A 112,657-nucleotide genomic window follows, 5' to 3' on the forward strand; every position below is an offset into this window, starting at 1 on the left:
CACGGACGCTGGGCGCTGGGTGGACGGGCTGCCCGCTGCTCGGTCGGAGCCCGCGAACGGCGCCCCGAACGCGAGGCCGAGAATGACGGCCTGGGCGGCGAGGCGGAGACGTCGAGGGGTGAGGGGGGGGGGGGGGGAGGGCACGGTGCGTCATGACACGTCGCCCGTCCAGCGCGCTCCGCGTCCGTGGCGGCTCACGTGTCCGGACAAAAACTGCCCAGCCCCTGAGCCTCAGCCACCGCCCGTCGCGCTCCCCACTTGACGCCCGACCTCTCGGGCTCTCTTTCCCATCCCTCTCAAATCAGCGACGCGACGCCCTCGTCGTCGTTTAATAGAGTTTAGAAGATGTTTAATACGTTTAAGGGTCGCCATCCCGTTGCGGCCCAACGAGATCCGGGGACAAAGGTACCACTTTCCAGGGCGAAAGGTACCGGTCTACGGGGCGAGAGGTACCACTCTACGGGGCGAAAGGCACCGGTTTCCAGGGCGAAGGGTACCGGTTTCCAGGGCGCCCGCAGCGCGTCGGCCTCAATCTCTCAAAATCGGCCTCTAGATAGTCGTGAGACCCGATTCTCGACTCCTCCACACGGGGCCAGGACTGAAAGGTACCGGTTTACGGGGCGGACAGGTACCAGTTTACGGGGCGGGACCCGAAAGGCACCGGTCTCCAGGGCGCAGACCGCCTCTGGCGGCGCCGTATGGGGCAATCTGCCCGCGAGAGGTACCGGTTTACGGGGCGGGTCCAGAAGGGTACCGGTTTCCAGGGTGGGGGGACACCGCCCGCTCGCTGCTTCCCGGGTGGCGGCGTCGCTGGGGTGCGGGCGATGAGCGTGATACCTTCCACAGATCCCCGCCCTGTCCACGAGCACGGCGGCTCCGCGCTCGCCATCGGGCGCCCCTCCCGCGCGCTCCCGTCGCGCCCGAGGCGGAGCCGCCTCCAGACCATCATCGAGAGCCGCGTCACCGGAGCCGAGCTGAAGAAGCACGTGGGGGCGATCCACGTGAAGGCGCCGCTGTCGCTGCTCCAGCGGAAGCTCTCGAACGTCCTCCTGCTCAACGCCTACGAGGAGCTCCCCGACCCCTCGGTCAAGGAGCACGAGATCCCCGTCCGCGTGCTGGCCGAGGTGGCCGGGTACGACTCGAAGGACTTCGCCTACCTCCGCGACGCGCTCCGTGCGCTCGTCGACTGCCGGGTCGAGTGGAACGTGCTCGGCGAGGACGGCGAGGAGGAGGAGTGGGCGGCGGCCTCGCTCCTGGCCCAGGCCAAGACGAAGGGCGGCGTGTGCCGCTACGTCTACGCGCCCGACCTCCGCGAGAAGCTGTACCGGCCCGAGGTCTACGCCCGGATCAACCTGGCCATCCAGGCCCGGTTCGGGTCGGGCTACGCGCTCGCGCTCTACGAGAACTGCGCCCGGTTCCGGAAGGTCGGGACGACGGGGTGGATCGACCTCGAGACGTGGCGGGACTTGCTCGGGGTGGGGGAGGACCAGTACCGGGCGTTCAAGGCGCTCCGCCAGAAGGTGCTCGCGCCCGCGATCCGGGAGGTCAACGAGTTCTCCGACGTCCGCGTCGAGATGGAGACGCAGCGGCAGAAGCGGCGGATCGTCGCGCTGAAGTTCGTGGTGAGGGAGGCGCCAGAGGGCGGCCCGGCAGCCGCGGCGAAGGGGCTCGGGCCGACGCTCCGCGAGGCGCTGGGCGCCGAGGGCGCCCCGGACCCCCGGTCCGCGGCCCCGGAGCCCGCCGAGGTCCTCCAGGACCACCCGCGCGCCGAGCTCCAGCGGCGCCTGCTCGGCTTCGGGCTGACCGAGGCCCAGGCGCTCGACCTCTCGACCGAGTTCCCCGAGGCCCGCGTGGCCGCCAACCTCGACCACGTCGAGGCCGAGGTCGCGCGCGGGCTCGCGTCCGGGGGACGTGAGGTCAAGAACGTTGCTGCGTTCACCGTCGCCGCCGTCCGGGGCGACTACGCGAAGGGGGCTGCGACACCGGACGTGGTCCTGAAGGCGTCGGAGCAGAAGGAGAAAGCGGCCACGGCCGCGAGGGCGAAGCAGGAGCGGACAGCGGCGCAGAAGGAGGCCGCAGCCAGGGCCAAGCGCTCGGCTGAGGAGCGCCGCCAGCGCGCGCTCGCCGAGGCGTGGGACGCGCTCTCCGACGACGAGCGGGCCGCGTTCACCGAACGGGCCGTCGCGCGGCTCAAGGGCGAGGCCCCGCAGGTCCACCGCTGGTACGAGGAGGAACTGGGCGCGGGCAAGGCGGTCGGCGAGATGCGCCCGGCCGTCCGCTCGACGCTCCGGTCGTTCCAGCACGAGGAGATGGGACGGCTGCTGTGACGGACCGTTCGGCCCCGACGCTCCAGAACTCGTTCCCAGAGTTGGGCTACGGGGTCGCCGGCGTCGTCCGCGCGCTGAGGGACGGACTGCCCACCTCGCGCGTGGACGCGCTCGCCTCGGCCTTGGGCGTCTCCACGGCGCGGGCCGCTGGGTCTCTCGGGGTGTCGGCCTCGACGCTCGCGAGGCGCCGACGGGCGGGGCGACTCACGCTGTCCGAGAGCGAGCGGGCCTACCGGATCGGTCGGCTCGTCGAGCGGGCCACGGAGGGGTTCGGGAGCGCGGGCGTCGGCGCGGAGTGGCTGAGGCGGCCGAACTGGGCGCTCGGCGGCGAGCCCCCCCTCGACTACGCCGACACCGAGTCCGGCGCGCTGGAGGTGAACCGCGTCATCGGCCGGATTGAGCACGGGATTCCGTTGTAGCGGGAGCCACAGTCGTCCTCCCGTGGGCGGGAAGGATCGGCGCGCCGGGCTTTCATCCTGGGACGGGGTTTCACCGCGCGGTGAAACGTGCTCGTGGGGTGCGTTCAGCGCCCAGCTTCTCAGGGCCGCCGCTTGGAGCCACGTCCTACCTTCCGTCCATGTACGACGACGAAGACCGGGCCTCCGACGCGGCGTGCCGCGCGCTCCTGGACCACGCGCTCGAGGGCGAGCGGGCGTGGATGGACGAGCTGGCGCCGGGCGACGTCCCGAGCCCCGCGATCGCTCCGCTCGTCGACCGAGGGGCGGCCGAGTTCAAGGAGCGCCCCTTCCGGGTCCGGTGGCTCTCGTTTCTCGGGGACATCCTCTGGGACGTGTTCTCCGACAACAACGACGTCGTCGGGCCGAGCGGCGAGCGCTACGACCTCGGCTCGTTCCGGGGCAGCGGCGGCTTCATCGCCGACCACCTCAACGACCGGCTGGCGGACGAGGGGGACGGGCACGGTCCTCGGTGGAGCCGGAGCCCCTTCGGCTACCTCGACTTCTACATGGGGACGCTCGGGCTCTTCGGCGACGGCGAGCTCGACGAGCGGGGCTCGCCGTTCTACGTCCGCGTGTTCGAGCGGCTGCGCGAGCGCGGGTGCGACTGGCGCTACGCCCCGCCCGCCATCGGCCTCGTCCGGTTCGACCAGCCGGGCGAGGAGGCGGACGACCCCGCGCGGTACGACCCGAATGCGGCGCTCGCGGCCCAAGCGGAGCGCGACGAGGAGGAGGAGCGGCTCGGCGAGTTCGCCCGCCAGCTCGCCGAGGCGAACGCCAAGGCGTTCGAGCGGGCCGCCCGCGAGCCGCCCCTCGTCGTCCGGGCCTACCGCGAGGTCTACGGGGAGTGGCCGGTCTACGTCCGCCACTGACGGCGACCGACGGAGTTGTTTAAATAGAGCCGGGCTGCCCACTCCGGCAACACCAGCCTTTCAGACAACCGCTCCGCCCTCCCCCTCGCCCCATGATTTCGACCGACGACGAATACCAACGCGCCCTCCGGCGCTTGAATGAGGACGCCGCCACGCTCCGCCGCCAGCGCGCGGCGCTCGCCGAGTCGCGCCTGAGTGGGGACGAGCTCGACCGGGCGATGGCGCCGCTGCTCTCGTTCCGCGCGGGCCTGGAAGAGGAGGTCGAGGCGTACGAGGACGGGCGGCTCTCCGGCTCCGAGGGGTGATCCCCATAATTCTACCGCGTCGTTCGTTACGCACGGCGCGTTACGCGCGCTGCGTAGTGGTGAGGTCGGGCGGTCCGGCCTGCCACTACGGTGGCATGCCACCGTAGTGGCAGGCGGCGACTCCACATCGCGAGATGTCCTGCAGATCGGTAGTCCGGGACGGCCCGCGATGGTAGTGTAGGGGGGGCTCCGAACAACGGGGCGGGCTTCAGACGCCGGACAGGTCTCGGGGGGGAGCGAGCGAGTGGTGCTCAAGCCAGACGTGGTTGTGCCGATACGAAGTGGGACCGTCCCACCGTTCTTCGTACATTGACCGCTCTCGCGAGCCCCGCGTCCTATGCCTGCCACTGCCGACTACACGGCCAAACTCGACACGAAGCGCCGGATCTTGCTCCGCGGCGACGACGCGCTCTACGATCAGTACCAGGTGCGTCACCGCGACGACGGGGTCATCGAACTCCGGCCTCAGGTGACGGTCGACGTCGCGTCGATTTCGGCCCGGACGCTTGCGACGATCGAGCGCTCGATGGAGGCCCTGGAGCGAGGCGAGGCTTCAGCACCCGTCGACCTCGACGAGACGTTTCCCGGTCTCGATGACGATGGGGCACCCGCGTGACGTTCGCCATCCGCATGGGGGTGCCCGACATGGCCGCCTTCAACGACTCGATCACGGCGAAGGCGCGGGCGGGGACGCTCGACCGCGACGAGAAGGCGCTGTTCAAGCAGTGGCGGAAGGCGCTGGGCCACCTCACGCAGAACCCTCGGCACCCGGGCCTGCGGACGCACGAGATCGAACCGCTGAGCGCGCGGTTCGGGCAGAAGGTGTTCCAGTCGTACCTCAACCAAGGCGACACGGCGGACCGGCTCTACTGGGTCTACGGCCCCGGCCGCGGCGAGATCACGGTCGTCGGGCTCGAGCCGCACCCGGAGGACCGGAAACGGGGCGGGTACGAGCGGGTGTCGCTGTCCGGGCTCCCTCCGAGGGGATAGCCATTATTGCAGATACGCCCCATTCACGGTGAGCGTCACCACCAACCGGGGCGGGTCGTTGGCGAGCGCGGCGTGCCGTGTCTTGCCACCCATGCAGCCTTCGTTTCCGATAAGGACAAATTATCGGAAAGAGATAAGGCGCCGAAGCCTACCTTCGGGTCGCCGCTCTGATGTCTCCGAGTGGCCTGAATATGCAATAACAGCCATACCCTGTGTCCGCTGACCTCGTCTCCCTCGGCGCCGACCATCTGCCCGCCGCGCTCGAAGCGGACGCTGAGTCCGCCCGCCGGTTCGCCGAGGCCGCCCGCTCCGACGCCACGCTCCGGGCGTACCGCTCCGACTGGGCCGACTTCGCGCTGTGGTGCGCAGGCCGCCAGCTGCCCGCGATGCCGGCCACGCCCGAGACCGTCGCCTTATATATAGCGTCTCGCGCGGAGGCCGGACCCGAGGGCGACGACGGGCGGCCGACGGCACCGCTGAAGGTGGCCACGCTTGAGCGGCGGATGGCGGCGATCTCCCAGGCCCACAAACTCGCCGGCGTCGAGAGCCCGGCGCTCCGCTCGCGCGAGCCGCTCCACTCCGTCTGGGCCGGCGTGGTCCGCACGCTCGGGACCGCGCGCGAGAAGGTGGCCCCGGCGCTCGCGGCCGACGTCGTCGCCATGGCCGCCGTGTGCGACGAGGCGGTCCGGCTGGCGGAGACGTTCCCCGACGACGCGGCGCCCGGCGCGGCGCTCCGGGCGCGACGGGACAAGGCGATGCTGCTGGTGGGCTTCGCCGCGGCGCTCCGGCGGAGCGAGCTCGCGGCCGTGCGGACGGAGCACCTCTCGTTCACGCCCGATGGGCTCCGGCTCCTGATCCCAAAGTCGAAAAGCGACCAGGAGGGAGCGGGCCAGGTCGTCGGCGTGGCCTACGGTTCGCGGGTGGAGACGTGCCCCGTGCGTGCGGTCCGGTCCTACCTCGCCGCGGCCTCGCGCGAGCTCGCGGACCAGGGGCGGCCCTCCCCCCTCTCGGGGCCGGTCTTCCGGTCGGTCGACCGCTGGGGGCGGCTCGGTCGGAAGGCGATCACGGGACGAACCGTCGCGAACGTCGTCAAGCAGCACGCCGAGGCGGCCGGGCTCGACCCCACGCTCTACGCCGGGCACTCGCTGAGGGCGGGGTTCGCGACCACGGCCGCGCGGGCCGGGAAGTCTGACCGGGCGATCCGGAAGCAGACGCGGCACAAGAGCGCCGCCATGCTGGCTGAGTACGTCCGCGAAGGGAGGCTCTTCGACGACAACGCGAGCGAGGGGATCGGACTCTGAGGGCGTCCCGGCCTACGTAGAGCGGAGCGTATCGAAGAGGGAGTCAACAGGATCGATCTGCTTTTGTGGATCGGACGATGGCGCCGGTTTCTTCTCTGGAGACGAGGTAGCCCGTTCGGCCTCGCGAGCGGCGCGCTCGACGTTCTCCTGTTCTGCGTCCGCCTTGGCCTGATCGAACGCTTCTACAACATCGTCTGGCAGCGTCCGGTCGAGTTTCTCTGCGATCTGGACGACCTGCTCTCGGAACGACTCGATCATCTCGGGGTCGTCGCGGTAGTTGCTGACAGCGGCGTCAACCTCCTCTTTCGCTACTCGCTCGAATGCGTCGCTGACCGCTTCATTGAGCTGCTCTGTCAGCCTAGGGTCCCACCACCCCGCATCGGGCATCGCGTCGACGAGGCGCCCGAACGTCTCGGCGTCGTACACCTCGTCGCACGCGGTCTCGAAAGCCATGGCTTCGCTCTGTGGAGTGGAGATCCGGCCCTTGTACGGATGGTACTGGAGGGCGTCGAGCAGGTCGACGATCGCGTCCTCATGTGACTGACACAGTTCGATCTCTTCGTAAGCCGAACTCACGAGGGACTTAAGAACCGCCTCGGCATCCGCGCGCGGAAGGGCGCGGAAGGTGCGGACCGCGAACGCCGCTCGACCCGTTGCGCCTTCTGGTGCTCGGCGGTGCGCCCGGCCCGGTTCTACGGAGAAGTCAAGTCTCGCCGGCTGGACGCCGAACGTCCGTATGAGGGCAGCACGTGCGTCCTCCGCGCTGGCGATGCGCCTCAGGACCAAGTAGTGCACCTGCTCGAAGAACACCGCGGTCGCCAGCAACGATCGGGCTTCGTGGGGCCGTCCTGCCAACCGAGCCTCGACGTAGTCCCGGATGGACGGGTTATGAAAACGGGCGACGTAGCGCCCGTTCACTTGATGGATCGTCGCGACGAACGTGCCGTCCAATTCTCTCAGAGCCTCTCGGAAGTCCTCCGGGGCGGTCGGCTGGCGGTGTTGCCGAGAGCGGGCGGTATGGAGAGGCCAGAAGGCGCGCTCCAGATCGTCGAGGAGGACCCCGCTCGGCAGGGAGGCGAGCACGGTGAGCAAGTGCCGCGAGGCGAGCGACACATGGTTCTCGTAGGCGTGCCTCCAGAGTTCATCGGGGCGGTCGAGGGCGCGGACGAACCTCTCTGGAAAATGCGCCGGGGGCGTGTCCGGCTCGACGATCCCAGGCGTCGTCATCCAGTCGACGATGCGCGGGCTGAAGTTAGAATGCTCCACGATCTTCCGGTACGCCCGCTCCTCGAGGAGGGCCTCAGCGTAGGCCCGGTCCAACCCAGAGTGGAGGAGGTGGTTGTACAAGATCCGGGCACGGTGGAGTGTGTCGTATCCCTCCAACTCCACCGTGCACTTGGCCCAGTCCACGCCCGGTCGGTCGAGCCGTTCGTGAGCCGCGCGGGCCTGGCGGAGGATGTACTCTCGCGTCGTGAGGATGAGGCGGGTGTTCTCAGAGCGCCGGACCTCTGCGAACAGCGCGAGCAGGTCGCGGTCCTCGTTCCGCTCCAACGACTCCAGCGCCGTCATGCCGAGGAAGTCGTCGAAGTAGAGGGCTTGGTACTTCGACGTGTCGAGCACCTCCAGGGCTTCGGACACCGTCCGGTTCAGGACGACGAGCTCGTATCCCCGTCCGACGAGATCGGCGGCGAGGATCTCGGCGAGGGTCGTCTTCCCGACCCCTGGGATGCCAGCGATCACGCAGTAGTGGAGCTGGTCGAGAAGGCTTCGAGCTTCGCCGAGGCTCGGGTGCGGGACGTAGGTCCGGAGCGTGTCGGGGAGTCCGTCGGACAGAATCCTCGCTCGCTCGAAGAGTCCTCCGTTGAGCACTCGCTGGAGCACCGCCGATGAGGTGAGCCAGAGACGTGGGTGGCGCCTCTCGACGTGGGCGTGGTCCCGGAGCAGACCGTTGATTTCCTGTGGGCCGATCACGTCCGCCGGCGTTCGTATGAACGGGGAGAACGCCTCAATGACCTCGCGCTTCCTACCGGGGTTCATCGGCAACGACGTGACGAACACGTACCGACCGAGGCTCAGAGACCGGACCTTTGGGACTTCTTGGGCGACGGCCTTCTTGAGATCGCTCCACGTCGACCCCGCGTAGTGCTTGCACTGGACGACAGTGGTTCCTGCCCCCGACCGCGCGTACCGTAGGTCAACCCCGTCGTCGCGTCCCGCGGAGAACGACTCGAGCGGTACGCCCCACTCCTCCTGGAGAAGATCGCGCACCAGATCCTCGAAGTCGACGCTCGAGAGCGCGGAGAAGGTATATGCAGGCATGCTACACGGCTGTCCAGGTGTCAGTCCCCGACCACTGCCTCGACGAACAGCACGAGGTCGCCAACAGCGTCGGCCACGTAGGCGTCGTCTACCGCTCCTGCACGGAATCGTGATGCGCCGCGCGGGCCGAGGCCCTGCTCTGAGAGGAAGTCGGCCTGGAGCACGGCGAGCGCGGCCGCCAGCGCGGGGTGGTCGCCGAGGGCCACCCATCTCGCGGCGACGGCGTCGGGCCCGCCCGGCCAGTTCCGGACGACGTAGACGAGGTCGTAGGCGTCCTTCTCGCTCCCCCGGTTCCGAAACGCGATGGCCTTGAGGACGACGAAAGCGGCGGGGCCGCAAACCCGGACGGGGCGTTCGGCCGCGTCCCCATCGAGCGTGGTGCCGGAGACCACGCGGGCCTCGGCGTCGTCAAAGGCGAGGCGGAGGCCGAGCGCGCGGAGGGCGGCGAGGTCCTCGGTGAGGTGGAGCGTGCGGCCCCAGTCCTGCCCATCGGTCTCCGTCTCGTCGATGAGGAAGTCGACAACGACGGACTCCTCGACGCGGGCATAGCGCCAACGCTGCTTGGTGGGGTTGCCCTTTTCGTTCGTGTCTGGTTCGAAGCCCCGGTCGCGGAGACGCTCGGCGAGCTCGTCGTAACGGTCCTCGTCAACGACGGCGAGGCGGATGCCGAGGTCGACGTCGACGGACCCGACGTGGGCGTCGTCGCGGGCGGCGGCCTCGGCCTGGTCGACGAGGAGAGACGGGACCAAGCCACCCACGAGGACTACGTCGTCGTGGAAGTCGCCGAGGGCGACGAGAACCTGGAGGAGCGTCTGCCGGGTCCGTTCCAGCTGCTCCGGGGTGTAGTCGGTGGCGTAGGGAGTGCTCACGAGGCAGGCGGCGGCGGGTCAAGGGCGAGGGGCCGGAGCGCGTCCTGGAGTTCCGGGCCGCGCTCGGAATCGTGCTCGAGGTCGACGTACGTCTGAGCCGGGGCCACGCAGCGGAGGCCCTTGACGGGGCGGACGCCGTCGAAGACGCCGCGGTCGTCAGGGACGAGGAGGCGGACGTTGGGCGCGCGGGTGTCCGTGCGGAACCCGGCCTCGGACGCGACGGCGACCGGGGTGGGGTGCTCGTCGCGCGTGACGTAGCACGTCACGAGCCGGAATCCGGCGGCCTGGGTGTAGGCCCAGGCGGCGGCGAGCCCCGTCAGCGCGTAGGAGATTCCGTCCCGGTCGAAGACGTCGGCCAGGCGGCGGGCGCGCTCCTCACCGGAGCGCCCCGGGAGGTGTCCCGTGATGACCTCGTGGCGGAAGGCGTTGCCGTCGGCCCAGGCGTCGAGGAGGCGGGCGGGGTCGTGGGCTGTGATTAGTCCGTCGTTGTCGCGGTAGACGAGGTCGGCGTTGAGGAGCCGTCGGACGAGTCGGCTCACGTGGCCCGCGTCGAGATCCGTGGCCTCGGCGAGCTCCTTCTGAGTCCAGGCGGCACCCGGCGACGCAAGGAGAGTGCGAGCAAGCCGGGCCGACTTCGGAGCGAACGCGTTGCGCGGCCGTCCGCGCGTCTCGAACGCATTGGGTCGGCCTGATACGTGGACGTAGAGGTCTCCGCCTGGCGTATGCGAGGTGACGTGGGCGTTCCCCGAGAGGTCGGCCCACGCGACGCCCTCGGACTCGCAGCGCTCCGCACCAGAAGGGCTCATGTGGGGGACGACGACGAGCGGGGCGGCGCCGTCCATGGACTGCCTACGGAGGTGGGCCAGCGCCGCCTCGATGGACGTGGGACTCGGGTCCCCCTTCACTTCGACGAGGAACACGTGGGGGCCGACATGCACAACGGCGTCCAGGCCACCCCTCCCCTCCTCTACGTCGGCATGTGACGAGGCTCCCGTCCAGCGCTCGAAGAGCTGGGCGAGTGCGCGGGGGGCGTCGGCTTCGGAGAACGGCTGGGAGGACACGATTGCGCAAATAGCACTCAGTTGCCAATATAGGCAATCCAGCCGGTTTTAGACAACCCGAACCCTGTTGATCAGCGCCGGTAGGTGAGCAACCGGCGGCCGTGACGGAACACGTCGGCGATGGGCTCCGCGCGCGAGCAGTCGAACCCCGCATGGACCAGAAGCCGCTGGACGTCCTCCGACGAGACCGCGACGTTGTGAGCGGCGCAGTGGCGAACGAAGTCGTAGAACCGCTCCCAATCGTAGGGGTGGAGCCCGGTCATGTTGGCGCATGAGACGAACCGCTGGAAGACGTCGGCTGCACCTGGGGGGAGTCTAGCGAGGGCGTCGGCTGGCTCGACCAGGAGGCGACAACGAGTCCCGTGCTCCCGGTTGAACGCCCTCAGCAGAGGGGAGAGGACGAGCTCCGCGGCCTCTACGTAGACCTCTCGAGTAGGCGCGACCGGTCCCCCGCCCCAGTCTTGAGCGCGGACCTCAACATCGGCCCAACTCCCGCGAGTTGAGGAGACGAGGAGCTGCGCGCCGAGCCCCCGGTACGGCACGTTTCGTGTCGGGCGAATGTTGAGGATCTCGAAGTCCGTGGAGTCGATGTCGTCGCGCCGTTCTGCGTCGTATCCCCCCAGCGTGGCCGCGAATCGCTCAACCTCACGGAGGAAGGCATGGGGGTCCGGCGATGCGTTGATGCGGATGTCGGGCAGCATCGGACTAGAGGAGGGGCAGACGGCTCCTGTCGTGTTCGGTCGCGTCGTCGAGGAGGTGAACCAGGTAGCCTGTCGCGGCCATCCCCCCAAGCCACTTCGCAGCTGGATCCGCAGTGGACTGGAGAAGGCGAGCAGTCCCCCATGCGAGGAGGCCGAAGGCCGTCCAGCTATGGAAGAACTCCCGATGGCGTGGCGTCGTGGCGGGTTCGAGGAGATCGGGCCACGTGCCCGCTACGGCGCCGATAGCGTAACCCGCGAGCCCGAGCGAGAGAGTGCGGCCGAGATCCGGCTGAAAAAACGGATCGATCTGCCGCCGCGCGTCTTGAACAGCGAGGTCGGTAACGCAGGCGACGAGGGCCGTGGCGGCGGCGCTGCTCTCGATGTGTTGTTGGCGGCGAGGCATATTGGGGCGAGTAGGGGAGGTCAAAGTAGGAGGCTCACCGTCAGCACCATGTCACCCGCCCGTCGCGGAGGATGAAGTGGCTCCGGCAGCCGCGGTGCCGCCAGACGGACGGCGAGAGCGTCGGGACGCCGCCATGAGACGTAAGCCGCCAGCGCGGGCGGTCGTCGGGAAGCAGGCTGAGCTGGATCGTCTCGCCGCACCCGCACGGGCACGAGAGGACGGCGTACCAGAGGTGGCCGCCCTCGCCGACGGCGACGATCTTGAGTGGATCGACCGCCTCGGGGACTTCGAAGGCGTGGTCGAGCCGGTAGCGCGGCGGCTCCGTTGGCTGGGGCCGAAACCGGCCGACGATCCACTGGAACGCACGGCCGAAAAGATTCCAGACTCTCATGCTGCGCGCCGGGTAGCGGTTGCCGAGAACTCCGGCATCCCCAGGAGCGGAGAGGTGTCGCCGCGCCCGACGAGCTTCGCCAGTGCGACATCCGGCTCGCCGTCTGCGTCAGAAAGGAACCGCGACTGCGAGAGGCTGATGCCGTTCCGGGCAAACTTTCGGTTGTCGTCGTCGCGGAACGGGTGGAGCCGAGCGAGCAGCTCGTTAACCGCGAGCGAGGCGTAGAACGTGTTCACGCTGACGACGGCCGGGCTCCCCTCCTGTACGCCGATCACGTACTTCTCCTCGAGCTGGGACTCGTACAGCTCGGGGTCGGCGCGGCGGAGGTGGGCGGCCTGGAGCGCGGTGGCCGAGTAGGCCCCTCGGCTGAGGAGGCTCGACCCGCCAGGTTGGAGGTAGTGGACCGTCCCGTGGACGCCGTCGACGCCGCCCTGGCCGTCGGCGTCAAGGCGTACGCCGACATCAAGATACGGGAGCGCGTAGTGCGTCGCGATCCGGTTCATAAGGTCCCGACCGTCGACCGAGTCCACACAGCCGAAGAGGACGTCGGCGAGCGCGACGCGGCGGACCACGTCGGCGTCGAAGAGCGAGCTCTGGATCGGGACAACGCGCGTGCCGAGGTCCATGCGTCGAACGGCGTCCGCGAGCACCTCGACCTTCGGTCGACCGATGTCGGCACGGGTGGCGTTTAGGATCCGGTTGAGGTTCCGCTCCTCGACGAGGTCGGGGTCGACGAGGATGATCTCGCCGACACCGAGGCGGGCGAGCATTTCGACGACGGGGCTCCCGGTGCCGGAGGCGCCGACGACGGCGACCGAGAGGCGCGAGAGCGCGGCCGTCGTCCCCACCCCGAACGCCTGCGCCGTCCGCTCGGCGAAGCCTGCCACGCGGCCGAGCGCCCCGTCGCACACGGCGTCGCGGTGGAAAACCCAGAGGTCGTCGCCGGCGACGAGGACGCTTTCGACGGGGACGAACCGCGCGCCGCCCTCGCCGTCGTCGTAGGCCGCACGGGCGAAGACCTCTCCGCCCGGAAGCATGACAGCGCTCGCGTGCGGGCCGGGGTCGTCGGTCCGCCCCATGACGGACGGGAAGAGGTCGGCGTCCGAGGCGTCGTCGGTCTCGCTGAAGGCGCGGTAGCCGCCGGGGTGCGAGTGAACCTTGAGGACAGCGAGCCCGCGCCGCTCGGCCCGATCGAACACGTCGAGGAACGGCTCGACGGGCCACGAGACGAGGACCGGCGTCCGCTCGTGGCACAGGTCGTAGGGGACGGGGATGATGTCGCGGGCGGTGAGGACGTGGCGCGAGCCCCAGGGTCCCTCGTCGGCGTCGCCGATGCGGCGCCCGCAGAGGACGAGCGCGACGGCCTCGTTCCCGTCGCCGGGGAACAGGTGGTCGTAGAGGGCCGAGTGCTGACGGCCTGAGAAACGGAGGGACACAGAGGAGGTACTCATGGCGGGATACGGCGGGTGCAGATGGAATCGAAGTCGAGAGAGTGCTTAGGCGCGGCGGGGGCGCTTGACGAACTCCTGCGCGAGCCACTCCTCGACGAGCGCGAGGTGGGTCGAGACGTCGTCGAGGCCGGGCCGCCACGGGTTCTGGGCCGTCCGGTGGCGGCTCCAGCGCTGGAACGGGGTCCCGCCGATGACGAGCGTCGCGAGCGCGCCGATGGGCTGGCGGTCGGCGCGGACGACTGGCGGGTCGAAGTAGACCATGTCGATCTGGACCGTCGGGTATCCCGGCGGGATCATGAGCGCGACGGTCGCCGTGCGGGCCTGATAGCCGTCCGGAAGCGGGAAGTCGTGGACGAGGAGGAACTGGCGGCGGCCGTCGACAACGGTCTCCCAGGGGAGCCCGCGGGCGTCTAGGTGCTCGACGTCGTGCTCGGGGAGCGTGACCTCGCGCCGGAGCGTGGGGGCGGCGACGGCCCCCTCGTGCTGGTCGAGGGGGACCGTCATGAACCGCTCGACGCCGGGCGCGCAGAACGAGACGGACTCGTCGTAGCCAACCTTCTTGGCCTGACCGCCGCGGAGCTTCTGGTCGAGCCGGAACCGGGTGACGGGGTTCTTGCCCGCGAGCGCGAGGATCTCGCGGCCCGTCATGGCCGGGCGGTCGACGACGTGGCGCTGGCGGTCGACGCGGATGCGGTAGCGCTTGGCGCGGGGCGTCTCGTGGCCGTGCTCGGCGCACGCCTCGATGTCGACGGGCTCGTCGGCCTCGACGACGACCTCGGCCGTCGGCGCGGCGGCCTTAGCCGCCTCGAGGTCGGCGAGGACGCGGGCCTTGTCCGGGTGGGCGCGGCCCGCCGCGAGCGGCTCGCCGGTCGTCTGCTGGAACGCCCAGTCGAACCCGCCGTCCTCATCGGGGACGAGCTCGAACTCGGTCTCGGCGAGGCGGTCGGGCGCGCCGTCGAGCGTGCGGTCGTTGAGCGGGCTCTCGGCCGCGCGGCCGCGGAAGACGTAGAGCCCTGCGAGGCAGTCGCCGAAGTCGGCGTAGGGCTCGCCGGAGGTGCAGAGCGTGTCGCCGTCGGCGTTCAGGAGCTCCCAGTAGAATTGGGTGTCGTCGGAGGTGTGGAGGACGCGGAACGTGGCGTTCATCGTGTTCGGGGTCTGGAGAAGCGGGCGGGATTGCCCGACACCTCTCCAGTCGTGAGCACGACTCCAAACCGGAAGTCCAAGGCGAGGAAAAAACCGGGCCGCGCGCGCTACTTCGGACAGATGAAGTAGAACGGGCAGCGCGGGCACTCGCGAGGGCTGGGCTCTGCGTGGAAGTCGCCGTCGAGGATGCCCTCGATGGCCTTGGCGTACTTCTCGATCCGTCCGTTCCGCTTCCGGTCGGTCATCTCCATCGGCGTCCGCTCTCCGGTCTCTAGTTGGATCGCCTTAATGGCGTAGTCCCCGTCGGCCACGGTCGCAGCCTGATGCAGAAGGGCGTAGACGGGCTTGTCCGGTTCCGACTTGCTGAGCCGCCCGGTCTTCCATTTCTGGACGACCGTCTGCCCTCCGACTGTCGAGACCACATCGGGCCTCACCGTCACGGTCCCATTTCGCAGGTCCACCGTCCACTCAGGGCGAATCTCACCGTCATCGGCAGCAAAGGCGGCCGCGGCGATCCGCCCGGCCTCAGCTCGGAGGCGGACAGCGTAGGGGCTCTTGCCGAGGCGGTCGTGAGACCATGCCTCATCGAGTATGGTGGCGATGGCCTCCGGCGTGGGCATTCGCCCCTCGGTCTGCTCGTCAAGGATGTATCGTACTGCGCGCCGGGTCGCCCGGTGGAAATCGAAGTACGCGCTCCCCTCCCCTCTCCCATCGAGCCGCAGGACGTGCGAATAGGCGTACTGCCGCGGACACGTGAGGTAGGTGTCGAGCTCTGACCTGGAGAACGGGTCGTCGGGGTCGCGCACCGGCGGAGCGATAGCCGACGCTGCCGGCGGGTCCAGGGGCGGTTCGTCCGTCCACCGAGCCGGAGCATCGGGGAGAGATGCTGGGACGAGTCCCAGGAGCGTGGAAGGGTCTCGGTTTGTGTTGATATAGCGCTCTGCACGCGAGAGGCAGAGCGCGTCCCGGGCACGAGAGGCCGCGACGAAGAACAAGCACTCCTCCTCGTCGTCGTGGAGGTCCCTCAGCGCCGCCCCGACTAGGCCGTCCGGCGGCGGGCACGTGGGCGTCCGGAACGTGTTGGGGAAGTACGTCTTGGCCAGGGCGGGGACGTGGACAACGTCGAACTCGAGCCCCTTGCTGGCGTGGACGGTCATGAGCCGGACGGCGTTGATGTCGTCGGCCCACTCGGGCACCTGTCGGACCTGACGGTCTTGGTTCTGGAGGCTGAGGCGACGGACGTAGTCGAGGAACGCCCGGCGGGAGTAGCCGGGCGCGGCCCCCTCACGGTCGCGGTGACCGAGCGCGAGTGCGAGGAGTTGATAGACGGCGAGCCGCCGCTGCTGCGTTTCGACCTCAGATCCACCCTCCAGCCGGCGGACGTACTCGCTCTGCTCGAAGAGGTAGTGCGAGAGGAGGTCCCAGACGGGCACGTTGGGATGGATGCCCGCCACGTGACTCGAGAGGGCGTCGAGGCCCCAGACTCCTGCGTCCGTCAACCCGTCGACGCCAGATGCCCTTGGCAGCGCTTGGAGGGGGGAGCGTCCGTGCTCCTCGGCCCAGGCCAGCACGCGATCGACGTCGGCACGAGGAACGTCGTATTCAGGAAAGGACGCCACGCGGACGAGGCCGCCCCACCCACCCCCGCTCACGAGGCTCACGAGCGAGAGGAGGTCTCGGACCTCGCCCCGCTCGAACACGTTGCCGAGGTAGAGCATGGGCACACCCTCCTTCTCCAGGACGCGCGCGTAGCGCTCCAAGAGCGTGTGGGTCCGGCAGAGCACGGCCTGGCTCTTCCACTGCGGCTCGCCGTCAGCGCCAGTGCTCGCGCGGTCGCGGACGGCCCGAGCGAGCCCGAGCCCCTCGGCCTCTAGGGTCGTCGCGACGCTGAGCGACACCTCCCCCGGCGCATCGTCGCGGTTAACGTCCCACGGCTCGAACGCCTCTGGTGGGGCCGCGCACATCGATGTAGCGATTTCGGACACGGCGTCGACGATGGCCGGTCGAGACCGATAGTTGCACGAGAGACGCTCGACGCGGAGCGAGGGATAGTCCTCGCGGAGCCGGTCGAAGTTGGCCGCCGACGCCCCCCGCCAGCGGTAGATGGACTGGCGGGGGTCCCCGACGATCCAGAGGCCCCGGCCCGCGCCCGCGACCGCTTTCAGCAAGCGTCCCGACGCGCGGTTGACGTCTTGGAACTCGTCGACGAGGACGTGAGCGAAGTCGGACTCAACGCGCTCCCGGACCCCCTCGTCCGACTCCAAGAGGAGGACGGACCGGTAGACGAGGTCGCCGAGGTCAATGGCCCCCGCGTCGTGGAGCAGACCTTGGTAGGCCGCGTACGCGCGCGCGACGGCCTGGGCCTTCTCGGCCGCCTCGGTCTCCTTATCGGTCGTCGCTGACGCCCGCATCGCGTTGGCTAGCTCGGCGTACCGCTCAGGACCTACGACCTCGTCCTTCGCCCGCGAGATCGCCGATAGGATGTCCGGGAGGTTGCGGCCGGGGTCCGACAGTGCCTCGTAGGGACCGAGGTCGATCTCGCCCAAGGCCCCTTCGAGCAGGACGGAGGCGTCAACGGGGTCGAGGACCCTCGGCCGGAGGGGGAGCCCGGCCTCCTCGTTGTACTTGTGGAGGAGCTCGAGCCCGAAGGCGTGGAAGGTCCCCATCCATACCTTGTGGGCGTCGTCGCCGAGCGCGACCGATACCCGCCCGCGCATCTCGTCGGCCGCGCGGTTGGAGAAGGTGAGCACGAGAACGCGCTCCGGGTCGACGCCGGACGAGACGAGGTGGGCGACCCGGCCGGTGAGCGTGCGGGTCTTCCCCGTGCCGGGTCCCGCGACCACCAGGACGGGACCGGCGGCCTTCGCGGCACGCTCCTGGCTCGTGTCGAGGGAGAGGGTCTCGACCCCGTCCCCCCTCGCCTCGGGCGTGCGATCGGAGTCAGGCGCCGTGCCGATCGACTCAGCGACCAGCACGGCCCGTCCGAGCTGGTGGAACACGAGCGACCGGCTGACACCGACGCGAGAGGCGATGGCCGCGGCGGAGAGTCCGGCGTTGTGCCACTGGCGAAGCCGGTCGGTAGGGAGGAGGAACTCGCGAGCGAAGACGTTGGCCTCGCGCTCGGCCCGTTCGCGGGGGCTGTACCCCTCGACGCGGGCGACGCCTCCGACGGCCCCCTGGTCCTCGGACGCTTGCTCGTCGATCTCGCTGGCGAGGCAGGCGTACCCGCCTGTCTCCAACCAGACGTGAGCGAACTCATGGGCCTGGACGAACCGCTGCTGTTCGGGCGGCGCGTCCGCGTTGTACCAGATCACCTTCCGGTCCACGTCGAGCTTCCCCTCACCCTTCTCCAACAGAGGATTGTCCGCCTCGACCCCGCGAGAGCGGTGCTCCGTGTGCATCTCCGCGGCCTCAAGGAGAGAGTCGGCCGTGTAGTCGTCGGTGCCTACGAGCTCCCGGTGGCGGGCTCGTGCGAGGCGTCGGATATCGCTCCAAGCGTTCACGTGATTCGAGACGGGATGAGAGGAGGGCGTTCAGCAGGCCTCGTCGAGGATGCGGAGCCAGGCTGCCTTGGCTTCGTCTGTCATGTCTCGGGCGTCTTCAATTCCTTGCCGGAACGGCTTTGTGACGGCCTCGGGCTTGTGGTCGCGAGACGACGATTGCCCCGCAGCGATCATCGGGGGCTGGGTGATGCTCTGCCGGACGGCCGGGAGAGGGGGAATCGGGTCGGGGTTGAAGGTCCGGATGTGGTCGAGGATCGCGCGCGCGGTGCAGTCCTTCTCCTCGACCGAGTCGAATGTCCAGCACCCCTTAGAGAGGTTGAGAATGAAGGAGTAGCCCAGGCCAGATTGGTCCTGAAAGTCGAACGTGTCGATGCCGAGCCGGATCAACATGTCCTCAAACCGTTCGGCCGGGGAGCCAGGGGCGCCACCGGCCGAGGATGCGAGTTGGGGAACGGCGGGGCTGGGCGGAGCACCGGACTCCGCGCTAGGGACAGGGTCTGTGGTTGTGTTCTGCTGGAGGAGGCTCCGCACGGCGTTGAGGGAGGCTTCAACATCTGATTCCTCCCCGTCGGTGTCGCCCAACTCCGCATGCTCCATCGCGCTCCACTGGACGGTGAAGTCAGCGAGCGCGTCGCGGTACTCGGGGAATCGACGAGCGTAGTCGTTCAGGGCCTCGTAGCTAGGACCCTCAGCGGCGTACTGCTCCAGCACGTCGTCGAGCGACGGGCGAGCGTGGTTCTGTGTGGTCATGACTGCTTTAGGATGTCTCGGAGCTTCTTCTCGGCCTTGCGAAGCCAGCTCGAGATGGTTCGTGGTGACTTGCCAAAATGGGAGCTCAGAGTGACGGCTTCTGCGTCATTGGCCTCAATCTGCCACTCATCGAAGTAGTGGAGTCGCAGAACATCCCGGTACGGGGTTGGGTGGTTGGGGAGATCGCGCACTGCCGCCCGGAGGAGATCGTCGTCGTGCTCCTGCGTGAGGGCCTCCCATGGCGTGACCGACTCCCAACCACCGAGCGGGGTCGCCATCTCAGCGGGAGCGTCGTCGTCCGCAGGCTCCCCGTTCATGGTCGAGACATCAACCGACTGGCGCTCGCGATCCCGTTTATCCCCGGCAACGCGGGTGACGTCGGCCGTCCGGTACCGGAGGAACTTCCAGAACCGGGATTGCGCGAAGTCGCTCTTGTCGCTCTCCAGGTCGAGGATTCCGCCCTCTCGACGGTCTTCTCCTCGGACCTTGCTGCCCCCAAATACGCGAAAGAGAACCTCCTGGACCATCTCGGTCACCCGCTCCTCGTCGTCCTCGTAGCGGAACCCGACCTCGCGCATCCACTTCTTGATGGTGCCATCGGTTCGCTTTACGAGCACGTCGCATAGCTGCCCCTCAATGAAGGAGTCCCCTCGGAGCTTGTAGTAGCGGATCAGGAAGACAAGAGCCTCCTCTCCGACAAACAGGGCGTGATCCTTGTCCCGGACCCTCGCTCGCTTGACGAGAGTGTCTCGCGAGATGGAAAGGGCCGCCTGGATGTGGGCCTCGGTCTCTGCGGTACGCTCGTACCCGTTCCGGGTGAGTTGGGGGAGGACGTGGACGGGGGGATCAGTAGTAACGATGGTCATCGAAGGAGGAATCAGACGGGGTCGTGGGCTAGATCATGGGACCGGGTAGAGTGAGGGTGCGTGGGTCTCCAGTCGTGAGCACGGATGCGAACCGGAAGCGAGTCGGCGAAAAAAGTTTGACTATGCGGCGTAGCCCGTGTCCGCCCATCGAGCTTGGCCGAGGGTGGCGAGGGTGTCGAGGAGGTCGGCGACGGCGGCGCGGGGGGCGCGCTTGAAGCGCTGGGAGACGGCCTCGACGGTCATGGGGCGGTCGGCCTCGCGCGTGACGGCGGCCTGGCGGCGGGCGGGGTCGAGCGCCTCGGGGTCGGTCCAGGCGAGGCGGAGCCGCTCGCGGATCTCGGGGCGGCTGAGGTCATCCAGGGTGACGCGGTAGGTCCGGTTGTCGGGGAACGGGACGTAGCGCTGGGGGTGGCCGAAGTTGGCGTAGAGGTCGAGGCAGTGGCCGACGTCGCAGGCGATGACGAGCGGCGGGACGGGCTCGCCCACGCCGTCGAGGTCGAGGTTGCGGGCGTAGCGCTCGGCCTGGCGCTTGGCGGCGGCGAGGGTCCGGTCCCAGGCGGGCGTGCCGCGCTTGCCGTGGCCCGCCGAGCGCGACTTGCCCTTCCCTTTGGCGCGCGCGGCGTTCTCGGCGTCGACGCCCTGCTTGGTCTCCAGGACGAAGCAGCCGCGCTTGTAGAGGTCGATGCGGCCGGTCCCGGCGTCGGCGGCGTCTTGGAAGTCGACGGGCCGCTCGAACACGTAGCCGTCGCGGGCGGGGTCCTTGGTGGCGGGCTCGGGGCCAGACACGGCGAGGAGCGCCGCCAGCTCGATGAGGAACGGCTGGGCGTTGGCGAGCTCGGCGGCCTGGGCGGGCCGCCAGCGCTCGATGAACGCGTCGAGCGCGTCGGGGTCGATGTCGTCGGGACCGTCTTGTACTTGCATTGCGGCTTGGGATGGACCGTCAAGCTACCGGCGGAGCCCCCGACGACCCCGGCGGACCCGGTGCGTGTAGGGCTTAAGCGCCGAGCGATGACGGCCGAACCTAACCGACCAATCGCCCCTCATTCTCATGCGCCTCTCCCTCGCCCTCCTCACTCTCGCACTGGCGACCTCCGGCTGCGCTGGCCTCGCCGAAGCCCTCGACGAGGCGTTCCCGACCTACATCGCCGCCGACGTCGAGGCCGTCACGCTCCTCTCGCTCCCGCCGTCGAAGCCCGGCGGCGGGGCCTGGGACCTCAGCGGGGCCGCCGACCCGTTCGTCGTGATCCGGGCCGAGGACGGCGCGGTGCTCTACACGGGGCAGGTGGTCGAGAACGCTGTGCCGAGCCGGTACCCGCTCCCGTGGGCCGTCACCGGCGTCCGGGTCGGGACCGACGACGTCGTCTGGTTCGAGGTCTACGACGACGACGTGGCCGAGGACGACGTGGTCGCGCGGTACCGCGTCCGGCTCTCCGACGTGGGCGGGCTGGCGAAGCCGGCGACGTTCCCGCTCCTCGGACCCGGCGGCCAGCCGATGGCCGAGGTCCGCGTCCGGTGGATCGAGGCCGCGGGCTGAGCCGACCGACACGCGCGGGTCGAGAGGGTATGACAGAGGGGCGGCGTGCACGCCGACGACGTTTGGACTCCCTCAGCTCCGCGAGCCCATGTCCCAAGAAACCGTCGACCGAGAAGCGTCCCAGGCCCGAGTCTCGGCCGCCGAGGCCGACGCTCCACAGAACGTCGAGGAGATCCTGGCCCTCCTGCCCGACCTTTCGGCCGAGGTCGTTCGTCAGGACGTGGCCTCCGGTCGGCTCTATGGCGTCCGGTCCCAGGAGCACGACCGGCTCGTCGGGCTCATCCGGGCGCTCCGGACCCGGCTCCGCGCGGCGGAGACGTCGGCGCTCCACGCGCTCATGGCCGCGGGGTGCGACGCCTCGGCCGCGCTCCGCTGGCTCCGGTCCGACGACGGCGGCGAGCCGCGCTACCAGCGGGCCGACGCCGACATGGTCCACATCCCGATCCTGAACGACCTCGACCAGTTGTCCGGTCTCGAGTGGCCCCCTCGGTCCCGCAAGAAGCCCGCGGCTGGCGCGGCCCCCGACGGCGACGGCGCCACCTGACCCGGACGGGGTCAGGTGGCACACCGGCCTCAGTACTCGGAGGGCAGGAGCACCGTCGTCGCCGAGCGGTCGGCCTCGGTGATGATCCAGAGCCGACCGCCCGGAGTGTCGTAGGCCGAGAGGACACGGGTCCCGTTCTGGAGGGCCAGATCGTTGGCCCGGGCGTCGTGCTCGGAGACCGTGCCCCAGTCGCCGCTGGCGTGGCGGTGGACGAGGGCGAGCACGTCGAGTCCGTGGGCGCGAACAACGTCGAGGGCACCCGGCGTCGCGACGACGTGGCCGAGCGGGAGGCGGACGGCGCGAGAGGGATCGGTGTGGGCGATGGGCATGACAGCGAGGGCTGGTGCGAGAGGGGTCCCCCGGAGCGGGGGCGTTCGCCCCCCGACGCCCCGCACTGGGGGACCCCGTCCGCGCTCGCGTGCGCTACATCAGCCCCCGCTCCGCCAGACTCGTGTGCCCATGGTCCGTTAGTCACGGTCGGTGGGGAGGTCGCCCTCCCCACCGCCGATTCAGAACCGGGCGTGCGACTTTCACCGCACCCGGCTCCTCGACCCGACGGCCCTTGTCATGGGCACCGCTCGTGGCGTGTTCGGCGTCGTGGCAGTGCCCATGCATCAGGGCCAGGTTGCCCGTGCGGTTGTTCCGCCGGTCCCTGTCCCTGTGGTGGACCTCCACGGCGTCGCCGTCCTGGAAGTAGAGTCCGCAGTACTCGCAGCGTCCGCCTTGCCGCCTGCGCAGCGCCAGCGCCCGGGACCGCCCGGCGTAGCCCTTCTGGAAGCGAAGGGACCAATACGGCCAGTCTCCGTCGAACGGGCTCTTGCTCCCTCTCACCTTCGCGTGACGCACGATGGGCGTCAGGCCGTGGTGAGTGAGCGTGTCCTGTTCTCCTCGGAAGGTGTAGCCGTCCCAATACCTCCCCATCAGCGCCCGTTTGGCCGCTTTGGGGTGCTTCCGGTAGCTCCACCGGCGGAGCTTGTGGGCGAGCTGGTGCTCGACCCTGGCGAACGTGGCCTTCGAGCTGACGTGCCGGTAGTACGCGGTCCACCCCCGGACGACGGGGTTGAGCCGACGCACCACCGCGTCCGCGTCGAGGTGCCACGACCGCTTGAGGATCTGCCCAAGCTGATCAAGGTGCCGCTTCTGCGCTCCCTTGCTCGGCGTGATCGCGGTCTCAAAGGGGAGGGTCCGGCCGTGATTGTCTCTCGCGGCCCTGTGCCTTCCGACGTAGTGCTGCCGGAACGAGAACCCGAGAAAGTCAAAGCCAGCCCGCGCTCCGTCCTCCCCATCGAGGGTCGCCCCATCGGGGGGCGCCCCGTCGAGGGTGTGGACGACGCGGGTTTTCTCCTCGTTGAGACGTAGACCTGCCTTCGCAAGCCACGCGACGACCGCCCCCCGGATCTCCTCCATCGTCTCCCGGTCCTGGTGCAGGATCACGAAGTCGTCGGCGTATCGGATCACGGCCGCCTTCTTGCGGTCCGTGTCGAAGCGCGTTCGGATCTCGGTCTCCAGCCCGTGCAGGGCGACGTTGGAGAGAAGGGGCGAGATGACCCCGCCCTGTGGGGTGCCCGATGCCGTGGGGCTCCACCGGCCGTCGCGTACGACGCCGGACTTGAGCCACTCCCGGATCAGCCGCTCGTACGCCGGGATGGTCCCCAGCTTGCGAACGAGGTAGTCGTGGTCGATGTGGTCGAAGCAACCGCTGATGTCCGCGTCCAAGACGTACTTCGCCTTCGACGTGATGGAGTTGGCGATCGCGTCTACCGCATCGTGAGCGCTCCGTCCTGGTCGGAACCCGTAGCTGTTCGGCTCGAACTTGGCCTCCCACTCGGGTTCCAGCCCCAGTTTCACCAGGGCTTGCAGGGCTCGGTCTCGCATGGTCGGGATTCCGAGCGGTCTCTCCGATCCGTTGGCCTTCGGGATGTACACCCGTCGGGCCGGATCGGCCTTCCACTCGGGATGACCCAGGGACTCCGCGAGGGCGAGGCGCTTGCGTGGGGGGACGTTCTTGACGCCGTCCACCCCGGCCGTGCGCCGGCCTCGGTTGTCCTGAGTCACCTTCCTGACCGCGAGGAGCCTCGCGTTCCAGGACCGCAGCATCAAACGCTGCAAGTTGCGAACCTGCGTCCAGTCGCCACGATCTGCGGCTCGGTAGATACGCACCTGCAACCGGAACACGCCGCGCTGGACTCGCGCCCAGTCGGTGTCGCTCCAACCTTCCGTATGTCGCTCTTCGGGCTGTCGCCGTTCGGGCTCCATCGTTTTAAGTGTCTAAAGTTGCATGGTGTGCCTCTGCCTTCCGTCTGATCGTGCTCACGTCAGCCTATCCCCGGCGTTACCCGGGGCGTTCGCTTCTTGAGCAATCCTGGTCCCTGCGGCCATGCGGCTGGCTGCCTGCTCCGGGCGTCCCGGAGAGCGCCGCAGGGGTTTCCTCGTTCCGTGCAACCGCTTCGCGCCGTCTGTAGGGTGATGCTTTACGCCGGGGACCACTACGAGTAGAAGGTCGGGCACCATCGATGGCCCTCCCCTTTCGCGAGCGCTAATCCACACGCCCACCCGAGTCCCTCGTCCTTTTGGACGCAGCCCCGCGTGCCGCACACGGATGTGCGAGCACGCGATTCCAGATTTGGCTGCTCGACCATTACGACGCTTCAGACGCACCTTCGCTTTCGCTACCCATGAACGGCCTGCTTGCCGCGTCCCAACGCTGGTTCGCTGGTGATCGGCGTTCGGTCCCGCTTCGCACGGGCGCTTGCCACACGCCCGCACGGGGACCGTGCTTTCCCCGGTCTACCTCCGGGGGCGGGAGTCGAACCCGCTCGGTTGCACAGTTGTCAAAGAACTCCAGGCCGAAGCCTGGTTCTTCGCATCGCGTCCCCCTGTGTCCCTTGCAGGGCACAGGTTTAGCGATAACGAGTCGCACGGATGAGGTGGTCGTGGACCGGGATGCCCATGACCTTGCCCGCCTCGACGAGCTGGCGCGTCACGGCCACGTCTTCCCGGCTCGGCTCCGGGTTGCCCGACGGGTGGTTGTGCGCCAACAGCACGGCAGCGGCGTTCGCGAGCACGGCCGCCTTGAATACCTGCCTCGGCTCGACGATCGACGCCGCCAGCCCGCCGACGGAGGCCACGTGGAGCCCGGTCAGCGTGTTCGCCGTATCCAGAAAAGCGACGACGAACTCCTCGCGGTCGCGGTCCGAGAAGTACTCCGCGAGCACGACGGCCGCGTCGGCGGGCGAGCGGACCTGGTCGCGCGTCGGGAACGAGAACGTCCGCTCGCGGACGAGCCGGGTCGTGTAGAGTGGGACGCCGGAGAACAATGCGTCGCGATAAGCACCGTGGACGGTGCCCCCGACGTGCACCTCGGGCTGGCGGAGCACGCCAGCGGGCTCTCGGACGACGGATTGAGGGTCGGTCACCGACGGCTCAGCCACCGAGCTGTAGAGCACGGTTCGGCGTGCGAACCACGGCGCGTCGGACTCCAGGCGGCGGAGCCGCCCGCGCACGGCGAGCCGCCGGGCGTGGTACCGCTCGCGGCGGTCGAGCGAGGGCTGGGGGACGACGGGCTCGCCGTCGTAGCGGTCGCCGCCCTCGGGCATCTTGGCCTCGATGTCGCGGAGCACACGGAGGTTGAGCGACGTGAGGCGCGAGGCCTCGGGGTTCTGGGTTGCCATGAGTTCTCAGGTGCGGATGTCCCATCCGCCATTCGCTCCGCACAGACACACGTCGACCCTGGTGGGAGCGCCCCCGTCGGCCGACGCGCTCTCGCGGTCGGCGGGGGCGCCTCTCCCCTTCTCCGTTGCGGCAAAAAAGAAGCCCGGCGACCGCGTGGGTCGCCGGGCTGAGGGTCTCTGGGCTACTCGTCATCCCAGTCGGTCTCGCCGTAGGCGTCGGTACCGTAGAGGAACTCGCCGTAGCCCGTCCCCGGCGCCACCGTGTCCCGGTAGCTCGCCCGGTAGGCGTACGGGCTCTCGTCGGCCACCGCGTGGGCCTCCGCCCAAGCCTTCCGGTCGTCGGCCCAGTCGAGCCACGCCGCAGCCGCCTCGTGCGCCCGGCTGATCGCGACGTGGACTTCCGTGCCCTCGCCGCCGGTCACGTGGTACCGGAGGACCGGGCCGGTCCCGTATGCGTCGGTCTCCAGCCGGATCAGAGGGGCCACCCACAGGGCGTCCTCCGGCGGGAGCTTGCCGAGCAGGTGCTTCTCCGTGTGCGTGCCCGTCCGGTCGGCGACTTCGAGGAACAGGTGGACCTCGTCGGCCGATGCGTCGTCGGGATCGACTTGGGCGATCCGGGCGACGAGCTCCGGGTACGTGTCTCCCGCAGCCGCCCGAGCGGCGAGCCGTGCGAGCCCGACGGCCTCGCAGTCCTGGAGGCGCGACGGAAGGATGAGCGACCGGCTTCGGATCCCGAAGCTGGCTCTCAGGGCGTCCTCCTTCATGAGGTGCGGGTGGAACTGGGGGCACGACGTGCGACGGAGCCAGCAGGCAAACCGGTACCACGTGCGGGCCTGAGCGTAGTGCGGACGGGAATAGATGCGGGGCATGACAAGACCTCGAAAGAGGGGCTCGTGACAACCGCCGTACCCGGGGACCCGAGTGGTCCCCGCTAGCCAGCGGCCACAAAGCCAGCAGGCGTAAGGCCGGACTACGGGGTCAACAGGGCTGCTTGCAGCCCGGGTGGAGCGCCCCCGCGCAGAGCGACCGTCGGGAAACCGTCCCTGGGTTTCCTGTCGCAGCGCGAGCACGGGGCGAACGACCTTGACGCTGTCCGTCCGTCGCCTAGATTGCTAGAAACCGCTGCCAACACCCCGCCCCCGCCTGCCGACTCGCCCGCTGCGAGTCGGCAGGGAAACCCGGCGGGGCCGGGAGGCCCCGGCCTTGTGCGGCGCGAAGCGCACGCGCCTCGGCGTCGTCGACCCGCGCCGCCGGCGGCCCACGCTCCGGCGCAGGAGTGGCGGCGCGGAATCCGCTCTCCGGTCGCTACGTGCTCTGGGTGCAGCGGTCCTCGTAGAACTCGTGGTAGCAGAACGCCGCGATCCGCCGGAGGTCGGCGTCGCGGAACGCGTTCCAGGCGTCGGGCGAGAGCCCGGACCCGGCGGCGCTCAGGGCCGCGCCCGCCTGGAAGTCTTTGAACAGCCGGGCCGCGATGTGGAGATCGGGGTCCCTCTGGTACGCCTCAGCAAACCGACCCCGCATCCAGTCGTGGAGGTCATCCACCTGCCGTGCGCTTAGCCGCTGGGCCGCGTCGAGGCAGGCGTGGTGCCGAACCACGCGCCGGGTGTGCTCCAGCATCTCCGCCTTCCGCATCGACGAATAGAACCGGTCCCCGAACTGCGCCCAGAGCCCGACGCCGAAGCGGTCGACGACGGCCGCGAGCTTCGCCTTCGTGAGGCCGGGCAGCAGGGTCCAGACGGCGTCCAGGCGGACGCCTGGGAGATCGCAGCCTGGTGTCTCGGCCGCAGCGCTCTCGATAGAAGCCTCTGGCGTGACCTCCGGCTCGTCGTCTCGTAGGGCAGAGCCCACGCTCATTGCGACCGCCTCCTCCGGTGTGGCGAGGCCGTCTCCCGAAACAGCGGTAGCGGTGTCGGCGCTCGGGTCGTCGTCCAGCAGCCCGATCTCGGCCACCAAGCGGCGGGCCTCGGCCCAGATGTGCCGGTGGGAGATCCCGCGCTTCGAGAGCACGCGCCGCTGGCGCTCGCCGTAGCCCGCCGCCGACGAGTCGACCTGACGGTCGCAGAGCGCGATGAAGTCGCCTTTGGTGCGGAGCCGGTGGAAACGGCCGGGGCACCGGTGGGCCTCGTGGAGCTGGCGGAAGGCCTCGAAGATGCGCCACTGGCGCGCGAGGCCCCGGAGGCGTTTGGTCGCGCGAGCCGGGATGCGCGCGTCGTCCGGTTTCTCGCGGAGCCGGTCGGTGAGCGACTCCGCCGCCTCGCGCGCCTCGGCGGCCCACGCCGCGAGGCGCTCGGCCGTAGCTGCGTTTCGGCCCGTGACTCGCTCAGGGAACGGGTCGTCAGGAAGCACCGGCGCCCGGAACGACAGGGCGACGTCGGCCAGGAGTCGGCGATTCGCCTCCGCGCGCTGTTCAGGCGTGGGACGCGAGACCTCGGGCCGTGCAGTGGGAGCTGCCTCTGTTTGGAGAGTGGACATGGGAATAGGGTTGGTGGTCATCGCGACGCCCGACCGAGTGCCGGGGCCGCTCCTCGCCACTGCGAGCGGCCACCGACACGTCGCGCGCCGTATGCGTCGCAGCCGTCAGAGAGCGTGGCACCCCGCCCGCTCGACCCACCGCCGGACGTCGGCGGCACGGAGCACCCCGCCCGCCTCGGGGACCGAGGCCACGACCTCGTGCTTGAAGCGTTGGTAGAGCGCGTTCGCCGTCGGCTCGTCGGTGAGCGCGAGGAGCACGCTCCGCGCGAGGTCGGCCGGGCCAGACCCGCCGTAGCCCCACTCGATGCCCGTTGGGCTATGTCGGGCCGCGTGAGGGATCGAGGCGTGGGCCTCGCCCTCCAGCGTCCGCCAGAGGACCACGTCCTCGGGGTCCCCCGTCAGCGCCTCGTACTCAGGCCGTGCCGAGATCCAGATCGGGTCTCGGGAAACGCCGATGGGCCGGGTCTCGCCGGGGACCACGAGCCGAAGCGCACTGGAGCCCGGAGCGCCTTCGGAGGGCGCAGGGTGCTGGGCGCCGTCGCCGCCGTTCTCGCCGAGCCCGCCAGAGAGTCGGCGCAGGGCCTCCCCCACTCCCCCGAACGCCACGTTGCACCCGAGACGGTAGCGACGATTGTTCGGGTTGCCCGTCACGCGGGAGAGGTGGACCGTGAGCCCGAACGGGAGGAGCGGCCGGACCCACCCGAGGTGCTTGGACTGGACGAGCCCGAGCGGCGCCCCGTCGCGGCTCGCCAGCAGGCCGTCGCCCGTCGCGTCGAGGTCGAGCACGGCCCACTGAGCCGTGGAATCGTCCGCGAGAGCGCGGAGCCTCGGCTGGTGCCGCGAGGTGCCGACGAGCTTCGAGGGCACGGCGAGGCTCGCCGCCCGCCGCTGAACGCTGAACGCGCAGGCGCCGAAGGCCTTGGCCGTGAGCGTGTCCGGCCGCATCCGGGTCCGCTCGGTCGCGAGCGCGAGCCAGCGCTCGGCCTCGCGCGCGATCCGCTGCGCGTGGACGTCGGCCGCCGGGATGTGCGTCCCGGCAGACGTCCAGATGTTCGCGGGAGTAGGGGTGTCGCCCGATGGGCTCGGACGATGGGCGAGTGCATGAGTCGTCATGGTGATCGGGGCCTCCCCCGGTCTTGGGTGATGCGCTGCGCCCCCTAATGGGCGCGGTCGCGGTGGAAGAGCGGACGGCTGCGGTCCCTGGAGGACCGCGTCCCGTCGCTCGCGGCGAGGCCCATGGGAGGCCTCGTGTCTGTGGCTCCAGGCCCAACCCGAAGCCGCGCCCGCCACCGCAGTAGCGGGCTAGGTACGGCGCTTAGAACGGCATCCAGTCGTCGGCCCCGACCGCCTCGGGCGACAAAGGGATGGCTTCCGGCTCCTCCTCGAAGTCGGGTACAGGCTCGTAGGCATCGAGCGCCGCCTCGGCCCGTGCGTATGCTCGCTCGTCGCAGACGGCCGACGGCAGGCCCGCGCCTGCGTCGTCGTAGCCGACGAGGTAGGCTTTCAGGTCGAGCCCGTACTGGCGCTCGAACCACCGGGCGTAGGCCCAACGGCTCGTGTGGTGGGCGCGCCACGTGAGCTCGGCGAACCGGAGCGGCGTCATGTGGTGGACGAGCCGTCTCTCTGTGGCGTCCCACGTGACGCGCGAGCCCGTCCGGTAGACCCACTCGGTCATCGGGCGCTCGCAGTACCCGTCGGCGAGGCAGGCCTCGTAGCCCGCTTCGTACGACGCCTCGAAGTGGTGGTCATATTCCGGCTCAGGCTGACACTGGCAGAGCAAGCGGTTGCATCCGTGGCAGAAGTCGCCAGGGCCAGGCATGGATCTCGACATGATTCTCAAAGAGGGAGAGTCGCAGAGCGGCCTCCGGCCGAGTGCCGGGGCCGCTCCTCACCAAAGGGGAGCGGCCCCGACGCAGGCTTTGCGCTCCTTTCAGGCGGCTTTGCGGTAGCCCACCCCTTCCCCTCCTCGGATTTCGACCACGGGCCGGTGCTCCGTCACCGCTCCCAGGACTCGTGCGGCCCGCTCGCCTGTCGGGACGAAGAACCGGGTGCGGAAGGCGTGGACCTCGGCGAAGACCCCATCAGCCTCCAGCTCGCGCATGGCCGCGTAGTCCGGACCCACGAGTTCGATCCGGGGCTCGTCTGCCACGCGTCGGCGGCGGAGCTGCCAGCCGTTGGCGAGGTCGGCCTCAGCCCCGGCGAGTAGACGCTCCGCCAGCGCCTCGGGCGAGATCTCGACGCGGTCGCCAGAGGCGCCGAGGGCCTTGAGCGTCGCGCTCAGGTGCTCGGGCATCACGGCCCGGCCGATCATGCGCTCGCCCGCGTCCGTCTGGGCGCGGTAAATGCGTGGGTGCCCCGCGATCCGGTCCCAGATGGGCAGGATGGTCCCGGTGACGAGGTGGATGGGCTCCGTGTAGAACTCGGGTGCGGCGTCGACGCCAGCGGCCCAGAGCTCCCGGGCCTCGTCGGTGGGAATGGGCTGGTGGCCTCCCTCCTCTCCGGGCCGGTTCAGGTCGGTCTCGTCCATGAGCCGATTCGACCGCACGCCGACGCGGCGGATGCGACCGACGACGCGGCCCGTCTCGGTCGTCCGGCTCCCGGCGCGGAAGAGCGCGTAGGGGTGGCCGCTCCGGCGGTTGACGACTAACCCGGCCCAGGAACCGAGTGCCTGCGCCTCCTTGGCCCAGCGCCAGATCTCATCCCAGTCCACGACCTCGGTCCGCCGGGTGAGCTCCAGCGTCACGACCTGCGTCGTCGCGCCCGAACGAGGATGGGTGTAGACTAGCCGCTCGTCGGTCTTGACGGTGCGCTCGGCACGGATCGTCTCGACGCCCAGGTCGAGCGTTCCGGCCTCGCGCGCCGCCTCCGTCGCTTCCTCGAGGTAGCCGTACCACGAGTCGAAGACCGCGTCCATGGCGCCCGTCTGGAGCGAGAGCAGCCGGTTTAAGAACTTCGGCACCTCGGGGACGGCCCCGACGTTCAGTTGCCCGTCGGCATCGAGCACTTTGATGCCCATCTGCTCCTCGACGAGCGCGGGCGTGACGCCAGAGGCCACGGCTCGGCCCTCGCCCCGGTAGAGGTCCACGAACCAGTTGTGCAGGCTCGCGCGCGAGAGCGGGGTCTCCAGGTTGAACTCGGACGAGAGCAGCCCCTGGCTCGCCGTCTGGCGCTGGCCCTTCGTGAGCGCGCCGAGCTGGTCGAGCCGCCGCGCGATGGTGGACAGGAAGCGGCGCTGGGCCTTGAGGTTGGTCGTGACCAAGACGAGCTCCGGTGGGCACGCCTGGTTGGCCCGGTGGACCCGGCCCATCCCCTGCACGCACCGGGCGCTGCTCCAGCCCGGCTCGACGCAGTAGAGGACCCGACGCTGTTGGTTGTCGGCCGCGAGGTCGGCGTGGTAGCTCCGGCCGGTGCCCCCGGCCTGGCTGAAGACGAGGACGCGGCGCTTGCCCGCCATGAACTCGTCCGCCTCCGCGTTGCACGTCCTCCGGGTTCTGCGCTCCTCGACGACCAGCTCGATACTGTCCACGGTCTTGGTGACGAACCGGCGACCACGGCCCGTCACCTCGGCCACGGCGTCGGGTCCGAAGTGGGCCACGACCTGGTCGAGTACGCCGTGCGGCACGGACACCGCCCCCACCTCCAGCATCAGCCGGTCCCGCGCGGCCACGGCCTCTGGCGACTGGACGAAGTCGCCCGCGGCGTTCTTGACCGGCCGCGATCTCACGCGCCCGTCGTCGTCCTCGTACTCCTCGTAGAGCGTGGTCGGGAAGCTGGCCTCGACGAACTGTAGGAGTTGGTCGCGCGGGGTCACGTCGAGGTCCCGTAGATCCTCCCCGTTCGCCACCGCCTTGGCATAGGCCCGCTCGGTGGCCGCCTCCATCGTGGACACCAGTTGCACGACGCAGCTCTCGCCCGCGACCAGCCGGGCCTCCATGTCCCGGATCAGGCTCGGCGCGCTCATGGACACGAGCACGTGGAGGAAGAACCTCTGGTGGGCGCCCCAGAACTGGCTGTAGGCCGCGGCCCGCGCCCGGCCGCACTTGTCGGCCTTCGTGACCTCGAGCGCGCTCTGGATGTTGCGGAGCACGACCTGCCACGCCTGGGCGCAGCGGTCGTAGGTCTGGGCTTGGTGCGGCACGAGGTCGTGGACGAGCGTCCGGTAGTCGACCCCGTCGTAAGAAACGCTCCGGGCGAGGTAGAGCCCCATCGACTTGAGGTCCTTCGCCACGAGCTCCATCGCCGCGATGCCGCCCGCGCTGACCTTCTCGACGAACGCCTCGACGGTCGGGAACGGGGTGCCCCGGCCCCAGAGCCCCAGGCGGGCGGCGTAGGCGAGGTTCGAGACCTCGGTGGCGCCCGTCGCGCTCGCGTAGACGACGCGGGCGTTCGGAAGTCGGTCTTGCAACTCGACACCCGCCAACGCTCGCTGCGAGGCCTTCTTGACGCCACGGCCGCCCTGACGGTCGAGGGCAGAAGCCATGTTGTGCGACTCGTCGAAGACGACGACGCCCTCGAAGTCAGGCTCGCCCTCGGCGCCCGCCAGCCAAGCGGTGACCTGTTCCAGCCGGTCGATGCCCGTCTCCACGCCGTCCCGCTCGCGGGGCTTGCCCTTGAGCGTGTCGTAGCTCGCGAAGCAGATGCCGTCGGCGCGCTGGATGGGCCCCTTGCACGCGCTGAGGTCGAAGACGAAGTCGGCCGGGCCGCCGAGGGCGGTCCAGTCGCGGACGGCGTCGCGCATGAGGCTCCGGTTCTCGCTCACCCAGAGGGCGCGGCGGCGCCCCTGGAGCACGTTGTCGAGGATGATCGCGGCCGACTGGCGGCCTTTTCCAACCCCGGTCCCGTCACCGAGGAAGAACCCCTGGCGCGGCCCGCCTGCCTCCCCACTCCCCGGTAGCACCTCGCTGTGCGCGGAGCCCGCCCGGACGACGGTCTCGAGTTGAGCGTCGGAGAGGTGGCCTCCTGTCACGAGGTGCTGGGGCAGCGTCGGGCGGTAGTCGCACTGCGGCGCGCTGGCCGCGGCCATCGCGGCCGACTCGACGAGGCGCGTCGGGTGGGGGCACGCGCCGGGGACCCGGACGCTCGGGCGGTAGGCGTCGAACACGGACGCCGTGAGCGCGCCCGCCTCGGTGCGCGCGCGGGCGGCCTCGACCGTCAACGGGAGAGCGTTCGTGAAGGGCCACGCCGACGCCGTCTTCGGGCAGACGGACACCGCCGCCCTCGGGCGGTGTGGTACGGCACCCAGAGTGGCGACGCGAGGGGCGAGAAGGGCGAAGAGGTCGAGCTGCTCGACCGGAGATGCTGTCGCGCGAGTTGCGACGTTTGAAACGGAGGGAGCCACGGGGTTTCCGGCTGGCACGAAGTGCGGAGCCTCTTCCTGGGACACTCCCCAGTGGGCTCCGGCCCGCCGCGTTGACGGGCTCGCCCAAAGGCCCGGCATCGCGGGGGACGCGGTGGCGACCCGGCACCCATCCTTTCAGATTGCACCCCCCGACTTTTCGATCAGCACGCCCGAACCTTTCGATTCGCCCCCCGAGGTAGATCCCGTCACTGTCCCCCGTCCACCGGGTTTGGGAGGCATCGAAGCCGGAGCCGTGGCTCCGGGAGGCAGACGCGGAGCCGCTCCGGGCACGAGCGCCTGCCGAGACGTCGCCCAGGGCTTCGACCCGCCGTTCTACGCTCGCCCCCTCATCCGACCGGCGCCAGCAGAGGCGACGGGACGTCGGACCGGCGCGGGGCCACCCGCCGACGGACGGCCAGCGTCGGCCGCTCGACGATGGCGTAGAACGCGCCGCCGACGGCCCCGATCGCGACGAGTGCGCCCGCCACGTGGAGCACCAGCGGCACGCCCGGGAGCGCCTCGGCCACGAGCCGGCGGTACACGTCGGCGACCACCATGTGGGTCATGTAGACGCTGTACGACGTGAGCGCGACGGCCCGGACGGCGCGCGACGCCGCAAGCGGGAGCGGTCGCCTGTCCGCCGTCGCGACTACGACGGCCACGAACGCCAGGGCCACGCCCGAGTAGGCGTAGCGGTTGAGGACGTTGACGGGGAGCCACGGGATCGTGGCGACGAAGACGACGCCTGGGAGCGCGAGCGCCCGCCCCGCCCGGCGGAGCGCGGGCCAGAGCTCCGGCCGCCGGTAGTACACGTAGGCCGCGGCCACGCCGAGCGCGAGCCCCTCCAGCCGCATGTGGGTCGCCGTGTAGTGGAGTCCCCACGGCGAGGCCCCTTCGGGGACCGTCACCACCCGGGCCACGAGCGAGAGCAGCGCGGCGGCCCCGAGCGCGAGCGGGACGCCGCCCCGGACGCGGCGCGCGGCCCCGAGTACGAGGGGGAGCCCGAGGTAGAAGTGCTCCTCGACGCAGAGCGACCAGCTCACGCCCCAGTACGGCATCCCGGTATAGTTCTGGACGAACGCGAGGTAGCGCCAGTCGAACGGGTCGGCGTTGTCGGTGAACGCCGCCCGGAGCCCGTACACCGTGACGAGGGCGACGAGGTAAGGTGGGATGGTCCGGAGCCACCGGCGCGCCCAGAACCGGCGGAGCCCGACGTCCCCGTAGCGGCCGAGCTCGCGCCAGTAGAGCCCGCCGACGAGCCAGCCGGAGAGCACGAAGAACAGGTCCACCCCGACCCACCCCGACTCGAACACGCGGGCCATGCCGGGGCCGACATCGAGGACCCCCTCGCCGACCAGGTTCACCGGGACCACGAGCGCGATGGCGACGGCGCGCAGAAGGTCGAGGTTCGCGACGCGCGAAGCAGCGGCGTCCTTCATACACGGTCCGGGGGGAGCGTGGAAGATGCCCACGGCTCCCTATGCCAAACCTGTGCGCCGCCTTAAATCCCTGTCAGGTAGACGGATCCGTGCGCCGCGTTGCCCACGCCGCGAGGGCGGGCAGGACCGTCACCTGGACGATGGGGAGCAGGCCGACGTCGTGGCCGGCGACGCGGACGGTCGGCATCTGGTCGGTGTAGGACCAGAGGTCGAGCCGCTGCGCGGCCCACTCGAGCCCGACGGCGGCGGCGAAGCCGACGCCCAGGAGCGCGGCGGTGCCGCTGGGCGTGAGGCGCCGGACGGGTTCGCGCCCCACGAGCCGTCCGGCCAGCGCGCCCACCCCGAGATTGATGGCGACGTCGCCGGCGGTGGCCGCGAGCATGAGCGCGTCGTGCTTGGGCTTCGGCAGGCCCGTCATGTCGTAGAACGGCGGGCACTGGGCGTATTCCCACACGCCGTGGAGGGCGGCGGACCAGAGAGCGAAGCGGGTGCGGGTCGTCATGAGATCGGGGGGACGCCGGCGCCGAGGTAAGCGCCGCCGAAGAAGAAGGAGCGGTCGGTGTCGAGCGGCGCGTACCGGTGGAGGACGGGCCGGAGGTCGCGGCGGGCCATCTCCCACGTCTCGCCAAGCGGCCTGGCGAGCGCGAAGGCGGCCGTCTGGACGAGGCCGGGCCACGCACGTGGGATGCGGAAATCCAGAACGGCGACCCGTCCGCCCGGCGTGAGCGCTTGGGCGGCGCGCTCGATGACGGCCTCGGGGTCCGGCATCATCGAGAGAGAGAACGTCGCGAGCACGCGGTCCGGCGCGCCGAGGTCGGCCGAGAGGGCGTCGGCGTGGACGAGCTCGACCTGGGGGAGGCCGCGCGTGCGCTGGCGGGCGCGGTCGAGGGCGCCGGACGACACGTCGAGGCCGACGACGCGCCCGCCCTCCCCCACCGCGCGGGCGAGGAGCGGGAGGTTCCGGCCGGTCCCGCACCCGACGTCGAGGACGGCGTCGCCGGGGCGGACGTGGAGCGCCTCGATGGCCGCGCGCCGGTAGGCGCCCGCGCGGAAGCCGACGAGCGGGAAGGCCGCCAGCGCGAGGTCGTAGCCGCGCGCGGTCCGGTCGTAGACCTCGCGGACACGCTCGGTCCAGTCGGCTGGGGAGTCAGGCATCGGCGTCGGCGGGCGTCCAGAGCAATGTGGCGGCGAGAGCGCGCTCGGCCTTGGCGGCGTCGATCTCGTCGCCCAGGCGGTCGATGCGCGCGAGCGCGAGGCGCCGGACGACGTGGGCGGCCTCGCCGAGCGGGGCGCCGGCCAGTCCGTCCACGTCGAGACCGAGCGCCCGGGCCGCCGCGAGGAGGCGGTCCCGGTCTACGTGGGTGTCGGCGGGCACGGGTCAGGAGACGACGGCGATGGTCCCGCGCTGCATGTCCATGCCGCAGACGAACTGGACCTCGCCGGCCTCGGTCGGCGTGAACTCGATGGCGACGGGCTCGCCGAGCGGGAGGTCCGTCGTGGGCACGTCGTAGGCCGGGAGCGTGATCTGGGACGAGCACTCGTCCTCGACCGTCCGCGTGAAGACGAGGCGGGCGGGGACGCCGGCCTCGAGGGCGATCTGGCGGGGCTGGTAGCCCATGCGCCCGGCCTCGACCTCGACGACCTGGACGCCGTCGACCATCTCGGGCGCGGCGGCCTCGCCGTCGCCCGAGGCCACGTGCTCGTGCTCGGCGCCGTCCATCATCGTGCCGTCGGGCATCTCGTGCATCTTGTCGGTGGCCTCGGCGCCCATGCCGGGCATGTCGGCGCGCTCATCGGTCGTCGGGACAGGGTCGACGACTTCCTGGACAACTCCGCCGTCGCCATCTCCGTCGCCGCAGGCGGCGAGGGCGAGGGGGGCGACGAGCAGCGCGGCGAGGATGGCGCGGTAGGGAAGGAAGCGGGTCATGGTGTTGGGGATGTTGGGGGGTTAGGGGGTACGAGTGAGAGCGGGGAGGTCGGGGTAGTCAGGGAGGACGAGCTCGGGGGGCGCGTCTTCGGCGGTGTCGAGGGAGTCCGGCAGGGGGTCGGCCGCTGGCGCGGGGACGTCGGGAGTCAGAGGCACCAGGGAGCCTGTGTCCACGGCGGGTGCCGTCGGTCCGGACCAGCGGGGAGCGGGCGAGGCCGCCTCGGGGAGACGGACGAGGCGTGCGGGGTCGAGCGGTCGGCCGTCGGCGTCGCGGACCTCGAAATGGAGGTGGGCGCCCGTCGAGACGCCGTCGCGGCCAGGGCGCCCGCCGCTGGCGCCCAAGGCGACTCCGCGTGCGACGCGGAGGCCGAGGCGGAGGTCGGCGTCGACGGAGGCGAGGTGGGCGTAGCGCGTGCGGACGGGCTCGCCCGCCCCTCCGATCCCGGCCGGGTGGTCGATCTCGACGACGAGCCCGTAGCCGGGCTGGCGCCCGACGGAGCGGACGACGCCCGGCGCGACGGTCCAGACGGCCGTGCCCTCGGGGACCGCGAGGTCGACGCCGTCGTGGTGGCGGACGCGGCCCGAGACGGGGTGGACGCGCGGTCCGAACGGCGAGCTGATAGGACCCTGGACCGGCCCCATCGGGAGGCGGGCGCTGAGCGCGGGCGAAGCCTCTGGCGCCAGAGGCTCCGGGGTGGGAGCCGCCAGCGAGACGGGGCCGGCCTCTGGCGGCGGCGCGACCGGGCGGTCCTGGGAGGCGAAGCGCTCGGCGGTGAAGCCCGAAGCGAGAAGGACGGCCACGACGGCCGCGAGGCGGAGGGGCGGCGTCATGGCGCGGGCGGGGCGTCGTGGGTGCTGGCGCGGGGCGCCAGCGGTTCGAGCGCGAGGTCGTCGGTCGCCAGCCCGTCGCCGGGCGGCGTCTCGCGGAGCTGGCGTCGGAGCCGACGGCCCTGGACGACGGCGTAGAGCGCCGGGATCATGACGAGCGTGTGGACCGTCGAGGTGACGAGCCCGCCGACCATGGGGGCCGCGATCCGCTGCATGATCTCGGCGCCCGTGCCCACGCCGATCATGGCGGGCGTGAGGCCGAGGATCGTCGTGAAGACCGTCATCAGCTTGGGCCGGACGCGGTCGACGGCGCCCTCTTCGAGGGCCGCCTTGAGGCGCGGGACGGACGTGAGCCGCCCAGACTCGCGGTAGCGCCGGACGGCCTCATCGAGGTACACGTGCATGACCACGCCGGTCTCGGCCGCCAGCCCGGCCACGGCGATGAGCCCCACGCCGACGGCGATGGAGAAGTTGAACCCGAGCGCGAGCATGAGCCAGACCGCGCCCACGACGGCGAACGGGAGCGGGATCATCAACAAGAGCGCCTCCTCCGCGCTCCGGAAGTGGAGGAACAGGAGGAGGAACACGATCGCGAGCGTGACCGGGACAAGCACCGCCAGCCGTCGGTTGGCCCGCTCCATGTACTCGTACTGGCCGCTCCACTTGATCGAGTAGCCCGGCGGGAGGTCGACGGCCGCCGCGACGGCCTCGCGGGCGTCGGCGACGTACGAGCCCACGTCTGCCCCCTCCTCCAGGTCGACGTAGACCCAGGCGTTGGGGCGGGCGTTCTCGGACTTGATCATGGGTGGGCCGCTCGCGAACTCGAACGTCGCCAGCTCGCCGAGCGGGACCTGGGCGCCGCCCGGCGTCGGGACGAGCACCTGGCGGAGGGCGGGGAGGTCGTCGCGGAGCGCGCGGGGGTAGCGGACGTTGACGCCGTAGCGCTCGAGCCCCTCGACGGTCGTCGTGACCGTCATCCCGCCGACGGCGGCCTGGAGCACGTCCTGCACGTCGCCCGACGTGAGACCGTATCGGGCGGCGGCGAAGCGGTCGACCTCGACGTCGAGGAAGCTCCCGCCCATCACGCGCTCGGCGTAGGCGCTCCGCGTGCCGGGGAGCGCGGCCACGGCCCGCTCGACCTCTTGGCCGAGCCGTTCGAGCGTCTCCAGGTCCTCGCCCGCGATCTTGACCCCGACCGGCGTCTTGATCCCGGTCGCGAGCATGTCGATCCGGGTCTTGATCGGCATCGTCCAGGCGTTCGTCAAGCCGGGGAACCGGATGGCCGCGTCGAACGCCCGCGTCAAGCTGTCGCGGTCGACGCCGGGGCGCCACTCGTCCTCCGGCTTCAGGATGATCGTCGTCTCGATCATCGAGAGCGGGGCGGGGTCCGTCGCCGTCTCGGCCCGGCCGACCTTCCCGAACACGCGCTCGACCTCGGGGAAGGTGGCCAGGATGCGGTCGGTCCGCTGCAGGATCTCCTTGGCCTCCTGGGGCGAGACGCCGGGGAGCGTCGTCGGCATGTAGAGCATGTCGCCTTCCCAGAGCGGCGGCATGAACTCGGACCCGATCTGCGGGAACGGGACGTAGGTCTCGCCCAAGAGGAGCCGCTGAACCGGGAGGACCGTCACGAACAGGAGCGAGAACCCGACCAAGAGCACCGCCTTCGGGTGGCGGAGCGTGCCCCGGATGACGGGCCGGTAGGCGCGGATGAAGAACCGGGCGACGGGGTTCTGCTGCTCCGACCGGATCTTGCCCTTGACAAACACGGCCATGAGCGCCGGGACGAGCGTGACGGCCAGGATGGACGCGGCCGCCATCGAGAACGTCTTGGTCAGCGCGAGCGGCCGGAACATCCGGCCCTCGACCTGCTCCAGCGTGAACACGGGCAGGAAGCTGACCGTGACGATGAGGAGCGAGAAGAACAGCGACGGCCCGACCTCCTTGGCCGCGTCGATGACCGCGCGGACGCGCTCCGAGTCCGCCAGCGGGGGCGGGTCGCCGCTGGCGGCGCCGTCGCCCGAGGTGCTCCGCTTCGCCTCGCGCGCCCGCTCGATGTGCTTGTGGGCGTTCTCCACCATCACGAGCGAGGCGTCGACCATCACGCCGATCGCGATGGCGATGCCGCCCAGGCTCATGATGTTGGCGTTGATCCCGAGGAGCCGCATCACGCCCAGTGCGATAAGGATGCCGACCGGGACCGTGACGAGGGCGACGAACGCGCTCCGCACGTGGAGGAGGAACACCATGACCACGAGCGCCACGACGAGCATCTCCTCCCAGATCGTCGTCGTGAGCGACGAGACCGCGCTCGCGATGAGCTCGGAGCGGTCGTACTCGGTCACGACCTCGACGCCGGGCGGGAGCCCGTCCGAGACCTCGGCGATCCGGGCCTTGACGGCGTCGATCGTGGCCTGGGCGTTCTCGCCCGAGCGCATGACGACGATGCCGCCCACGACCTCGCCCTCGCCGTTCACGTCGGCGATCCCGCGACGGATCTCCGGCCCGAGCCGGACCTCGGCGACCTGGCCGATCGTGACGGGCGTGCCGCCCTCGGCGTTCAAGACCACCTGCCGGATGTCCTCGACGCCGGTGAGGTAGCCCTTCCCGCGGACGATGAACTCGCGCTCGCCGAGCTCCAAGAGCCGCCCGCCCACGTCGCGGTTCGAGCGCCGGAGCGCCATCGCGACGTGGTTGATCGGGATCCCGTAGGCCGCGAGCGCCTGGGGGTCGACGACGACCTGGTACTGTTTTTCGAACCCGCCGACGGTCGCCACCTCGGCCACGCCTTCGACGGCCTGGAGCTCGTACTTGAGATAAAAATCCTGGACGGACCGGAGCTGGGCGAGGTCGTAGGTCCCCGTCGTGTCGCGGAGGCTGTACTGGTAGACCCAGCCGACGCCGGTCGCGTCGGGTCCGAGCGCCGGGGTGGCCTCACTCGGGAGCCGGTCCTGGACCTGGCTGAGGTACTCGAGCACGCGGCTCCGCGCCCAGTAGAGGTCGGTCCCGTCCTCGAAGATGACGTAGACGAAGCTCGTCCCGAACATGGAGTAGCCCCGGACGGTCCGGGCGCCTGGGACGGAGAGCATGGCGGACGTGAGCGGGTAGGTCACCTGCTCCTCGACGATCTGCGGCCCCTGGCCGGGGTAGTCGGTCCGGACGATGACCTGGACGTCGGAGAGGTCCGGGATCGCGTCGACGGGCGTCGTGAGCGTGGCCCAGGCGCCGAGCCCGGCCACCATCAGCGTGACGAGACCGACGAGGAGCCTGTTCTCGGCGCTCCACTCGATGAGGCGCTCCAGGGCACCGTCGCGGGTCTTGTGGTGCTGCATGGTTACTCGGTCCCCATGTCCATCTCGCCCATGTCCATCCCCGGCATCGACTGCATCGCGCCGAGGGACGCCGCCAGTCGGGCCTCGGAGTCGATGAGGAACTGGGCGCTCGTGACGACGCGGTCGCCGGGCTCGACGCCCGAGAGCACGCGGACGAGCCCGTTGGCTTCCTCGCCGAGCGTGACCGGCTGCGGCCGGAACCGGCCCTCGCCGAGGGCCAGGATGACGGCCGCCCCGTCGCCGTCGCGTACGACGGCCTCGGCGGGCACGACCGGGCCGACCTCCGAGAGGTCGCCGTAGAGCGTGGCCGTCGCGAACATCCCGGGCCGCAAGCGGCCCCCGGCGTTGGGGACGGTGATCCGGGCCGTGCCGGTCCGGGTGGCCGGGTCGAGCGTGTCGTAGACGTAGTCGACGCGGCCCCGGAGCTCCTCGCCGGGGAACGCCGCCAGCGTCACGACGCCGCGCGTGCCGGTGCGGACCCAGCCGAGATCGCGCTCGGGGACATCGACCTGGAGGTAGAGGCTCCCGAAGTCGACGATGTCCATGAGCGGCTGGCCCGGCGCGGCCTGCATCCCCTCGACGATCCGGCGGTTCTGGACCGTGCCCGAGGCGGGCGCGAAGAGCGTGATCCGCTCCCGGATCATCCCGCTCCGTTCGACGACGCTGATCTGCCCCGCCCCCAGCCCGAAGAGCCGGAGCCGCGTGCGGGCCGCCTCGACGAGCCGGTCGGCCCCGTCGCCGCCGCCCAAGAGCTCGCGGTTGCGGACCGCCAAGAGCAGCTCCTGCTGCGTGGACACCAGCTCGGGGCTGTAGATCTCGAGGAGCGGCTGGCCCTGGCGGACCCGCTGGCCCTCGGTGTCGACGTAGAGGTTCTCCACGAACCCGCCGACGCGGAGCGTGACCGTCTCGCGCGCGGCGTCGCGGGCCTCGAAGGTGCCCGTCGTGCGGAGCGTCCGCTCGAGCTGGCGCTCCTGGACGACGGCCGTCCGCACGCCGATGTTCTGGAGCGTGACCGGGTCGATCTCGACGGTCCCGGCCGGGGCGCCGCTCACGGGCACGGGCTCGAGGTCCATCCCACAGATCGGGCACGTTCCCGGCTCGTCCTCGACGATCCACGGGTGCATCCCGGACTGGTAGACGACGCCGTCGCCGTTGAGGTCGAACTGCGCGAGGCCGCCCTGGGGACCGTCGCCGGAGGCGTCCGCTGCGCCGCCGTCGCCGGGGGCAGCGGCGGGCGGGGCCTCGGCGACGGCGTCAGAGCTGTCGCCGCGCGTGAGCGCCCAGGTGAGGCCGACGGCGACGACGAGGGCGAGGAGGGCGAGCATGACCCAACGCGCGCGGCGGGGGCGGTTGGGGTCCCGGGGCGCGTCGGCGTAGGCGTCGGCCGGGTCGGTGGCCTCGGGGGCCACGCTTGGGGCGTCGGTGATCATCGGGCGGGGGGTCCGAGGAGGGGGGCGGTGGCGCCGAGGGCGCGGGCGAGGTCGGCGGCAGCGTCGAGGAGCCGGGCGCGGGCGTCGACGAATCCGAGGGCCACGGAGAACCGGGCGCGCTCGGCGTCGAGGAAGGCGAGGAAGTCGAGGGCGCCCGTCGTGTAGCCCGCGAGGGCGCTCTCGACGGTCGTCTCGGCCTGGGGCACGAGCGTCTCGCGATAGAGCGCGACGGCCTCGGCCGCGCGGCGGGCGTCGGAGAGCGCGTCGGCCACGTCGGTCTGGACGGCCGTCTCGGTGGCGGCGAGGCGGGCCCTCGCGGCCTCTTCGCGGAGGCGGGCCTGGTCGAGCCCGGCGCGGCGGGAGGCCCGGTCGAGCGGGATGCGGACCGACGCCATGAGCCCGAGCGCGTCGCGGCCGGTGGCCGTCGGCGGGGAGTCGGCCTGGGCGATGTCCGTGTAGACGACGCCGAATCCGAGGTCGGGGTAGAACGCCTTCTCGGCGAGCGCGACGTCGGCCTCGGCCGCGGTGATGCGAGCCTGGGCCTGGGCGACCTCGGGGCGCGTCTCGACCGCGAGGGCGGCGAGGTCATCCGCCTCGGGGAGCGCCGGGACGATCGCAACGACGCGGCCGACGGTGAGGGCGGGCCGGTCGAGGACGCGCGCGAGCGTCTGGACCGCGGCGTCCCGCTCGCGGGCGAGCGTGATCAGGCGCTCGTCGAGCCGCTGGCGCTCGAGCTGGACCTGGAGAACGGCGCCCTGCGGCCCGCGGCCGACCTCGTAGCGGACGGCCGCGGCCTCGGCGAAGGCGCCCAGGCGGGCCTGGAACGCACGGACGACGTCGGCGGCCTCCTGCGTACGGACGAGGTCGGCGTAGGCGCGCGTGGCGCGGCGCGCGAGGTCGAGCGCGGTCGCGTCGCCCCCCCAGCGGGCGGCCTCGGCCCGGGCGTCGGCGGCGTCGCGGCGGAGCCCGAGCGTGCCGGGCCAGGGCAGCATCTGCTCGACGCGCCACTGGGATCGCTGTGTGCCCCGCGCGGTCAGGATCGGGTAGGGCGCGACCATGACGGATGCGGTCGGGTCGGGGAGCGCGCCCACCTGGTCGCCGCGCCGGGCGAGCGCACGGGCGTCGAGGCGCTCGGCCGCGAGCGTCGGGTTGTCCGCGTAGAGAGCGTCCAGGACGGCGCCGAGGCGGAGGGTGTCGGGGGCCTGAGCTCGCACGGTGGGGACCGCGGCGAGAGCCAGGGAGAGGAGCAGCGCTAGACGGGCTGCGGCGAGGGGGGGCATGGTCTGGAGCGGACGGACGACAGCAGGACGGGCGCATTAGCGCCGGGCGCAGAGGCGCGGCGCGGGGGCGCAGGCTGTCGGGCTCAGACCAGCAGGACCGAGAGGGCGAGGTGGCGCCGGGGGCCGGGCGGCGGTCCAGCGTCGGGCGGCGCGGCGGCGGGAACGACGGCTGGGGGTGCCAGCACGGCGAGCGCGGCGGCCACGACCGGCTCCAGAGGGGCCGGGGGCGCCGGGACGACGGCATCGCGCGGACCCTCGGGCGCACTGATGCAGCACGTTGACGTGTCGGCAGGGGCCCCGTCGGGAGCCCCCGACGGCGTCGTGTGGCCCATCCGCTCGCAGTGGCTCCGCGTGTCCTCGCCCAGCGCGTCGGCGACGGCCGCCGCGGCGGGGCCGACGGCCGCTGCAAGGAGGACAGCGGCGAGAAGGGCCGCCAGCCCGCGGAACGGGTGGGTGGGACGAGTCATGAAAGGGATGCAGGCAGTATCGGCCATTTATTCCGCCGCTTGCCTTAAATGCCGCTCAGGTAGAGCGGGATGCACGCTCCGTTCACAGACGCTCCGCTCGGCGCGCGTTGTCAGAATCGGCGTCCCGCTGGTCCGGTAACGGACCGGGCCCCGGAGCGTCTGTCCGCCAAATACCGATCTCCATGCCCGCAGCTCTCGCCTCCGATCCCCTTCCCGTCGCCTCGGGCGACGGGGTCTCGCCGCCCGACGTGCAGTCACGCGCGACCCTGGGCGTGGAGGGGATGACGTGCGCAGCCTGTTCGACACGAGTCGAGAAGGCCCTTCAGGCCGTTCCGGGCGTCCACGAGGCGACGGTCAACCTGGCGACCGAGCGGGCGACGGTCCGGTTCGACGCGGCCGAGACGACGCCGCTGGCGCTCGCGGAGGCCGTCCAGCGCGCGGGCTACGACGTGCGGACCGAGGAGGTCTCGTTCGCCGTCAGCGGGATGACGTGCGCGGCGTGCGTCGGGCGCGTCGAGAAGGCGCTCCAAGGGGCGGACGGCGTGGTCGAGGCGTCGGTGAACCTGGCGACCGAGCGCGCCCGCGTCCGCTACGCGGCCGGGACCGACGTCGAGGCGCTGTACGAGGCCGTCCGCCGGACCGGGTACGACGTGGTCGAGGCGACGGACGGGGCGACGGCCGAGGACGCCGAGCGCGAGGCGCGCGAGCTCGATCGAGGGCGGCTGCGGCGGCGCCTGTTGTGGGCGGCCGGGCTCTCGCTCCCGCTGTTCCTGGTGGAGATGGTCCCGATGGCGATCCCCGGCGGGATGGCGTGGGTGGACGGGCTCGTCCCGATGCAGACGCGGTGGCTCGTGGCCTTTGGGCTGGCGACGGCCGTCCAGTTCGGGCCGGGCTGGCGGTTCTACCGCGCCGGGTGGGCGGCGGCCCGGCACGGGTCGCCCGACATGAACACCCTCGTCGCGCTCGGCACGACGGCGGCCTACGGGTACTCCGTCATCGCGACGTTCCTGCCGGGCGTGCTCCCGGCCGGCGCCGTCCACGTCTACTACGAGGCGTCGGCGACGATCATCACGCTGATCCTCCTGGGCAAGTGGTTCGAGGCGCGGGCGAAGGGGCAGACCTCGGACGCCGTCCGCGCGCTCTTGGGACTGAGGGCCGAGACCGCCCGCGTGGTCCAGGGTGGCGTCGAAACGGAAGTGCCCATCGAGGACGTGGCCGTGGGCGACGTCGTCCGCATCCGCCCCGGCGAGAAGGTGCCGGTCGACGGCGTCGTGACCGAGGGGACGAGCTACGTCGACGAGTCGATGGTGACGGGCGAGCCGGTGCCGGTCGAGAAGACCGAGGGCGGGGCGGTCGTGGGAGGGACGGTGAACCAGGCCGGGGCGCTCTTGGTCGAGACGACGCACGTGGGCGCCGACACGGTCCTCGCGCAGATCGTCCAGCTCGTCGAGGAGGCGCAGGCGTCGCGCCCGGCCATCCAGGCGCTGGCGGACCGCGTCGTCGCCGTGTTCGTGCCCATCGTCCTCGTCGTCGCCGCGGTCGTGTTCGGGGTCTGGCTCGCCGTCGGCCCGAGCCCGGCGCTGACCTACGCCCTCGTGGCCGCCGTCTCGGTCCTCATCATCGCGTGCCCCTGCGCGATGGGGCTCGCGACGCCCGTATCGGTCATGGTCGGGACCGGGAAGGCGGCCGAGTTGGGCGTCCTGTTCCGCAAGGGCGAGGCGTTGCAGACGCTGAGCGAGGCCGACGTGGTCGCCCTCGACAAGACGGGGACGCTCACGGAGGGGCGCCCGACGCTCACCGACGTGGCGCTGGCGCCGGAGGCCGGTCTGAGCGAGAGCGACCTGCTCCGGCTGGTGGCCGCGGTCGAGGTGTCGAGCGAGCACCCCGTCGCCGACGCCATCGTCCGGGCCGCCGACGAGCGCGAGATCGACCTCCCGACCGCGTCCGACTTCGAGGCCGTGCCCGGCTTCGGCGTGCGCGGCGTGGTGGAGGGCCGCCGCGTCGAGGTCGGCGCTGACCGGTTCATGGAACGGATCGGGCTCGACGTGGGGCCGCTGTCCGACGCTGCGGGCGCGCTCGCGGCCGAGGGCAAGACGCCGCTCTACGCGGCCGTCGACGGCGAGCTGGTGGCGGCGCTCGCCGTGGCCGACCCCGTGAAGGCGACGACGCCCGCGGCCATCGAGGCGCTCCACCGCGCCGGGCTCCGCGTGGCGATGATCACGGGCGACAACCGCGCCACGGCCCAAGCGATCGCGCGGCGGCTGGGGATCGACGAGGTGCTCGCCGAGGTGCTCCCGGCCGACAAGGCACAGGCCGTCCGCGACGTGCAGGGCGAGGGGCGGCGCGTGGCGTTCGTCGGCGACGGGATCAACGACGCGCCCGCGCTCGCCCAGGCCGACGTGGGCGTGGCCATCGGGACCGGGACCGACGTCGCCATCGAGGCGGCCGACGTGGTGCTCATGCGCGGCGACCTCACGGCGCTCGTCGAGGCCCGGGCGCTGAGCGCGGCCACGCTCCGCAACGTCAAGCAAAACCTGTTCTGGGCCTTCGCCTACAACGTCGTGCTCATCCCGGTCGCGGCGGGCGCGCTGTACCCGGTGTTCGGCGTGCTGCTCTCGCCGGTCCTGGGCGCGGCGGCGATGGGGCTCTCGTCGGTCTTCGTGCTCACGAACGCGCTCCGCTTGCGCCGCTTCACCCCGCCGAGGGTGGCGGGGTAACGCTCCGTGCCTCGCTGCGTTTGTCTGGGTGCCTCCTTCCGATCCATGTCCGTCTCCCCCACCCTGCTCGACCAAACCCTCGCCGCCCAGGGCGAGGCGCTCGTCGCCTACGTCCGCCAGCGGCTCGGGCCGGAGGCGGCCCAAGACGTGGTCCAGGACGCGCTCCTCCGCCTGGCCGAACGCGCGCCCGAGTTGGACGACCAGGCCGACCTCACGCGCTGGCTGTGGCGGGTCGTCCGCAACGCGACCGTCGACGCCAACCGGCGACGGGAGGCCGCCGAGCGCCGCGAGACCGCGTGGGCGTCCGAGCAGCCCGAGGCTGCGATGCCGGCTGGCGACGAGCCCGCGTTGTGCGCGTGCTACCGCCCGCTCCTGGACGGGCTGGCGCCCCAGGCCGCCGAGGTGCTCCGCGCTGACCTCAACGGCGAGGACCCCGCCGCGCTGGCGGACCGGCTCGGCGTCACCCCGGGCGCCCTCCGCGTCCGCCGCCACCGCGCCCGGGCGGCCCTGGGCGAGCGGCTGGCCGACGTGTGCCGCGCGTGCGCGGGCTGCCTCGACTGCTCGTGCGCCCCTCCCCCATCCGATTCCCCCGCTTCACTCTCCACCCCCACCATGGACACACCAAACACCTCCCAGAACGACCAGACCTTGCGCTTCGGCATCGAGGGCATGACGTGCGGCGGCTGCGTCGCCGCCGTGACGAGGGCGCTGGACCGGACGCCCGGCGTGGCCGTCGAGCACGTCGGCCTGAACGAGCCCGCCGTCGTCCGGCTCTCCGACGGCGCCGACCGCGAGGCCGTGCGCGGCGCCGTCGAGGGCGCGGGCTTCCGCCCCGTGTTCGACGCCGCCTGAGCCTCCGGCTCGTCGGCTGGGGCCGCCAGACACCCTCACGGGGGTGCCCGGCGGCCCCAAACCTTAAAAGGCGCTCAGGTGAGACGGAATCGCCGATCCATCAGGGGTCCGGCCGGTATCACTCCGTCTCATCCCCCTCAGCCCCTCCATGTCATACGGACGCTTCTTCGCGATGATCGCCGCCTCGACGGTGGCCATGTTCATCCTCATGTACTCGACGGTCTTCTCCACGGACCACATCTGGTGGAGCAGCACGAAGACGCTGATGGCGGTCTACATGGGGGCCACGATGGCCGTCATCATGCTCGCCTTCATGCTAAAGATGTACGACGACAAGCGGAAGAACGTCGCCATCTTCGTCGGGAGCGCCGTCGTGTTCGCGCTCGCGTTCTTCCTGTTCCGGGGGCAGACGACGGTCGGCGACGTGACGTGGATGAAGCAGATGATCCCGCACCACTCGCTGGCGATCCTGACGAGCGAGCGGGCCAACATCTCGGACCCCCGCGTGCGTCGCCTCGCCGACGAGATCATTCTGGCCCAGCGCCGCGAGATCGCCGAGATGGAGGCGCTCATCGGCGACCTCGAAGACTCGGACTACGAGAGCCCTGACCTCCCGCCGACGGTGCCGGAGGTCGAGGGCGGCTCGGAGGACATTCCGGAGGCGCCCGTCCTGACCGTCGGCGCGAGCCCCTTCCGGGGCGACGTGCTGGTCCTGGACGAGGTGACGGTCGAGTCGGACGCCTGGGTCGTCGTCCATCCCGAGGCGCCGGGCGGCGGGCCAGACGCCACGCAGGTTCTGGGGCGCTCGTTCGTGATGCACGGGACGAGCGAGCGCGTGCCGGTCGACCTCGACGCGCCGCCGACGGGGACGCTGTACGTGATGCTCCACGACGACACCGGCGAGATCGGCCGGTTCGAGTTCGGTGGGGCCGGGACGCCCGACCAGCCGCTCACGTCGGGCGGCGCGCCCGTCGTCGTCGAGGTCTCGGTGCGGTAAACCTCAGGCGGCCGCCCGGTCAGCGCGAGCGCGGAGCGGGAGGTCGACGAGCATGGGGAGCCCCTGGACCGCCGCGGCGACCAGGAACGCGACGCCCCGGGCGTCGGGCACGGCGACGAGGGCGAGGACCATCGCGGCGCTGAGGAGCGCGGCCGTGCCGTAGAGCGCCTTGCGGGCGCCGCCGTGGGCGACGGCCGCGCTGTAGGCGAAGCCGAGCGCGCCGACGAGGAACCAGAGGTGGAAGTAGGCGGCGTGCTGGAGCTCGGCGGCGTCCACCAGGCGGTCCCCCGTCTTGCCGCCGTGGCCGCCAGCGTCCGAGCCGGCCGGCGGCGTACTGGCGGCGGTGTCGTCGGTGGGTACGGGACCGCCCGGTTCGCGGGCGTCGGCGCCCTCCGGGCTGTCGTGGCCTCCGTCCGGATGGGCGTGCCCGCCCGGGTCGCCCTCGCCCGCGTCGGGGGAACCGGTGGACTCGCCGTGACCACCGTCGGGGTGGGCGTGCCCGTCCTCGCCCGAACTCTCCGCGGCGGCGGGTCCGTCGCTGACGGCTCCCGTCGCGCTCTCGGAGGCGGAGGACCCGGCGTGGTGGCCCGGCTCTCCGTGGCCCGAGGCGCTCTCCGCGGCCCCGCCGTGCCCCGACCCGTCGTGGGTGTGACCACCGCCGCCGACGACCACGCCGACGTTCACGGCCAGCGCGGCGGCCACCAGCCCGACCCAGACCCAGTGGTGCGAGTCCGTCCGCCCCCGCGCCTTGATGGCCACGGTCATCCCGACGGGCGGGAGCATCAGGAGCGCCCAGACGGCGACGATCGAGCCGAACACGCTCATCCCGAAGACCTCGGTGCCCGCGACGCCCATCGCGTGCGTGGCGAGGTACCCGGCGGTCGTGGTGACGCCCCAGGCGGCGAGGAGGGACTGGTCGGTCATCGCGTGAGGTCGGACCAATGCGGCGACGGCGCGGCCCTGGGTCGAGGCCGCGCCGCCGGAGGAATGGGCGGAGTGAGCTAGGCCGTCGCGCCCTGGGGCATGGCGTCGAGGAGCGACTGGCAGGCCTTCGAGCACTCGCGGCAGCACTCCATGCACACGCGGCAGTGGTCGTGCATGTCGGCGTGCTTCTCGCACTCGTCGGCACAGGCGTCGCAGGCGACGCGGCAGGCCTCGAGCTGGGCGCGGAGGAGCTGCGTGTTGGGCTCGGTCATCCGCGAGACGGCCCGGCCCGTCACGGCGCAGACGTCGGCACAGTCGAGGTTGGTGCGGATGCAGTACGTGAGGTCCATGTCCGAGTCCTCGCCGAGGCAGGCGTCGGCGCAGCTCGTACAGCACTGCTCGCAGGCGAAGGCGGAGTTGACGAGCGCGACGATCTGGTCGAGCTGGTCGGACGGGTTGGGGTGGGTGGAGAGGATGTCCTGGGTGCGCATGGCGGAAGTGATGGGATGTGTGGGACGTGTGCCGGAGTGGCGAGCGTTTCACGACGTTCTGTCCCTGGCGGTTCAGCGCGAGAACCTCCAAACCCTCACCGGTGCGCTGTACCCGTCGACAGGCGCCTCTTCGCCACGTGATTCAGGAGTTCCCCCGTACGTCGTCGGGCCACGTGAGGATGTCCTCTTCAGATCGTGCTCGGTCGCCTCGGCGTCGAGCGGTGGGAGACTCGCCTGCCGTATCCGGGGCCGCTACAGGTCGGGCACCTCGTCCAGCACCCACCGGAAGTCGCACACCGGAGCGCCGATGGCGAGGGTGCCGGTGCGTTCGAGCCGCCCGCCCCACTGTTCGGCCAGGGGGAAGTCGAGCCGGCAGAAGGTGCCGTAGCAGAGGTCGCCCTCGCCGTGCCGTACGAAGTACTCGGCCACCGGGCACTGCAAGCAGTCGAACGCGACGACAGCCTGCCCCGCACCAGCGGGGTGCTCTCCCGCCTCTACGTCGCGCCACTGGTAGGCGGGTGGGCCGAAGGGGAAGCCGCGGAAGAGCCGCGTGGCGACCTCCATCTTCTTACGGGGGTCGTCCGTGAACGCGCTCGCGACGAGGAACGGCCCCTCCCCCATCCGGGTGTAGACGAGCCAGCCGATCTCGTAGAGCAGCTCCCGCGCCTCCTCCGGGCGGTGCCCCGCCGCCACGAGGGCCTGGTTCATCGCCCGCACGGCCCCGGCCAGGTGGAGGATGAACGTGGGGCCGATCTGGTCCAGCACGGGGGTGTCCGACTCGATCTCGCCATAGCGCCGCCACCCCGCGTCGAGGAGCGCCTCGACTTCAGCGATGGGGTGATGACGCCGGAGCACCGTCCGCGCGCTCGGGTCCACGACGACGCGGAGGAGTCCGGCCCCCCGCTCGGCCTCGCGGAGGCGAGCGAGCAGCCCGTCGAGCATCTCGCCCCACAGCGGGCCAGACCCGGCATCCTCGATGTTCTCGCGGAACGGGTCGCGGGCCTCGGGGGGCAGGATCTCGCCCGTCAGCAGGAGCTCCGGGAGGAGCTGCCCGGCGTGGTGCCGGAGCCGCCGCGCGTCGGTGGCGCGCCGGGCGAAGGCCCGCGCGATGACGGGCCGCGTCACGCGGTCGAAGTGGAGGTCCGGGGCGAGGGTGAACGTGAGCGCCTCGGCCGTCGTGATGGCCTTGGCGTGGAGGAGGAGGCTGCTCGGGAAGACGAACCCGTGGCGGTAGCCGCTCGCGATCATCTCCAGGTAGACCTGCGTGATCGTCGTCTCGGCGAGGACGGAGCGGTAGAACCGCTCGGCGAGCCGCTCGAAGTCGGAGAAGAACGCGGCCTCGTCGGCACCGGGGAGCGGGCGCGTCTGCCACGTGAAGTGGTAGAACGCCCTCCGCGTCTGGCGCTGGACGACAGCCAGCCAGTAGAGCACGAAGTGGTCGCGCTCGCCCTCGCTCAGTGCCCCGACCATCCCGAAGTCGAGGAGCGTGATCGTGCCGTCCTCACCGAAGAAGACGTTGCCGGGGTGGAGGTCGGCGTGGAAGAGGCCGTCGGTGACGAACATCTGCATCTGCACGGCGATGAGCTGCTCGACGAGCCGCTCCCGCGCCAACGGGGTGAGGCGCTCGGTGGCATCCTTCAGCCGGAGCCCCTCGGCCCGCTCCATCGTCAGGACGCCGGGGGCGGTGTAGTCCCAGAACACCTCCGGGGTCATGAGCCCCTCCCACCCTGCGAAGTTGCGCCGGAAGCGGTCCATCGTGCGGCCCTCCTCGGCGAAGTCGAGCTCGCGGAGCGTGTAGCGCCGGAACTCGGAAAAGAACTCCACGAGGTTCGCCCGCTGCGCGCGGCGTGGCGAGAGCCGGGCGAGCCACCCGACGAGACGGCCGAGCATCTCCATGTCGGCGCGCATCCGCTCGCGGATACCGGGGCGCTGCAACTTGACGGCGACGCGCTCGCCGCCCGGAAGGACGGCGAAGTGAACCTGCGCCAGCGAGGCCGACGCCACCGGCTCGGGATCAAACGAGCGGAACGCCGTTTCCACGCTACGGCCGAGCTCGCGCTCGACGACGGCGTGGACCTCGACGAAGGGGAACGGTGGCACCCGCTCCTGAAGCACTTCGAGTGCGGCGACGTACTCCGCCGGGAGCACGTCGGGCCGCGTGCTGAGGATCTGGCCGAGCTTGACAAACGTCGGTCCCAGGTCGAGCAGCGCGGCCACGAACCGCTCGGGCACGTCGAGCCGTGCGGCCCGCTCCCCCGGGCTCAGCCGGACGAAGCGGCGGTAGGCGCGGAACTGCCCGAGGGCCGTCCGCACGATGGGAAATAGGCGACGACGGGTCATGGGGGAGTCCCTGCAAGGAGATCAGGTTCCAGGCTCGTCCTGCACGTCATCTTCCCACGTCAGGATGTCGGTCTCGGAGCGGGGGCGCTCGGCGCACGACAGGTCCGTCGCCGGGGGCGACTCGGGCCGTTTCTCGATGAGGTTGTGGCCGAGCGCCTGCCAGCGGGGCGCGAGGTAGGCGTTCCACTCCGCGTAGTGTGCCCACTTCTCTGGCAGCTCGTCTTCGGGGTAGATCGCCTCGACGGGACACACCGGGACGCAGGCGTTGCAGTCGATGCACTCGTCGGGGTGGATGACGATGAAGTTCGGCCCGACGTAGAAGCAGTCGACGGGGCAGACCTCGACGCAGTCGGTGAAGGTGCAGCCCACGCAGGGCTCGGCGACGATGTAGGCCATTGGGGTTCGAGCGAGTTGAGAGAACCGACAGGGCGTGGCACGGTGGCCACGCCCCCGACAGGGAATCACACGCTGGCCGGTTCGGGCACCAGCCGCCCGGTGATGCCGAGGGCCTCGTTGGTCTTCTCGATGGACGCGGCCCCGTCCGGCTCGATCTCCGCGAGGGCCCGGATGGCGTCGATGGTCTCGGGGATGACGATGGCCTGGTTGTCGACCATGTAGGCGTAGAACGCCTCGTCGCCCTGGACCTTCAGCATGTCCTCCCAGACGGCGACCTCGTAGAGGTTGTCGTGCGGGCGGCCGAGGTCGGCCATGAGCTCCTTGACGGTGTTGAGCGCCGTCAGCCCGTCGGCCATGCGGATGAAGGCGATGCGCGACGAGGTGCGGAGGGCGTCGAGCACCTCGTCTTTCGAGGCCTCGCGCGTGAGCTGGACCGTCCAGTAGTGGAGGTGGGCGAGGGTCTCCGGCGCTTTCACCGCCATCGTCACCACGTCGAGCTCGGGGTCGACGGTCTGGGCGTCCGGCCCCTGATGGCTCGGAATCTCGGGCTCGGGCACGAGCGTGTTCATGATGCCGCCGAGGTGGCTCTCCCACGGGTCGGTGGCGCGGCGGATGAGCACGCCGCGGGCGCGTTTCAGGAGCCCGGCCCGCTTGAGCGCCGAGAGCGTGCGGACGGTCGAGGTCGTGTTGCACGAGACGACGCGCGTGCTCTGGCGGCCGAAGGCGGTGTCGTAGTTGTTCTCGGCCGTGAACGAGTGGCCGGTGACGGTGTGCTTCTCGCCGCCCTGCACGATGAACTTGATCCCGCGCTCGCGGTAGCGCTCGACGTTGCCGGCGGCCACCTTCTTGGGCGTGCAGTCCACGACGACGTCGGCGTCGCCCAGGAGGTCGTCGAGGGTGCCGGCCGGGTCGAGGCCCGCCTCGGTCATGGCGCGGACGTGCTCGGGCGTGGCCCCGTAGAGCGGGTAGCCCTTCGCGCGGGCCACGGCCACGCGCCAGTCCGTCGCCACGTCGGCGACGCCGGCGAGGGTCATGTCGTCCTGCGCCGCCACGGCGTCGGCGACGCGCTTGCCGATGACGCCGTAGCCATTGACGGCGATGCGGACGTTCTGTGAGTCAGTCATGGGGATTCCTCTCGGTGGTTGGGGTGGTCGATGAGAACGAAGGGAGTCACAGCCGGCCGCGACGCCAGAGCGCCCAGGCGAGGCCGAGGACGAGGACGACGGCGAGGGCCGCCACGGCCACGAAGGCCGGGTGCCCGCCGGTCGGGTGATAGGCGAGGGCGAGCAGGCTGCCCCCGACGACGAAGGCGGCCGCGAGCACGCTGGCGGCGACGCGGTTGGCCGCCCGGTCGAGCCGCCGGAGCGTCTCCGGCGAGGGGTCCGTTGTGACGGCGAGCGGGAGGGCGCCCTCTTCGAGCCGTCGGCTCAGGCGGCGGAGCTGGCGCGGGAGCGTCTCGCCGAGGTCGGCGAGGTCCGCGAGCGACCCGCTCAGGCGACGGACCTGGGCGCGCGGCGAGAGCGTGCGGAGCCAGAACCGCCGGACGTAGGGGAGCGAGAAGGCGAGGATCTCGAAGTCCGGGTCGAGTTGGAGCGCGGTCCCTTCGGCCATCGCCGTCACCTTCGCCAGTTGGACCAGTTCGGCCGGGAGGCGGAGGCGGTGGCGCCGGGCCACGTCCATGATCTCCTGGAACGCCTCGGCCGCGGCGACCTCCTTGAGCGGGCGCGTGGCGTAGCGGCGGCGGAGCCGCTCGAGGTCCTGCTTGAGCGGGCCGCGCGCGACGGCGTCGCCCGTCACGCCGAGCGCCGTCAGCTCGTCGACGAGACGGTCGGTGTCCTCGGCCGCCAGGGCGAGGACGATGCGGAGCAGGGCCTGCCGCGTGGCCGCGTCGAGCGCGCCGACCATCCCGAAGTCGAGCAGCCCGATCCGCCCTCCGGGCAAGACGAGGACGTTGCCGGGGTGGGGGTCGGCGTGGTAGAACCCGTTGTGGAGCACCATCGCCAGCATGACGCGCGTGGCCGTGCGGGCGAGCTCGCGGCGGTCCACCTCGGCGGCGTCGAGCGCTTCGGCGTCGTCCACCTTGATCCCGTCGAGCCGCTCCATCGTGAGCACGCGCCGGGCGGACCGCTCGGCGAACACGGCCGGGACGTGGAGCATCGGCTCGTCGGCGAAGTCGCGGCGGACCTGCTCGGCGTGACGGGCCTCGGCGGCGTAGTCGAGCTCGGCGCGGAGCGTGAAGCCGAACTCGCGGACCCACCCCTGGACGTCGTAGTCGCGGCCCCAGCTTGTACGCGAGGCTGCAGCGCGCGCGAGGTCGCCCAGGAGCACGAGGTCCGCCTCGGCCTGCGCCTCGACGCCGGGCCGCTGCACCTTCACCACGACGGCCGTGCCGTCGGGGAGCGTGGCCGCGTGGACCTGCCCGATGGAGGCCGCCGCGAGAGGCTCGGGGTCGAAGTCAGCGAAGAGGGCGTCGAGCGGCTCCCCCAGCTCGGCCTCGACGACGGCGCGGACGGCCTCAAAGGGCACGAGCGGCGCGTGGTCCTGGAGACGGGACAGCTCCGCCGCGAGGTCGGACGGGACGAGGTCTGGGCGCGTGCTCAGCACCTGCCCCAGCTTGACGGCCGTGACGCCGAGGTCTTCGAGGGCGAGGCGGAGGTGCTCGGGCCGGGTGTAGGGGGTCTCACGCGCCTCGTGGCGGAGCGCTCCGCGGTGGAACGGGACGAACCGGCCGAGCCCGAGGTCGAGCACGAGCCAGCCGAGCCCGTGGCGGGCCAGAGCCCCCGCGATCTGGCGGAGCCGCCTCGGCCGCGACGGCAGTCGCGCGGGCGGGGTCGCGGTGAGAAGGCCGCTCATGAGGCCGTCCGGCTGAGGGCCCGCGGTGTCGGTTCCATCTCCAGCCACCCGCCCTCGAAGCCGGCGCGGCGGAGTCCTGCTCGCACGTAGGGCGACCGCCCCACCCGCTCCCAGACGCGCCCCGTGCGGTGGTTCTCGATCATCAGCGCGAGGGCTCCCCGGTCGATGCCGTAGACCCAGGGGCAGGTCCAGCCAGCCGCCCCCCCCTCCCGTATGGGGTACGTGGGGTTGAAGGCGGCGTCGAACCCGTAGGGGCTCGACGCGCCAACGTGAATCTCCTCGAAGCGTCGGAGCGTGGGCAGCACGACCTCCGGGGCGAAGGGCAGCGAGGTCGCGGCGGCCCACGGCGCGATGGTGCCGTCGTCGGGGCCATAGGGCGCGCCGCGGGCGCTGTACCCGAGGAAGCGCCGCTCGACGCCGTCCACGACGAGGGTGGTGGGGCCGGGGCCATGGCAGGCCGTGAACCCCCAGCAGCAGTCGCAGTAGCCCTCGAAGCCGAGAGGGTTGCGGACGGCGTACTCGCGCTGCACGAGCGTGGCGCGGCGGGAGTTCTCGAAGTAGTCGCTCCCCTTCTCGCGCATGTACGCATCCTGGATTCCACGGAAGTCGATCCAGAGGTGCGAGTACTGGTGGATGAAGAGCGGGCCGGCGTAGAGCAGCTCGTGGCCGTAGAGGCACTTCCACGCGTACGTCCGCGTCCACGCCGCGTAGCTCTCGGCCTGGATCGGATGGGTCGGCGAGCCGAGGGCGAGGACGTAGAGGATCAGGGCCTCGTCGTACCCCTGCCAGCGGTACGGGAGGAACCCCGACTCCGGCCGCCAGCCGTGGGTCAGCGTGAGGCCTCCATCGAGCGGCCACTGCCAGTCTACGCGCCGGTAGAGCGCGTCGGTGACCGCGCGGATCTCCCGTTCGTCCTCGTCGTCCCCGTCGAAGTAGGACGTCGCCGTCAGCGCTCCGGCCAGGAAGAGCGCTGTGTCGATGGTCGAGAGCTCGGACTCCCACGCCCGGCGGCCGGTCTCCAGGTCCAGGAAGTGGTAGTAGAAGCCCCGGTGCCCGGTCGCGTCGGGGGCCTCGCCCTGGGGGCTGTCGCAGAGGAATCGGAGGACGCGGAGGGTGCGCTCGGCCGCCTCGGCGCGAGAGAGCAGGCCGCGTGCCACGGCGACGGGGTACGCCCCGAGCGCCATGCCCACGGCCGCGATGCTGCACGCGGTGCCGGGCATCGTGCTGTCCGCCACGAGGCCGGTGCGCGGGTGCGCCGCGTCGAGGAAGTACCGGAGCGCGTTGCCCTGGAGGGCGTCGAGCAGCCGGTCGTCGTCGGTGGGCGTCGTCATGGCTCAGGCCCCCTGGACCCCGGTCGGCGAGGCGGGCTCGTGGGGCCAGACCCAGTCGCGGACCTCGGGCAGGTCCTGTCCGTGCCGGGCGATGTACTGCTCGTGCTCGACGAGCCGGTCGCGCATGGCCTGCCACACGTGGGGGCCGTGCGGCCCGACGGTCGGCACCCGGTCCACGACGTCCATCACGAGGTGGAAGCGGTCGAGGTCGTTGCGGACGACCATGTCGAACGGGGTCGTCGTGCTCCCCTCCTCCTTGAAGCCGCGGACGTGGAGGTTCTGGTGGTTCGTCCGGCTGTAGGTGAGCCGGTGGATGAGCCAGGGGTAGCCGTGGAAGGCGAAGATGACCGGCTTGTCGGTCGTGAAGAGCACGTCGAACTCGCGGTCGCTCAGCCCGTGCGGGTGCTCGCGCTCGGGCTGGAGCCGCATCAGGTCGACGACGTTGACGACGCGGACGCGGAGCTCCGGGAGGTGCCGGCGGAGGAGGTCCACGGCGGCCAACGTCTCCAGCGTCGGGACGTCGCCGCAGCAGGCCATCACCACGTCCGGCTCGGCGTCGCGGTCGTTGCTCGCCCACTCCCAGATCCCGATCCCGGCGGCGGTGTGCTTGATGGCCGCGTCGAGGTCGAGGTACTGCGGCTCGGGCTGCTTGCCGGCCACGATCACGTTGACGTAGTGGCGGCTCCGGAGGCAGTGGTCGGTGACCGAGAGGAGCGTGTTGGCGTCGGGCGGGAGGTAGACCCGGACGACCTCGGCCTTCTTGTTGACCACCACGTCGAGGAAGCCGGGGTCCTGGTGGCTGAACCCGTTGTGGTCCTGCCGCCAGACGTGCGAGGTGAGGAGGTAGTTGAGCGAGGCGAGGGGCCGCCGCCACGGGATGTCGCGCGTCACGTCGAGCCACTTCGCGTGCTGGTTGAACATCGAGTCGACGATGTGGATGAAGGCCTCGTAGCACGAGAAGAAGCCGTGGCGGCCGGTGAGGAGGTAGCCCTCGAGCCAGCCCTGGCAGAGCTGCTCGCTCAGGACCTCCATCACGCGGCCGTCGGGGGCGAGGTGGGCGTCGCTCTCGAGGACGGGCCCCATCCACGCCCGGTCGGTGACCTCGAAGAGGGCCGTGAGCCTGTTCGAGGCCGTCTCGTCCGGGCCGACCACGCGGAACGTCTCGGGGTTCATCGCCATCACGTCGCGTAAGAGCCGCCCCATCACGCGCGTCGCCTCGCCCATGACGGCGCCGGGCGCGGGGACGTCGACGGCGTAGTCGCGCCAGTCGGGCATCCGGAGGTCCTTCAGGAGCAGGCCGCCGTTGGCGTGGGGGTTCGAGCCCATGCGTCGGTCCCCCTCGGGAGCGAGGGCCGCCAGCTCGGGGGCGAGCCGCCCGTCCTCGTCGAAGAGCTCCTCGGGCCGGTAGCCCCGCATCCAGTCCTCCAGGAGGGCGAGGTGCTCCGGGTTCTCGGCCAGCCCCGCTAGCGGCACCTGGTGCGAGCGGAACGTGCCCTCGACGGGCACGCCGTCGACCTCGTCCGGCCCGGTCCACCCCTTCGGAGAGCGGAGCACGATCATAGGCCAGCGCGGACGCTCAGTGACGCCGTTCTCTCGTGCGTCCTGCTGGATGCGCTGGATCTCGGCGTAGGCTTGGTCGAGGGCGGCGGCCATCCGCTGGTGCATCGCCTCCGGCTCGTCGCCCTCGACGAAGATCGGGGCGTAGCCGTAGCCCACGAACAGGCTCTCCAGCTCCTCACGCGGCATCCGCGCCAGCACGGTCGGACCGACGATCTTGTAGCCGTTGAGGTGGAGGACGGGGAGCACGGCCCCGTCGCGGGCCGGGTTGAGGAACTTGTTCGAGTGCCAGGACCCGGCGAGCGTCCCCGTCTCGGCCTCCCCGTCGCCGACGACACAGCAGGCGATCAGGTCCGGGTTGTCGAAGACGGCCCCGAAGGCGTGGGCGAGCGAGTAGCCGAGCTCGCCGCCCTCGTTGATGGAGCCGGGCGTCTCGGGCGAGGTGTGGCTCGGGATGCCGCCGGGGAACGAGAACTGCCGGAACAGCTTCCGCATCCCCTCGGCGTCCTGCGTGACGTCCGGGTAGTGCTCGGTGTAGCTCCCTTCGAGGTACGTGTTGGCGACGAGGCCGGGGCCGCCGTGGCCCGGCCCGGTGACGTAGAGCACGCTCGGGCCGTGCTCGCGGATGAGGCGGTTGAGGTGGACGTAGATGAAGTTGAGCCCGGGCGTGGTGCCCCAGTGGCCGAGCAGACGCGGCTTGACGTGCTCCAGCGTGAGCGGCTCGCGGAGGAGCGGGTTGTCGAGGAGGTAGATCTGTCCGACGGAGAGGTAGTTGGCCGCGCGCCAGTAGGCGTCGATGCGGCCGACCTCCTCATCGGTGAGGGGGCGTGTGTCCGTCTGTTCATCGGTAGTCATGGTGGATTGAGTCTTGGGGAGAATCTGTTTCGGTACCGTTCGGCGTGGCCGGAAGGAGTGGCGGGGTCAGGCGTCGGCGACCTCCTCCCTGAGTGGGGCGGCGCGTTCCCCTCCCGAACCGGGAGCGGGCCCTTCGAGGGCCGGTCCTCGGCGCGTCGTCACGGCGAGGCCGACGAGTCCGGCGACGACGAACAGGACCGAGATGATCTGCGACTGCGGCAGCCCGAAGGCCGCCTCGGGGTTGACGCGGATCTCCTCGATCAGGAAGCGCTCGGCCCCTGCGAACACGGCGTAGAGCGAGAAGAGCCAGCCGGCCTTGAACGGGTGTTTCCGAAGGAGCCACAGGACGCCCGCGAGAGCCGCCGCCATCGCGAACTCGTAGAGCATCGTCGGGTAGACGCCGTCGGGGGCGGCGAGCGCGCACTCGGCCCCCCGGACCTGCGCGTTGAAGGCGACGGGGTCCACGGCCGTCCGCCCCGGACCGACGACGTTGCGGGGGAACGTCTCGCTCCAGAGGAAGCCGGGGATCCACGAGGGCTTGTCGGCGAGCGACGAGCAGACGCCCCAGTCGCCGTCGCCGGCGAGGTAGCACCCGACGCGGCCGATCCCGTAGCCAAGCAGCAGGCCCGGCGCGGCGGCGTCGGCGAGGCGGGGTACGCGGACGCCCTTGCGGTAGGCGTACACCGCGACGACGACCGTCGCCACGACGAGGCCGCCGTAGAACGTCAGCCCCGAGGTCGAGAACACCATCCCGGCCGGGTCCTGCACGAACTCGTCCCAGTAGTCGACGACGTGGAACAGCTTGGCCCCGAGGATGCCGAAGCCGCCCGCGAGCAGCATCAGGGTCCAGACGAGCGCCGAGGGGCTCTGCGCCGTCGTCCGGGTGCGACCCTTCTCGTCCTTTCCCGAAACGCGGACCGCGCCGACGAGGCCGATGCGGTACATCCGGTCGAGCTCCTTCCGCGTCATCCACGCCGCCGTGAGGAGGGCGAGGGCGACCATCAGCCCGAACGAGTAGAGCGGGAGCTCGAGGTCGACCCCGAGGAGGTCGTGGAAGAGGTCGCTGAGGCGGGGGTACATGTCAGGGGCCGGTGCGGAGTCGGTCTGAAGGGGGTGTGGCTAGGCTCCGGGGCCGCGCCGGTCGTCGCGCTCGTCGGGCGGGGCGTTCGACGCCCGACGGCCCTGCCACCACGGCAGGACGTAGAGCACGAACACGACGAGGAGGATGAGGCCGCCGAGCCAGATGGCGAGACCGTAGGGGACGTCGTGCATGAGAATGGGGGTCGGAGGTTTAGGCTTCGGGATCGCCGGGGCGGACGGCACCGCCTTCGTTCTCCCACCGCTGCACGGCGGGGAGCAGGGTCAGGTCGGTCGCGGTGCGCTCGCCGTCGCCCTCGCGCACCCGGAACCGGACGCGGTCCCCGGTCGCCAGCGTGTCGATGCCGCACGCGCGGAGCGCGCCGGAGCGGACGGAGCACGGCGGCGCGCCGTCGTCGGAGGAGATGAGCCCGACCCCGCGCTGGGGGTCGAACCACTCGATGGTGCCCGTCGTGTGGGTGGCTGGCTCTTCGGTCGTAGGCATCGGTTTTCTCAGGCTGTGTGTGGACCGCGCGGCGGCGGGGATAGCGGCCCCTCCCCTACCGGGTGCGGGGCCGCCGTGGACGGGGCTGACGGCCCGGCGGCGAGCGATCCGTGGTGGACGTTCATCATGCGCTGGCAGTCCTCATATTCGATTGCGTCATCGTGGTGGTCTCAACCGTCCGCCCGAGTCCGTCACAGCCAGCGCCGAGCGGTCCGGCCGACCAGTTCAGCGATCATCCCGCCCCATGGCCGTCTCGACCAGCCGGGAGCGGTGAGCTCCACCGCATCGCCCAGGTCGGTCCGGAACTGTTCTTCGAGTGCCGTGCATAGCCCCCGGTTTGCGGAGAAGAGGTTGAGCTCGTAGTTGACGAAGAAGCTGCGGTAGTCCAGGTTCGCCGTGCCTACCGTCGCCGCCACCCCGTCGACGACGGCGGTCTTGGCGTGGAGCACCCGTGGCTGGTACTCGAAGACCCGAATGCCCGCCGAGAGCAGCGTCCCGTAGGTGGCCCGCGCTGCCCAGCGCGCGACCGGGACGTCGCTCTTCCCGGGGAGCAACAGGCGCACGTCCACGCCGCGCTGGGCGGCCCGCACGAGCTCGTTCTGAGTGCGGCGGTCCGGCACGAAGTAGGGGGTCGTGACGAAGAGGCGCCGCTCGGCGCTCTGGAGGAGCCGGTCGTACAGGCAGTGGACCTGATGCCGGCAGATGCGGGAATGGTTGGGGATGAGCGCGTCTCCGTCCTGAGTGCCCGTCGGGGCTGCGCCCCCGCGCTCGCCCGCCCAGAACGCCTCGGACAACTCCGACGCGCGCGTGGCCAGAGCGCCGTGCAGCCGAACGTGGGTGTCCCGCCAGCGCCTCGGCCCGAACGCCGACCGCGAGCTCTCTCGGTGGAGGTTGAAGCCGCCCACGTACGCCTCGCGGCCGTCGACGACGAGGAGCTTGCGGTGGTTGCGCCGGTAGAACCGGGAGGGCTGGCGCCAGCTCCACCGGTGGAAGCGGCGGACCACCACGCCCTGTCGCCGCAAGTAGCGCTCGAGGCCGCGCGAGAACGAACCCATCGAGCCCGCCGCGTCCACCATCAGGCGCACTCGGAGGCCCGCGCGGGCTCGATCGGCGAGGGCCGCGCCGACGCGCCAGCCCACCTCGTCGGCGGCGTAGATGTAGGTCTCCACGTCTACGCTCCGCCGGGCCCCTCGGATGGACGCGACCATGGCGTCGTACAGGTCGTCGCCCTCGGTAAAGAGCACGTAGTCGCTCGTGCCGCCCGTCGGCCAGGGCACACACTCGACCCCGGGGTGCCTCCCGCGCCGGGGCTCGGTATCGGTCGCCGCGCTCCGTGCGGTCGTGGCCCCGCTGCGAGCGAGACGTGGCGCCCTCGCGTCGCCTTTGGGCGCGATGACCGCTGCCGACGGGGCGCGCATGCCATCGGCCGGCCGGTTGGAAGAAGCAGGCGGGGTCTGCATGAGGGCGCCTCGTGGAGGGCTGGCGGTGTCGGAGAGTGTCCTCATGAGCCGTCGTGCGGGGTGTCGAGACACACGGGAAGGGGCGCGGCTCCTAGGGTGTGGCTCAGACCTACGGTCCCGGCGGCGACGGCCAGGGCGACCCCGCCGGCAGCGAGGAAGGGCAGGTCCACCTGCCAGGCGAAGAGGAGGCTCCCCACGAGCGGGCCGAGGATCTGCCCCAGACCGCTGGCGGTGCCCAGCAGCCCGAGCCCGGTGCCCGCCTGCGAGCCGCTGCGGTCGGCGGCGAGCGTGAGGAGGTTCGGTGTGACGAAGGCGACGCCGAGCGCCAGCAGGCTCACGGCCGCGAGCACGGCCGGGACGCGAGTGAGGGCGGGCAGCAGGAGCAACCCCGTTCCGAGCATCGCGAAGCCCAGCGCGACCTGGACCCGGACCCGGACCCGGCCGCTCAGCCATCCGACGGCCCCGCCCTGGAACACGGCCATCACCCCCCCGCACAGCGCGAAGGCGAGGCCGATCTCTCGTAGCCCGAAGCCGAGCACGCGGTCGGCGTAGAGCGCGAAGACGGCCTCGAAGAGCGTGAGCGCGGCCTGGGCGACGAGCACGAGGGCGAGCACACCACCGAGCCGTCGGGCCAACAGTCCCCACCGCACCGGCACGCGGGCTACCTCTTCCGGCGCGGCGGCGCGCCTCGACGCCGGGAGCGACTGGCCTGGGAGGTAGCGGACCACCAGCGGTACCGCGGCCAGCGTCAGGCCCGCCGCCACGAAGAAGGGGACCGAGAACCCGTCGAAGACGAGGTGCCCCGGCGTGAGGGTCACGTGCCACGCGTCCCGCGCCAGGAGACCGCCGAGCGCGGGTCCAGCCACGAAGCCGAGGCTGACGGCCGTCCCCAGCCACGCCATCGCCCGGCCCCGCTCCCCCTCCGGGACCGCGTCGGCGACGGCCGCGGTGGCGGCCACGACGAGCGCCGCCGCGAACGCGCCGCCGGCCAGGCGCGCCCCGTAGAGGAGCGGTAGCGAGGTCCCCAGCCCGAAGGCCACCTGCGAGAAGGCGACGCCGACGAGACCGAGCACCACGAGCGCCTTCCGACCGTGCCGGTCCGACCACCCTCCCCACAGCGGGGCCAGCACCAGCTGCGTCAGCGCGTAGGCACTCGTGAGCGCCCCCACGTGCAGGGCGACCCGCTCTGGCGTCGCCGCCCGCCCGAGCGCGAGCCGCTCGACGAACGCCGGTAGCACCGGGAGCGTGAGGCCGAATCCGATCATGGCGAGGAAGAGGGCGAGGAAGAGGAGGAGCAGGGGGCGCGGCATCACGGAGCTACCGCGGCGGACCGTGGAGGCCGTTCGAGGTCGGTTTGGTGGGGCCGATCACCACCGAGCTTGCGCCACGCTCGACCGTCCCCGGCGGCATCGCGGCCGAGGCCCCTGGCCCCGCCCACGTCGCGTCGATCGCGCGGGCCTCTTCCCGTTCGAGGCAGGTCGTCTCGACCTGGACCGTGGAGAAGTACACGTCGAAGTCGTCCCGGAGCAGCGCGAAGACGTGGCGCTGGAGCGCCTGCGCGTCGGTGCCCTCGTCGACGAGGACGTGGAGTGAGACGACGTCTTTGCCGGTCGTGAGCGCCCAGGCGTGGAGGTGGTGCGCCTCGCGCACGCCCGGCAGCGCCTCGACGGCGTCCTTCACGGCCCCGAGGTCGAGGTCGTCGGGGACGGCCTGGAGCAGGATCCGCAGCGCGCCCCGGATGATCCCCCACGACGCCCACACGAGCACGACGCCGAAGCCCATCCCCAGGATCGGGTCGATGGCGAGGAAGCCCGTGAACCGGATGACGAGGGCGGCGACGATGATGAGGATGCTCCCCACGAACGTCTGCATCACGTGCCAGAAGGCCCCCTTCATGTTCAGGTTGCCCTTCTGCCGGGCGTAGAGCAGCCGGAGCGCGATGACCTCGGTGACGAGGCCGCCCGCCGCCGCCCACAGCATCGGCCCGGTCTCGACCTCCATCGGGTCGCGCAGCCGCATCGCCCCCATCCAGAGCACGAGCGCGGCCATGCCGAGGAGGAAGAGCCCGTTGAAGAGCGCCCCGACGATCTCGGCGCGGACGAGCCCGTAGGAAGCCCGGTCCGTCGCCGGGCGCTCGGCGTAGCGGCCCGCGACGAGGGCGACGAGCACGCCGCCCACGGCCGAGAACGTGTGGAAGGCGTCGGAGGTGACGGACACGGAGCCGGTCCAGAGCCCGATGGCGAGCTCGACGACGAAGTAGACGCCGGTGAGGAGGCCGGAGATCTTGAGCGCACGGGCGTTCCCGGCCGTCGCGGGCGGGAGACCGTGGCCGCCGGAGGAGGCGCGGGTGGGCTTCATGGAGGCGTTCCCAGGGTTCACGGAGACGGTTAGCGCGACGGGTCGTAGAGGTCGCTCCGGGCCGCAACGGCCGACCCGGCCAGCGCCGCCGTCCCCCACCGCCGGTAGATCGCGTTGTAGACGAGGGCGAACCCGCCGCCGAGATAGACCCCCCACAGGAAGCTCTCGGCGAGCCCCAGCAGGAAGCTGCCGAAGCCGATCCACTCGAACGCCGGGAGGACGATCTCGAGGAACTGGTGCATGTGGACGCTCTCGGGCGTGACGAGCCCGTAGACGACGCAGAGGACGAAGCTGAGGGCCGCAAAGAGGGCTGCCGCCCAGGTGGTGAGGCGGAGGTTGAGCATGACGGTCTCGGTAGGGTGAACGGAGGGGCAGATCAGTGCCTGTGCCCGGCTGGCTCGTCGGGCGGCGGCGGGATGCTGTCGTGTCCGCCGTGGCTGTGGCCGCCGTGACCGTGGCCGTGGCCGAACAGGTGCATCGCGATGAAGGCGATGAGCAGAAACACGAAGAACCAGTTTTCAGCGAGCCAGCCCATGACGGGGTACCAGGTGATGCGTGGAGGATGTGTCCTCGGGGAGCGGCGGGGCCTCCGGGTCCAGGAGCGCCGCGAGAACCGTGCGGTGGTCCCGGACCACGCGGACCCCGGCCGCGACGCACTCGCGCCGGGCCGCGAAGTCGAGCGTGTCGATGGCGCGACGGAAGGCGGGCCGGAGGACGAGGTCGGCCTGCTGGAACCCGGCGTCGGCGTGGCTCAGGTTGCAGACCTCGGTGGCGCGGCGGAGGGCCTGGAGGCCGTTGCGGACCTCGGCTGTGGCGAGGGCCTGGGCGGGGTTGACGGCGACGACCACCGGCGGCCCCATCTCCCGGGCGACGCCTACGGGGGCGAGGTCGGCGTAGGCCCCGTCGGCGAGGAGGAGCCCGTCGCGTTCGAGCGGGGGGAGCACGCCGGCCAGGGCGACGCTGGCGTAGACGGCCTCGGCCGCGTCGCCGGTGCGGATCACGTGGCGGCGCCCGCCGCGGAGGTCGGTGGTCGAGACGGCCACGGGCAGGCGGGCGTCCTCCAGGTTCCGACCCTGCGTGAGCGTGCGGAGCGCGCGGAGCCCCGCCTCGCGGGCGGGCACGCCGATGCCCCACCCCGTCAGGAGCCGGTAGGCGAACCGGGCGCCGAGCCGCCGAGCCCGGAGCCTGAGGCGGAGCGAGTCCCGCTGCTGCTCGGCCGTGGGCATGGGTGCCGGGAACGCCCGCGTGTCCATCGCCAGGAGCGCCGGGTACCAGTCCTCGCGGAGGCCGTAGCCCACGCTGACGGCGGCCCCCATCGAGACGCCGACGAGCGCGGACGGGCGGTAGCCGTCGGCTTCGAGCGCGCGGAGCACGCCGACGTGGGCGAACCCACGCGCCCCGCCGCCGGCCAGCACGAGCGTGAAGGGCCGGTGGGCAGAGCCGGTGGGAGGGGTCGCGGCGGCGGGCATCGAGGGGCGCGGCTAGAGGTAGGGGCTGTGGATGCCGAAGGCGTCGTAGAGCGCGTGCGGCACGGGCAGGAGGATCAGGAGGAGGACCGCGAAGGCGACCGCCCCCAGCGCCACGCGCCCGGGGCCGACGCGGCTCACGTCGTTGAGCGGGGGCACGTCCGTGGTCCCGGCGACGAGGACGATGAGGAGCGCCCACACCAGGAGCCCGCTCCAGACGAAGAGCCCGAGCACGACGAGCGCCCCCAGTGCGGCGAGGCCCACGACCCGGGCCATCCGGTGGCCGAGGAGGGCGTGGACGAGGTGCCCCCCGTCGAGCTGGCCCACCGGGATGAGGTTGAGGGCCGTGACGAGCAGGCCCAGCCACCCGGCGAACGCGACCGGGTGGAGCACGAGCCGGTGCCCCTCCAGGACGGCCCCGCCGAGCGCCGCCTTCGCGAGGACGGCGAAGAGCACCGACGAGCCCACGTCGGCCCCACCCATCATCATGCCCGGTGCCGCCGGTCCCGTCACGACGGTCGAGTCTTGGAGCCCGATGAGGAGCGCCGGTATGGCGATCACGAGGCCCGCCAGCGGTCCGGCCACCGCCACGTCGAACATCTGCCGGCGGTCGGCGGCGAGCGACTTCATTTTGATGAAGGCCCCGAACGTCCCCAGTGCGAACGGGATGGGGATGAAGTACGGGAGCGAGACGGCGATGCCGTGGCGCCGCGCGGTGACGTAGTGCCCGAGCTCGTGCGCGCCCAGGATGAGGAGGAGCGCCAGGGCGTAGGGCAGCCCTTCAGCGAACCGGCCGGGCTCGGCGAGGAGGTCGACACCCCGGTGCGCGGCCCCGGCCCACGTCGTCGTCGCCAGCGTCGCGAGCAGGAGGACGAGGTTGAGCCACGCCCAGCCTCGTCGTTGGACGGGTGACGGGAGCGCCGCGGCTGGCGCCAGCACGAGGCGGGGGCGGCCTTCGCCGGTCTCCTGCAGGAGCGGCGTGAGCGCGCTGCCCTCGAAGCGACGGCCGAGCTCGGCGAAGGCTGCGTCCGGCTCCATCAGGAGGGTCCCTTCGATGACGTAGTGGTCCTCCAGCCGGTACTGCGCGAGCGGGTAGATGACGTCGACCGTCCGGAGGATGAGGTCTTCAGGCACCCCCCGCTCTGACCCCCGCCCCTCTTGCACCACCTCGACGGAGGCGTGCGGCCCCACCCCGGTCCCTGGAGGCTCACGCGAGACGAATAGCATGACGGCGAAGCACAGGGCGAGCGCCCCGAGCACGAGCCACGCGGGGACGGCCACGGCGCTCGTGAGGACGAGCGCCAGGAGGACGAAGGGGAGCAGGCACAGCACGACCATCAGGAGGGCGTGGCCTCGAGCGGGTGGGCGCTTCTGCGGGTACGGATGCGACATGAGAACGGCGTCAGCGGTCCGACGGCTGGAGTCCGGCGGCGGCGGCGGCCGTCTCGGCCTGGGCGAGGTAGCGCTCCAGGAGCCGGTCCACGAGGCCGTCCGGGTCGTCGTCGTAGAGGACCTCGGCGCCGGTGGCCTTGAACAGGGTGTCCTCGAGGGCCGGGAGGACGTCGGTGATGCCCCCGGTCCCGGCGAGCACCCCGATCAGCTTGCCCTCCTCGTAGGCGATGGCGAACTCGCCGAGCGTGCCCGACCGGCCCCCGACCACGACGACGACGTCGCTGCTGTGGATGTTGACGAGCTCGCGGCCCATGAGCCCGAGCCCGGTGTAGATGAGGACGCCGTACTCGCGGAAGGGCGACGCGAACGTCTCGACGTGCTCGCGGAGCGACGTGGCCGGCGAGATCCCGACGACGTGGCCGCCCGCCTTGTAAGCCCCGAGCACGGCCTCGTGGGGCAACCCTGGACAGGCCCCGGTGAGCAGGCAGCACCCGCGCTCGGCGAGGGCGCGGCCCAGCGCCCGGCACTGGGCGGCGACCTCGGGGTCCTGCGCCTCGGCCGCCGAGCCCATGACCCCGACCCGGATCTGGACGCCCGTGGTCGGGTCGCGTGCCACGGCCGAGCCGCTGGTGGCGGGGTTCGGGGGAGCGGGCGGGCGGGGGGCGAGCGGGTTCATAGCGAAAGCGAAGTCGGGACGGCCTCGGGACCGTGCTCGCACCAGAGGCACCGGCAGTCCTCGCCGTGGCAGGCCGGCTCGGGGAGCGGCGGGTGCGGGCCAAAGCGCGCGAGCTCGTGGAGCACGGCCGTCGTCCGGGTGGGTTGGTAGAGCCGCCGGAGGGCGGCCATGGCGTTGCCGGAGGCGGCCCGGCGCAGGACCTCCTCGTAGCGCTCGGGGGGGAGCTGGCCGAGGAGCACGCGGTTGGCGAGCGCGACCTCGAGGCCTGGCACGAGGAGCTCGCGGCACAGGGCGTCGTAGTCCTCGCCCATCGTGATGGCACGGGCGGCCAGCACGCCCGACAGGAGGGCCTGGCGCAGGCCGAGACCCCAGAGAGCGTCCTGGAACCCGGCCCGCTCGCCCACGAAGCGGAGCCGTCCGCTTCGCGAGTACGGTGGGGCCACGCTGAAGCTGACGACGCCCCCGCTCCGCCGGGGCGAGCGGACGTCGCACCCCGTCACCTCGCCGACGGCGTCGAGGGCTCGGTCGACGTACGTGCCCGGTTTGCACGCCTGAGCGGCCGGGTCGAAGAGCCACACCGAGAGGGCGGCCCGGCCGTCGCGGACGAGGAGCGAGGCGTAGCCCCCCGGGGCGAGGTGCTCGTCGATGAAGCCGACGACGGCGTCGGGGTGGTCGGTCTCGAAGGCGACCCGCTCGACGCGGGCGTCGGCCCCGCGGGGGCCGGTGGCCACGACGACGTGGCGCGCGTCGCTGTGGTCGACGCGCTGGCCGAAGCGGAACTCGGCCCCGGCCGCGAGCGCCAAGTCCCTCAGGCTCCGGTCGAGCGCGCCCGCACGGTGCCCCCGCTCAACGAGGTAGGCGAGCGGGCGGGAACCGGAGACGGTGTGGGGCTGGCGGTCCGGGCCGTAGACCGTGGCCTCGCGGACGGGCTCGAACCGGACGTCGTGCGTGACGCCGAACCCGGCGAGGGCTGTGGCGGCGTCCTCCTCAGACGACCAGTTCTCCAGCACCTGGAGCTCGCCGTCGAACCGGCCGCCGACGTCGGCGGCCTGCTCGAACACGACGGGGCGGAGGCCCACCCGGGCGAGGTAGAGCGCGGCGGCCAGCCCGGCCGGTCCGGCCCCGATAACGTGGACGGTGGGGAGCGGCATGTCAGCGCTCGATCTTGAGCAGGCGGGCGTTGATGGCGACGATGACCGTGCTGGCCGACATGAACACGGCCCCCATCGCCGGGCCGAGCAGGACGCCGGCGCTGTAGAGCACGCCGGCCGCGAGCGGGATGGCGACGATGTTGTAGCCGGCGGCCCACCATAGATTCTGGATCATCTTGCGGTAGGTCGCCCGCGAGAGCTTGACGATGGTGGCGACGTCCTGGGGGTTGCTCCGCACGAGGATGATGTCGGCCGTCTCGACGGCCACGTCGGTCCCGGCCCCGATGGCGATGCCGACGTCGGCCTGGGCGAGGGCCGGCGCGTCGTTGACGCCGTCGCCGGTCATGGCGACGGCCAGCCCACGCGCCTGGACCTCCTTGACCTTGTCCGACTTCTGCTCGGGGAGGACCTCGGCGAACACGTCGTCGAGGCCGATCTCCTCAGCCACCCACGCGGCCACCTTCCGGTTGTCGCCCGTGAGCATCATGGTCTGGATGCCCATCGCCTTGAGGTCGGCGATGGCGCCCTTCGCCTCGGGCCGGATCACGTCGGCCAGGGCGAAGGCCCCCGCGAGGTGGCCGTCGAGCAGGACGAAGACGACCGTCTTGCCCTGGGCCGAGAGCGTCTCGTAGCGGGGGTCGTCGATGGCGAGGCCCTGGGCACGAACGTAGCCGGGGCTCACGACCTGCACGCGCCGGCCCTCGACGGTCCCCTCAGCCCCCTTGCCTGGGATCGCCCGGAAGCCCTCGACGGGCAGGGGCCGCTCGACGGCCGCGGCGATCCCCTGCGCGATGGGGTGCTCGGAGAGGGCCTCGACGGCGGCGGCGAACCGGAGGACGGCCTCCTCGGTCAGCGTCTGGTCGAAGACGAGCGTGTCGGTGATCCCGAAGCGGCCCTCGGTGAGGGTCCCCGTCTTGTCGAAGATGACGGCCTGGAGGTTCCGGGCCGCCTCGAAGGCCGTCCGGTCGCGGATGAGGAGCCCGTTGCGGGCCGAGATCGCCGTCGAGACGGCGACGACGAGGGGGATGGCGAGGCCGAGCGCGTGGGGGCACGCGATGACCATGACGGTCACGGCCCGCTCGATGGCGAAGGCGAACCCCTCCCCCATCACGAGCGACCAGAAGAAGAGCGTGAGCGCGCCGCCCCCGAGCGCCACGACGGTCAGCCAGAGGGCGGCCCGGTTGGCGAGGTCCTGGGTCTTCGACTTCGACTCCTGCGCCTCGCGCACGAGGTCGATCACCTGCGAGAGGAAGCTCTCGGCCCCCGTCTTCTGCACCTCGACCGTGACCGCGCCCTCGCCGTTGATCGAGCCGCCGATGACCGCGCTCCCCTCGGTCTTGGAGACCGGGACGGACTCGCCGGTGAGCATCGACTCGTTCACCGAGGTCTGGCCGTCGACGACGACGCCGTCGGCGGGGACCTTCTCGGCGGGCTTGACGATGACGCGGTCGCCGTGCTGGAGCTGGTCGAGCGGCACGTCCTGGACGGTCCCGTCGGGCATGAGCTTGTGGGCCTCGGACGGCATGAGCCGCGCCAGCTCCTCGAGCGCCTTCGAGGCCCCCATCACCGACTTCATCTCGACCCAGTGGCCGAGGAGCATGACGTCGATGAGGGTCACGAGCTCCCAGAAGAACGGCATCCCCTCGAGCCCGAACACGACGGCCGTACTGTACACGTAGGCCGTCGTGATAGCGACGGAGATCAGCGTCATCATGCCGGGCCGCCCGCCCTTCACCTCGGACACGAACCCCTTCAGGAACGGCCAGCCGCCGTAGAAGAAGACGACGGTCGAGAGGGCGAAGACGACGAGGGCGTCGCCCGGGAACCGGAGCGCGTCGCCCAGCCGGAGGAAGGCCTGGATGGCCGGCGAGAGGAGGAGGACGGGGACCGAGAGGACGAGGGAGACCCAGAACCGCCGCCGGAAGTCGGCCACCATCATGGCGTGGTGGTCGTGGCCCATCTCGCCGTGGCCAGGCTTGTGGCCGTCGTTGCCGCGGCGCGCGTGCTCGACGGGGCCGCGGCGGGCGTCGTCATGGCTGCCGTGGGGGCCCTCCTCGGCCGCGTCGCGGAGCTCCTGCTGCTTGAGCCCGGGCTTCTCGCCCGGCGGCACCGGGTCGGAGAGGTCGTGCTCGGCGTGGCCTCCGTGCGCGGCCGTCGGCTGGGAGGCCGCCGGCGTCGTGGAGTCGTCGTGGGAGGGGTCGGTCATGGGAGGCGGGGGTCGGGTGAGGGGCGGGGGCTCTCTGAACGGGGGGGATACGCGAGGGGTCAGCGGACGGACGTGTACCCCCCGGGGACGCCGTTCTTCGAAAGGACGACCTGCCAGAGCTGGGCGCCTCGCGCCCGGAACAGGCCGGCGCACTGGAGGAGGTAGTAGGTCCACATCCGCCGGAACCGGTCGTCGTAGCGGGCCGGGAGCGATGCCCACGCGCGCTCGACGTTCGCGTGCCACGCCATCAGCGTCCGGTCGTAGTGGGCCCCGAGGTTGTGCCAGTCCTCCATCACGAACCGCCCCTCGACGGCCCGCCCGATCTGTTGGATCGAGGGGAGCATCGAGTTGGGGAAGATGTACCGCTCGATCCAGGGGTCGGTCGAGCGGGCGGAGTGGTTGCCCCCGATGGTGTGGAGGAGGACGAGCCCGTCGTCCTTGAGGTGCCGGCGCACGACGTCCAGGAACGTCCGGTACCGCTTCACGCCGACGTGCTCGAACATGCCGAGCGAGACGACGTGGTCGAACGGCTCCGGCTCCTCGAAGGCGCGGTAGTCCTGGAGGCGGACCTCGACCGGGAGGCCATGTAGCCTCGCACTAGCCAAAGCGACCTGCTCCTCCGACACGGTGATGCCGACGCCGCGCGCCCCATAGCGCTCGGCGGCATAGGCGAGGAAGCTCCCCCACCCGCAGCCGACGTCGAGCACGCGGTCGCCCGGCTGGAGCCCGAGCTTGCGGCAGACGAGGTCGAGCTTCGCCTCCTGCGCCGCGTCGAGCGTGTCGGCCTCGGCCCAGTACGCGCAGGTGTAGACCATGCGGCGGTCGAGCATGGCCTCGAAGAGGTCGTTGCCGAGGTCGTAGTGGCGCTCCCCGACCTCGAACGCCTGCGATGGCCGCACTTTACCCGCAATGGCCGCCGCAATCGCCGGGAGGAGCACCCACGGGTTGCGGGTCGCCTGACGGACGGCCGCGCGGGCGTCCGGGCGGAGCAGGCGGTGGAACGTCTCGTCGAGGCGCTCGGCGTCCCACCACCCGTCCACGTAGCTCTCGCCGAGGCCGAGCGAGCCGCTGCGAACGACCCGCTTGTAGAAGCGCTCGTCGTGGACCTGGATGTCCCACGGGTTCGGGCCGTCGATGGCGAGCCCCGTGTGGGCCGCCAGCTCGAGGACGACGCAGTGGGCCGGGGAGGCGCCCCGGTGACGGACCGGCCGGGTGGGCTCGAGCGGCGGCAGCCGCCCGCCCCCGTCCGACCGTGCAGGGGCGCCCGCGGCGCGGCCGAGGCCGGGGCGGCCAGGCCCGTTGGAGGAGTAGGTGCGAGAGGTGGGCATCATCGGAGGGACTGGCGGGCTCATTCGGAGCGGGCGAGCACGATGGAGCCCCCGTCCGAAGTGAGGACCTGCCGCAGGAGCCCGCCGCCGGGCAGCAGCGTCTCCTCGGCCCGGTAGCGATCGTTCTTTACCCGGACTCCGAGGACGTAGGCCCGCAGGCGGACCGCCTCGGTGACGGTGTAGGCCCCGGCGGGCGCGTCGGTGGCCGAGGGCCGAGCCACGCGGTTCTCGAAATCGATGCGGGTCCTCCCGCCGAGGAAGCCGAGGGTTCCGCGCTCGATGTCGGCCTCCAGCGTCACGTCGTCGAGGGCGACGCGTTGAGTCGGCGGGCCGGGGTAGAGGAGCGCATCGCCCGTCACGCGCAGCGCGAGGTCTCGGCCCTCGGGGCCGAGCAGGGCGACGACGTTCATCACCATGCCCGCGTCGTCGACCCGGCACCGAATGGTCGTCTCGGACACGTCGGCGGCGTCCCCGTCGCACGGCCGCACCGTGAGCGTCGCCGCCATCTCCTCGCCCGCGACGACGACGGAGCCGACCGCCAGGGTCTGGCACGCGCCCTCCGCTCCCTGCGCGTCGACCGTGCGTCGCGTGTAGCGGCTGCCCTCGACGAGGGCGAGCGGCATCTGCTGGGCGGCCACCGCAGACGCACCCAGGCACAGCGCGAGCGCGACGAGTGCGGGCCGCGGAGGGCGGGCCGAGGGGTGCCAGGAGAGGTTCGAGAGGACCGGCGTCATGAGGCGGAGGGGGTTCACCGGGCGAGGTACCCGCCGTCGACGGGGTAGTAGGCCCCGGTGACGAACGAGGCCTCGTCGGACGAGAGCCACGCGACGAGGGCGGCGACCTCGTCGGGCGTGCCCAGCCGACCCGCCGGGTGGAGACCGACGAGCGTGGCGAGCGTCTCGGGGTCCGCTTCCAGCGCCGAGATCATAGGCGTCTCGATGAAGGCGGGGCCGACGGCGTTGACCCGGATGCCCTCGGCCGCCAATTCGATGGCGGCGGTCTTGGTGAGCCCCACGACGCCGTGCTTGGCCGCGACGTAGGCCGGGGCACTGGCGAACCCGACCTGCCCCAGGATCGAGGCCACGTTGACGATGGCCCCGCCCCCGGCCTCTCGCATCGCCGGGATCTGGGCCTTCATGCCGTAGAAGACGCCCGACAGGTTGACGCCGAGCACGCGCTGCCACGCCTCGACGGGGTAGTCCGCCGTCGGGGCCTGCTCCCCGCCGATGCCGGCGTTGTTGCAGGCGACGTCGAGCCGACCGAAGGCGCGGACGGCCCCGGCGACGAGGGCCTCGCACGCGGCCGGGTCCGACACGTCGGCCAGGACGAAGAGGGCCCCTCCCCCGCCCTCTTCGATCTGCTGCGCGGTCTCCTGCCCCCCGGCCTCGTCCACGTCGGAGACGACGACGCGGAAGCCCTCGCGGGCGTAGCGGAGGGCGATGGCGCGTCCGATTCCGGAGGCGGCACCGGTGACGAGGGCGACGGAATCAGGAGTCATGGGAGGCGAGGCTTGAGCTGGACGAAGGAGGGGCCGGGCGCATCCGGGTGGCCTTCTCGAGCAGCATCAGGAAGCCCATCGCCGGGTCCCGCGACTGCGCGTGGTGGAGGACGTCCCAGTGCGCGCGGAGGTGGTCTTGGACGAACTCGACCATGTGCCCGAGAGAGAGCGTGAGGGTGGCCGGGTGGCTGGGCGCACCGTCCGAGGAGAAGACGGCCAGGCGGACCTGGTGGCCGGCCGTGAGCTGGGCGGCGCCCCGGCGGAGCAGGTCGTGGGCGGCCGAGGCGGCCTCGTCCGGGTCGGCGCACCCGAACCGGGCCAGGGCCGCCTCGATCACGCCCGCGTCGAGCGTGGCCTCGTTGAAGCGGCCACGTCCCTCCTTGACCTCGGCCACCAACATGTCGGGGCGGTCGGTGGGGGCGCGCAGGGCCGGGTCCGTCTCGAACCGATGCCGCCCCCCTCGCCCGAGCACGCGGCGACCCGCTCCGGGAAAGCGGACCGCCAGGACGTCGAGGTCGGTCACGGTGCGGTAGCCGCCGTGCCGGGCGGCCTCGAGGACGGGGTACTCCGTGACGGTGAAGTAGCCGTTGACGTGGAGGTAGGCGCGGACGAGGGCGACGGCGTTATCCATAGGTCACCTCGGGCTGGGGCGCCGCGCGGGGCGGCTCCGGCGGCGGCGCGGACCCGTCGTAGCGGACGCCCGGGCGGGGGACGAAGCGGGGGACCTGGGCCGCGTAGACGTCGTAGGCCGCGCCGAAGCGTGCGCGGACCTCGCGCTCCTCGATCCGCGCGAGCCGGGCGTACATCCAGACCAGCACGGGGAACATCGCCAGCGTCAGGAGGGTGGGCCACTGCACGAGGAAGCCGAAGAGGACCGCCACGAAGCCGCCGTACTGGGGGTGGCGGACACGCGCGTAGAGCCCCGTCGTCGCCAGGCGACCCTCCCGCTGCGCTTGGTACAGCACGCGCCAGGCGCTCATAATGACGAGCACGCCGCCGCCGATGAGCACGTTGCTCAGCACGTGGAGCACGTTGAAGTGGGCCGCCCACGGGCTCCCCTCCCCGATCCCGAAGAGGGTTTGCCAGAGGTGGCCGTTGTCGTGGGCGAAGAGGTCGAGGCCGGGGTACCGGCTCCCGAGCCACCCCGAGAGGAGGTAGATCGTGAGCGGGAACCCGTACATCTCGGCGAAGAGCGCCACGACGAAGGCCGAGAACGCCCCGAAGGAGCGCCAGTCGCGCCAGTTCTTCGGGCGCGTGAAGCTGAAGGCGAAGGCGACGAAGATGACCGACATCACGACGGCCATCAGCCAGTATCCGTAGTCGTAGGGTCCGTTCATCGGATGGCGGGGTCAGGGGCAGGCTGCTCCGGGTCGAGGAGCTCTTCGCGGGGCGGGCAGTCGCAGGCGTGGAAGCCGTGGTCGGGGCACGCCGTGCACAGCGCCTCCAGCCGCTCGCGGAGCTGGCGGCGGGCGCGGTGCCGCCGCACGTTGAGGTTGTTGCGGGTGATGCCGAGATCTGAGGCGACCGCGTCGGGGTCGCGCCCCTCCAGCTCCAGCGCTTCGATCAGCACGCGGTACTCGTCTTTGAGCGTCGGGAGGAGAGCCCGGAAACAGAGGCAGAGTGCCTCGTCCTCCGTGGGAGGCACGGCGCCTTCCCGCTCGTGTCGGTAGCGGTCGAGAGACGCGACCTCCCGCTCACGCCTCCGGTACACGTCGGCGATGGCGTTCGCGACGATGCGGCGGAACCACGGGACGAGCTTCTCCTCGTCCCGGAGGCCGGGGGCGGCGCGGAGGGCTCGGAGCAGGCTGTCTTGCACGACGTCTTCGGCGAGGGAGGGGTCGTCCACGCGGGATGCGACGTAGGCGAGCAGGTAGGCCCTGCCCGCGACGAGGTGGGCCTCGACCAGGGCGTGAGGGGCGGCGTCTGTCTGCGGTTCAGTCATCGTCTACCTGTAGTGACGCGGGAGGGCTCGGGGGATTACAGTCGCGAGCCCCAAGGCGGGGAGCGGTCGACCGGTGGCTCCGGAGGGCGAGACCTGGGTGGCCGCGCGAACGTGGGTGACGGTGATACCGGGGCCACGGTGCGGAGGGGGGTGTCAGGATCGGGAGCCCGAGGAGGGCGCCGTGCGGCCCCGGCCGCGGGCGTCACATCGCGTCGTAAGTCGCGCGGTCTATCAGGCGCACGGTCTCCCCCGGGCGCAGGCACGCCACCTCGTGCATGCGGTGGGGATGCCGAACAGCCACCTCGCTACCACCCACGTCGAGACGGTTGAGGCAGCGGGAGACCCCGACGGCGTCGGGGGCGCAGTCCTCGTCGGTGAGGACTTGGGCCTCCACGGCAGCGGGCGGGACAACGCCCTCGACGAGGGTCACTGCCAGCACGCCTGGCTTGTGGGGGAGGCGCTCGGCCTCTGGCGTGACGAGGACAGCGCGGACCTCGGTCTCGGTAGGCTGGGTGCGGAGTGTCCTGTCCGTCGGGGGGACGTCGTTGGTGCCCAGGAGGAGCCGAGCGCCGACGACGACGGCTCCGACGATGAGACCGAGAAGGATGAGGCGTGTGATTCGGACATGCATGGGATGATTCGGACATGCATGCATGCATGGGATGATTCGGACATGCATGGGACGGCCGGGCTGCCGGGGAACCTCCGTGACGGCAGGCAACGCTCGTGAGGTTGCCCCCATGAAAGGCGTCCCAGCGCGGAGGAGCGTGGAGGACGACCTGGTGCCTCCAACCTCAGGCAACGCACCCTTACGGAACCTGAGCTCGCCCTTAAAATCCGCTCAGGTTGTCCACCTGGCAGGGTTTGGCCCCCCACAACCGCCCTCCTCCGGATACGCTGTGGGCTGCGGCCCCAACCGCCTCGACAATCCGACCCCGGTCTTCCAATCCAGACGCAACCCGAGACCGGGGTCAGGGGCCTGGTTCCAGCGGCTCGCTCCGGACCGTCTCGACGAGACGGCGGACGAGGTCGGGCCGGGTGGTCCGGCCGGTCAGCGCCTGCTCGATGAGGAGGCTCGCAATGGGGGCGGCGGCCGTGGACCCGAACCCCCCGTTCTCGACGAAGACGGCGACGGCGATCCGGGGGGCCTCGGCCGGGGCGTAGGCGATGAAGAGCGAGTGGTCCTCGCCCTGCGGGTTCTGGGCCGTGCCGGTCTTCCCCGCGACGGCGACCCCCGGGACGGCCGCCACGCGGGCCGTCCCCGACGTCACGACCGCGCGCATCCCGCGCTGGACGACCGCGAGGTTCGCCGGACTGACGGGGAGCCTGCGGGGCGTCGGGAGGCCGGGGCGGACCTCGTCGCCGGAGGCCGGCTGCCGGAGGACGCGGGCGAGGTGGGGCGTGACGAGGCGGCCGCCGTTGGCGAGAGCGGCCGTGTACCGGGCGAGCTGGAGCGTGGTCACGGACACGTTGCCCTGCCCGATCCCGAGGGACACGAGGTAGCCCCGTGTCCAGCGCCCGGCGCCGTAGGTCCGGTCGAAGTACGACGAGTCGGGCCAGAGGCCCGGGCTCTGCGAGGGGAGGTCGGTGGGCATGGGCTCTCCGAAGCCGACGAGGTGGCCCCACCGCGCGTAGGTGTCGAGGCCCATGTCGAGGCCGAGCGCGTAGAAGAACTCGTTGCACGAGACGCGGATGGCGTCCTCGACGCCGAGCGGCCCGTAGCTCCCGTGGCCCCCGAAGCGACGGCCACCGAAGACGAAGGACCCGTTGCACGGGTACGTACTGGACGGCGTGATGACGCCCTCCTCGAGCCCCGCGAGGCCCATGAGCGGCTTGATGGTTGAGCCGAGGGGCTGGGCGCTGAGGGCGGCCCGGTCGTAGAGGGGCCTCGCGGGATCGGCCGAGAGTCGCGCCCACGTCGCCTGAGCGACGGGCGGGACGAGCATGGCGGGAGCGTAGTCCGGGCCGGAGACGTAGGCGAGGATCTCGCCCGTCTCGGAATCGAGGGCGACGGCGGCCCCCCGCTTGCCGACGAACAGGGACTCGGCGAGGGCCTGGACGTCGGCGTCGAGCGTGAGCGTGAGGTCGTAGCCCGAGACCGGGGCGGCGTCGTCCGCCCCGCCCCTCCAGCGCCCCACCGCGCGCCCGCGAACGTCGACGAGCTCGAAGCGACGCCCCGGGCGCCCCCGGAGCAAGGCGTCGTAGGTCCGCTCCATGCCCGTCTGGCCGACGAGGTCGCCGGGGGCGAGGCCCTCGACCTCGCGCCGGGCGACCTCGTCGGGGCCGACCTCGGCGAGGGTCCCGAGCGCGTGGGCGGCGCGGGGGCCGGGCGGATACGTCCGGTGGTAGGCGTCGACGACCTCGACTCCAGGGAGCCGGTACGCCTCTTCGAAAACGCGGGCGGCGATGGCCGGGCGGAGGTGGGCGGCCACGACGGTCGGTCGGTAGAGGCTCCACCGCCGGGCCTCGTCGACCCGAGCCTCGACGGTCGAGTCCGGGAGGCCAAGCAGGTCCGCCAGTCGGCCGACGTCGTCGCCGAGGCGGTAGGGCGTCACGGTGACGGCGGAGGCGGTCTCGTTGTTGACGAGGAGGCGGCCGTCGCGGTCGTAGATGCGGCCCCGGGGGGCCGGTGACCGGACGGCTCGGATGGCGTTGTCGCGGGCCACCTCGGCGTAGAGGTCGCGGTGGAGGATCTGGAGGTCCGCGAGGCGGAGCCCGAGGACGGCGAAGCTTCCGACGACCAGGCCGACGAAGATGCGGTACCGGACGGTGCGCGCTAGGAGATCGTTCGACCTCATGGTGACACCGGGTCGCCGCTACGCCCGACCGAGCCTCGAGCCCACGTCAGCGCGGAGGCGAGGGCTCCGATGGAGAAAGCCCGGCCGATGAGGCCCCCCCACGGCCTCATCGTAGGGCCGCCGTGGAGAGCTCGGCTCGCTCGAGTCCGGGGCAGGAGGCGGAGTCGTGGTCCGTCCATGGGGGCGCGTCGTTCGTGAGCGGAACGCCGCACGGGCTGCGAGGGTCGCTCTCTAACCTGAAATGGACCTAAGGTTATCTGATCCGACGGCCCTCCCCCGCACGGCTCAGGCCGAGCACGAGCCCGGCAGCCGCACCTGCGCCGAGTACGCTCAGGACGTGCGGCAGGCCTAGCGCATACAGGCCATCGTCGAGCCTGGCCGTGAGCCGAAGCGGTAGGGGCTTGTGCTGCTTTAGAACGACGACGTCCGGCTCGAACACGCGGGCCGCGCGGCGCCCGCTCTCGACGGCCCCCTCGATGCTCCAGATGTCGGCCTCGGTCTCGGTGTGGGCGCCGGCGAGCACGAGGTTCGGGACCGACGTCGCCTGGGTGGGCCGGTGGGGCCGCGTGTTCGTCGTCGTGACCCACTTGGGCTGGTCGGGCTCGATCCCGTCCGGCGAGAACGTCCACTCGGGCCAGACCTCGACCCTGGCGATGGGGAACGTGTCGAGCCCGCGCCCGCCGTTCGCTTGGCGGATCATGCGGTCGAGCGCGTCGGACGCGCGGATCTGCGCGAGCACCTCGTCGAGGAACTCCTCCTTCGTGCACGTCCGGAGCGGCTTGCCGTGGACGCGCCCGGGGACGGACGCCACGCACGCCGTGCACGTCCAGAGCGAGGCGACGCCGTCGCCGAGGTCGACGCGGGGCGGCCACGCCTGCTCCTGGGCGAACAGCGTGAGGTCGAACTCGGAGTCGGTGAGGGCCACGGCCGTCCGGTCGCGGGGCCACGCCATCGGCTCGTCGAAGGCGATCCGGAACGAGACCTGGGTGTGCGGGCCGTCCTGGATGAGGGGCCGGAATTTCTGGAGTTGCGGGTCCGCCTCCAGCTCCGGCGTCCGGGCGAGGACGTCGGCGGCGGCGAAGGGCGTGACGGCCAGGACGTAGAGGTCGGCCTCGACGGCCGCGCCCGTCGCGAGGGCCGCGCCCGTCACGCGCTCGCCGTCGAACCGGAGCGTCTCGAGCGGGGCCTCCCAGTGGAACGTGACGCCGCGCCGCTCGAGGTCGGCGACCCACTTGTCGAACCACCACTCGTTGCTGGGGCCGCGGAGGAGCGACCAGCCGCCGAGCGACTCGTGCGCCCAGGCCGAGCCCTCGGCGTCGGCCGGGTGCGTGTGGCGCGGGCCGGACCGGACGTTCCGCCCGAAGAACAGCCCGACGTGGTGGATCGAGGCGACCGGCCAGTCCGCCCCGATCCACGGGCCGAAGAGGGCCCGCCACGTCGCGTGCCCGACGGCGCTCATCCGGGGCTTCCAGTACGCCGCGGCGTTGGTCCGGGCGTACCGCTCCTTCGAGCGCCGGTTCGTGGACCACGCCTTGAGGAGCCCCCACGCCAGCCACGCCTTGTCGGCAGCCGTCATCCGGAACGCCTTCGGCTTGTCGAAGAGGTCGTCCGGGTCGAGGTCGTCGTCGGCCGGGTTCGGGACGACGGCGTACTCGACGGGCCGGGAGAGGACGCGGTCGTAGAGCGAGTGCTCGTCGTCGAAGGGGATCTGGCGGAGGAGGTCGAACGTGTTGTGGTACCACGGCCCAAACCCGTGCCACGAGTACTCCGTGGGGAGGTCGTCAGCCTCGCGGCGGGCGCTCCGGAAGAAGCCGCCGGCGGAGTCGTTCCGCTCGTAGACCTCGACGTGGTGCCCCCGGCGGACGAGCTCGTGGGCGGCGCTGAGGCCGGCGACGCCGGCCCCGAAGATGGCAACGGTCACGGAGTGGTGGGGAGCGGGGCGATCGTATAGGCGGCCTGGAAAGGGGTGCCGCTAGCGCCCCGACGACCAGTGGACGGCGGCGACGCGCCAGCCCTCGGGCGTCCGCTTCATGACGAGGAGCTCGGCCATCTCGGCGTCGCCGATGCGCTGGGTGGACGCGACCCAGGCGGCGTCGCCGGCGACGGTCGTGCGGCGGAAGAGCGGCTCGACGGCAGCGTCGGCGAGGAAGGCGGCGTCGCGGGCGAAGTGGTGGGAGAGGTACTCGGTGCGGGACTCATGGCGGCCCCCTTCGAGGACCACGGCGTCGGGGAGGAGCAGGACCTCGACCGCCGGGCGGTCGCCCGCCGCGAGGGCGGCGTGGAAGCGGTCAGCGGTGGCGGAGGCGTCGAACTCGGCCTGGCCGACGGCGGGCGTGGCCGGGCGCTCGTCGCCGTTGTGGGCGCCCGCGTTGCGCCGCTGCATGGCGACGCCGTCGCCGTGGTCCATCTGACCGTGGTCCATAGGGCCATCTCCGTGCATCCCCTCCATCCGCTCACGCATCTCGGGGTCGGCCATCATCCGCTCGTGCATGGCCCGCATCCGCTCGTGCATCGCGCGTCGCTGCTCGGGGTCCATGGCCTCCATCCGTTCCATCATCTGTGCGTGCATCTGACGCATGTGGGCCCGGCGCTCGTCGGGAGACATCGCCACCATCCGCTCGCGCATGGCGGCCATGTCCATCTCCCCGCCCATCATCTCCTGCATCATGGCCCGCATCTCGGGCATCGCCATCATGCGCTGGTGCATCTCGGGGTCGGCCATCATCCGCTCGTGCATGGCCATCATCCGCGGCATCATGGCGTCCATGTCCATGGCCCCGTGGTCCATGCCGTCCATGCCGTCCATGTGGCCGTGGTCCATGGGTGCGGCCCGGGTGGTGTCGGCGTGCTGGTGCTCCTGGGCCTGGGCGGTCGGGATGACAGCGCCGAGGACGAGCGCGAGGGCGAAGTAGAGGGCGTGGCGTTTCATGGTTCTGGGGTGGTGTGGGAAAAGCGTCGTTTCGGGGGTGGAGAGTCAGACGTAGCGGACCTCCCGGGCCATGCCGGCCTCCAGGTGGTAGGCGTTGTGGCAGTGGAAGAACCACCGCCCGGGGTTGTCGGCGACGAACTCGACGGCGACTCGGCCCATGTGTGCTGGGACGAGGACGGTGTCCTTGCGGACGCCACCAGTGGCGAGGTCGCCGGTGCGGAAAAAGTGGCCGTGGAGGTGCATCGGGTGGAGCATGGCGCTGTGGTTGGTCATGCTCAGCCGGACGCGCTCGCCCTCGCGGACCGCCAGCGGAGCGGCGTCGGGGTAGGCCTGCCCGTCAATGGTCCAGGCCGACGACATCATCCCGCCCGAGAGCGTCAGGTCGAACGTGCGGTCGGGCCGCGTCGCGGGCGCCGGCTCCTCGACGCTCCGGAGGTCGTCGAGGCGGAGGAGCCGCCCCCCGGTGAGCCCATCCGGAAGGGCTCCCTCGCGGGGGCGAACGGCCGCGGCATCGCGGTAGCGCAGGACGGCCTGGGCCGGGGCGCTGGTGCCCTCGACGGTGGCGGCCGCGATGGGCCAGGCGCCGGGGTTGTCGGCCTCCAGGACGACGTCGTAGCGCTCGCCCATGCTCACGAGCAGCGCGTCGACGGTGACGGGTCGGACGGGCTCGCCGTCGGCGTGGGTGACGGTGAGGCGGTGGCCGCCGACGGCGAACCGGAAGGTGGTGGCCCCAGAGGGGTTCATGACGCGCATCCGGAGCCGCTCGCCCCGCCGGACCTCGATGGCGACGGGGTCGGTGGGGAGCTTGCCGTTGAGGAGGAGGCCGCGGTAGGGGGGCACCTGGCCGCCCATCATGCCGCCTCTCCCCCGCCCCATCCGCCCCCCCACCATGCCGCCCCGGCCAGCCGCCGTGAGGGGCTCGGGCGCGCCCGGGAGGTAGTCGTCGAGGACGATCGTGACGTCGCGGTCGTAGGCGACGTGGGGCTCGCGCTCTTCGATGACGAGCGGTGCGACGAGTCCGCGGTCAAGTTGGAGGCCGACGTGGCTGTGGTAGAGGTAGCTCCCGGCGGGTTCGGCGGCGAAGTCGTAGACGAAGGAGCCACCGGGGGGGACGGGCTCCTGGGTCAGGCCCGGCACGCCGTCCATGGGGTTGGGGACCGGGATGCCGTGCCAATGGATGGTGGTGGGCTCGGGGAGACGGTTCACGACCGTCGCCTCGAGGCGCTCGCCCTCGGCGAGTCGGATCTCGGGGCCGGTGTACCCGCCGTTGTAGCCCCAGGTGCGCCAGACCTCCCCGGGCCCGACCTCGACCTCGACGGCCTCGGCGACGAGGCGGACCTGCCGGGCGGGGCCGGTGGCGGCGTCCCGCGCGGCCTGGTACGAGGGCGCGCCGGGCACGGCGATGGGCCGCCCCGCCTCTGCGTAGCGAGGGGCCTCCGGGCGGCAGCCCACGAGGGTGGCGGCCCCGGCGAGGGCGGTGTGGTAGAGGAAGTGTCGGCGGTCCATGGGGATCTCCCAGGGGCGGGGGCGGGGAGTGGGCTACACGTGGTCGATGGCGAGGCGGAGGCGGTCCCGGATCTCGGCGGCGATCTCGCCGAGCGCGAGGTTGTCGACGGCGGTCATCGAGGCGACGGGGTCCACGGCGGCGACCTCGGTCTGGCCGTCGCCCGCGTCTCGGAGGACGACGTTGCAGGGGAGCATCGTCCCGATGAGCGGTTCGGCCTGGAGCGCGCGGTGCGCAGCCGAGGGGTTGCACGCTCCGAGGATCTTGTAGGGGCGGACATCGACGTCGAGCTTCGCCTTGAGCGTGGCCTGGATGTCGATCTCGGTGAGGACGCCGAAGCCCTGCTCGCGGAGCGTCTCGCGGACGCGCGGTTCCGCCTCGCTCATTGGGAGGTCGACGGTACGGGCGTAGTGGTAGGTGCTGGAAGACATGGGAGGGGCGATCAGAGCGGTTTGTGGGCGTCGATGCGGCGGAACACTCCGAAGGGGGCGATCGGCTCGGCGCGGTCGAGGTGCCAGCCCGCAGCCTGGACGTTCTCGACGGTGCGCCGGGCGACGTGGACGCCGGTGAAGCGGTGGACCGGGCCGTCGAGCCCGTCCATCACGCGCCCGAGCGGCTCCAGGCTGGCGCGCTGGTGTTCGAGGAGGCGGAGGCGACCGCCGGGCTTGGTGACGCGGAGCCCCTCACGGAGCCCCGCGACGGGGTCCGGGACGGAGCAGAAGACGAACGTGGCGACGGCCTCGTCGAACGCGTCGTCGGGGAGCGAGAGGTGCTGGGCGTCCATGAGGTGGAGCGTGGCCTCTGTATCGGGGTGGCGCCGGAGCACGCGCCGAGCCCGGGAGAGCATCCCTTCCGAGAGGTCCACGCCGGTGACGCGAACGCCGTCGGGGTAGTGGGGGATGTTTTTCCCCGTCCCGACGCCGATCTCGACCACGTCTAGCCCGTCGACGTCTCGCCAGAGCGCCCGCCTCCAGCGGCGGTAGGCGAGGGCCTCGACGGGCCACTCCATCGCGTCGTACGCCCGCGCGTGGCGGTCGTAGGCCCGGCGGGTGTGCTCGGTCTGCTCGAGGGCGGAACCGGGGGGGCGGGCAGCGGGAAGGCGGGTGGTCTCCACGGGTCTCGGGTTAGAGGTCCCGGAGCAGGTTGGCCTTCCGCTCCTCGTACTCCTCGGTCGTGATCTCCCCGTCGGCGTACCGGCGTTGGAGACGGTCGAGAGGCGCCGCCTCGGGGGGGGCGGCGGTGCGCCTGGAGAAGGCCCACCAGGCGGCAGCCGCGATGACGGCGGCCCAGACGAGCCACCAGATCCAGTGCATGCCGCTCATGTAGTGCGGGACGTCGTACATGATTGGGGTTGGGGGTGGCTAGGGGTTCGGAAGCGGGCTAGCGCCAGAGGCGGATGCCGAAGACGACGTTGGCCTCGGAGGCCGAGCCGCCCTCGTCGCGGGCGAAGTCGGCGGCGGCGCCGTACCGCTGGGTCCAGTTCACGCCGACGTAGGGGGCGATCTCGCGACGGACCTCGTAGCGGAGCCGGAGGCCGAGCTCGGTGTCGTTGAGCCCGGAGCCGACGCCCCAGTCGGCGACCTCCTGGAGCGCGGCGTTGACCTCGAGCCGGGGCTGGGCCACCAGCCGCTGTGTGAGGAGGAGGTCGTAGGACCCGACGAACCGGGCTGAGAGGTCGCCGGCGTCGGAGAGGAACAGGGCGGGCTCGACCTCGAAGAAGTAGGGCGCCAAGCCTTCGAGCCCCACGACGAGGTGGGGGCGGGCGCGGAGCTCGCCGTCGCCGAACTCGGTGTCGAGCCGGACGCCCGCCTGCGCCTCGAAGTAGGACGTGATGAGGCGGCTGTAGAGGGCCTGCCCCTCAACCTCACCGGCGGCGTCGGCGATCGACCCCTCGCCCTCGCCCTTGATGTAGAGGCGGGTGTAGTCGTTGCCGATGCGGTAGAGGCCCTCGACCCGGGCCGGGACGCCGCTGGCGGCCGGCGCGGCCTCGAACAGGTCCAAGAGCGCCAGGGAGTACAGGTTCTGGTCGGCCGCGGCGACGGCGCCGGGACGGAAGTCGGGGTACTCCGGGAACGGCGGCGCGTCCTGGGCGCTGGCGGGCAGCGCCAGCGCGGCGAGGAGGATGAGAAGGAAGCGAGGCATGGGATCGGTCGAGCGGGAAGGGCAGGCGGGCAGCGCAGGCGCTAGCCCCGGGCGAGGTCGCGGCGCGGGGGGCCGTCCGGGTAGAGCGAGGCGAGCACCTCCGGGTCCCAGTCGTCGGGCCGCTGGACCATCGCCACCCTGAACATGCCGAGGTCCATGTGGTAGAGGATGTGGCAGTGGAAGGCCCACGGCCCGAGCGCGTCGACGTCGATCAGGAGCGAGAGCCGCTCGGCAGGTTTCACGACGACGGTGTGGACGCGCGGGATGTACTCGCCGTGGCCGTTCTCGAGCTCCATCCACATCCCGTGCAAGTGCATCGGGTGGTTCATCATGGTGTCGTTGACCATGGTGAGGCGCAGGCGCTCGCCGTAGACCATCGGGATGAGCGGCTCCTCGGCGTAGGTCTTCCCGTCGATCCCCCACATGTAGCGCTCCATGTTGCCCGTGAGGTGGACCTCGACCTCGCGGTCGGGCGCACGCCGGGGCTCGGGGTGGAGCGCCTTGAGGTCGGTGTAGACGAGGACACGGCGGCCGTCGCCCCCCAGCCCGACGCCGGGCTCGTGGAGCCGGCTCATGGTCTGGTCCGGGGCCATCGCGTTCGCGATCCCGTGGTCGTCGGCGCCGTGGGGCGTGACGTCGGGGAGGGCGCCCGGCGGGCGGAGGCCGGCGTGGTCCATGCCCGGCATGGCGACCTCATCGGCGCGCGCGGCGTGGTCGCCGTGGGCCATGATCGGAGCCGCAGCGGCGGGGTGGTCGGGTGCGGGCGCCTCGCCGTGGCCCATCGCCCCGTGGTCCACGCCCTCCATTGGAGCGCCGGCCGCCGCGCCGGCCGCCGGCCCGTCCATGTCCATCCCAGCGTGGCCGCCGCTGCCCATGTCCATCCCAGCGTGGTCCATGCCCGGCCCGCCGTGGGCCATCCCCATGTCCATCATCGTGAGCGAGGGGCGGTCCCGCATCTCCGGCACGGGTGCGCTCATGCCGGGCCGAGGCGCCAGTGTGCCGCGGGCGTAGCCCGAGCGGTCCATCGACTCGGCGAAGACGGTGTAGGCCCGGTCGCCCGGCTCCACGACGACGTCGTAGGTCTCGGCGATCCCCATCCGGATCTCCTCGACCGTGACCGGCTGGACGTGCTGGCCGCTCACCTGGACGACGGTCATCGGCAAGCCCGGAATCCGCACGTCGTAGAACGTGCCCGCGCTCGCGTTGACGAACCGGAGCCGGACGCGCTCGCCCGGCCGGAACAGGCCGGACCAGCCGGGGTCTGGGGCCTGTCCGTTCATGAGGAACGTGTAGGTGGCCCCGGTGATGTCGGCGATGTCGGTCGGGTCCATCCGCATCCGGTCCCAGTCGAGCCGGGCGCCGGCGCCCATCCCCTCGCCCGCGACGAGCCCCGCCAGCGTCTGGCGCTGGTAGTTGTAGTAGTTCGCCCGCTTCTTGAGGTTGGCGAGGACGTCGTGGGGGTCCTCAAACGTCCAGTCCGAGAGGACGACGACGTACTCGCGGTCGTAGGCGTGCGGCTCCGGCCCGGCCGGGTCGATGACGAGCGCGGCGTAGTGGCCCTGCTGCTCCTGGAACGCCGAGTGGCTGTGGCACCAGTACGTCCCGAACTGGCGGATCGGGTAGCGGTACTCGAACGTCGAGCGCGCCGCGATGCCGGGGAAGTTGACGTGGGGGACGCCGTCCTGGTCGTTGGGGAGGATGAGCCCGTGCCAGTGGACCGACGTCATCTCGTCGAGCCGGTTGTGGACGCGGACGACGGCCTCGTCGCCCTCGGTGAACCGGAGGAGCGGGCCGGGGACCGACCCGTTCATCGTGACGGCCGTGCCCGTCCGGCCGCCGAAGGCGAGCGGCGTCCGGTCGATGGTGAGGTCGTACTCGACCAGGCCGGGGCGCCGGACGGTCGGCTGGAGGCCGGGCTGGCGGAGCGGGCCGTGCGCGAGCGCCGAGCGCGCCCAGGCGGGCGTGAGGGCGCTCAGGCCCGCGAGCGCGCCGACGGCGGAGGCGTTTCGGATAAAGAGTCGGCGGTCCATCGGGGGCGGAGTCGGAGGGTGGGTCTGTTACGGGCCGGAGTCGCGGGGGTGCGGGCCGGGGCCTTAAAAGGCGTTAAGGTGGGCCGCTAAGAGTCCGCGAAGGGTCGGCTAGCCGTCGTGGTCGGCCGGGTGGCCGCCGTCGCCGTGGTCCATCGGCATCCCGTCCATGTCGTGGTCCATGGGCATGTCGCCACCCATCATCGTCCCGTCGTCCATGGAGTGCTCCCCGTCGGGGTGGGCGTCGGAGGCGGGGGGCGCCGGGGCGGGGGGCGCCGCCGGAGCCGGCCGGACCGGCTCGCCTGCGACGGCCTCGTCTACGGCTACGGAGGGCGCGGCCTCGCCGGCCGGGTCCGAGAGCGGGTCGGCGTCGCCGAGGCCGTCGATGGCCGAGGGCTCGGGGGCCGCGTCGAGGACGATGGGGTCGGGGTCCTCCGAGGCGCAGGCGGCGAGGGCGAGCGGGAGGGCGAGGGCAGCTGTGAGGAGGCGGGGGCGCATGGGGGTGGAGGCAGGGGGGCAGGAACGCCCCGGGGTACAGGGGCAAGGCGAAACGTAGCTACTCGACGGGCGTGGCCGAGAGCGCGAGGACGCGGACGGCGCCCTGGCCGTCGAGGCGGAGCCCGACCCGGCCGGGCGGGGCGGCGTCGGCGTGGGGGTGCGTGAGCTGCTCGCCGCCGAGGTAGCCCCGGAAGTGGGTGCCAACGGCGTAGGCTCGGATCTCGGCGGGGCCGTCGAGCGGCGCGGTCCCGCTGTCCATCGTGGTCTCGTCGCCGCTCTCGACGCGGCCCTGGCGGAGGGTCACGGCGCCAGAGGCCGTGCGGTCGAGGGCGAGGAAGTCGTAGGTCTGGCCGTCCTGGAGGTGGTGGACGAGAGAGGCGGTGCCGGTGAAGCCGGAGAGGTCGAGCGTGGCCCGAGCTTCGAGGTCGCCGAGGGTGTCCGGCAGGACGGCGAGCGTCGGCTGGCCGGGCGTGACGGTAAAGACGGAGCCCTCGGCGGGGGCGCCCGCGAGCACGTCGAGGCGGGCTGCGACCGAGGTGTCGGGCGGTGCGCTGGACGGATCCCTCGTGTCCATGCCGTCGTGGTCGCCAGAGGCCGCGGCGACGGCGACGCCGTACTCGTAGACGAGCCGCCCCCCGCGCTCGGCGGTCTGCTGGACGAGCAGGAGGCCCGCCAGCCCGAGGAGCGCGAGCGGGAGGTGGACGGCGAGGCTGACCTCGCGCTTCCAGTACAGCACGGCCACGCGCAGGGCGGCGTAGAGGCTGGCGAACCACACGAGGTAGAGCGCCCAGTCGGCGTGGGCGTTCAGCGTCGTGAGCGCCCGGACGGGGAGGTCGACCTCGTCGGAGGCGTCGCGCCCGGTGAAGAAGGCGGCGACCGTGCCCAGCGCGCCGAGGGCGTAGAGCCCGACGGCGGAGGTGCGGACCCAGGGGTGTCGGTCGCGGACGACGAGCGCGACGGCGTCGACGAGCGCTCCGACGAAGAGGAGCGCGATGGGGAAGTGGACGACGAGGGGGTGGACGTTGGGCGCCCAGTCGGGGAGCATGGGGTCAGCGATGGAGGCCGAGGTGCCGGACCGAGGGTGGCGCGAGGGCGCGCCCGACGGCGACGGTGGCCGTGAGGAGCGCGGCGAACCAGAGGGCGACGAGGAGGGTCATGGGATCAGAGTCTGCGGGATGAGGAAACGGCGGGGCGGCTGAGATGGGGCTTTGCGGGACCTGAAAAGGCGTTAAGGTGCCGGTCTCCGCTGTTATCCGTCGGTATCCCATGTCCCCTGACCTCCCCTTCCCCGGCGCGCCCATGTGGATCCTGCTCATCGAAGACGAGGCCCGCCTGGCGGGCTCCATCCGCCGTGGGCTGGAGGAGGAGGGCTACCGCGTGGACGTGGCGAGCGACGCCGAGGCGGGCGAGGAGCGGGCGCTGGAGAACGCCTACGACGCCTTCGTGGTGGACTGGCGGCTACCGCGGGGCGACGGGAAGACGCTTGTCGAGCGCATCCGAGCCGCGGGCAAGGACCAGCCGGTCCTGATGCTGACGGCGCTCTCGGACGTCGAGCACCGCGTGGCCGGGCTCGACGCCGGAGCCGACGACTACCTCCCGAAGCCGTTCGCCTTCGAGGAGCTGGTGGCGCGCCTGCGAGCGCTGCTCCGCCGGCCGCCGCTCTCGGACCAGGAGCGGACGGTGACCGTGGGTCCGCTGACGCTGGACGGCGAGCGCCGGAAGGTGACGATGGTCGGCCCGAAGGGCGAGGCGGTCCTGAACCTCCGCCCGAAGGAGTACGCGATGCTGGAGGTGTTCATGCGGAGCGCCGACGCGGTTCTCTCGCGGACCGTCCTCGCCGAGCGCGTCTGGGGCGACGCGCTGTTCGTGACCGACAACGCGCTCGACGTGACGGTCAGCGGGCTCCGCCAGCGGCTCGCAGATGCCGAGAAAGCCTCGGGCGCCGAGGGCGCCCCGACCATCGAGACGATCCGCGGCGTGGGCTACCGGCTCGCGCCTGACGCGGAGTAGGCGCGGCGTCGCGTTCTTGGACCATGGCCCGACTCTCCACGCTCCCGATCTCGGCCCGGCTCGCGCTGTGGTACGCGCTGACGTTGCTCCTGCTCTTGAGCGCGTTCGCCGTGTTCTGCTACGTCGGCTTCCACGCCGCAGCGCACCGGAGCTTCGACCGCCACCTCGATCATGAGATGGGCGTCGTCGCGCCGCTCGTACGTGTGGGACCGGACGGGGCCGACGCGGGCGCGCTGGAGCGGACGCCGGCGGCGGTCCGGCTGGACGGGCCGGACGGGACGTACGTCCGCCTCCTCTCGCCCGGGGGCGACGTGCTGTACCAGTCGCCGAACGTCGCGGGCCACCCCCCGCTCGGCGTGACGCTGCCCGAGGGGCGCGGGGCGCTCCGCCTCAGCCGGGAGTGGGACGGCGAGCCCGCGCGGTCGCTCGTCCAGCCCGTCGTTTCCGACGGGGGTCTGGCGGGCTACGTCGAGGTGACGGGGTTCGAGTGGAGCCGCCACGCCGAACTCGACGAGTTGGGCCGGATGCTCGTCCTGGGCGTGGCATTGAGCGTGCTGTTCGCGCTAGGGGCCGGGTGGTGGCTCGCGCGCCGGTCGCTCCGGCCGGTCGCCGTGCTGACGGAGGCTGCGGGGCGGATGGCGGCCGACGGGGGGCGGCTGGGCGGACGGCTACCGTCGGACTTCGAGACGCGAGACGAGCTGACGGACCTGGCGGAGACGTTCAACGGGCTGCTGGGGCGGCTGGAGGCCTCGGTCGAGCGCGAGCGGCGGTTCACGTCGAACGCGGCGCACGAGCTGCTCACGCCGCTCGCGACGCTCCGGAGCGAGGCCGAGGTCGCGCTCCGGCGCGAGCGCGAGCCGGAGGCGTACCGCGAGACACTGGGGCGCGTGGTGGAGGACGTGGCCGAGATGACGGGGACGGTCCAGGGCCTCTTGCAGCTCGCGCGGGCGGAGTCGCTCGCGCGGCCCTCCGACGCGCGGCTCGACTTCGGCGAGCTGGTGACGCAGCGGGTAGAGCGGGTACGGGCGGAGGCCACCTCGCGGGGGATCACCCTCGCGGCGGACGTGGAGGCGGGCGTCCGGCTGGCGGCCGAGGCGGCGCCCTTGGCGGAGGTCGTGGACAACCTCATGGGCAACGCCGTGAAGTACACGCCGGAGGGCGGGCACGTTGCGGTCACGCTCGGGCACGGCGCGGACGGTGGGACGTGTAGCGGGACGGCGCGGTTGGAGGTGCGGGACACTGGGCCTGGGTTCGACGAGGCCACGTGCGAGCGGCTGTTCGACCGGTTCTTCCGGGCCGACACGCCCGAGGTCCAGGCCGAGCCGGGGAGCGGGCTCGGGCTCGCCATCGTCAAGGCCATCGTCGAGGGGTACGGCGGCTCCGTCGGGTGCGCCAGCCCCGGTCCGGGTCGTGGGGCGACGTTCTGGGCGGAGCTGCCGTGCCTCGGAGATCACAGATAACCAAGGGGAGGTGGCCGCCCGTCCCCGTCCGGCGCTGACCTCTCACCCCACCGATACTCGGACGGGCGCGAGGACGCCGATGGCGTCTGCGACGCTCTCGGCGGTGGCCTCCACGCGCGCCCTGCCGCCGCCGGACGATGTTTCCGACACCCGGTCCACGACGAGCAGCCGCGTGCGTACAGAGGTCCCGCACGGGCGGTAGACGGCCCCGGCGACCTCGACGTCGGCCCGGAGCCGGAACGGGTCGGCGTCGACGGCCCGGAAGAACGCCCGGTGGGTCGCCTTTCCGCGTTGAACGGCAGCGCTGAGGACGGCGACGAGGCGCCCGCCCGCGTCGAGCCGACGGAGGGCCTGGAGCACGTGGTCGGTCCCGACCGTCGGGACGCGGCGTCGGCCGAGCCGCCCGGCCGTCTGGGAGAAGGGCGGGTTCATGAGCACGACGTCGGCTCGGACGTCCGGGGGAAGGATGGCGTCGAGGTGGTCGGCGTTCTCGCGCGTGAGGGCCCGGGCCGGGTCCTGCCCGGACTCGCGGAGCAACGCCGCCAGCAGGTCCGCCCGGCGGTCCGAGAGCTCGTTGGCGTGGAGGGCCGCGCCAGAGGCCAGGGCGAACGTGCAGAGCGCGCCGGTCCCGGCCGAGGGCTCCAGCACATGGTGCCCTGCGCGCGAATCCGCGCGCACCCCCACCCCGCTCACCCAGGCGCAGAGCCCCGCGTAGGCGGCGGGCGTCGAGAACTGCTGGTAGTCGTTCTGCTCCGCCGTGCGGCGCGTCTGGCTGGGCAGGAGCGTTGAGAGCCGCTCGACCTCGGCGAGCGCGTCGCAGGCGCCAGAGGCCTCTGGCGGGAGCCGCCCGACGGTACGGAGCAGGTGGAGGTGGAGGCCGAGCTCGGCGGCGTCGTAGGCGTCGCGGGGCGTGAAGGCGCCCTCGGCGAGCGCGCCGCCGTAGGCGTCGGAGGCCAGCGCGAACAGGTCGCCAGAGGCCAACGGCTCCGAGTCCTGGACGCGGTCCTGGACCTCGCGGGCCAGGCGGACGGCCGCGCGGGTCGTGCCCGTTGTGTGGGTGGAGGGTCGGGTGGTCATGGGCTTGGGAGTCCGGTTGGGGTGCCGACTGTGCGTCACCGGGGGTCGCGCGGTCGGCACCCCTGGCGGAGCAGGGAGCCGGAACCGCCCCCGTCTTGCACCTGCCCTCTCCCCATCTGTTTGTCCTGGACTTACAGCGCCGCCGACGTACCACGGACCGACCCGAATCGCCGAATTTGTATCCTGTGGGACCCGAGTTATCACCCAGAGGTGTAAACTGACGACAGCCCCGTCACACGCGACCGCCCGTGCTCTACCCCCGCCAAGCCCAGCTCCTCGGCCTCATCCGAGACGCCGTCCGCCGCGGTGGCGGGGCGCCGAACGGACGCGAGCTCGCGCGGCGGATGGGGCTCAAGGGCGTCTCGGCCGTCTACGCCCACCTCCGCAAGCTCGAGGCCGCCGGGCTCGTCCGGCTCACGTCGGGCGGCCGGGGCGTCCCGCTCGAGATCGAGCTGACCGAGGAGGGCGAGCGGCACGGCCGCGCGCGCCCCTGGCCCCGCCTCGGCACGATCCCCGCCGGCCCCATCACCGACGTGTCCCAGCAGGCCGACGAGTTCGTCGCCACGCTCCCCGACCTTGTCCCCCAGATGCGGCCGGGCGACTACCTCCTCGACGTCGAGGGGTACTCGATGCAGGGGGCCGGCATCGTCCCCGGCATGACGCTCGTGATGCGGCCCGACGTCACGCCGACCGAGACCGACGTGTGCTCGGTCTACGTCGAGGGCGAGGGGAACACGCTCAAGCACGTCGTCTGCGACGGGTCGTACGTCCGGCTCGTGGCCGCCAACCCCGAGTTCGCCGAGCAGCGCGTGCCCGCCCGCGCGGTCCGCGTCCAGGGCGTCGCCATCGCCGCGTTCTCCGTCCACTCGTTCCGCTAGCTGCCCTGACCGGCCGCGCTGGCGGTTTCCGTCCACCGTCCCCCACCACCCCTCGATGATCGCCACGTCCCCCCTCCCCGTCCGTTCCCGGACGCTCCGCACCGAGGCCGACGCCCAGCGCGCCGTCTACGCCGACCTCCGCATGATCGCCCGGAGGCTCCGCTCGCGCGAGAGCCCGGGGATGACGCTCGCCACGACGGGCCTCGTCCACGAGGCGTACCTCGCGCTCCAGCGCGGGTCGGCCCGCGAGGCCAGCGACATCGCCCGGGGCGCGGGCGTCCCCCTCGGGCTCTACGCCCGGGCCATGCGGAACGTGCTGGTGAGCGCGGCCCGGAAGCGGGGCGCCGACAAGCGCGGGGGCGGGGTCCGGGCTCTCCAGCTCCACGACCACGACGTCCGCGCCGGTGCGGACCCGACCGGCGTCGAGGGGTGGGCGCACCTCGCCGTCGACCTCGACCGGGCGATGGACCGGCTCCAGCGCGCCGGGGAGCGGCTCCACCGCGTCGTCGAGCTCAAGTTCTTCGCCGGGCTCGAGATCACCGAGATCGCGGCGGTCACGGGCACGAGCCCGGCGACCGTCAAGCGCGACTGGGAGAAGGCCCGCGCGCTGCTCTACGCCTACGTCGCGGAGGGGGAGCCGTCCGAGCCGGTGCAGCCAGAGAGCGTCCGCTCCCAAGCGCCATGAGCCCGCTCCCCGCCTCCAGCCCGGACGGTGGGGAGGCCACCGGCGGGCACCCGACGAACGGCGCGACGCACCCCCCAGGCGCCGCTCTGCGCGCGCGACTGCGGGAAGCCCAGAGGGGGGACCCGGCGTTCGCGGCGGTCCGCGCCGACGGGGTCCTCCTCGACCTCCTGCTCGACGCCGGGCCATCGGGTCGCGCCCACGTCGTCGCTCTCGTCCGCGAGCACGCGTCGGAGTACGCCGAACGGGCCGAGACGCTGGCCCTCGCCGTCGGGGCCGCGCCAGAGGCCGGCTTCCTCACGCGCCCCGCCGCCGAGACGTTCGCGGCGCACGTCGCCGACCCCGCCCTCGCACCAGGGGATACCATCGGGGAGTACCGGGTGGTCCATGAGATCGGGCGCGGGGGGATGGGCGTCGTCTACCTCGCCGAGCGCCCCGACGTGGGGCTCCGCGCCGCGCTCAAGGTGCTCGCCGGCCCCGTCGCGAGCGACGACGCCCCCGACCCCGACTTCGCGCGGTTCTGTGAGGAGCGGAGGCACCTCGCGCGCTTCGCCCACCCGGGCGTGGCCCGGCTCTACGACGCCGGCCGCACCGACGACGGGCGGCCGTTCTTCGCGATGGAGCACGTCGAGGGCGAGCCGGTCACGGCCTACGCCGACCGCCGTCGCCTCGGGCTCCGCGATCGGGCCGAGCTGTTCCTCCAGCTCTGCGACGCCGTCCGACACGTCCACGGGCGGGGGGTCGTCCACGGCGACGTGAAGCCCGACAACGTGCTCGTGGCCGACGACGACGACGGACGCCCCGTCGCGAAGCTGCTCGACTTCGGGGTGGCGGCGCGATGGCGGGGTGGCCGAGACGCGCCGGCCCCTCCCCTGCCCCACCGGCCGTTCACCTACGCCTACACCGCCCCGGAGCTCGTGGCCGGGGGCGCTCCTACGCCCACGTCCGACGTGTACGCGCTCGGCGTCGTGCTCCGCGACCTTCTCGCCGGTGCTCTCGCGTCGCGGGACGGACTCCGTTCGCGGCTCGAAGCGCTCGCCCGGCGGGCTGCGAGCCCCGACGTCGGGCGGCGACCGGCGACGGCCGTGGACCTCCTGGCCGAGGTCCGCGCCGCACTCCGCGTCGAGACGCCGCGCCGGGCGGAGGCCCTCGCCCGTCCGACCCTGTTCGCGCTCGTGGCCGCGTCGGCGCTCGCTGCGGCCGTGGTCGCCCGCGCGGTGGGCCGGAGCTAGCGACCGCGGCGGTTCCCGAAGTGGCGGGCCTCGAGGGCGAACCCCCCTCCCCTGCTCCGCTCGGCCTCCTCGATGTGGCGCTGGAGCGCCTCCTGGACGAAGTCGTTCTGGCTCGCGCCGCCCTCCTCGGCCGCCGCGCGGACCTTCGCGCGCATCCACGCCGGGACGTTCCAGTTGCCCTGGACCGTCCGCTCGTAGGCGTCGTCGCCGGGGGCGGGCGCCTCGGGGCGCTGGACCGGCTTGGCCGGGCCGACGCCCGGGGCCTTCGCGGTGCGTTTCCGCTTGGCCTTGGGCTCCGGGCTCTCCGTCTCGGCGGACGGCGCCTCTACGGGCGGGGTGGCCGCGCCGAAGGCGCCATCGAAGGCGGTCCCCTCGGTCGTGGCCGGGCCGATGTTGAGGCGGGGTTTGCGGGACTTCGCCATGGGTACTAGGATCTAGATGCTAGGGGCTAGGCTCGGATCAGACGATCCGGGGCGACGGGCGGGCCTCGATCTCGTCCGCCAGCGCGGCGTAGTCCTGCGCGGCCGTGGACGAGCGGTCGTAGAACGGGAGCGGGACGCGGGCCATCTCGGACTCCCGCACGCGGACGGTCTCGCGGATATAGGTCTTGAGCCCCCCCTCCCCGTCCGGCCCCGTCGCTTGCTGGGCCACGTACTCGGCGAGGTCGAGGTCGTGGTGGCTCGACACGTTGACGCGGGTCGCGAAGGCGCCCGAGACCGGCGTCGTCCCGAACCGCTTCGAGAGCTCGACGACGTCGACGAGCCCGTCGAGCGCGCCGCGTCCGGAGGCCACGGGGACGTAGACCTCGTCGGCCGATGCGAGCGTGGCCGTCACGAGCGCCGACGCCTGCGGGGGCGAGTCGATGACGACGAAGTCGTAGTCGGCCTCGACGGCGTCGAGCAGCGCCACGAGCCGGTTGGCGAGCCGCGCGACGGCCTGGCCCTCGAACTGGACGAGCTGGCGGCTGGCCGGGACGAGGTGGAGGGCGCCCCCGTTCTCGGCGAGCGCGTCGTCCCAGAGCCCCTCGGGCCGGAGCACGGCGGCCTCGGCCTCGACCTCGCCCTTGAGGTACCGGGCCGCCGCGTGGGACGGGTCGAGCCCGGCCGACTTCGTGAGCGTGGCCTGGGGGTCGAGGTCGACGAGGAGGACGCGGCGGCCCCGGCGGGCCAGCTCGGCGCCGACGGCGAGCGAGGAGGTCGTCTTGGACGAGCCGCCCTTGAGGTTGCTGAAGGCGATGACGCGCACGGCGGGGAAGGGGGGAGAGTCTAGCGCCTAGATACTACCGACTAGCCCCTACTGTCGAGAGGCTAGGTTCTAGACTCTAGTTCGTGGTTCGCCCCGAATGAGCTCCCGGCGTGTCTAAGCGCGCTACCCAGTCGCAATCGGATGTCTAGAACCTAGATGCCAGGACAGCAAGACGCTCCCCAGGGGCCCGTCCGTTCCACAGAGAGGCGGTCCCCCGGGCGGTTGGGCATCCGACTCGTCGCGGCGTCAGCCGTCGCGTTCGGTGCGGTGGCGGTGGCCGCCGGTCTCGGGGTCCGCGTCAACACGACGCCGAGCCTGCCGCGCGGCCTCTACCTCGCGGGACCGTTGGACGCCGGCGGGGTGGAGAGGGGGGAGCTCGTCTCGGCGTGCCCCGACACGGCCGCCATCCGCCGCCTCGGGCGGTACTGGACGAACGGACGGTGCCCCGGCGGCGAGGGCCGCCCGGAGGGCGTGCGGCCCCTGGCGAAGCCCGTCGCGGGAGTCCCGGGCGACACCATCCGCGTCGACAGCTCGGGCGTCTGGGTCGGGGGGAGGCCCCTCCCGTCCAGCGCGCCGCTCTTCCGGGACCGCGCGGGCCGGCCCGTCCGTCCCGCGCTCGGGGTCCACGTCCTCGGCCGGGGGGAGTACTGGCTCCACTCCGGCCGCGTCGCGACGTCGATCGACTCCCGGTACGTCGGCCCCGTCCGTGTCGTCCTGGAGCGCGTGCGCCCGCTGTGGACGGAGGATTAGCGGTGTACGACGCCGAGCGGGCCGCTCTAGCCCATAGACTCTAGACCCTAGCTCCGACCATGAGCCGTGGCGTCCCGTGAGCGCGCTTTCCTCGTCGGACCCGCCCGTGCCGCTCTCCGAACGAGGTGACAGCCCGGTGCTCGCGGCGGAGTGCGGGTCCCCACCTTCCGAGCCGACCCGTGACCCCGACGCCCGCCCCGGCAGCCCCGACGACCGCCCCAGGGAGCGGGGCGGACGGTGGCCGCGAGGTCCGCTACCGCGAGCTCATGGAGCGGTACCTCGGCCCCCGCGTCGTCGAGGCGTTCGCCGACGACGACGTGACCGAGGTGTACGTCAACGGCGACGGGCGCCTCCGGCTCGACACCCACTCGCGCGGCAAGGTGCTCGCGGGCGTCCGGCTCCGCGCGGCCCGCGTCGAGCAGTTCCTCCACGCCGTCGCCGCCTTCCACGGCGACGCGCTCCATGGGGGCACGCCGTCCGTCCAGGCCGAGCTCCCCGTCGAGACGTTCGGGGGCGCCCGGCTCCAGGGGTTCCTCTCGCCGCTCGCGGAGGCGTCGTGCTTCGTGATCCGGAAGCGGGCCTCGCGCGTGTTCGACCTCGACAGCTACGTCGAGACCGGCGTGATGACGGCGCGGCAGCGGGCCGCGCTCGGCGACGCCGTCCGGGACCACGAGAACGTCCTCGTCTGCGGTGGGACCGGGTCGGGCAAGACGACGCTCTGCAACGCGCTCCTGAAGGAGATGACCGACCAGTTCCCCGAGGAGAGGATCGTCGTCCTTGAGGACACGGGCGAGCTCCAGTGCGCGGCCGACGACCACCTCCAGCTCCGGACGTCCGACGGCACCGGCAGAGGTGCCGGTGTCTCGCTCGCCGACCTCGTGCGGCACACGCTCCGCTGCACGCCCGACCGGATCGTCGTCGGCGAGGTCCGCGACGAGGCCGCGCTCCACCTGCTCGACGCCTGGGCGACGGGGCACCCCGGCGGGTGCGCGACGCTCCACGCCACGACGGCGCTCGGCGCGCTCCACCGGCTGGGGCGGCTCGCGCAGCGGGCGAACGTGCCGCCCCAGCACGAGCTGGTCGCCGAGGCCGTCGGGGTCGTCCTCGTGATCCAGGGCGGCAACCAGGGCCGCCGCGTGACCGAGCTCGTCCGCGTCGAGGGCCAGCACGCCGGGACGTACGAGCTGGCGCCCGTCTGAGGCGCACGGCCTCCGGCGCCCTGAGCGTCCCTCTCACGCTCGCTTCCGGTCTCGTGAGCCTCGGACACCGCCCAGCGCGCTCTCGCGCAGTAGGCGGCCCCCCAGAGCCTCTGGCGAGCCGCCGCGTCACTCACTCCAGGCCACCGCTCCGCCATGCACCGCCTTCAGTCCACTGCCCACCGCCGCGTCCTCGTCGGCCGCGCGCTCGCGCTCCTCGCCCTCGCCGCCGTCCTCGCCGACCCCGCCGCGGCCTCGGGCGGCGCGGCCATGCCGTGGGACGGACCGCTCCAGACCATCGCCGACGCCCTCACCGGCAACACGATCCGGCTCGTGGCCGTGATCGCGCTCGCCGCCGGCGGCATCGTCTGGGCGTTCACCAAGAACGAGGAGGGCGTCAAGCGGATCGGCCAGGCCGTGCTCGGCCTCGGCGTCGCCATCGGGGCCGCCTCGTTCGCGGCCACGCTCGGCATTTCGGGCTCGACGTTTTGAGCGCTGGCCGCAGCAGGGGAGGGGAGGGGCCGCCGGGGACGCTCCCCGAGCGGCCCGTCCACCAGTCGCTCGTCCGGACGCCGCGCTACGCCGGCGTGGACCGGAGCTTCCTCGTCCTCGAGGTCACGCTCGTCGTGTGCCTCGGCTACCTCATGGGGCTCTCGTGGTCCACGGCCTTGGTCGTGCTCGTGACCGTCGGCGTGGTCCACCCGCTCATGGTCCGGCTCTCTGCCGACGACGACCTCCTCCCGCACCTCGTCGTCCGCACGCTCGCGCAGGCCGACGCCTACGACCCGCTCCCAATGGTCGGCGCGGCGGGCCGCAAGCCAAACCCGTCCGTCCAGACGCCGTAATGGTGTCTACCCCCTAGTGTCTAGACCCTAGAACATGAGCCTGATCGCCGCCGCCGCTGGCCTCGCCGCCGGGACGCTCGGGGCCGCCGGTCTCGGTCGGCTCCGCGAGTACCGCGCCCGACCCCGCGCGCTCTCCGACCTCCTCGGCTGGGGGTTCCTGGTGGGGGAGGGGGTCGTGCTGATGAAGGACGGCTCGTTCCTGGCCGCCTACCGCGTCCGCGGCCGCGACCTCGCCTCCTCGACCGCGGGGGAGGTCGCAGCACTCGCGGGCCACGTCGGCGCTGCGCTCGCGGCCTACGGCGACGGGTGGATGGTCCACGCCGACGCCGTCCGCCGCGAGGCCGTCGGCTACGCGCCGCCCGAGCGCTGCCACTTCCCCGACCCCGTGAGCGCGCTCCTCGACGAGACGCGCCGCGCGCGGTACACGGCGACCGCCGAGCACTACGAGACCGAGGCCGTCCTCTCGCTCACCTACACGCCGCCGCCCGGCCTGGTGGGGCGGCTCCAGAAGGCCGTCGTCGCGGGCCGTGGCGAGGGCGCCGGCATCGACTGGGACCTGCTCCTCGGCCAGTTCGAGCGGGAGGCGCGCGGGCTCCGCGACCGGCTCTCGTCGGCCATGAAGGTCGAGCGGCTCGGGAGCGCGGACCTGCTCCGCCACCTCCACGAGAGCCTGACGGGGCTTCCCCACGCCGTCGGCGTGCCGGGCCACGGGGCCTACCTCGACTACGCGCTCGCCGACCAGCCGTTCGTCGGCGGGTTCGAGCCGCGCGTGGGCGCGAAGCACGTCCGCGTCGTGGCCGTCCAGGGCTACCCGAACGCGACGCGCCCCGGCCTCGCCGACCCGCTCACGCGGCTGCCGTTCCCGTACCGCTGGTCGGTCCGGTTCCTCCCGTTCTCGCCCGCGACGGCGACGAAGGTGATCGGGAAGGCCCAGCTCGGGTGGTTCCAGAAACGGCGCGGCGCGGGCGACTGGGTCCGCGACATGGCCTCGAAGGAGAAGCGCCAGGAGACCGAGATGGACCTCGCCTTCCAGGACGCCAACGCGAGCCAGATGGTGCTCGACGCCGGGGCCGCGCGGGCCTCGAACACGGGCGGCGAGCTCCGCTTCGGGCACCTCACGGCCTGCGCCGTCGTGATGGCGGACGACGCCCGCTCGGCGAACGAGCGCGCCGCTTCGCTCCTCAAGGCCGTCCGCGACCTCGGGTTCACGGGCCGCGTCGAGGACGTGAACGCCGTCGACGCCTTCCTCGGGAGCCTCCCAGGCCACGGCCACGCCAACCTCCGCCGCCCCGTTCTGTCGACGGACAACCTCGTCGACGTGCTCCCGCTCACGGCGCCCTGGGGCGGACACCGCGAGGTCCCGAGCGGGCTCTTCCCGCCGCACTCGCCCCCTCTCCTGTGGGCCAAGACCGACGGCTCGACGCCGTTCCGGCTCTGCCTCCACGAGGGCGACGTCGGCCACACGCTCGTCGTCGGCGCGACGGGCGCGGGCAAGTCGGTGCTCGTCGGGCTCCTGCTCGCGCAGTGGCGTCGCTACGACGGGGCGCGGACGGTCACGTTCGACGTCGGCTACAGCCACTACGTCTCGGGCCGCGCGATGGGCGCGGCGCACTATGACCTCGCCGGACCGCTGGCGGCGGGGGGGCCCGTCGAGATGCAGCCGCTCCGCGACGTGGACCGGCCCGAGGTGCGGACGTGGGCGGTCGACTGGGTCGAGTCGCTCGTCGAGCTCCAGGGCGAGCGGTTGTCGCCCGACGAGCGGGGCCGCTTGGCGCACGCCGTCTGCCTGCTGGCGGAGAGCCCGCCTGAGGACCGGACGCTGACGGCGCTCCTGGTCGGGCTGGGGTCCGAGCGGCTGAGGGCGCTCGTGCGGCCCTACACGCTGGAGGGGCCGTACGGCCAGCTCTTCGACGCCGACTGCGACTCGTTCGGGTCCGCCAGCGGACCCGGCGGGCAGGGTGGGGGAGAGGTCCGGCACCAGGTCGTCGAACTCTCGCACCTCGTCGGGATGTCCGACCGCGTGCTGGTGCCTGCGCTGACGTACCTGTTCCGCCGCGTCGAGGAGGGCCTGAACGGTTCGCCGACGCTCATCGTGATCGAGGAGGCCTGGGCGGCCCTCATGCACGGCCGCTTCGCCGACCGACTCCGCCAGTGGCTCCTGACCCTCCGCAAGCGGAACGCGGCCGTCGTCGTCGTGGCCCACAGCCCCGCCCAGTTCCGCGACCCCGGCGTCAAGGGCGCGCAGCTCCTCGTCGAGAGCTGCCCGACGCGGATCTTCCTCCCGAACCCCGACGCCGCCGAGCCCGACACGGCCGCGCTCTACCGCTGGCTGGGGCTGAACGAGGCCGAGGTCGCCCGGCTCGCGAGGGCGCGGAAGAAGCGGGACTACTACGTCCGCTCGCCGTCGGGGGCGCGGACGTTCGACCTGGCGCTGGGGCCGCTGGAGATGGCCTTTCTCGGCACGCTCCCCGGCCGCTCGGCCGACGAGACCGTCCGGGAGGCCGCGCGGCTGGCGGAGGCCGAGGGCGAGCGGTGGCCGGCCACGTGGCTCCGGCTCTGCGGACTCGAGGTCGAGGCCGACGCGCTCGCATCCTCGCTCCGGGGCGAGGGTTCCGACGTGCCCCCTCAGAGCTTGCCGTAGGCTACCGCGGGCGGCGGACGAGGGCGAGTGCTGAGCAATCCACCGCTGGGCGGTGGAAAATCAACCATCCACTGGTGGATATTCCACCATGATCCAGCGCAACGTCACCCCCCAGGTCCGGGCCGCCCTCGCCGACACGCCCGTCGTCCTCCTCAACGGCGCCCGCCAGACGGGCAAGAGCACGCTCGCGCGCGCCCTCGCACAGGACGCCTTCCCAGGTGGCCCGGCCACCTACGTCACCCTCGACGACGCAACCGTTCTAGCCGCGGCGACCGAGGACCCCGACGGCTACGTCCGGGGGCTCAGTGGCCCCGTCATCCTCGACGAGGTCCAGCGAGCGCCGGACCTGTTCCGCGCCGTCAAGGCCGAGGTCGACCGCGACCGACGCCCGGGACGGTTCCTTCTCACGGGGTCAGCGGACGTGATGCTCCTCCCGGTCGCGTCCGAGTCGCTCGCGGGCCGGATGGAGATCGTCACGCTCTGGCCACTCTCGCAAGGCGAGATGGAGGGACGGGACGAGCGGTTCGTCGACGCCGTGTTCTCGGACGCGCTCCCGCCCGCGCCCACGGGCGTCGGCGACTCGGTGTGGACCCGTCTCGTGCGGGGCGGCTACCCCGAGGCGACCGAGCGCGACGCCCCCGAGCGGCGGGAGCGGTGGTTCGAGTCGTACGTCACGACGATCCTCCAGCGCGACGTCCGGGACCTGGCTCGGATCGAGGGGCTCTCCGAGATGCCGCGCCTGCTCGCCCTCGTGGCCGCCCGGACGGCCACGCTCTTGAACGCCGCCGAGCTCTCGCGCTCGTCGGGCCTCCCGGCCACGACGCTCAAGCGCTACCTCACGCTCTTGCAGGCCACGTTCCTCGTCCGCGAGCTCCCGGCGTGGTCCACGAACCTATCGAAACGGCTCGTCAAGTCGCCCAAGCTGCTCGTCGTCGACTCCGGGCTTGCGGCGCACCTGACGGGGTTCGAGGCGCCCGGCGACGGGGCCGTGGACCTCCCGGGGTTCCTGCTGGAGACGTTCGTCGTCGGCGAGCTCGCCAAGCAGGCCGGGTGGAACAGCCGCCACGTCTCGCTCCACCACTACCGGACTCAGAGGGGCCGGGAGGTCGACGTCGTCCTGGAGGACCGGGCGGGCCGCGTCGTCGGCGTCGAGGTCAAGTCGGCCGGGTCGGTATCGGGCCGGGACTTCCGGGGGCTCGAGTCGCTCCGCGAGGAGCGGCCGGAAGCGTTCCAGCGGGGCGTCGTGCTCTACACCGGGTCCGACGTGGTCCCGTTCGGCGACGGCCTCGCCGCCGTCCCGATGTCGGCGCTCTGGGAATGGTAGGAGGGGAGGGGTGAGCCGCCAGAGGCTCGGACCGCGCTCTCGGGGTGACGCCCTTTCCACGAGACGCCCCCAGCCACATGCTCCGGCTCAGCCTCCCCCTCCGCATCGCCCGCATCCGCACCGCGCGGTCCCCCCGCTTCCGCCTGCCGCGCTCGTTCGGTCTCGCGGCGCTCCTGGCCTTGGTCGCCTTCGCGCCCACGCAGGAAGCGAAGGCGCAGTGGGCCGTGATCGACCCGGCCCACATCGCGAAGTCGATCTACAACGGGCGCCAGATCCTCCAGCAGCTCCGGGCGCAGCGCGACCAGCTCGTCGCCTTCCGCGAGAACGTCCGCAAGCTCCGGAGCTACAACGTCCGCGACGTGGGCGGGCTCATCGACCAGTTCGACCGGACGATCGTCTCGGGCGGCCAGCTCGCCTACACCTCGGCCGACCTCGCGCGGGAATTCGACGAGACCTACCGCTCGTTCGACGTGAACGACCCCGCGGGCGAGGCCCGGCGCGTGCTGGAGGACCGGCTCTCGGGCTCGCTCAACACGCTCCGGGCACTCCGCGAGCACGCGACCCAGCTCCAGACGTCGCGGCGTGACCTCCAGGGGTTCCAGTCCCAGATCCGCGCGGCCACGACGGCCCAGCAGATCGCCGAGCTCCAGGGGACCGTCCAGGCGTACCAGGCGCAGGAGACCCAGATGCTCCGGCAGGTCGTGATGCTCCAGGCCGACCAGGCGGCGCAGTCCGACGCTCGCGAGGCGGCCGTCCGGGCCTACGCCCGCGAGGTCGGTCGGGCGCAGTCGGCGCGGAGCCGGGACTACGCGCGCCGGATGGGCGGGCGGGACTACGGGAGCCGCCCAGTCATCGACTGATCGCCCCGGGTCCGGTGACGGGAGGGCCGTCACCGCTGGCGTCTAGCGTCGGCGGCGGTGGCCCTCCCATTTCCCTGACCGACCCATGACCCGCCCCGCCTTGCTGTCCGTCCTCGTCCTCCTGATCTCTGCCGGTTGCGGCTCCGGCGACGCGCCCGAGGCGGTCGCGCCAGAGGCTCCAACGGTGCCGAGCGCGGTCGCATACCTCCAGGCGTGCGTCGACGACGCACCAGACGAGCCGTGCCCCCCAAACCCCGACGCGGATGCGGCCTACTGGACGGTCCAGCAGGAGGCCCAGAGCGAGAGCTACCTCGACGCAGCGGAGCTCTGCCTCCGTGCGGCCCTCGAGAGCCAGAAGGCGGGCCGCGAGGGCGCCTGCGTCGACGTGTACGAGGCCTACGTCACCGAGGGCGTCCGCTCCGACCTCGGCGGCCGACTCGACGAGTCCGAGGCCCGGCGTGGCTACGCGAAGGCGCGGATCGCACTCCAGCGCCAGCGGAGCCAGACGTTCATCGACGGGATGCGCGCCGAGCCCGGCCGTGACGTCCCCCAGTCCATCGAGTAGCCCGTGACGCCCCTCCACCTCCGCGACGCCCACCGCCAGAGGCTCTTCGCACGCCGAGCCCTCGGAGGGGCCGGTCTCGCCGCGCTGGTGGTCGTCCTCGCGCCGGAGGCCAGCGCCCAGTCTCCGCCGCCGGAGGTGCTCGACACCATCGTCGAGGACTTCCGCACCGCGGCCGACAACGCGCGCCCGGCGCTCCTCGCCATCGCGCGGGGGACGTTCGGGGTCCTTGCCGTAATCGAGATCGCGCTAAGCGGGCTCTACTGGACGCTCCGCGCTGAGGGGCCGTACAAGGTGCTCACCGGGCTCGTCGTCAAGCTGGGGTGGCTCGCGTTCGCCTTCGGGCTCATCGCGACGTTCGACGTCTGGTTCCCGCCGGTCATCAACGGGTTCCTCGCGGCGGGGCAGTCGGCGTCGCCAGGCACGTTCAGCCCGGGCGAGGTGCTCGGCCTGGGCGTCGAGATCTCGACCTCGATGGTGAACGCGATGTTCGAGGACCTCTCGATCCTCGACGTCGACGGCCCGACGCTCACGAACATCGTCCTGGTCGCGATCGCGGCGCTCGTGATGGAGATTCTTTTCGCCGTCATCGCGGGGATGGTCGTACTCGTACTCGTCGAGTCGTTCCTCGTCCTCGCGTGCGGGTCGCTGGTGCTCGGGTTCGCCGCGTTCCGGGGGACGGCCTCGCTCGCAGACCGGTTCGTGGCCTACGTGTTCTCGGTCGGGATCAAGCTGTTCGTGCTCTTCCTGCTGGTCTCGGTTGGGATGGACGTCGCCGACGCTTGGCTCCCCATCATCCAGTCGAACCCGGGGACGGTCGCGCCGATGCTGGCGGTCCTGGGCGGGGCGATCACGTTCGCCCTGCTCGTGATCGTGCTGCCGTCGAAGGCGGCCTCGTTCCTCACGCGCGACTTCCAGCCCGGCTTCGTCCGCGCGCTCCAAGCCGTGTAGCGCTTCGGTCTCCCGGACGGCCTGGGGTTCAGAGACCGCAGCGCCGGAATGGGTCATAGAGTACGTGGACACCGGCTGTCCGCACGGGGAAGTTGGCCCCATGCCCGACTCCCCCGACCTCTCGTTCCCCTTCGGTCCCCAGCCGACCGAGATCCTGGGCCGCCTGGCCCGAGTTCGGCGGCTCGCCCTCGGACTGGCTCCGGAGGACGTGGCCGAACGGTGCGGGCTCGAGTGGACGTACGTGCTGGAGCTCGAACGTGGGGTCGCGGACCCCGAGCTCGACATCTTCCTCCTGTGGGCGCGGGGGCTCGACCTCGACCCCGTCGAGCTGATGCGCCAGGCGAACGCGATCCTTCTGGAGGAGAACGCCTGGTACGCCGAGGCCGTCCGCCGAGGCGACATGTCCTGGTCGGAAGGGGAGGCCCCAGGGGACGGACCGGCTTCGAGGTAGCCCGCCCGTTACGCTGATCGGCGTAACGCTGATCTACGTAACGCGCGAACGGGCGGCCCTTCTGCCGTTGTGAGCCTCGGACGTGCGAAGCTGCGCTCAGGGGAGGGAACGCCTCCCTGACCGTCCGTGCCCTTCCCGAGCCTCCGCCGCCCCCCGTCCTCGAACGGGGCCGCCCCGCCGTCCGAGCGGACGAAGCCGAAGGGCTGGGACTACGGCGCGAAGGAGTCGCCCGAGGTGTTGCGCGGCCGGTACGAGTTCCACCGCGCGTTCTCCGACCTCGCGAAGGGGAAGCGGAACTGGCAGGTCGCCGCCTTCTTCGCTTTCGCCGTCCTCGCGCTCGCCGTCGCAGGGCTGGTGACGCTCGCGGCCCAAAGCCGGGTCGTCCCCTACGTCGTCGAGGTCGACCGGCTCGGCCGGGCCTCGGCCATCGCGCCCGCCGAGGCGGTCCCGGCCGTGGCCGACCGCGTCGTCATCGCGGCGCTCTCGGCGTTCGTCACGAACATCCGGACGGTCTATGCCGACCCCGTCGCGCAGCGCGACGCCGTCTACCGGGCCTACGCCTACGTCGGCGGCGACGCGCGGGCGTTCCTGGAGGGCTACTTCTCCGACCCACAGAACGACCCACGCCGCCTCGGCAAGGGCGCGCGGCGGAGCGTCGAGGTCGTCGCCGTGCTCCCCGTGCCGGGGACGGCGGCGGACGGCGCGCGGACGTACCGCGTGACGTGGAACGAGACCGAGTCGTCGCCCCAGCGCGGCGACACCGAGCGGGCGTGGGAGGGCTACCTCTCGGTCGTGGTCGCCCCGCCGACGACGACGGAGGGCGTCGAGCGGAACCCGCTCGGCGTGTTCGTGACCGACCTCTCGTGGAGCCCGCTCGCGGGCACCGGCGAGCCGGACGAGGCCGACGAGCCTGTGGACGACGCCCCTCCCGCCGAGAGCCGCCAGCCCGACGAGCCCACGCCGAGGGGCGTGCTCGCGCAGCCCCAGCCCGCCGATTCGACGCAGCCGTAGTCGTCTAGCGTCTAGACCCTAGCCCACCCGACCATGCGATTCATCCCATTCGCCCTCGCGCTCCTCCTCACCGCATCCGCCTCGGCCCAGTCCGCGCCCGACCCGCCAGAGGCCCAGACCATAGTGGACCTCGCCCGCGCCTCTGGCGAAGTCGAGGCGACCGAGCTCCCGGTCGGCCGCCCCGTGGGTGACGGGTTCGACGGCGGCGCCGTCGTCGTGACGGCGGGGGAGATGGAGGAGGCGCTCGGCGAGCTCGTCCGCGAATACCAGCGGACCGGACGCGCCCGCGTGCTCCGCCAGTCGGCCGTGTGGGTGTTCCCGTTCGGCCACACCCAGCCCGTGCTCGCGTGCGCCCCGCTCCGGGCGTCGGTCGTCGAGCTCGAAGAGGGCGAGACCGTGCTCGGGGTCGTCGCTGGCGACACCGAGCGGTTCGCGGTCGACCTCGCGGCCACGGGCCGCTCGGGGCGGACGCCGCTCGTGGTCGTGAAGCCCCTTCAATACGACGTGACGACGAACCTCGTGGTCTCGACCGACCGTCGGGTCTACCACGTCACGCTCGACTCGGCGCCACGCCCGAGCCGTGCGTCGGGTACCCGACGCGGCGGGGAGGACCTCAACCCCCAGACCCGCTACGCCCGCCACGTCCGGTTCTACTACCCCGACGACGCGCTGGCAGCCCTCGCGACCGAGGCCGCGACGGGCGCGGCGGCAATCCGACCGACGGTGGCCTCTGGCGACGACGAAGCGGTCTCGCTTGACGACCTCACGTTCGCCTACGAGTGGTCCGGTGACCCCGTGCTCCGCGAGCGCGTCGCGCGGGTCTTCGACGACGGCGCGCACACCTACGTCCAGCTCGCCCGCGGGCGGAGCGGGGAGGCCCCTGTGCTCTACGCCATCGGGCCGGACGGCTCGCGCGAGGTGCTCAACTACGCTTACCGCCCCGGCCGCGGCGGCGCCGGGACCTACGTGGCCGACCGCGTCCTCGACCGGGCCGACCTCGTGCTCGGGGCGACGGTGAAGAAGGGGCCATTCGGGCTCTTCGGCCGCCGCCAGATCGAGCGGGCCGTCCGCATCGCCCGCGTCTCTCGCTAACCGAAGCTCCCCGCCCCGATGGCCCACGACCCCTTCGACGACCTGGACGGCGCCTCTGACGAGCCGCCCCGCCACCCCGACCTCTCCGAGTTCGAGCTGAGCGCCGAGACGCCAGAGGCCGACGTGCCTCTGGCGAACGCCTCGCTCGCAGACGAGCCGTTCTCGTTCGACGACGAGCCCGCGGACGCCCCGCGCGGCGACCTCCTCGCGGGGACCGACGACGGCCGCTACGAGCCAGTCCGTGTCAACCGCCGCCTGGTGCTCGGCGGGCTCCTCATCGCGGGCGCCGCCGTACTCCTGGGCCTCCTGGTGTTCTCGGGCGACTCGGACTCCGCCGAGCGCGACGTCGCCGGCGTCGAGCGCCCCGAGGCGGCCCCGCCCGACTTCCTCGAACGAGGAGGAGACGACCTGTACGCCCTCGACGGCGACCCAACGGCCCCAGCCCCTGAGGTCTACGCGGCCGACCCCTACGCCGACCCGTACAGGCCGTCCTACGCCGCGCCCGCCTACACACCGGACTACAGGACGTCGTCGGTTGGCCCCACCGCGTCGCCGTCCTACAGCGCGTCTCCCCAGCCGGTGGCCGCTCGCGAGGAGCGCGTGACGCCGGAGGCCGACGCCTTCGCGCGGGCGCTGGCCTCGCCGGTCGTCGCGCGGACGGGCGCGCTCACGCTCGGTCCGGGCGCGGCACCCGTCGACGACCCGGACGCGGTCCGGCTCGACCCCGAGCTCCAGCGCGAGGTCGACGAGATCCGGCTCATCGCCCAGCAACTCGCGCCCGCCGCCAGCGGCCCGCCGGTCCCGAGCCAGCCGACGGCACAGGCCGTCGCCCTGCCGCCTCTCGCGGCTCCTGTGCCCCAGGGGCGTGGCGCGGTAAGCCCGGGTCCCGACACCCGCCGCGCGTTCGCGGAGCGCACCTCGGCGCTCGGGGAGGGCCGCTACGGCGTCCGCGTCCAGGTGCCCGAGACCCCGTTCGTGCTCCAGGCCGGGACCATCATCCCGGCCGCGCTCGTGACCGGGATCGACTCCGAGTTGCCCGGCGCCGTCGTCGGCCAGGTCACGCGCGACGTGTACGACAGCCGGAGCCAGTACCACGTCTTGGTCCCGAAGGGGAGCCGCCTCATCGGCGAGTACGACGACCAGATCGCGTACGGCCAGAACCGGGCGCTCGTAGCCTGGACGCGGATCGTCTTCCCCGACGGCCGCTCGGTCGCGCTCCCCGGCCTCGACGCGAAGGACCTCCGGGGCTACTCCGGGCTCCGCGGCCGCGTGGACCGCCACTTCGCGCAGACGTTCGGGTCGGCCGTGTTGCTGGCGACGGTCGGGGCGGGCGCCCAGCTCGCGCTGCCCGACGGCGGCGGTGAGGACTTCGCGCAGAGCCCGCAGGAGGTGATCGCGGGCCAGATCGCCCTCGAGCTCTCGCGCGTGGCCTCGAAGATCGTCGAGCGCGGCCTCGACGTGCAGCCGACGCTCCGGATCTCGCCGGGCCACCGGTTCACGGTCTTCCTCGCGCGCGACCTCGCGTTTGCGGCGCCGTACCGGACGGCACCGGCCGAGCCCCGGTTCACGCGTCCCCCCACGCCGCGCGCGCCGCACGGAGGGGCGGGTCGGTAGCGTGACCGACTCCGCCAGCCTGCCCGGATCGCGCTCGGGCGCCGCGCTCCTGGCGCTCCTCACGGTCCCCGTCGGCGTCGGGGGCGTCGTCGGGACGCACGCGCTCGCGTGGTACGCCGAGTTCCACCCGGCGCTCGGCGATCCGATCTGGAGCGCCGACCCGCCCGCGTACGCTTTGCTACTCGCCGTGGCGGCGGGCGCGCTCGGGGGGATCGGCCACACGCTCCTGGTGGACCGCAACCGGGGCGGCTGGGCGCTCGTGCTTCTGCTCGTCGTGATGGCGCCCACGCTCATCGGGCCGATCTACGAGCCGTCGGACGGGGCGCGGTGGGTCGCCCAGGCGATCCGAACCCAGGGCGTGACATCGACGCCCGTCCAGGTCGCGGGGTGGTCGTTCGGGGCGGCGTGGCTCCTCGCCACGGTCGCGATGGTCGTCCTCACCAAGCCCGAGCCGCGCGCGCCGTCGGGCAGCCACGGCTCGGCGGCGTGGGGTGACGGGGCCAAGTTGGCCGAGGCGAAGAGAGGCGCGCTCGTCGGCAGGGGAGAGGCGAAGAGGCGCAGGAAGCCTGGGCCGCTCCTCCGCTACGACGGGCCGGGCCACCTCCTCACCGTTGCCCCGACGCGGGCGGGCAAGGGCGTCGGCGCCGTCGTCCCGAACCTCCTGAACCACGGCGGCTCGGTCGTCGTGACGGACCCGAAGGGCGAGAACTTCGCGCTCACGGCGGCCCACCGGCGCCAGAGGCTTGGGCACCGCGTCGTCGCGCTCGACCCGTTCGGGCTGGCGGGCCGCCTCGGGCTCCCCGAGGCCGAACGTGAGGGGGCGCGTGCCGCGCTCAACCCGCTCGACCTCATCGACTCCGCGAGCCCGGACGCGGCCGACGACGCGGCCATGGTCGCCGACATGCTCGTCGTCCCACAGAAGGGCGGGGCGGAGGGCTCGTTCTGGGACGACGAGGCGAAGGCGCTCCTGGCGGGCCTCGTGCTCTACGTCGCCCTCACGCGCGTCGGCGCCGAGCGGTCGCTCCCCCACGTCCGCGAACTGCTCACGCTCGCGCCCGACGCCTTCGACGACCTCTTGGTCACGATGGGCGGGCACCCGAACGCGACCGTCCAGCGGACCTCGAACCGGCTCCGCCAGAAGGCCGACCGCGAACGGTCCGGCGTCGTCTCGTCGGCCCAGAGCCACACGCACTTTCTCGACTCGCCCCGGATGGCGCGGGTGCTCGGCGAGAGCACGTTCAGTCCAGCCGATCTCGCCAGAGGCCGCTTGTCGGTCTACCTCGTGCTCCCGCCCGACCGGCTCGACACGTTCTCGCGCTGGCTCCGCTTGGTCGTCGCGACCTCGCTCGTGGCCGTGACGCGGGCGCGGCCTGATACCGTCGGCGGGGGCACCCAGGGCGCCCGAGTGCTCTTCCTCCTGGACGAGTTTGCGCAGCTCGGCCCGATGGCGCCCGTCCGCCGAGCCGTCTCGCTCATGGCGGGGTACGGCGTCCAGGTGTGGACCTTCCTTCAGGACCTCGGCCAGCTCAAGCAGACCTACCCGAAGGACTGGGAGACGTTCGTGGCGAACACCGACGTGGTCCAGGCCTTCGGGACGACCGACCAGTTCACGGCCGAGTACCTCTCGAAGATGGCGGGCACGCGAACCGTGTTCTCGCACGGCGCGACGACGGGGAAGAGCCGGAGCCGGGGGAAGAGCCGGTCGTCGGGGCGGAGCGAGGGGGCGTCGATGAGCGAGCACGGTCGTCCGCTCGTGATGCCGGACGAGCTCCGGCTGATGGACGAGGCCGAGCAGCTCCTTCTGGTCCGGGGCCACCGGCCCGTCCGGTGCCGGAAGCTCCGGTTCTACGAGGACACGGAGTTCGACGGGCTCACTTGATCGTTGGACGCGCGATAACGGCGCGTACCGGAACTATGCGAGCCGAGGCGGCTCAGCCTCCTGAGCCTGCCGAATCGTAGTCTCACTCGTCAACACGTGAGGTAGACCCCGCACCCGGCCGAGCCCCCGCCGATCGTACCTGTGGGACCGTCGCAGCTTCGGCCCCGCTCTGTCTCAGACCTTCCCGTCCCCGGCGAAGGCCTCTTTCAGGAGGTCGCGGAGGGACCGCGGCGGCCGGCCCGCCAGCCGCTCGACGTCGCCCGTGACCACGTCGAAGGCGCCCTCGGCGAAGTGCCGCTGGATCGAGAGGACCGCTCCGACCACGCCTCCGGGGAGCCCCGCGCCCTCGAGGCTGCTCCGGAGGACGTCCTCGGGGAACACGGCGAACGCGAACGGCCGGCCCGACGCCTCGGCCACGGAGGCCGCCCGCTCGGCGCCCGAGAGCCGCTCCGGCCCGGTCGCGTGGTAGACCGCGCCGTCGTGGCCGTCCGACGTGAGGAGCCCGGCGACGGCCGCCGCCACGTCCTCGCGCGAGACGAACGCGACCCGGTTCTCGGCGAGCCCCGGCAGCGCCCCGCCGCCCAGCGACATCAGGGCCTCCTGGACGAACGACTCGGCGTAGTAGTTCATCCGGACGACGGTCCAGCGCGGGGCCGTCCGC

General features: G+C 72.1%; 104 protein-coding genes (1 of these 104 cut by a window edge). 32 read left to right on the forward strand and 72 right to left on the reverse strand.

Translation table 11 applies throughout. The annotated features are described in order from the left end of the window. Positions 1 to 830 precede the first annotated feature (830 nt). The 7 genes from B1759_RS15635 (at position 831) to B1759_RS15665 (ending at position 6,250) form a co-directional block, all read left to right on the forward strand. Positions 831 to 2,327 carry a replication initiation protein gene (locus B1759_RS15635; RefSeq protein WP_233134431.1) on the forward strand — a complete coding sequence of 499 codons (1,497 nt, stop codon included), beginning with the start codon at positions 831 to 833 and terminating at the stop codon, positions 2,325 to 2,327. Next, positions 2,324 to 2,746 carry an antitoxin Xre/MbcA/ParS toxin-binding domain-containing protein gene (locus tag B1759_RS15640; protein WP_158225303.1) on the forward strand — a complete coding sequence of 141 codons (423 nt, stop codon included), beginning with the start codon at positions 2,324 to 2,326 and terminating at the stop codon, positions 2,744 to 2,746. The genes B1759_RS15635 and B1759_RS15640 overlap by 4 nt, the downstream gene beginning before the upstream one ends. Positions 2,747 to 2,904: 158 nt before the next feature. Continuing rightward, on the forward strand, positions 2,905 to 3,654 hold the full coding sequence (locus tag B1759_RS15645) for a hypothetical protein (protein ID WP_095516022.1): 750 nt from the start codon (positions 2,905 to 2,907) through the stop codon (positions 3,652 to 3,654). 92 nt (positions 3,655 to 3,746) lie between these two features. After that, positions 3,747 to 3,959: a hypothetical protein gene (locus tag B1759_RS15650; protein ID WP_095516023.1), complete on the forward strand. Its 213-nt coding sequence runs from the start codon at positions 3,747 to 3,749 to the stop codon at positions 3,957 to 3,959. A gap of 337 nt (positions 3,960 to 4,296) precedes the next feature. After that, complete coding sequence (locus B1759_RS15655) at positions 4,297 to 4,575, forward strand: hypothetical protein (RefSeq protein ID WP_095516024.1); 279 nt, start codon at positions 4,297 to 4,299, stop codon at positions 4,573 to 4,575. Next, positions 4,572 to 4,949, forward strand: coding sequence for a hypothetical protein (locus B1759_RS15660; protein WP_095516025.1), 378 nt, complete (start codon positions 4,572 to 4,574; stop codon positions 4,947 to 4,949). The genes B1759_RS15655 and B1759_RS15660 overlap by 4 nt, the downstream gene beginning before the upstream one ends. A 212-nt stretch (positions 4,950 to 5,161) precedes the next feature. Continuing rightward, a complete protein-coding gene (locus B1759_RS15665) occupies positions 5,162 to 6,250 on the forward strand; it encodes a site-specific integrase (protein ID WP_095516026.1) in 1,089 nt (362 codons plus the stop codon). A 12-nt stretch (positions 6,251 to 6,262) separates the two neighbouring features. Here B1759_RS15665 and B1759_RS15670 read toward each other — a convergent pair whose 3' ends face one another. The 12 genes from B1759_RS15670 to B1759_RS15725 all read right to left on the reverse strand — a co-directional run bounded on the left by B1759_RS15670 (position 6,263) and on the right by B1759_RS15725 (position 20,628). Next, a complete protein-coding gene (locus tag B1759_RS15670; RefSeq protein WP_158225304.1) occupies positions 6,263 to 8,569 on the reverse strand; it encodes an ATP-binding protein in 2,307 nt (768 codons plus the stop codon). Between the two features lie 20 nt (positions 8,570 to 8,589). Then, positions 8,590 to 9,438, reverse strand: a complete 849-nt coding sequence (locus B1759_RS15675) for a GSU2403 family nucleotidyltransferase fold protein (RefSeq protein WP_095516028.1) — start codon at positions 9,436 to 9,438, stop codon at positions 8,590 to 8,592. Next, the gene (locus B1759_RS19820; protein ID WP_158225305.1) at positions 9,435 to 10,499 is read right to left on the reverse strand and encodes a MarR family winged helix-turn-helix transcriptional regulator; all 1,065 of its coding nucleotides are present in this window, start codon (positions 10,497 to 10,499) and stop codon (positions 9,435 to 9,437) included. Before B1759_RS19820 ends, B1759_RS15675 begins: the two co-directional genes overlap by 4 nt. 71 nt (positions 10,500 to 10,570) lie before the next feature. Beyond that, entirely contained in the window at positions 10,571 to 11,200 is a 630-nt protein-coding gene (locus tag B1759_RS15685; protein WP_095516030.1) for a hypothetical protein, read from the reverse strand. A 4-nt stretch (positions 11,201 to 11,204) separates the two neighbouring features. Beyond that, positions 11,205 to 11,603 (reverse strand): hypothetical protein, encoded by a 399-nt coding sequence (locus B1759_RS15690; RefSeq protein WP_095516031.1) that lies wholly within the window; start codon positions 11,601 to 11,603, stop codon positions 11,205 to 11,207. A 40-nt stretch (positions 11,604 to 11,643) separates the two neighbouring features. Beyond that, the gene (locus B1759_RS15695; protein ID WP_095516032.1) at positions 11,644 to 11,994 is read right to left on the reverse strand and encodes a DUF6527 family protein; all 351 of its coding nucleotides are present in this window, start codon (positions 11,992 to 11,994) and stop codon (positions 11,644 to 11,646) included. Continuing rightward, positions 11,991 to 13,445, reverse strand: a complete 1,455-nt coding sequence (locus B1759_RS15700; RefSeq protein WP_095516033.1) for a ThiF family adenylyltransferase — start codon at positions 13,443 to 13,445, stop codon at positions 11,991 to 11,993. The genes B1759_RS15695 and B1759_RS15700 overlap by 4 nt, the downstream gene beginning before the upstream one ends. 45 nt (positions 13,446 to 13,490) lie before the next feature. Next, entirely contained in the window at positions 13,491 to 14,588 is a 1,098-nt protein-coding gene (locus B1759_RS19825) for a multiubiquitin domain-containing protein (protein ID WP_158225306.1), read from the reverse strand. A gap of 107 nt (positions 14,589 to 14,695) precedes the next feature. Then, positions 14,696 to 18,091 carry a UvrD-helicase domain-containing protein gene (locus tag B1759_RS15710; RefSeq protein ID WP_143537432.1) on the reverse strand — a complete coding sequence of 1,132 codons (3,396 nt, stop codon included), beginning with the start codon at positions 18,089 to 18,091 and terminating at the stop codon, positions 14,696 to 14,698. Between the two features lie 30 nt (positions 18,092 to 18,121). Further along, positions 18,122 to 18,841 (reverse strand): hypothetical protein, encoded by a 720-nt coding sequence (locus B1759_RS15715; protein ID WP_095516035.1) that lies wholly within the window; start codon positions 18,839 to 18,841, stop codon positions 18,122 to 18,124. Continuing rightward, positions 18,838 to 19,707: a sigma-70 family RNA polymerase sigma factor gene (locus tag B1759_RS15720; RefSeq protein ID WP_095516036.1), complete on the reverse strand. Its 870-nt coding sequence runs from the start codon at positions 19,705 to 19,707 to the stop codon at positions 18,838 to 18,840. Before B1759_RS15720 ends, B1759_RS15715 begins: the two co-directional genes overlap by 4 nt. A gap of 120 nt (positions 19,708 to 19,827) precedes the next feature. After that, positions 19,828 to 20,628: a type IIL restriction-modification enzyme MmeI gene (locus B1759_RS15725; RefSeq protein WP_095516037.1), complete on the reverse strand. Its 801-nt coding sequence runs from the start codon at positions 20,626 to 20,628 to the stop codon at positions 19,828 to 19,830. Positions 20,629 to 20,755: 127 nt separating this feature from the next. Here B1759_RS15725 and B1759_RS15730 point away from each other — a divergent pair, with 127 nt between their 5' ends. Together B1759_RS15730 and B1759_RS15735 are read left to right on the forward strand one after the other, a co-directional pair. Beyond that, positions 20,756 to 21,241 carry a hypothetical protein gene (locus B1759_RS15730; protein WP_095516038.1) on the forward strand — a complete coding sequence of 162 codons (486 nt, stop codon included), beginning with the start codon at positions 20,756 to 20,758 and terminating at the stop codon, positions 21,239 to 21,241. 88 nt (positions 21,242 to 21,329) lie between these two features. Beyond that, the gene (locus tag B1759_RS15735; protein ID WP_095516039.1) at positions 21,330 to 21,785 is read left to right on the forward strand and encodes a hypothetical protein; all 456 of its coding nucleotides are present in this window, start codon (positions 21,330 to 21,332) and stop codon (positions 21,783 to 21,785) included. A gap of 29 nt (positions 21,786 to 21,814) precedes the next feature. On the opposite strand, the gene B1759_RS15740 is transcribed toward B1759_RS15735, so the two are convergent. From B1759_RS15740 to B1759_RS15825, 18 genes are all read right to left on the reverse strand, one after another. Then, complete coding sequence (locus tag B1759_RS15740; RefSeq protein WP_095516040.1) at positions 21,815 to 22,114, reverse strand: hypothetical protein; 300 nt, start codon at positions 22,112 to 22,114, stop codon at positions 21,815 to 21,817. A gap of 142 nt (positions 22,115 to 22,256) precedes the next feature. After that, positions 22,257 to 24,041: a group II intron reverse transcriptase/maturase gene (gene ltrA / locus B1759_RS15745; protein ID WP_095516041.1), complete on the reverse strand. Its 1,785-nt coding sequence runs from the start codon at positions 24,039 to 24,041 to the stop codon at positions 22,257 to 22,259. Between the two features lie 644 nt (positions 24,042 to 24,685). After that, positions 24,686 to 25,456, reverse strand: coding sequence for a JAB domain-containing protein (locus B1759_RS15750; RefSeq protein ID WP_198948950.1), 771 nt, complete (start codon positions 25,454 to 25,456; stop codon positions 24,686 to 24,688). Between the two features lie 182 nt (positions 25,457 to 25,638). Continuing rightward, positions 25,639 to 26,325: a hypothetical protein gene (locus B1759_RS15755; protein ID WP_143537433.1), complete on the reverse strand. Its 687-nt coding sequence runs from the start codon at positions 26,323 to 26,325 to the stop codon at positions 25,639 to 25,641. A 436-nt stretch (positions 26,326 to 26,761) separates the two neighbouring features. Beyond that, positions 26,762 to 27,928 (reverse strand): hypothetical protein, encoded by a 1,167-nt coding sequence (locus tag B1759_RS15760; RefSeq protein WP_143537434.1) that lies wholly within the window; start codon positions 27,926 to 27,928, stop codon positions 26,762 to 26,764. Positions 27,929 to 28,033: 105 nt separating this feature from the next. Further along, positions 28,034 to 29,041, reverse strand: coding sequence for a DUF6166 domain-containing protein (locus tag B1759_RS15765; protein ID WP_095516044.1), 1,008 nt, complete (start codon positions 29,039 to 29,041; stop codon positions 28,034 to 28,036). Between the two features lie 202 nt (positions 29,042 to 29,243). Then, entirely contained in the window at positions 29,244 to 29,747 is a 504-nt protein-coding gene (locus B1759_RS15770; protein WP_095516045.1) for a hypothetical protein, read from the reverse strand. Positions 29,748 to 29,858: 111 nt separating this feature from the next. Continuing rightward, positions 29,859 to 33,137 (reverse strand): strawberry notch-like NTP hydrolase domain-containing protein, encoded by a 3,279-nt coding sequence (locus tag B1759_RS15775; protein ID WP_158225307.1) that lies wholly within the window; start codon positions 33,135 to 33,137, stop codon positions 29,859 to 29,861. A gap of 476 nt (positions 33,138 to 33,613) precedes the next feature. Further along, positions 33,614 to 34,705, reverse strand: coding sequence for an acyltransferase (locus B1759_RS15780; protein WP_095516047.1), 1,092 nt, complete (start codon positions 34,703 to 34,705; stop codon positions 33,614 to 33,616). A gap of 73 nt (positions 34,706 to 34,778) precedes the next feature. Then, complete coding sequence (locus B1759_RS15785; protein WP_095516048.1) at positions 34,779 to 35,207, reverse strand: hypothetical protein; 429 nt, start codon at positions 35,205 to 35,207, stop codon at positions 34,779 to 34,781. Continuing rightward, positions 35,204 to 35,860 carry a class I SAM-dependent methyltransferase gene (locus tag B1759_RS15790; protein WP_095516049.1) on the reverse strand — a complete coding sequence of 219 codons (657 nt, stop codon included), beginning with the start codon at positions 35,858 to 35,860 and terminating at the stop codon, positions 35,204 to 35,206. Before B1759_RS15790 ends, B1759_RS15785 begins: the two co-directional genes overlap by 4 nt. After that, complete coding sequence (locus B1759_RS15795) at positions 35,853 to 36,080, reverse strand: hypothetical protein (protein ID WP_095516050.1); 228 nt, start codon at positions 36,078 to 36,080, stop codon at positions 35,853 to 35,855. Before B1759_RS15795 ends, B1759_RS15790 begins: the two co-directional genes overlap by 8 nt. A 3-nt stretch (positions 36,081 to 36,083) precedes the next feature. Next, positions 36,084 to 36,632: a cupredoxin domain-containing protein gene (locus tag B1759_RS15800; protein WP_095516051.1), complete on the reverse strand. Its 549-nt coding sequence runs from the start codon at positions 36,630 to 36,632 to the stop codon at positions 36,084 to 36,086. A gap of 21 nt (positions 36,633 to 36,653) precedes the next feature. Continuing rightward, positions 36,654 to 37,463, reverse strand: a complete 810-nt coding sequence (locus tag B1759_RS15805) for a M23 family metallopeptidase (protein WP_095516052.1) — start codon at positions 37,461 to 37,463, stop codon at positions 36,654 to 36,656. Further along, positions 37,460 to 40,789, reverse strand: coding sequence for an efflux RND transporter permease subunit (locus B1759_RS15810; RefSeq protein WP_095516053.1), 3,330 nt, complete (start codon positions 40,787 to 40,789; stop codon positions 37,460 to 37,462). Before B1759_RS15810 ends, B1759_RS15805 begins: the two co-directional genes overlap by 4 nt. A gap of 2 nt (positions 40,790 to 40,791) precedes the next feature. Beyond that, complete coding sequence (locus B1759_RS15815) at positions 40,792 to 42,219, reverse strand: efflux RND transporter periplasmic adaptor subunit (RefSeq protein ID WP_095516054.1); 1,428 nt, start codon at positions 42,217 to 42,219, stop codon at positions 40,792 to 40,794. Continuing rightward, positions 42,216 to 43,499 carry a TolC family protein gene (locus tag B1759_RS15820; protein WP_095516055.1) on the reverse strand — a complete coding sequence of 428 codons (1,284 nt, stop codon included), beginning with the start codon at positions 43,497 to 43,499 and terminating at the stop codon, positions 42,216 to 42,218. The genes B1759_RS15815 and B1759_RS15820 overlap by 4 nt, the downstream gene beginning before the upstream one ends. 83 nt (positions 43,500 to 43,582) lie before the next feature. Then, positions 43,583 to 43,966, reverse strand: a complete 384-nt coding sequence (locus tag B1759_RS15825) for a hypothetical protein (protein WP_095516056.1) — start codon at positions 43,964 to 43,966, stop codon at positions 43,583 to 43,585. A 182-nt stretch (positions 43,967 to 44,148) separates the two neighbouring features. Between B1759_RS15825 and B1759_RS15830 the strand changes: the two genes are divergently transcribed. From B1759_RS15830 to B1759_RS20050, 3 genes are all read left to right on the forward strand, one after another. Beyond that, complete coding sequence (locus B1759_RS15830; protein WP_095516057.1) at positions 44,149 to 46,683, forward strand: heavy metal translocating P-type ATPase; 2,535 nt, start codon at positions 44,149 to 44,151, stop codon at positions 46,681 to 46,683. 45 nt (positions 46,684 to 46,728) lie between these two features. Beyond that, positions 46,729 to 47,535, forward strand: a complete 807-nt coding sequence (locus tag B1759_RS15835) for a sigma-70 family RNA polymerase sigma factor (RefSeq protein ID WP_095516058.1) — start codon at positions 46,729 to 46,731, stop codon at positions 47,533 to 47,535. 148 nt (positions 47,536 to 47,683) lie between these two features. Further along, on the forward strand, positions 47,684 to 48,532 hold the full coding sequence (locus B1759_RS20050) for a DUF305 domain-containing protein (protein ID WP_095516059.1): 849 nt from the start codon (positions 47,684 to 47,686) through the stop codon (positions 48,530 to 48,532). A 3-nt stretch (positions 48,533 to 48,535) separates the two neighbouring features. Here B1759_RS20050 and B1759_RS15845 read toward each other — a convergent pair whose 3' ends face one another. The 27 genes from B1759_RS15845 to B1759_RS15970 form a co-directional block, all read right to left on the reverse strand. Further along, the gene (locus B1759_RS15845; protein ID WP_095516060.1) at positions 48,536 to 49,456 is read right to left on the reverse strand and encodes a hypothetical protein; all 921 of its coding nucleotides are present in this window, start codon (positions 49,454 to 49,456) and stop codon (positions 48,536 to 48,538) included. Positions 49,457 to 49,533: 77 nt separating this feature from the next. Continuing rightward, on the reverse strand, positions 49,534 to 49,947 hold the full coding sequence (locus B1759_RS15850; protein ID WP_095516061.1) for a four-helix bundle copper-binding protein: 414 nt from the start codon (positions 49,945 to 49,947) through the stop codon (positions 49,534 to 49,536). Between the two features lie 252 nt (positions 49,948 to 50,199). Continuing rightward, a complete protein-coding gene (locus tag B1759_RS15855; protein ID WP_095516062.1) occupies positions 50,200 to 52,287 on the reverse strand; it encodes an AarF/UbiB family protein in 2,088 nt (695 codons plus the stop codon). Between the two features lie 21 nt (positions 52,288 to 52,308). Beyond that, positions 52,309 to 52,683: a ferredoxin family protein gene (locus B1759_RS15860; RefSeq protein WP_095516063.1), complete on the reverse strand. Its 375-nt coding sequence runs from the start codon at positions 52,681 to 52,683 to the stop codon at positions 52,309 to 52,311. 65 nt (positions 52,684 to 52,748) lie between these two features. Beyond that, positions 52,749 to 53,807 carry a type II glyceraldehyde-3-phosphate dehydrogenase gene (locus tag B1759_RS15865; RefSeq protein WP_095516064.1) on the reverse strand — a complete coding sequence of 353 codons (1,059 nt, stop codon included), beginning with the start codon at positions 53,805 to 53,807 and terminating at the stop codon, positions 52,749 to 52,751. A gap of 46 nt (positions 53,808 to 53,853) precedes the next feature. Next, positions 53,854 to 55,536 carry an AarF/ABC1/UbiB kinase family protein gene (locus tag B1759_RS15870; RefSeq protein ID WP_095516065.1) on the reverse strand — a complete coding sequence of 561 codons (1,683 nt, stop codon included), beginning with the start codon at positions 55,534 to 55,536 and terminating at the stop codon, positions 53,854 to 53,856. Next, positions 55,533 to 56,867, reverse strand: a complete 1,335-nt coding sequence (locus tag B1759_RS15875) for a glucoamylase family protein (protein ID WP_095516066.1) — start codon at positions 56,865 to 56,867, stop codon at positions 55,533 to 55,535. The genes B1759_RS15870 and B1759_RS15875 overlap by 4 nt, the downstream gene beginning before the upstream one ends. Before the next feature lie 3 nt (positions 56,868 to 56,870). After that, the gene (locus B1759_RS15880) at positions 56,871 to 59,279 is read right to left on the reverse strand and encodes a phosphoketolase (RefSeq protein WP_095516067.1); all 2,409 of its coding nucleotides are present in this window, start codon (positions 59,277 to 59,279) and stop codon (positions 56,871 to 56,873) included. A gap of 66 nt (positions 59,280 to 59,345) precedes the next feature. Beyond that, positions 59,346 to 60,359, reverse strand: a complete 1,014-nt coding sequence (locus B1759_RS15885; protein ID WP_095516068.1) for a prolipoprotein diacylglyceryl transferase — start codon at positions 60,357 to 60,359, stop codon at positions 59,346 to 59,348. Positions 60,360 to 60,398: 39 nt separating this feature from the next. Then, a complete protein-coding gene (locus tag B1759_RS19830; RefSeq protein ID WP_158225308.1) occupies positions 60,399 to 60,551 on the reverse strand; it encodes a hypothetical protein in 153 nt (50 codons plus the stop codon). Between the two features lie 19 nt (positions 60,552 to 60,570). Beyond that, positions 60,571 to 60,861: a cold-shock protein gene (locus B1759_RS15890; RefSeq protein ID WP_095516069.1), complete on the reverse strand. Its 291-nt coding sequence runs from the start codon at positions 60,859 to 60,861 to the stop codon at positions 60,571 to 60,573. A gap of 191 nt (positions 60,862 to 61,052) precedes the next feature. Next, positions 61,053 to 62,138 carry a phosphatidylserine/phosphatidylglycerophosphate/cardiolipin synthase family protein gene (locus B1759_RS15895; protein WP_158225309.1) on the reverse strand — a complete coding sequence of 362 codons (1,086 nt, stop codon included), beginning with the start codon at positions 62,136 to 62,138 and terminating at the stop codon, positions 61,053 to 61,055. Between the two features lie 224 nt (positions 62,139 to 62,362). Further along, the gene (locus B1759_RS15900; protein ID WP_095516071.1) at positions 62,363 to 63,631 is read right to left on the reverse strand and encodes an MFS transporter; all 1,269 of its coding nucleotides are present in this window, start codon (positions 63,629 to 63,631) and stop codon (positions 62,363 to 62,365) included. A 7-nt stretch (positions 63,632 to 63,638) separates the two neighbouring features. Beyond that, entirely contained in the window at positions 63,639 to 64,679 is a 1,041-nt protein-coding gene (locus B1759_RS15905; RefSeq protein WP_095516072.1) for a cation diffusion facilitator family transporter, read from the reverse strand. A gap of 29 nt (positions 64,680 to 64,708) precedes the next feature. Beyond that, a complete protein-coding gene (locus B1759_RS15910) occupies positions 64,709 to 65,023 on the reverse strand; it encodes a DUF5676 family membrane protein (protein ID WP_095516073.1) in 315 nt (104 codons plus the stop codon). Positions 65,024 to 65,055: 32 nt separating this feature from the next. Beyond that, on the reverse strand, positions 65,056 to 65,214 hold the full coding sequence (locus tag B1759_RS15915; protein WP_095516074.1) for a DUF2933 domain-containing protein: 159 nt from the start codon (positions 65,212 to 65,214) through the stop codon (positions 65,056 to 65,058). Further along, complete coding sequence (locus tag B1759_RS15920; protein ID WP_095516075.1) at positions 65,198 to 66,148, reverse strand: patatin-like phospholipase family protein; 951 nt, start codon at positions 66,146 to 66,148, stop codon at positions 65,198 to 65,200. The genes B1759_RS15915 and B1759_RS15920 overlap by 17 nt, the downstream gene beginning before the upstream one ends. 12 nt (positions 66,149 to 66,160) lie before the next feature. Next, positions 66,161 to 67,537, reverse strand: coding sequence for a site-2 protease family protein (locus B1759_RS15925; RefSeq protein ID WP_095516076.1), 1,377 nt, complete (start codon positions 67,535 to 67,537; stop codon positions 66,161 to 66,163). Between the two features lie 10 nt (positions 67,538 to 67,547). After that, positions 67,548 to 68,213 carry a hypothetical protein gene (locus tag B1759_RS15930; protein ID WP_198948952.1) on the reverse strand — a complete coding sequence of 222 codons (666 nt, stop codon included), beginning with the start codon at positions 68,211 to 68,213 and terminating at the stop codon, positions 67,548 to 67,550. After that, entirely contained in the window at positions 68,210 to 69,364 is a 1,155-nt protein-coding gene (locus tag B1759_RS15935; RefSeq protein ID WP_095516077.1) for an NAD(P)/FAD-dependent oxidoreductase, read from the reverse strand. The genes B1759_RS15930 and B1759_RS15935 overlap by 4 nt, the downstream gene beginning before the upstream one ends. Position 69,365: 1 nt before the next feature. After that, positions 69,366 to 71,324 (reverse strand): copper-translocating P-type ATPase, encoded by a 1,959-nt coding sequence (locus tag B1759_RS15940; protein WP_369811379.1) that lies wholly within the window; start codon positions 71,322 to 71,324, stop codon positions 69,366 to 69,368. A gap of 305 nt (positions 71,325 to 71,629) precedes the next feature. After that, a complete protein-coding gene (cfa, locus tag B1759_RS15945) occupies positions 71,630 to 72,901 on the reverse strand; it encodes a cyclopropane fatty acyl phospholipid synthase (protein ID WP_233134432.1) in 1,272 nt (423 codons plus the stop codon). Positions 72,902 to 72,918: 17 nt separating this feature from the next. Then, positions 72,919 to 73,650, reverse strand: a complete 732-nt coding sequence (locus B1759_RS15950; protein WP_095516079.1) for a hypothetical protein — start codon at positions 73,648 to 73,650, stop codon at positions 72,919 to 72,921. Further along, entirely contained in the window at positions 73,647 to 74,396 is a 750-nt protein-coding gene (locus B1759_RS15955; RefSeq protein ID WP_095516080.1) for an SDR family NAD(P)-dependent oxidoreductase, read from the reverse strand. The genes B1759_RS15950 and B1759_RS15955 overlap by 4 nt, the downstream gene beginning before the upstream one ends. Beyond that, complete coding sequence (locus B1759_RS15960; RefSeq protein ID WP_095516081.1) at positions 74,386 to 75,027, reverse strand: hypothetical protein; 642 nt, start codon at positions 75,025 to 75,027, stop codon at positions 74,386 to 74,388. The genes B1759_RS15955 and B1759_RS15960 overlap by 11 nt, the downstream gene beginning before the upstream one ends. Continuing rightward, positions 75,020 to 75,733 carry an isoprenylcysteine carboxylmethyltransferase family protein gene (locus B1759_RS15965; protein WP_095516082.1) on the reverse strand — a complete coding sequence of 238 codons (714 nt, stop codon included), beginning with the start codon at positions 75,731 to 75,733 and terminating at the stop codon, positions 75,020 to 75,022. The genes B1759_RS15960 and B1759_RS15965 overlap by 8 nt, the downstream gene beginning before the upstream one ends. After that, complete coding sequence (locus B1759_RS15970; protein ID WP_095516083.1) at positions 75,730 to 76,338, reverse strand: RNA polymerase sigma factor; 609 nt, start codon at positions 76,336 to 76,338, stop codon at positions 75,730 to 75,732. Before B1759_RS15970 ends, B1759_RS15965 begins: the two co-directional genes overlap by 4 nt. A gap of 286 nt (positions 76,339 to 76,624) precedes the next feature. Here B1759_RS15970 and B1759_RS19410 point away from each other — a divergent pair, with 286 nt between their 5' ends. After that, positions 76,625 to 77,068, forward strand: a complete 444-nt coding sequence (locus tag B1759_RS19410; protein ID WP_143537436.1) for a hypothetical protein — start codon at positions 76,625 to 76,627, stop codon at positions 77,066 to 77,068. Between the two features lie 241 nt (positions 77,069 to 77,309). Here the strand turns inward: B1759_RS19410 and mrdA are convergent, their stop codons facing one another. From mrdA to B1759_RS16030, 11 genes are all read right to left on the reverse strand, one after another. After that, positions 77,310 to 79,136: a penicillin-binding protein 2 gene (gene mrdA, locus B1759_RS15980; RefSeq protein WP_095516085.1), complete on the reverse strand. Its 1,827-nt coding sequence runs from the start codon at positions 79,134 to 79,136 to the stop codon at positions 77,310 to 77,312. Positions 79,137 to 79,389: 253 nt separating this feature from the next. Beyond that, positions 79,390 to 81,057: an FAD-dependent oxidoreductase gene (locus tag B1759_RS15985; RefSeq protein WP_095516086.1), complete on the reverse strand. Its 1,668-nt coding sequence runs from the start codon at positions 81,055 to 81,057 to the stop codon at positions 79,390 to 79,392. 51 nt (positions 81,058 to 81,108) lie between these two features. Continuing rightward, complete coding sequence (locus tag B1759_RS15990; protein WP_143537437.1) at positions 81,109 to 82,065, reverse strand: nuclear transport factor 2 family protein; 957 nt, start codon at positions 82,063 to 82,065, stop codon at positions 81,109 to 81,111. 45 nt (positions 82,066 to 82,110) lie between these two features. Beyond that, positions 82,111 to 83,571, reverse strand: coding sequence for a multicopper oxidase family protein (locus tag B1759_RS15995; protein ID WP_095516087.1), 1,461 nt, complete (start codon positions 83,569 to 83,571; stop codon positions 82,111 to 82,113). A gap of 33 nt (positions 83,572 to 83,604) precedes the next feature. After that, positions 83,605 to 84,000, reverse strand: coding sequence for a DUF302 domain-containing protein (locus tag B1759_RS16000; RefSeq protein WP_095516088.1), 396 nt, complete (start codon positions 83,998 to 84,000; stop codon positions 83,605 to 83,607). Between the two features lie 11 nt (positions 84,001 to 84,011). Then, the gene (locus tag B1759_RS16005; protein WP_198948954.1) at positions 84,012 to 84,683 is read right to left on the reverse strand and encodes a class I SAM-dependent methyltransferase; all 672 of its coding nucleotides are present in this window, start codon (positions 84,681 to 84,683) and stop codon (positions 84,012 to 84,014) included. Positions 84,684 to 84,693: 10 nt separating this feature from the next. Next, entirely contained in the window at positions 84,694 to 84,912 is a 219-nt protein-coding gene (locus B1759_RS16010) for an SHOCT domain-containing protein (RefSeq protein WP_095516089.1), read from the reverse strand. A 37-nt stretch (positions 84,913 to 84,949) separates the two neighbouring features. Then, positions 84,950 to 85,711 (reverse strand): copper resistance protein B, encoded by a 762-nt coding sequence (locus B1759_RS16015; protein WP_095516090.1) that lies wholly within the window; start codon positions 85,709 to 85,711, stop codon positions 84,950 to 84,952. 41 nt (positions 85,712 to 85,752) lie between these two features. Beyond that, a complete protein-coding gene (locus B1759_RS16020; protein ID WP_095516091.1) occupies positions 85,753 to 87,741 on the reverse strand; it encodes a copper resistance system multicopper oxidase in 1,989 nt (662 codons plus the stop codon). A 108-nt stretch (positions 87,742 to 87,849) separates the two neighbouring features. After that, positions 87,850 to 88,236, reverse strand: coding sequence for a hypothetical protein (locus tag B1759_RS16025; protein ID WP_095516092.1), 387 nt, complete (start codon positions 88,234 to 88,236; stop codon positions 87,850 to 87,852). A gap of 58 nt (positions 88,237 to 88,294) precedes the next feature. Further along, a complete protein-coding gene (locus B1759_RS16030) occupies positions 88,295 to 89,281 on the reverse strand; it encodes a DUF2231 domain-containing protein (protein WP_095516093.1) in 987 nt (328 codons plus the stop codon). Between the two features lie 221 nt (positions 89,282 to 89,502). Here B1759_RS16030 and B1759_RS16035 point away from each other — a divergent pair, with 221 nt between their 5' ends. Then, positions 89,503 to 90,246, forward strand: coding sequence for a response regulator transcription factor (locus tag B1759_RS16035; protein WP_198948956.1), 744 nt, complete (start codon positions 89,503 to 89,505; stop codon positions 90,244 to 90,246). Between the two features lie 23 nt (positions 90,247 to 90,269). Beyond that, positions 90,270 to 91,706: a cell wall metabolism sensor histidine kinase WalK gene (locus B1759_RS16040; RefSeq protein ID WP_095516095.1), complete on the forward strand. Its 1,437-nt coding sequence runs from the start codon at positions 90,270 to 90,272 to the stop codon at positions 91,704 to 91,706. A gap of 42 nt (positions 91,707 to 91,748) precedes the next feature. On the opposite strand, the gene B1759_RS16045 is transcribed toward B1759_RS16040, so the two are convergent. Next, complete coding sequence (locus B1759_RS16045; protein ID WP_095516096.1) at positions 91,749 to 92,783, reverse strand: class I SAM-dependent methyltransferase; 1,035 nt, start codon at positions 92,781 to 92,783, stop codon at positions 91,749 to 91,751. A 248-nt stretch (positions 92,784 to 93,031) separates the two neighbouring features. Between B1759_RS16045 and B1759_RS16050 the strand changes: the two genes are divergently transcribed. Genes B1759_RS16050 through B1759_RS16060 form a run of 3 tightly spaced genes read left to right on the forward strand, consistent with a single transcriptional unit; the run spans position 93,032 to position 95,575 of the window. Next, entirely contained in the window at positions 93,032 to 93,661 is a 630-nt protein-coding gene (locus B1759_RS16050; RefSeq protein WP_095516097.1) for a LexA family transcriptional regulator, read from the forward strand. Positions 93,662 to 93,716: 55 nt separating this feature from the next. Further along, positions 93,717 to 94,346: an ECF-type sigma factor gene (locus tag B1759_RS16055; RefSeq protein ID WP_095516098.1), complete on the forward strand. Its 630-nt coding sequence runs from the start codon at positions 93,717 to 93,719 to the stop codon at positions 94,344 to 94,346. Then, complete coding sequence (locus tag B1759_RS16060; protein WP_095516099.1) at positions 94,343 to 95,575, forward strand: serine/threonine-protein kinase; 1,233 nt, start codon at positions 94,343 to 94,345, stop codon at positions 95,573 to 95,575. Before B1759_RS16055 ends, B1759_RS16060 begins: the two co-directional genes overlap by 4 nt. On the opposite strand, the gene B1759_RS16065 is transcribed toward B1759_RS16060, so the two are convergent. Together B1759_RS16065 and B1759_RS16070 are read right to left on the reverse strand one after the other, a co-directional pair. Continuing rightward, positions 95,572 to 95,997 carry a hypothetical protein gene (locus tag B1759_RS16065; RefSeq protein WP_095516100.1) on the reverse strand — a complete coding sequence of 142 codons (426 nt, stop codon included), beginning with the start codon at positions 95,995 to 95,997 and terminating at the stop codon, positions 95,572 to 95,574. The two genes, B1759_RS16060 and B1759_RS16065, sit on opposite strands and share 4 nt — an antisense overlap. Positions 95,998 to 96,034: 37 nt before the next feature. After that, positions 96,035 to 96,820: a ParA family protein gene (locus B1759_RS16070; protein WP_095516101.1), complete on the reverse strand. Its 786-nt coding sequence runs from the start codon at positions 96,818 to 96,820 to the stop codon at positions 96,035 to 96,037. Between the two features lie 222 nt (positions 96,821 to 97,042). Between B1759_RS16070 and B1759_RS16075 the strand changes: the two genes are divergently transcribed. The 14 genes from B1759_RS16075 to B1759_RS16140 all read left to right on the forward strand — a co-directional run bounded on the left by B1759_RS16075 (position 97,043) and on the right by B1759_RS16140 (position 111,996). Further along, on the forward strand, positions 97,043 to 97,570 hold the full coding sequence (locus B1759_RS16075) for a S26 family signal peptidase (RefSeq protein WP_158225310.1): 528 nt from the start codon (positions 97,043 to 97,045) through the stop codon (positions 97,568 to 97,570). A gap of 179 nt (positions 97,571 to 97,749) precedes the next feature. Continuing rightward, entirely contained in the window at positions 97,750 to 98,769 is a 1,020-nt protein-coding gene (trbB, locus tag B1759_RS16080) for a P-type conjugative transfer ATPase TrbB (RefSeq protein WP_198948958.1), read from the forward strand. 153 nt (positions 98,770 to 98,922) lie between these two features. Then, complete coding sequence (locus B1759_RS16085; RefSeq protein ID WP_095516103.1) at positions 98,923 to 99,258, forward strand: TrbC/VirB2 family protein; 336 nt, start codon at positions 98,923 to 98,925, stop codon at positions 99,256 to 99,258. Beyond that, positions 99,255 to 99,611, forward strand: a complete 357-nt coding sequence (locus B1759_RS19835) for a VirB3 family type IV secretion system protein (RefSeq protein ID WP_095516104.1) — start codon at positions 99,255 to 99,257, stop codon at positions 99,609 to 99,611. Before B1759_RS16085 ends, B1759_RS19835 begins: the two co-directional genes overlap by 4 nt. 34 nt (positions 99,612 to 99,645) lie before the next feature. Next, positions 99,646 to 102,252, forward strand: a complete 2,607-nt coding sequence (locus tag B1759_RS16095) for a hypothetical protein (protein WP_095516105.1) — start codon at positions 99,646 to 99,648, stop codon at positions 102,250 to 102,252. Between the two features lie 88 nt (positions 102,253 to 102,340). After that, positions 102,341 to 103,576: an ATP-binding protein gene (locus tag B1759_RS16100; RefSeq protein ID WP_095516106.1), complete on the forward strand. Its 1,236-nt coding sequence runs from the start codon at positions 102,341 to 102,343 to the stop codon at positions 103,574 to 103,576. A 77-nt stretch (positions 103,577 to 103,653) separates the two neighbouring features. Further along, positions 103,654 to 104,436 (forward strand): type IV secretion system protein, encoded by a 783-nt coding sequence (locus B1759_RS16105; protein WP_095516107.1) that lies wholly within the window; start codon positions 103,654 to 103,656, stop codon positions 104,434 to 104,436. A gap of 85 nt (positions 104,437 to 104,521) precedes the next feature. Next, on the forward strand, positions 104,522 to 105,001 hold the full coding sequence (locus tag B1759_RS16110; protein WP_095516108.1) for a hypothetical protein: 480 nt from the start codon (positions 104,522 to 104,524) through the stop codon (positions 104,999 to 105,001). A gap of 3 nt (positions 105,002 to 105,004) precedes the next feature. Continuing rightward, complete coding sequence (gene trbL / locus B1759_RS16115) at positions 105,005 to 105,949, forward strand: P-type conjugative transfer protein TrbL (protein ID WP_095516109.1); 945 nt, start codon at positions 105,005 to 105,007, stop codon at positions 105,947 to 105,949. 100 nt (positions 105,950 to 106,049) lie between these two features. Next, entirely contained in the window at positions 106,050 to 106,400 is a 351-nt protein-coding gene (locus B1759_RS16120) for a helix-turn-helix domain-containing protein (protein WP_095516110.1), read from the forward strand. A gap of 126 nt (positions 106,401 to 106,526) precedes the next feature. Beyond that, entirely contained in the window at positions 106,527 to 107,411 is an 885-nt protein-coding gene (locus B1759_RS16125) for a type IV secretion system protein (protein ID WP_095516111.1), read from the forward strand. A 33-nt stretch (positions 107,412 to 107,444) separates the two neighbouring features. Next, positions 107,445 to 108,503 carry a TrbG/VirB9 family P-type conjugative transfer protein gene (locus B1759_RS16130; protein WP_095516112.1) on the forward strand — a complete coding sequence of 353 codons (1,059 nt, stop codon included), beginning with the start codon at positions 107,445 to 107,447 and terminating at the stop codon, positions 108,501 to 108,503. Between the two features lie 18 nt (positions 108,504 to 108,521). Next, positions 108,522 to 110,117 (forward strand): TrbI/VirB10 family protein, encoded by a 1,596-nt coding sequence (locus B1759_RS16135; RefSeq protein WP_095516113.1) that lies wholly within the window; start codon positions 108,522 to 108,524, stop codon positions 110,115 to 110,117. A 1-nt stretch (position 110,118) separates the two neighbouring features. Continuing rightward, positions 110,119 to 111,996 (forward strand): type IV secretory system conjugative DNA transfer family protein, encoded by a 1,878-nt coding sequence (locus tag B1759_RS16140; RefSeq protein ID WP_095516114.1) that lies wholly within the window; start codon positions 110,119 to 110,121, stop codon positions 111,994 to 111,996. A 174-nt stretch (positions 111,997 to 112,170) separates the two neighbouring features. Here the strand turns inward: B1759_RS16140 and B1759_RS16145 are convergent, their stop codons facing one another. After that, a protein-coding gene (locus B1759_RS16145; protein WP_095516143.1) for an SDR family oxidoreductase crosses the window boundary here: on the reverse strand, positions 112,171 to 112,657 show its 3' portion. Its footprint extends 374 nt past the window's final position; 487 of the gene's 861 nt are visible here — the last part of the coding sequence; the start codon falls outside the window, past its right edge — the gene reads right to left on this strand; the stop codon is at positions 112,171 to 112,173.

The organism is Rubrivirga sp. SAORIC476, assembly GCF_002283555.1.
GTDB lineage: Bacteria > Bacteroidota > Rhodothermia > Rhodothermales > Rubricoccaceae > Rubrivirga.

Bases quoted from the DNA above. Each gene is read 5' to 3' on its own strand.
- B1759_RS15645 (WP_095516022.1), top strand. From the start codon at position 2,905: ATGTACGACGACGAAGACCGGGCCTCCGACGCGGCGTGCCGCGCGCTC.
- B1759_RS15650 (WP_095516023.1), top strand. From the start codon at position 3,747: ATGATTTCGACCGACGACGAATACCAACGCGCCCTCCGGCGCTTGAAT.
- B1759_RS15655 (WP_095516024.1), top strand. From the start codon at position 4,297: ATGCCTGCCACTGCCGACTACACGGCCAAACTCGACACGAAGCGCCGG.
- B1759_RS15670 (WP_158225304.1), bottom strand. From the start codon at position 8,569: ATGCCTGCATATACCTTCTCCGCGCTCTCGAGCGTCGACTTCGAGGAT.
- B1759_RS15685 (WP_095516030.1), bottom strand. From the start codon at position 11,200: ATGCTGCCCGACATCCGCATCAACGCATCGCCGGACCCCCATGCCTTC.
- B1759_RS15690 (WP_095516031.1), bottom strand. From the start codon at position 11,603: ATGCCTCGCCGCCAACAACACATCGAGAGCAGCGCCGCCGCCACGGCC.
- B1759_RS15695 (WP_095516032.1), bottom strand. From the start codon at position 11,994: ATGAGAGTCTGGAATCTTTTCGGCCGTGCGTTCCAGTGGATCGTCGGC.
- B1759_RS15700 (WP_095516033.1), bottom strand. From the start codon at position 13,445: ATGAGTACCTCCTCTGTGTCCCTCCGTTTCTCAGGCCGTCAGCACTCG.
- B1759_RS19825 (WP_158225306.1), bottom strand. From the start codon at position 14,588: ATGAACGCCACGTTCCGCGTCCTCCACACCTCCGACGACACCCAATTC.
- B1759_RS15715 (WP_095516035.1), bottom strand. From the start codon at position 18,841: ATGACCACACAGAACCACGCTCGCCCGTCGCTCGACGACGTGCTGGAG.
- B1759_RS15720 (WP_095516036.1), bottom strand. From the start codon at position 19,707: ATGACCATCGTTACTACTGATCCCCCCGTCCACGTCCTCCCCCAACTC.
- B1759_RS15725 (WP_095516037.1), bottom strand. From the start codon at position 20,628: ATGCAAGTACAAGACGGTCCCGACGACATCGACCCCGACGCGCTCGAC.
- B1759_RS15730 (WP_095516038.1), top strand. From the start codon at position 20,756: ATGCGCCTCTCCCTCGCCCTCCTCACTCTCGCACTGGCGACCTCCGGC.
- B1759_RS15735 (WP_095516039.1), top strand. From the start codon at position 21,330: ATGTCCCAAGAAACCGTCGACCGAGAAGCGTCCCAGGCCCGAGTCTCG.
- B1759_RS15740 (WP_095516040.1), bottom strand. From the start codon at position 22,114: ATGCCCATCGCCCACACCGATCCCTCTCGCGCCGTCCGCCTCCCGCTC.
- ltrA (WP_095516041.1), bottom strand. From the start codon at position 24,041: ATGGAGCCCGAACGGCGACAGCCCGAAGAGCGACATACGGAAGGTTGG.
- B1759_RS15750 (WP_198948950.1), bottom strand. From the start codon at position 25,456: ATGGCAACCCAGAACCCCGAGGCCTCGCGCCTCACGTCGCTCAACCTC.
- B1759_RS15755 (WP_143537433.1), bottom strand. From the start codon at position 26,325: ATGCCCCGCATCTATTCCCGTCCGCACTACGCTCAGGCCCGCACGTGG.
- B1759_RS15760 (WP_143537434.1), bottom strand. From the start codon at position 27,928: ATGTCCACTCTCCAAACAGAGGCAGCTCCCACTGCACGGCCCGAGGTC.
- B1759_RS15765 (WP_095516044.1), bottom strand. From the start codon at position 29,041: ATGACGACTCATGCACTCGCCCATCGTCCGAGCCCATCGGGCGACACC.
- B1759_RS15770 (WP_095516045.1), bottom strand. From the start codon at position 29,747: ATGCCTGGCCCTGGCGACTTCTGCCACGGATGCAACCGCTTGCTCTGC.
- B1759_RS15780 (WP_095516047.1), bottom strand. From the start codon at position 34,705: ATGAAGGACGCCGCTGCTTCGCGCGTCGCGAACCTCGACCTTCTGCGC.
- B1759_RS15785 (WP_095516048.1), bottom strand. From the start codon at position 35,207: ATGACGACCCGCACCCGCTTCGCTCTCTGGTCCGCCGCCCTCCACGGC.
- B1759_RS15790 (WP_095516049.1), bottom strand. From the start codon at position 35,860: ATGCCTGACTCCCCAGCCGACTGGACCGAGCGTGTCCGCGAGGTCTAC.
- B1759_RS15800 (WP_095516051.1), bottom strand. From the start codon at position 36,632: ATGACCCGCTTCCTTCCCTACCGCGCCATCCTCGCCGCGCTGCTCGTC.
- B1759_RS15805 (WP_095516052.1), bottom strand. From the start codon at position 37,463: ATGACGCCGCCCCTCCGCCTCGCGGCCGTCGTGGCCGTCCTTCTCGCT.
- B1759_RS15810 (WP_095516053.1), bottom strand. From the start codon at position 40,789: ATGCAGCACCACAAGACCCGCGACGGTGCCCTGGAGCGCCTCATCGAG.
- B1759_RS15815 (WP_095516054.1), bottom strand. From the start codon at position 42,219: ATGATCACCGACGCCCCAAGCGTGGCCCCCGAGGCCACCGACCCGGCC.
- B1759_RS15820 (WP_095516055.1), bottom strand. From the start codon at position 43,499: ATGCCCCCCCTCGCCGCAGCCCGTCTAGCGCTGCTCCTCTCCCTGGCT.
- B1759_RS15825 (WP_095516056.1), bottom strand. From the start codon at position 43,966: ATGACTCGTCCCACCCACCCGTTCCGCGGGCTGGCGGCCCTTCTCGCC.
- B1759_RS15830 (WP_095516057.1), top strand. From the start codon at position 44,149: ATGCCCGCAGCTCTCGCCTCCGATCCCCTTCCCGTCGCCTCGGGCGAC.
- B1759_RS15835 (WP_095516058.1), top strand. From the start codon at position 46,729: ATGTCCGTCTCCCCCACCCTGCTCGACCAAACCCTCGCCGCCCAGGGC.
- B1759_RS20050 (WP_095516059.1), top strand. From the start codon at position 47,684: ATGTCATACGGACGCTTCTTCGCGATGATCGCCGCCTCGACGGTGGCC.
- B1759_RS15845 (WP_095516060.1), bottom strand. From the start codon at position 49,456: ATGACCGACCAGTCCCTCCTCGCCGCCTGGGGCGTCACCACGACCGCC.
- B1759_RS15850 (WP_095516061.1), bottom strand. From the start codon at position 49,947: ATGCGCACCCAGGACATCCTCTCCACCCACCCCAACCCGTCCGACCAG.
- B1759_RS15855 (WP_095516062.1), bottom strand. From the start codon at position 52,287: ATGACCCGTCGTCGCCTATTTCCCATCGTGCGGACGGCCCTCGGGCAG.
- B1759_RS15860 (WP_095516063.1), bottom strand. From the start codon at position 52,683: ATGGCCTACATCGTCGCCGAGCCCTGCGTGGGCTGCACCTTCACCGAC.
- B1759_RS15865 (WP_095516064.1), bottom strand. From the start codon at position 53,807: ATGACTGACTCACAGAACGTCCGCATCGCCGTCAATGGCTACGGCGTC.
- B1759_RS15870 (WP_095516065.1), bottom strand. From the start codon at position 55,536: ATGAGCGGCCTTCTCACCGCGACCCCGCCCGCGCGACTGCCGTCGCGG.
- B1759_RS15875 (WP_095516066.1), bottom strand. From the start codon at position 56,867: ATGACGACGCCCACCGACGACGACCGGCTGCTCGACGCCCTCCAGGGC.
- B1759_RS15880 (WP_095516067.1), bottom strand. From the start codon at position 59,279: ATGACTACCGATGAACAGACGGACACACGCCCCCTCACCGATGAGGAG.
- B1759_RS15885 (WP_095516068.1), bottom strand. From the start codon at position 60,359: ATGTACCCCCGCCTCAGCGACCTCTTCCACGACCTCCTCGGGGTCGAC.
- B1759_RS19830 (WP_158225308.1), bottom strand. From the start codon at position 60,551: ATGCACGACGTCCCCTACGGTCTCGCCATCTGGCTCGGCGGCCTCATC.
- B1759_RS15890 (WP_095516069.1), bottom strand. From the start codon at position 60,861: ATGCCTACGACCGAAGAGCCAGCCACCCACACGACGGGCACCATCGAG.
- B1759_RS15900 (WP_095516071.1), bottom strand. From the start codon at position 63,631: ATGCCGCGCCCCCTGCTCCTCCTCTTCCTCGCCCTCTTCCTCGCCATG.
- B1759_RS15905 (WP_095516072.1), bottom strand. From the start codon at position 64,679: ATGAAGCCCACCCGCGCCTCCTCCGGCGGCCACGGTCTCCCGCCCGCG.
- B1759_RS15910 (WP_095516073.1), bottom strand. From the start codon at position 65,023: ATGCTCAACCTCCGCCTCACCACCTGGGCGGCAGCCCTCTTTGCGGCC.
- B1759_RS15915 (WP_095516074.1), bottom strand. From the start codon at position 65,214: ATGGGCTGGCTCGCTGAAAACTGGTTCTTCGTGTTTCTGCTCATCGCC.
- B1759_RS15920 (WP_095516075.1), bottom strand. From the start codon at position 66,148: ATGCCCGCCGCCGCGACCCCTCCCACCGGCTCTGCCCACCGGCCCTTC.
- B1759_RS15925 (WP_095516076.1), bottom strand. From the start codon at position 67,537: ATGTCGCATCCGTACCCGCAGAAGCGCCCACCCGCTCGAGGCCACGCC.
- B1759_RS15930 (WP_198948952.1), bottom strand. From the start codon at position 68,213: ATGAACCCGCTCGCCCCCCGCCCGCCCGCTCCCCCGAACCCCGCCACC.
- B1759_RS15935 (WP_095516077.1), bottom strand. From the start codon at position 69,364: ATGCCGCTCCCCACCGTCCACGTTATCGGGGCCGGACCGGCCGGGCTG.
- B1759_RS15940 (WP_369811379.1), bottom strand. From the start codon at position 71,324: ATGGGCCACGACCACCACGCCATGATGGTGGCCGACTTCCGGCGGCGG.
- cfa (WP_233134432.1), bottom strand. From the start codon at position 72,901: ATGATGCCCACCTCTCGCACCTACTCCTCCAACGGGCCTGGCCGCCCC.
- B1759_RS15955 (WP_095516080.1), bottom strand. From the start codon at position 74,396: ATGACTCCTGATTCCGTCGCCCTCGTCACCGGTGCCGCCTCCGGAATC.
- B1759_RS15960 (WP_095516081.1), bottom strand. From the start codon at position 75,027: ATGGATAACGCCGTCGCCCTCGTCCGCGCCTACCTCCACGTCAACGGC.
- B1759_RS15965 (WP_095516082.1), bottom strand. From the start codon at position 75,733: ATGAACGGACCCTACGACTACGGATACTGGCTGATGGCCGTCGTGATG.
- B1759_RS15970 (WP_095516083.1), bottom strand. From the start codon at position 76,338: ATGACTGAACCGCAGACAGACGCCGCCCCTCACGCCCTGGTCGAGGCC.
- B1759_RS19410 (WP_143537436.1), top strand. From the start codon at position 76,625: ATGCCGAACAGCCACCTCGCTACCACCCACGTCGAGACGGTTGAGGCA.
- mrdA (WP_095516085.1), bottom strand. From the start codon at position 79,136: ATGAGGTCGAACGATCTCCTAGCGCGCACCGTCCGGTACCGCATCTTC.
- B1759_RS15990 (WP_143537437.1), bottom strand. From the start codon at position 82,065: ATGAAACGCCACGCCCTCTACTTCGCCCTCGCGCTCGTCCTCGGCGCT.
- B1759_RS15995 (WP_095516087.1), bottom strand. From the start codon at position 83,571: ATGGACCGCCGACACTTCCTCTACCACACCGCCCTCGCCGGGGCCGCC.
- B1759_RS16000 (WP_095516088.1), bottom strand. From the start codon at position 84,000: ATGTCTTCCAGCACCTACCACTACGCCCGTACCGTCGACCTCCCAATG.
- B1759_RS16010 (WP_095516089.1), bottom strand. From the start codon at position 84,912: ATGTACGACGTCCCGCACTACATGAGCGGCATGCACTGGATCTGGTGG.
- B1759_RS16015 (WP_095516090.1), bottom strand. From the start codon at position 85,711: ATGCCTCGCTTCCTTCTCATCCTCCTCGCCGCGCTGGCGCTGCCCGCC.
- B1759_RS16020 (WP_095516091.1), bottom strand. From the start codon at position 87,741: ATGGACCGCCGACTCTTTATCCGAAACGCCTCCGCCGTCGGCGCGCTC.
- B1759_RS16025 (WP_095516092.1), bottom strand. From the start codon at position 88,236: ATGCGCCCCCGCCTCCTCACAGCTGCCCTCGCCCTCCCGCTCGCCCTC.
- B1759_RS16030 (WP_095516093.1), bottom strand. From the start codon at position 89,281: ATGCTCCCCGACTGGGCGCCCAACGTCCACCCCCTCGTCGTCCACTTC.
- B1759_RS16035 (WP_198948956.1), top strand. From the start codon at position 89,503: ATGTCCCCTGACCTCCCCTTCCCCGGCGCGCCCATGTGGATCCTGCTC.
- B1759_RS16040 (WP_095516095.1), top strand. From the start codon at position 90,270: ATGGCCCGACTCTCCACGCTCCCGATCTCGGCCCGGCTCGCGCTGTGG.
- B1759_RS16045 (WP_095516096.1), bottom strand. From the start codon at position 92,783: ATGACCACCCGACCCTCCACCCACACAACGGGCACGACCCGCGCGGCC.
- B1759_RS16055 (WP_095516098.1), top strand. From the start codon at position 93,717: ATGATCGCCACGTCCCCCCTCCCCGTCCGTTCCCGGACGCTCCGCACC.
- B1759_RS16060 (WP_095516099.1), top strand. From the start codon at position 94,343: ATGAGCCCGCTCCCCGCCTCCAGCCCGGACGGTGGGGAGGCCACCGGC.
- B1759_RS16065 (WP_095516100.1), bottom strand. From the start codon at position 95,997: ATGGCGAAGTCCCGCAAACCCCGCCTCAACATCGGCCCGGCCACGACC.
- B1759_RS16085 (WP_095516103.1), top strand. From the start codon at position 98,923: ATGCACCGCCTTCAGTCCACTGCCCACCGCCGCGTCCTCGTCGGCCGC.
- B1759_RS16095 (WP_095516105.1), top strand. From the start codon at position 99,646: ATGAGCCTGATCGCCGCCGCCGCTGGCCTCGCCGCCGGGACGCTCGGG.
- B1759_RS16100 (WP_095516106.1), top strand. From the start codon at position 102,341: ATGATCCAGCGCAACGTCACCCCCCAGGTCCGGGCCGCCCTCGCCGAC.
- B1759_RS16105 (WP_095516107.1), top strand. From the start codon at position 103,654: ATGCTCCGGCTCAGCCTCCCCCTCCGCATCGCCCGCATCCGCACCGCG.
- B1759_RS16110 (WP_095516108.1), top strand. From the start codon at position 104,522: ATGACCCGCCCCGCCTTGCTGTCCGTCCTCGTCCTCCTGATCTCTGCC.
- B1759_RS16120 (WP_095516110.1), top strand. From the start codon at position 106,050: ATGCCCGACTCCCCCGACCTCTCGTTCCCCTTCGGTCCCCAGCCGACC.
- B1759_RS16130 (WP_095516112.1), top strand. From the start codon at position 107,445: ATGCGATTCATCCCATTCGCCCTCGCGCTCCTCCTCACCGCATCCGCC.
- B1759_RS16135 (WP_095516113.1), top strand. From the start codon at position 108,522: ATGGCCCACGACCCCTTCGACGACCTGGACGGCGCCTCTGACGAGCCG.